We start from the raw sequence: 115343 nt of genomic DNA on the forward strand, positions 1-115343 counted from the left end.
GAGCATTTAGCTCACTCTGTTTTAGAATAATTTTGCAACTACTACATCACAACAGTGCAAGTTATTTTTTAAATTATCGTGGTAAAAATCGATAATTTTACGATGTGTTTCGATATCTTGTTTAGCATTTAAGTCTTTGCTATATGAAAGCCTGTAAATCTTAGTCTTATTTTCATAGATTAATTTTTCGAAACGAATCCACCGTTCGAATTTTGCGTAATCAAGCTCATCGCGAATCTGGATTAATTCTTCTGAACTTTCCATTTCAGCTCTCTCCTCTAGAGCTTTTTTTCGAAGCTCCAGATCCATTAGATGCATTGCTTTTTCATCTCGGCAAATCGTTCTGCAAAGATTAAATGCATAAGCCGGAACGATTTCTGCAGCATTCAAAATTTTCCCATCTTTTTCAATTTCACCGCTATAGCCGTTCACCGCAAATGAACGCGGAGATTTCGAGTTCAAAAAAGCGTATGCACCGTGAATATCGTCTTGCGCTTTTGCCCATTCATCAATTTGCTGAACCAAAAAGCTCGCTGCTCCTTGTCGCTGATATCCTTCAATGGTAAACATTGAGCCAATTTCACCCAATCTTTGACCAAAAGAATTGATTTGCGGTTGCATCATTGAAGCGGAAGCAATTACTTCGCCCGTTTCTTCGTCAAAAAGCAATGCAACACAGGATTTCTCCATAATGTCATCTGGCGACATATTCAAGACCGTATCATCTTGATAAGTTAGATTTGAAAGCCAAACCGAAATCTCACCTTGCTGATCCATCCCGAGCTCATGCAGAAAACAAAATGACCATTCGTCATTTTCGATTTTATTCATAACATTTAAGATGCCTCTATCCTTAATTTCCATTTCTTCCACCTCCAAAGCGTTTTTTCTTTCGAAAATTCGATAGATTTTATAATTATATCATAAAATCAATAAAAAGCAATAATCTAAAAAAATATTAAAATAAAAACCGCCCTTCTTTAAGAAAAGCGATTTTTTAAAATTTTTAAAATTATTTTGCGGCCAAAGCAGCTGCGATTCGTTCACGGCGTTTTGCTTCGCGGCGTTTTTCAATTTTTAGTTTTGCACGCAAAGCTCGTTTGCGGTCTGCTCCATGCCAACTTTTATGTTTAGCCATTTCTTTCCTTTCGTTAAAAAATAAAACAATTCTGAACAATTATAGCACACTTTTTTAAGAATTTCAAACTATCTGCCATAAACCAATCGTGAGACATTCTGGTAATAAACTTGCACTGCATGGTGAAAATTTTGAAGTTCTGTTCCTTTTAAATCAAAATAGTGTGGCCCAGCTTCAATTTTAATCACTTGGTCTTTTCGAAGCTCATATCTGGTTGTATTTTGGTGAACTTTTCGCTTGCCGTCAATCCATTCTTCATGATAAATCCAAGAATTGTGGTCAAGCACGAAAAATTCTCGCCGAATACCGTTCGTTGTTGGCCCAAAAATTTGTGCGCCAACTTTGCTTTCAAGATTGATTAATGCTCGCGAAATATCTTGCGGATTTTTCTTGAATTTTGCAAAAAGATATTTATAATAGAGTTGATTGCTCTCGTGTTTTTTTGAATTTTTCAAAAAAGATTTTCTAGTATATTTTAAGTGCGAAAGACGAATTTCTTCTTCGGCGATATTTCGAAATTGCAAAATTTGAGCGCTCTTCGCAAGCATTTCACCAAAAATATCAATTTGATTATTTTTCAATATTGGCTGGAATGCGGGCTTTTTAACCTGTTGAATAGGTTTTAAGGGCATTTGTTTTGGCGTGTCGTAAGCAATCTGGGTTTTTGGTTTTTTGAAATCTGGCTCTTTTTGAGCTCCTGAAAAATATGGAATTTGATATAAACTTTTGTCAGAATTGTTCATTTTTAAACCTTAAATATGATTAAATTGTATCATATTTTAATATTTTTGTCAATATTTGGTAAATTAAATTTTAAATAGTTTTTCGCAATTTTCGGTTGTGATTTTAGCAACTTCTTCGGCTGAAATTTGCCGTTTTTCTGCTAAATCTTCAATAATTAACTTTGAGAAAGCTGGTTGGTTTGGCTTTCCGCGCTTGCCTTTTGGTGCTAAAAATGGTGAATCTGTTTCGATTAATATTCTTGAAAGTGGAATACTTGCAAACACTTCAAGATCTTCGGGCTTTTTTGTAAAAGTTGAAATTCCATTTACGCCAATAAATAAATCGCGCTTTAAAGCTTTGCTTAAATTATCTTTCGAATCTGTAAAAGAATGCAAAACTCCACGAATTTTACCGAATTTTGAAATTTCATCAAAAATTGGCCAAAAATCTTCGAAAGCATTTCGAACATGAAAACTTACGGGCAGATTTAGCTTTTGAGCAAGCTTGAGCTGAGCTTTTAGAATTTGTTTCTGTGCCTCACGGTTGAAATTTTCATAAAAATAATCAAGACCAATTTCACCAATGGCCACCACTTTTGGAGCTTTCGAAAGCTGCTCAAGTTCATGAACTAACTCTTCTGGGCTATATTTTTCGGCTTCATGTGGATGAACGCCAATCGCTGCAAAAAGTTCAATTTTGCTAGAATTTTCTTCAGCAAATTTAACGCCAATTTTAGAATTTTCAAGATTTTCGCCAATACAAATTGCTTTTGAGATTTTAGAATTTTGCATATTCTCAAAAACTTCTTCTTGCGGAATTGGAAAATTTACATCGTGAATGTGGCAATGTGAATCAATAATTTTCATTTTATCCTTTCGAAAGTTGAAACCTCAGCATTAAAGCCGAGGTTCTGGTTATTTTTTAGCTTGATTATTTTGTGCGGCTGCGATTTTTGCGGCACGCGGATCTTCAGTTTTAAGATAAATTTTTGGGAAAAGTAAGCCGATTTCTTCGTCGCGAATTACGCCACTACTAAAAATCGTTTGAAGCTTTTCGGCCGTATCTGGCATAAACGGTTCAAGCATTTTGCTGATTTGTAATAAACCTGACACAGAGTGCGCAAGAACTTCTGCTAGATGATTTTCTTCATCTTTATTTTCTTTTGCTTTCTTGGCAATTTCCCAAGGTTTTACACCTTCAATATATTGATTATGGGCGCGAACCAATCCCCAAATTTCATCAATCGCTTTATTGAATTCTAGAGATTTCATATACTCGTTGTAAGTATGGCGATCGTGCTCATCGCTAGGAATTTCACCAACCACGCCAGATTGATAACGCTTAACCATATTAGCTACGCGTGAAGCCAAATTGCCGAGGTCGTTACCAAGTTCGTTGTTGTAGGCATTTTCGAACTTCTCCCAGGTAAAATCTCCATCATCTTGAGTTGCAACGTGCCGTGAGAAATAATACCTAAAAGCATCTAGTCCGTAATTATTGATAATTTCGTTCGGATCAACCACATTGCCGATCGATTTACTCATTTTCACACCGTTGCTTGAAATGTGGCCATGAACAAGCAGAGTTTTTGGTAAAGCTAAATCAAGCCCAAGTAGCATTGCTGGCCAGATTCCCGCATGAAAACGTAAAATATCTTTTCCAATAACTTGAACATTTGCTGGCCAAAATTCTTGCCAACCTGCAACATCTGGGTATCCGATCACGGTTAAATAGTTTGCAAGTGCATCAATCCAAACATACATTACTTGTTCCGGATCGCCAGGAACAGGTACACCCCAAGTTAAATTCTTTTTTGGTCGTGAAATTGAAACATCTTCAAGCCCGCCTTTCAAGAAGTTTAAAAATTCTTTCTTGCGATATTCTGGCACGATTTTCATTCGGTCAGTTTCAATGGCTTCAATGATTTTTGGTGTAAATTCTGAAATTCGCAAGTAATAATTCTCTTCTGAAAGCCTTTCGAAAGGTTTTTGATGGTTTGGGCAAACGCCATGAAATTCAGTTACTTCTTTTTCAGTGTAAAAACTCTCACAACCTGTACAATACCATCCTTCGTAAGTATTTTTATAAATATATGGCTGAAGTTTCATCCAAATATATTGTGATGCTCCGACATGGTGTAAATCTGTTGTTCGAACAAAATCGGTGTAAGTTGTTTTCATTTTGTCCATCAAATTTTTGAAATTCTGAACAGTTCCGTCAACATATTCTTGTGGAGTTAAACCATTTTCGGCGGCTTTTTCAGCAATTTTATTACCGTGCTCATCTGTTCCAACCTGAAAACGTACTTCATTTCCTTGCTGGCGCTGGTATCTCGCCCAAATATCGGCAATTAAGTAATCAAGAGCGTTTCCAATATGAGGCGCTCCATTTGCATAAGGAATTGCAGTTGTTATATAAAGTTTTTTCTTCGTCATACTGCTTATAATTATATCATAAAATTCAAATAAAAACAAAAGCCCAAGAGTTTTAGGCTTCCTGACAATAAGCTCCGCCGGATTCTAGTAAATATACAACTGCGGCCGCTCCTTTTTTTATGTTTCTCAGTACAACTGATCTATTTGATGCTAGTTCTATATTATCACACCCCATACCAACTACTACTGCAATTCTTTCGTGATCCCTAAAACTAGGACTATCTATTCTAAAGAGTGTAACATTATTGTTGACTGATGTTGTGACAATTTTAGTATTTAAACTTAAGCTCGAAGAACTATCGTTTTTATTTTTACCACTCTTAAGATCAAAACTAATATAGCTATTTAAAGGGCTATTCTCTATTGGTTCAATACTGTTATTTACTCCGTATTTTTTCTGTTCTTCATTTAGATCTGCTAGCGGTGTTAATACACTATTCCCCATACTTGCATATCCTCGCCCTTTATTATTAGCTTTCCAATTGTGCAGGGCTGTCACGACCATTGCGACATCTTGCTTTCGCTGCACGTCTCTCTGTGATCGTTGAAGTGCTGGTAAAGCCAAAAATACCATTAAAAATATTAGACCAGCTATAGCCAATACTAAAACAACTTCAATGATTGTAAATCCCTTTTTTGGTTAAGTTTTGATTTTTGTTGAGTTTGATTGCTTTCATAACTCAATTATATTACTAATATTGTAAAAAGCAGTAGCGCTTTATTTACTATAGAATATTTTTGAAATTTTAAGCCATTCTTCTATTTTAAGGTCTTGTGCTCGCAAATCTGGCGAAATCTCGCATTTTTCTAAAATTTCAGTTGTTCGCTCTTTCGAAATTGCAAGATTAGCACTCAAACTTTTGGCAATTTTTTTGCGTTTTGCGGCAAAGCCAGCTTTTACAATTCGAAAAAATTCCCTTTCAGAAATTTTACAATTATTTTTCGAATTAAAAATTTCAATCAGATTTTGTTCGCGACTTTTCAAAACTACCACTTGCGAATCCACTTTTGGCGGCGGTGTAAATAACTCTCGTGGTACAAATTGGCCAAGTTCGCAATTCGCATAGATCTGTGAGGCGATTGATAAAACACTTAAATCGCCAGATTTCGCACAAATTCTCTCAGCAACTTCTTTTTGTACCAAAAGTGCGGCAATACTTGGTTTATTATCGCTAGTAAGTAATTTTTCAACAATTTTTGAAGTAATATAATACGGTACGTTTGCGGCAACTTTATAATTTTTTGGCAATTTTGAAAGATCGAAATCCAAAAAATCCGTATTTTTTACGGTTAAATTTTTCCCTGGGAATTGCGCTGGTAGTTTTTTTGCCAAATTTTCATCAAACTCGATTGAGAGAACTTCACCATCTTTACCTGCAAATTTTAAAAGTGAAGAAGTTAAAGTTCCGAGCCCAGGGCCGATTTCAAGTACAAAATCACCATTTTTAATTTCAGCTTCTTCTGCAATCCCATCTAGAACAATCCTATCTCGCAACCAGTGCTGACCAAGTGATTTATTATTTTTTAAGTTTAAATTTTCGCTATTTTTAGCTTTTTTCGAAAACTTTTTACCAGATTTTTGATTAAATTTCAAATTTGCCACTAATACCAACCCTTTGCTTTTTTATGGGCGTAAGCATTTTGCCAGCTTCCATAGCGACCAAGCACATAAGAATTCATCCACTTAAGCTGCGTAATTGGGTTTGTTTGCCAGTCAGCTCCGGCTGAAGCCATTTTCGAACCAGGTAAAGCTTGCGGAATGCCATAAGCTCCGCTTGATCTGTTTGTTGCGTTAACTCGCCAACCAGATTCTTGACCGATAATTGCATTTGCAATTCCGTGGTCGCTTGAAGAAATTCCTGCGGCACTCAACCAATCACTGTGCGAGCCAGCTGGTAAGTTCACTTTTGTGCCGATAATCTCAACTTGTTTTTTAGCCGGTTTAATTTCTGTCTCATTAATTTTTTTGCGTGAAACTTCTTTTCCATTTTGCATTTCAATTTCATAAGTTACGCTTTTCGAGCCTTTTTCTCCAGCTTCTTTTATTTCTTTGTAGCTAGAATCTTTATTCGCATCTTTAATTATTTCGGTTGAGAAAGCAACTTCTTCTTCGGTTGTAATTGTTTGCTTACCGTTTCGCCAAATTCGAAAACTCAAACCATTCGAAATTACGGTTTTTTTATCAATTGAAATTCCGTCATCTTTTGTGAGCGATATACTCTTTTCTTTTAAGAAATCTTCTACGGTTTTGCTCTGTGTTCGAAAACTTTCGATTTTGCCAAAAAGTTCAACCGAAATCTCTTTTGCTCGTGTAATTTTTAATGAGTTTGTTGTTCCATCTTCAAGAATGCTGCTGGATTGTTCGAAGGCAACTTTATCTTCATCATGAATTTTAATTCCAGATTTTTGAACAATCTGCCGTGAGGTTTGTGCGGCGGTCATTACTTTTATTTTTGAATCACCATCTTCAATGATTACTGGTTTTGCGCGATAAATATTTACGCTATATTCCGCGCCTGTTAGTTCGCCATCAAGGCTTGGCTCAACTGTATCATCTTTCGAAAAACTAATTTTTTGCGCATTTAATGCTTCTCGAACTGTTTTCGCATTAGTTTTAAAAGAAAATTTTTGGCCATTTTCGAAAACAGTTAAAATTTTGTTTCCCTCGCCGCTGGCTTTGGCGGAATTTCGCCCAGCAACTGCAAAAATGTTTAATAAAAGTAAAAATCCAAGCGAAGCAAATCCCGCGATTAGAAGTTGTTTTTTATAAAAATAAATTGGTTGTAAAACTCGCATTATTAAATCTATTTTAGCAAATAAAATTCGAAAGGTCAAATTTTTAGAGCTTTTCAAGGCGTGCAAATTCAGCATTTAATTTGCGAATTTTGCCATTTTCGAACTGAATCTCAATTGCCATTCCATCGATTTCGAGCACTTTCCCTACACCGAAAGCTGGACTTTTTACGCGGTCGCCAATTTGTAATCCTGCTTCATCATAATAAAAATCATCAAAAGAAACTTCTTGGCTAAAATCATCTTCGTAATCATCTGAAAAATTATTCCATCCGCTAAAATCTTTTTTCGGCAATTCCAGCTCAGCATCTGTAATGAATCGGCTCGGGCTTGAATAATTCCTTTGCCCAAAAACTGCTCGCGATTCGGCGTAGCTTAAAATTAATTCTTCTCTAGCGCGTGTCATTCCCACGTAGCAAAGGCGGCGTTCCTCTTCTAGATCATCTTCGCCTGCATCAAAAACTCGGCTGTGTGGAAAGATTCCTTCTTCCATTCCAGCAAGAAATACAACTGGAAATTCCAAACCTTTTGCTGAGTGAAGTGTCATTAAGTTTACTTCGTCGCCACTTTGCGCATCGCTTGAACTCATCAGTGCTGCATCCTCCAAAAAACTTGCTAAATCTGCGTAGTTTTTTGCTTCACTCACTAATGTGGAAAGATATTCACTGCGTTCGGTTGCTTCGTTTTCGGTTAGTTTTTCGTTCTTACCATAATTTGTCCGCTCTAAAATTCGTTCGATAATTTCGCTCGGGTTTGAAGAATTTTCGCTTAAAATTTGACATTCTCTAAAAATTTCACCCAAATTTTCTAAAGATTTTCGCGCCCGCGTTGCTAAAGTTGAAAGTTCGCTTGCTTGAAGTAGGCTTGAAATCAAATCTAAACCATTCGAACTTTGCCAGTCCAAGAATTTCGAAAGGCTCACCGCGCCCAAACCGCGTGCCGGTACGTTCACAATTCGCTCAAAAGCCACACGATCGAGTGGATTATAAATCACTCGCAAATAAGCTAAAATATCTTTAATTTCCTTGCGGTCATAAAAACGTGTTCCGCCAAAAATTTTATACGGAATTTGAAAACGAATCATCGCTTTTTCGAAATTATAACTTTGTGCATTTGTGCGATAAAGAATTGCAAAATCGCTAAATTTTCGTGCGCCAACAGTTTTGAAACTAAAAATCTGGCCTGCGATTTTTGCTGCTTCCTCGCTTTCATCTCGTGCACTTTGTACTAAAACTGGCTCACCTTTGCCGAGTTCGGTAAAGAGTTTTTTATCGGTTCGGTTGTGGTTTTTTGAAATCACATTGTGTGCGGCGTTTAAGATATTTTCAGTTGAGCGATAATTTTGTTCTAATTTTATCACTTTTGCACCTTTGTAATCGCGTTCAAAATTTAAAATATTCGTAAAATCTGCCCCACGCCAAGAATAAATACTCTGCCAATCATCGCCGACCACGCAAATATTTTGATCAGTATTTACAATCATTTTAATAATTGCATATTGCGCGGCGTTAGTATCTTGATACTCGTCAATCAAAATATGCTTAAATTTATTTTGCCAAAATTCACGAACTTCTTTATTTTGTTGAAGTAGTTTTACCGTTTCGAAAAGTAAATCATCAAAATCTAAAGCGTTAGCTTTGTTTCGTTCTTCTTCATAACGCAAGAAAATTTCAGCCACTTTTTGTTCAAAACCCCAATTTGCACCATTCGAAAATTCTTCGGCCGTTAAAAGCTGGTTTTTAGCGTTCGAAATTGCGCTTGAAACACTTTGTGGCTTTAAGCTTTTTTCATCGATTTTCAGATCTTTCATTATTTTTTTAATTAAATTCCGGCGGTCGTCTTCGTCATAAATTACGAAATTATTTGCAACGCCAATCGCCTCGCCTTTGAGCCGCAAAATCTTCACACAAATTCCATGAAAAGTTCCCATCCAAGGCATAAAAAAACGGTCATTCGCATCACGTTCGAGTAATTCAGCTAGGCGCTCTCGCATTTCACGTGCGGCTTTGTTAGTAAAAGTTACCGCCAAAATTGCCTCGCTCGGTGTTCCGTGCGCAATTATATTCGCAATTCGGTGCGTTAAGGTTTTGGTTTTTCCACTTCCCGCACCTGCCAAAATTAGCATTGGCCCACTTAATGTCTCCACCGCTTCTTTTTGGTTTTTATTTAATCCTGCCGTAATTTCCATTTTTTGATTATAGCAAATTTTCTTTTAAATTTCCATTTTTTTCGAAAATATGCTAAAATATCTTTATGAAAAATCACGCTTATTCTGATAAAAATCTTGAAGAATTTTTGCAAAAACATTTTGGTGTTAATTTTGGAATTGAAGAAGTTATTTTGCGTAATCTTTCGGTTGGATATTCAGCCGAAGCTACAATTTTCAAAAGCAAAAAAGGTCGTGTTTATGCTTTTATTTCGCTTGAAGCTCGTGCAACTTTGGGCGATATTCAATATATTCTTTCAAAAATGAACTTAAAACCAGCTTTTTTCTTTCCGCCAAGCGGTTTCGAAAACTATTTTTATGACCGTGCTAAGGTGCAATTCTTAGAAGTATTTCCGGGGCGCCACGATGTAAAAGATGAAGAGCTGCGATATTACAAAAAACGCGTGCTTTATAACCCCGCCCTTGTTGAAATTTCTGAAATTCGCGATGGTGAAATTCGCTGTTTTAATGCTGATTCTATTGGTTCGTGGCGAACAGCTCAAAGGTATTCGTACAAAAAAATTTTAATGAAATAAATTAAAATTGTGGAAAACTAAAAAATCCTCAAAAAAATGCTTGCAAAATTATTATGCTTATGTTTTAATGGTTGCATACGGACAGACCGTAAATAAAAATAACAATAATAATCGTTCATTAGAAAGGTGGATTTTCAGTATGAACTCAATTAATAAAAATAATAAAAAAGGTTTCACAATCATCGAAGTTGTGCTTGTGCTTGCCATTGCCGGACTTATCTTCTTGATGGTATTCCTAGCGCTACCTGCTCTACAACGAAGCCAACGAGATACGCAACGAAAGAATGATGCTTCACGATTGCGCGCAGCAGTAACAGACTACACTTCAAACAACCGAGGAAAATTGCCTTGGGATGGAGCAGCTCCAAAGCCTGATTTTATTAGTAAATATATCACAACAAATAATACAACAACATTTAATGATCCTTCAACAAACTCTCAATATACAATTGCAACTGCTACTGGAGCTACAGATGCTCCAACTGCACTTGGACAAATGAAGGTTTCCAACAACGCTAAATGTGGTACAGACGGAGCTATCGTAGCTGGTAATGGAATCGCTGTTTCTGTAAAAACTGAAAATGGCGTTGCAAACTGCGTTGAAGGTTAGTATTTAATCTATAAAACTTAATTAAATAACTCTCTTCGGGGAGTTATTTAATTTTGCGAAAGTATTCTATTGGCTTAATAGTAAGTTTGTTTTAGCACTATTGGATGCTGAGAAGTATTTTACACCACAATAAAAAAACGGCTTCCTTAACGAAAAGCTGTTTTTTTTATTAAGATTATATCTAGTTATTTACGCAGTAGGATCCACCAGCTTCTAGAATTATTCGAAGGGCTACTTTACCATTGCTTCCTTCTTCTATTCTTACTCCATTTGGCTGTGATGGATCACATATTCCATTTGCTGACCATTCAATAGCTATAACTTCTGCATAGTCATCATATTCCATTTTTTGTGGAGTTCTGTCGAACACTGCATAGTTTCGTCCGCTTGGATCCTTCATCTCCTCGCCATCTTTGAATAAATAATTTTTTATAAATCCTGTTGCACCACTATCTTTATTTGGGAAATCTCCTAAAGTTCTTTCTCCGTGATTAGATGGTAACTTTCCTTTATTAGCGGCTCTATATTCATTTACTGCTGCTAGTATTTTACTTAGGTCATTCTTTCGTTGCGTATCTCGTTGGCTTCGTTGTAGAGCAGGTAGCGCTAGGAATACCATCAAGAAGATAAGTCCGGCAATGGCAAGCACAAGCACAACTTCGATGATTGTGAAACCTTTTTTATTATTTTTATTAATTGAGTTCATACTGAAAATCCACCTTTCTAATGAACGATTATTATTGTTATTTTTATTTACGGCCTATACGTATGCAACCATTAAAACATAAGCAAGATAAAAAATCAATATCTTTAAATATTTTATTGATTTTTAATTTCTAGAATAATTAAGTTTTCAATATGTGGCGTTCGTGGAAAGAAATTATAGCCACGGGCATAAATTATCTTATATTTTTTACTCAGAATTGCTATATCGCGTGCTTGCGTTGTTGGGTTGCAGCTCAAATAAATCACTCTTTCTGGTTCTGTCTCAAGAATCTTTTCACAAACTTCACGGTTCATTCCAGCTCGTGGTGGATCAACAATTAAATTTGCTCCTTTTTTAATGAAGTCTAAAGCTTTTTCACTTGGTGAAAAGATGGCTTTTGCAGTTTTTTCTCGCCCAAGCTTTGTGATATTTCTTTGCATTTCTTTGACTGCTGGTTCGTTAATTTCAACTAAAGTTAAATCGCCCGCACCAATTGTGAGACCAATTGAGCCTACGCCAGAGTATAAATCAACTGTTGGTTTTGAAATATCGATGAATTTCTTCATATCGCGCAAAGCCTGTTCATAAACTGGTAAGTTTATCTGGAAAAAGCTCTCAGTTGCATAATTAAAATTCACGCCAAGAACTGAATCCTGTAAATTTTCTTGGTTTTGGCTTTGAATCTTTTTAGTTATTACGCTGGCTGGCGATTTTGGGTTTGAAAAAATAATCTCAAAATTTTTAAATCCAAGGCTAGTTATTTCTTCTTTCGAAAATAGCTTAAACCTCTCATCTTTTACATAAAGTTGGGCTGAAATTTCACCTTTTTGGTTCGCGCGAATCAATAAAGTCTTCAAATCTCGACTTGCAGTTTTTCTATCTCGTAAAATTGCAAGCACTTTTTGGCCTGCTTGGTTAATTTCTGATGTAGCTAAACTTGTACCAAAAACTGGGATTTTTCCTTTTCCTCCACGCTTAAAAAATGCTAAACTTGGCTCGCCATCATTTTCATTTTCTTCAGATTTTTCCCACCAAAATGAAAACTCCACTTTATTACGATATTCAAAAATTTTACCATCAGAATAAAAATCTTCTTGGTTTTTGAGTTCAATTTTTTCTTGGTGAAAGCTTTCAAAAATTAGTTCTTGTTTGATTTTTTGTTCGAAATCGAAGTTAAAAATCTGCCATGGGCTGGTTGAAAGAAAACTCTCCTTATCTTTCGGCTCAATTCTCTCGGGCGAATTTTCGAAAATTTCAACCGCAAAACCCTCTATAAAACTCGATTTACTTTTTGTAATTTGAATTTTTGCGGTTTCATTTGGTAAGACTCCCCACGCAAAGATTTTTTTTCCATTTTTAAGCGTACCTAAGGCTTGCCCGCCAGGTGTAATTTTATCAAATTTAGCTATTTCGAACTTAATTTTCCGTGCCATAATTATTCTATTTTATCAGAATTTTGCCAAAAACGCCATATCTCTAACCACTCTTCACCCTTCAATTCGCTTGGCTTTTTAGTTTTAAATTTTGGTTGGCAATTTTTTTTATAAAATTCTGGCACGGCAAACATTTTTTCAATAAAATCATTAAAAATTGGCTGTTCTTCTTTCGAAATTAGTGGAGTTTCTCGCCGTTTCATTTCGAAAAATACGGTTTCAACGGCTGGTGGTGGTGTAAAATCAGATTTTTGAAGAGGTTTTTTAATTTTACTTTCAAAAAACGGAAATGTTTTTACACCAAGCGCAGAAGTGAAATTTTTATCGCTCACAATTAGTTTGCGGGTGAATTGTTTTTGTAAAATTAAATAAATGCTTTTTGGTGAATTTTGAGCAACTGTAAGCTTTTGGATAATCGGCGAACTTAAATGGAAAGGAATGTTTGCACAAACTTTGTAATTTTTTGGTAATTTCGAAAGATTGAAGTGCAAAAAATCTGCACATAAAACTTCAACATTCTCTAAATTTTTAGTGTTATTTTGAAGTTTTTTGAAAGTTCCGCGGTCAAATTCAATTGCTAAAACTTGTGCAGATTTTTTGCTAAGAGCATAAGTAAAAACACCACTTCCAGCACCTATGTCTAGCGTAAAATCTCGCTTTCGAATATTGCTGTGCCCAACAAGCATTAGTGCAATTCGTGGCGAACGCAAGAAATTTTGCGAAATACGGTGTTTTCGTGCCATCTATTCGTATCTCAAAGCTTCGATTGGGTCTTTTTTGCTGGCGCTTCGTGCTGGCAAAGCTCCGGCCAAAAATGCTACAACCGCAATAATCAAAGTTATAGTTATGTTATTTTTGATGGTGAACTTTGTTAAATTAAATCCTTCAAGCCCTTTCAAGAAATCTTTTGAGGCAAAACTATTTAAAGCATCTCCCGCTAAAGATGCGAGTATAATTCCTAAAATTGAACCAATTAAACCAATCAGAATTGCTTCAATACTGAAAAGTTGGAAAATCTTTCGGTTTGAAAGCCCCATTGCTTTCATTAAACCAATTTCGCGAGTCCGTTCACGCACGCTCATGTAAAGTGTATTAATGATTCCGAAGCTAGCCGCAAGAAGTGCAATAGCTCCAAAAACAATCAAAGATCCAGTAATTCCATTTACAACATTCATGATAGTTTCGACTTGATCTTTAGCTGTGTTTGCTGAATAGCCCGCTTTTTTAGCGTCTTCCTTGATTTGGTTTAGTTTATCTTCAGTTATTTTTCCTTCAATTTGAGCTAGAGCAGAAATACTTTTTTCTTTAGACTCTTTTGGCAGGCTTCTTGTTTGAAAGTCATAAATTTCATTAAAGGCTGGTTCGTTAATTGTCACCATTGCTGATTGAATTAAGCTCTTAGCTGTTACGCCTGAAATTTTTTGAGTAAAGGCTTTAGTCTCGCCAGTCAAAGAATCTGAAACTTGAAAGGTTACTTTTTCACCAATCGCAGCTTGGGCATTTTTAAAGCCTAGAGGTTCAAGATAATCCTGAGAAATTGTTACCTCGTCTTTATTTTTTGGTTTACCCCCAGCTAGGAAATCAAAGTCAAATTTTTGTCCTTCGACTTCTACTATAACAGATGTGATTGTAAGTTTCTTACTGTCTTTGTATTGAATATAATCTGGTGTTGCCATTTTATAGAAGCGGGCATTTTTAACATTTAAAATTTTGTTAATCTTTTCAAGATCTTTAGAATTCAAGGTTTGTTGTGTATACCGTGAATCGGGTTTTTTCGAATCACCTTCTTTATATTCTTGAGGTCCAAAAGCTACGCCATTATCCTGCTTCGGCTTAAAATAAATTATAGAGTCGTCACCAAAAACCGAAAGCTGTTTTTGGATATAATCATTCACGCCGATATTCACGGCAGAAGTTAATGCTATGGTAAAAGAGCCGATACAAACCGCGATAATCGTCAAGAAAGTTCGGCCTTTATTCCGCCATAAATTTGATGCTGAGGTTTTGACCATATCTAAAAATTTCATTATTTTTCTCCTTTTGAAACAATTCGTCCGTCTTGAATTCGAATCTGGTGGTCGCATTTTGCCGCCAAAGATTCATCATGCGTTACAATAATTAATGTAATTCCATTTTCCTTATTTAAACCAAAAAGTAAATCCTCAATTTTTTTGCTTGTTTTTGAGTCGAGATTTCCTGTTGGTTCATCGGCGAAAATAATTTCTGGTGAATTTGCAATTGCGCGAGCCACGCAGACACGTTGTTTTTGACCACCAGAAAGATTAGAAGCTTTATTTTTAGCTTTGTCGGTTAGCTCAACAGATTCGAGAGCTTTTAGAGCAATTTCTTTGCGCTTTCTTGAACCAACTCCGGCAATTTTAAGCGGTAGAATCACATTTTGTAAAACCGTGTCTTTTGGATTCATGAAGAATTGTTGAAAAACAAAGCCAAAAGTTTGGTTTCGAAGTTTATTCAATTCGCGTTTTTTCATTTTAGCAATATTTTGGCCATTAATTAAAATTTCACCCTCATTTGGTTTGTCGAGCGCTGCTAAAAGGTGCATAAGTGTCGATTTTCCGCTACCAGATTTACCAATAATTGCAACACTTTCACCTTTTTGGATGCTAAAAGAAACGCCATTTAGTGCTTTAAAATATGTATTGCCGTCGCGATAAACTTTGACGAGATTCTTAACTTCTATTAAATTACTTTTGTTCATTAAATTCCTTTCCTGTAACTATTTAATTCTACCAATCATAATCTTCGCTGTCAAATTCTAATGCTCAATTTTAAGATTATTCGTATTTTGAGTTTCTCGAGTTTGCGGTTTTAAATTTCGCGAACGCGGTTTGCGGCGTTTTTTTACTTGCGGAATTTCAATTCCTTTTTCAGCAAAAGCTTTCGAAAGATCCTTAAGGCCTAAACTTGGTTCTTTTTGTTCAGCAGAATTTGGACTGATCTTTCTTGGATCGATCGGTGTTTTCGAAAAATCAATTTTTTTTGCTTCAAACATTGGTTGAATTGGTGTAAAATTTTGTGGTTTTGCTGTTGGTTTTATGTTCTGGGATTTTTGGTTCGAAATTCCTTGATTTTTAACTGGCGCAAAAACATTTTCCGCGACCTTTTTCGAAAATTCTACCCCATTTCGTTCCGCCCAAGCCTTTGTCATTAGTTCTTTTGGTGGCACTAGAATATCGCGGATGCGTTGTTCGATGACGGCTCGTGGCGTACTATAATTTCGGCGCGTATTTTCAATAATCTTCGCGCTCAAATCATTAAAAGGTTTTGGCAAAGTTAGAGTTGTCGCACTAAATGGTGTTGATTTTTCGCCGTTGATAATCATCGTCATTACAAAATGGCGGTTATTTAAGCTCATTAAATCTGAAGCATCGAATTGTGGCTTAAACTGCTCGGCCAAAACTGGAGCGTCTTCAACCGAAACACGGAACGAAATGATTGATCCAACATTTCCAAAAACCGCATTTTTAACGCTGTCGGTCATTTGTGAAACATATTGATTAGCAACGGTTAAAGTTAAGCCGTATTTTCGAATTTCTGAAAGAATTACGGCAAAAGAATCGGTAGCAAAGTTTTGAAATTCATCAACATAAAGATGAAACGGTCGGCGATCTTCAAGCCGTTCAATATCTGCGCGCGATTGGGCGGCAAGCTGAATTTTTGTCACTAAGAAAGAACCAAGTACCGAGGCGTTATCTTCACCAATCAAGCCTTTCGAAAGATTTACAACCAAGATTTTGCCTTCATCCATAATCTCGCGAATATTAAAGGTCGATTTTGGCTGACCAATGATATTTCGAATAATTGGGTTTGCTGTGAAAGCCCCAACCTTATTTAAAATTGGTGCAATAGCTTCATTCACCTGTTTTTCACCCCATTGACCAAATTCCTTTTTCCAGAATTGAAGTACGGAGTCATCTTTACAATAAGTTAAAGTCTCTTTTCGAAAATCGCCATCTGTTAGCATTCTTGAAATATCAAGCATTGTAGTTTCTGGGCGATCAAGAAGTGCCAGAAGTGTAAAACGCAAGATATATTCAAGGCGAGGACCCCAAGAATCACCAAACATACGCTTCAAAACACCGATAACCTCGGAAGAAATGTTTGATTTTCGACTCGGATCAGTTACTTCGAGCGGATTGAAGCCAAGTGGAAATTCTGTGTCGGCAGGATTAAAGTAAATTACATCATTAAGACGATGCTCAGGAATGAATCGCATGTTGTTTTGCGCAAAATCGCCGTGTGGGTCGATAATTGCATATCCTTCCCCATGAAAAATATCCGAAAGTGCCAAAAGCTCAAGCGATCCAGATTTACCGGTTCCTGTTTGACCAATAATATAAAGGTGTCGCGAACGGTCGCGGCGAAGCATTCCAAATTGGTGGTTAATTCCGCGAAAGTTTGTTAAACCAAAAGCTGAAATATTTTCATCATGTGCGCGGTCGCCAGTAATTATTGGTAATTTCGAAGGCGGTTCGGCAGTTTTGCTTGAAGCCCAAACAATGTTTGGAGTTTCCACGTTTGTGTGCGGTAAATGCCAAATGCTGGCGAGCTCTTGAATATTTAAAATAAAGCCGTCATCAAAGAATATTCGCGATTGAAAATCTCGAATTTTATCTTTATCGAGTGAAGAATTCGAAGCCTTAAAACCATTTAAATTTGTACTATTAAACTGTTTGAAAGTTCCAGTTAGAGCTTGAATTTGAAGCCGTGCAGTATCTTCATCTTCCCCTAAATATGCCAAACGAATTTTAACTTGATAACCAAGTTTTGTGGCCTTTTCTTCAGCTTTCGAAATACGAGTTTTATCGCGGTCAGACGGTTCTTTTTTAGCATTTTCTGAACCCTCTGGTGGTGTCCAAAGCGCTTCTAGAATTCGCAAAATATATTTCCAATCAATTTTGAAAGCTTTTTTACCAGACTTAACTTTCTTCACCCATTCATCTGATTTTTTATGCCAATCATCTGCAACAGGTCGTGCTAAAACTTGAATCCAAAGTTGATCATTTGTTCCGTCTAATTTTGCGAGTGTTCCAGTAATTCCCGCAAGTGGATCAACTTCGAAACCGTCAAAAGTTTTAATTGGCAAGGCTTCGTTTTCAATCAAGTCGATTTCAGTTGAATAAATTACGTGTTTATTTTCGAGATTCTCTGCGTAATCTTCTTTTGCTTCATAAATTTGAACTGTTGGATATTGTGAATAAATCTGCCCTTCCACAAAACTTTGTAAAGTTCTCGGCATCCAAACATAAAACCGAATTGCGCCATTAACAGATACAATTTCAAAACTTAAATGTTCCTGAACGCCATTATTATTTTTAAGCTCGGTTGGGTCTCGCAAAATTCCGTGCAAACTGGCAAGGAGTTGCTCGGCGGCAAGCTCAGATTTATCATTAGTTTTTGGAATTTCCAACGCTAAAAGAACGCTGTCGGTATTCATTACGGTTAATTTATCGATTTTTTTATAATTTTGCCAAGTTAGAAAAGCTAAAATCGCCACGATTGTTAGCCAAACTAAAGGGTTAAATAAGATTGAAAAAAATGCCGTCATAGTGTTTAAATAATAGCATAAAACTGCAAAAAAATCAAGATAGTGGTTATGCTTTTTGGTTTTTCGAAAATAAAATCCGCCCAAATTTTTGAGCGAATTTTAGTTTTTAGGCGAGTTCAGCTAAAGTGTAAGTTGCTTTTGCTACGCGCTTGAACTCTTTTTTGCTTTGAAGGTTTAATAAAACGGTTGTCTCTTTAACTTTGCGTTTTTCAAGCACGCGTTTTACAATTTCATCTCGGTAAAGTGGTTCGCCCGCCTCCTTAAGAACCGCCGTAATTATATCGGCCACAGTTCCACGTTTGAAACCCCAAGTGTCGAGTGCATAAATTCCACGGCCAATCAAAACAAAACGTTTATCTTTAATTAGTTCGTTATGAATTGCCTGAGTTGTAACCGCTTTTCGGCTAAAGTCACTCTTTCGAATTTCTTCAGCAATTTCTGAGAAATGCATTGGCTTTTTTTGGCTTTCTAAAATCACAAAAATTTTGTCACGAATATTTTTTGGATTCACCGCTGGCCATTTTTCAAGACCCCAAAGCCCGTTTAAGGTTGCAAGTAATTTTGAAACACTGGCGATTGCGCTAATTTGGCTTGGATGTTCATAGCTTAATTGCTCGTCTAGCTGCTCTAAGGTCACTGGACTTTTATTCTTTTTGATGATATTGACAATTTCATCGATTGATTTTTTAATCTTTCGTTCATCACCATATTCTGCGTTAGCGATTGCGCTGTTGTATTTATCGTTTTCTTGGACTAAAACTAATTTTGAACTAATTTCAGCAATAAATAAAAAGTTAAAAATTTGCTGATCGCTCGACTCAGATTCAATAGTTTTTTCAACAAGGTTTTTAGTTTTCGAAATTCTCCCAACTTCAGCAAGATTTCGAATTATAGTTTTTTCGATTTCAGCAAGATGTTCGATACTTCCCTTTTCTGCAGCAATTTTTAATCTAATGAGTGCGGCTTTTTCGAGTTGACGAACTCGCTCACGAGTAATATCAAGCCTTTCGCCAATTTGTTCGAGAGTTTCTTTTTTCTCGCCGAGCCCAAAGCGGCGGTTGATAATTTCACGTTCTCGCGGTTGGTCAATAACTTGTAAAGCATTCGAAATAACCGTTTGAATCAACTGGATTTTTTCATTCTGAGTCTGAGTTTCTTGTTCCATAATTTCCTTGATTAAAATTAATACTTTATAAAAACCAAGTATTATTTTTCAATAACACTTGAGTATTGTCAATACCATTTATCTCTTCTTTATTTATATTATACCACAAAATTGTAAAAAACAACAAAAAATGACATAAAAATTTATTTTTTAAAATTTTATGTCATTATGCTTGTGTTTATAGTTGAAATATTAAATGCTATTTTTTTGATTTTGTAGTTTTTGAAACAGCTTTCTTGGTTGTTTTTGAAGCTGTTTTTTGTTTCGCTATCTTTTTGACGGTTGATTTTTTACCAGATTTTTGAGATTTTGCAACTTCAATTAATTCACTAGCTTGTTTATCGGTAATTTTCTCAATGTCTAAATCTTTTGGCAGAATTGCTTTAATTTTGTTATCGGTAATATATTTTCTTCCGAATCCACCGCGAGAAATTGTAATTCCGTTTTCGAATTTCTTTAAAATCCGCTTTTCATCAGCCTTTAGTTTTTCTTCATAAAGCATCTGTGCTTCAGTTTCGGTAATTTCGAAAGGAGACATTGGCTTAATACTCACAAAAGTATTTTCAATTTTAATATATGGGCCATATTGGCCAATATTGGCTGTAATTTCTTTACCGTTGGTAGTTTTACCAACTTTTCGTGGCAAAAGGAACATTTTTAAAGCACTTTCGAGCGAGACGGTCTCGATTTTTTCGCCAGCTGGCATTGGTGCAAATTTAACTTCTTCGCCCTCAACTTTATTGTCGCCAAGCTGAATCATCGGACCAAAACGACCAAATCGTGCAAAAACTTTTCGCCCAGTTTTTGGATCGACTCCAATTTCACGGGCGGGTGCTACAGTGTTACGATCAATTTCGCCTGAATCCATAATTAATTTATGAAATGGTTTATAGAAATCGTCAAGTACTTCAAGACGATCTTCCTCGCCTAAAGCAATTTTATCGAAGTCATTCTCGAGGTTTGCTGTCCAACCATAATCAACAACTTGATTAAAATAATCGTTTAGGAAATCACTTAAAACCTCGCCGCTAGCAGTTGGAAGCAGTTTTCCTTTGGTTGAACCGGTTTTTTCTTGAACAACTTTGCGGTTAATTTTGTTTTTCGAAAGTGAAATTTGAATCACATCGCGTGGATTTCCTTCGCCTTCACCTTTCAGAGCGTAACCACGAGCCTGAATCGTATCCAGAATCGTAGCATATGTTGATGGGCGGCCGATTCCTAAATCTTCGAGTTTTTTAACAAGAGAACCTTCACTGTAGCGTGCCGGTGGTCGTGAAAAAACTTCTTTTGCGATGATTTCATTAAAATTCAAACTATCACCACTTGTAAGCTCTGGTAAGAATTCATCTTTCTTTCCGTTTGAATAAACTTTTAAAAATCCGTCAAAAACAACCACTTCACCTTTAGCTTCAAAATAATTTTCTTGACCATAAATTTCAATTTTGATAGTGGTTTTTTCGATTTGCGCTGGTGTCATTTGGCTAGCAAGTGTTCGGTTTCGAATCAGCGTATAAATCTTTTGTAGATCTTGGCTGGTTGAAACTTTTTCATTTGCTATTACGGTTGGCCGAATTGCTTCGTGCGCTTCTTGCGCTGCGGCCGATTTCGTGGCAAAAATGCGTGCTTTGTGATATTTTTCACCGAAAGTTTTCTTAATAAATTCTTCACTAGATTTAATTGCAAATCCACTCAAATTTACACTATCGGTTCGCATGTAGGTAATTTTTCCAGATTGATAGAGCTTTTGTGCGGCAGCCATTGTACTTTTGGCTGAAAATCCAATCCGTGCGTTAGCTTCTTGCTGAAGGGTTGAAGTGGTAAAAGGCGCACTTGGGTTGCGAGTTCCGGGAGTTTTTGAAATATTTGCCACTTTAAAATTCGCATTTTTTAAGCTTTCAAGGAAATCAGTGGCAGCTTTTTCACTTTCGAATTTTTTATTAAGCTCAGCTTTTAAGATTTCACCTGAGCTCGGAACAAAAAACTCCCCAGTAATTTTGAACGAACTTTTTGCGCCAAATTTTTCAATTTCGCGCTCTCGCTCCACGAGTAATCTAACTGCTGGGCTCTGCACGCGGCCAGCACTTTTGCCGCCAGGAACTTTTCTCCACACAACAGGACTCAGATCAAAACCAACTAGCCAGTCTAAAGTTTGGCGAGTTTGTTGAGCTTCGACCATTTTCATGTCAATTTTTCGTGGATTTTTAATTGCCTCTTCAATTGCATTTTTAGTAATTTCGTGAAAAACAATTCGCTTGGTAGTTTTTGGATTTAATTTTAAAACCTCGCAAAGGTGCCACGCAATCGCTTCTCCTTCGCGGTCTTCATCGGTTGCAAGCCAAACTTCTTTAGCAGCCTTAACGGCTTTCCTGAGTTCACTGACTACTTTTTTCTTGCCTGGGTCAACTTCAAAAGTGATTTTATATTTATTATTTGTTTCGATTGGTCGCCCGCCGTCTTTATTTTTCTTGGCAATCTGGCGAATATGCCCAACGCTGGACATCACTGTGAAATCTTTGCCGAGATATTTTTCGATAGTTTTAGCCTTGGCGGGGCTCTCTACGATTACTAAATTCTTCATAAGCTTAATTTATTTTAACACTTTCAAAGTTTTTCTGCAAATTTTAAAATTAATAATTTGGCAGAATTTCAGATTTTTTATAAATTTAATTAAAAATAAAAATATAAGTTAATTGCAATACTTCCACACACCTAACTAGAAACGATTAAAAGTTGTTTTGAATTTTTAAGCATAACTAATTTGGTTTGAAATCTGCTGCGAAATCTGATATAATCAAGCTTATGAAAATTGCAATTGCATCTGATTTATTCTGGCCGATGATTAACGGAATTTCGGTCTTTTCGAAAAATTTAGCCGAACAAATGACAGCTCGTGGCCACGAAGTTGTTGTTTTTGCTCCAAGCCAGACTGGTGAATATTATATCGAAGAAATCGACGGCTACCGCGTAGTTCGTTTAAGCTCGACCAACTTCCCCTTTTACCCAAATCAAACTGAAACTCTTCCTGAGCCACGCAAAATTGCTGGTGGCCGAATTACTATTCCGCGAATTTATCTTCATAATGGTTATCGACTTTCACTTTTGCCAATCCGTGAAATCCGCAAATTTTGCAAAGAAAATAATTTTATGCCAGATGTTTCACATATTCAATTGCAACTTTTTGTGGGTCAGGCGATGATTGATTTTTCACGAAAACATAATATTCCAGTGGTAATCACTAATCATTCTAGCCCTGAGAATCTATTTGATAATTTAAAGATGCTTGCGCCGCTATCGCCGATTATCAATCGCACAGTTTTGCTTTATACCAAACGCTTTGCGCTTCAAGCAGACTATGCTACGATGCCAACTCAGCAAGCAATTGAAAGGCATTTTCGAAATCCAGAAAAAGCCAAAATGCCGATTGAAGCTGTTTCAAATGGTATTGATTTAAGCCGATTTACTCCTGAAAAACCGCCAAAAGAATTTTTTGAAAAATTTAATTTGCCACAAAACTCACCAATTGTAATGAATATTGGTCGTGTTGATGCTGAAAAGCACATTTCAACATTGATTTTAGCGTTTAATGAAGTGTTAAAAAATAACAAAAAAGCCCAGCTAATTATTGTTGGCGACGGCACTGATCGCCCGAATCTTGAGAATTTGGTTTATAAATTAGGAATTTCAGAAAATGTTCGCTTCATGGGCACGCAACTTGGTGAAGATTTAGTGAATTTTCACCGTGCAGCTAGCGTGTTTGTGTCAGCCAGCCCAACTGAAACTCAAGGAATTGTTTTTCTTGAGGCTGCGGCCTGCGGTAAACCCGTGATTGGTGTTGATGTTGGTGCGGTTAAAGAAATTTGCCAAGATGGCGTGAATGGATTTTTGTGTGAAACTGATAATGTTGAACAAATTGCTGGAAGCATTTTAAAAATTTTAAACGATAGAAAGCTTGCGGCAGATTTTTCAAAAACTGGACTTGAAATTATTAAAAAACACGATTTGAATTTTACAATTTCAAAATTTGAAGAAATTTATAATTTTGTGATCGAAAAGAAAAAACAAGAACCACGAAATTGGTTCGAAAAACTCTCGCGAAAATTAAAGAAATAATATGATTCTTAGTGTAGAAATTACTGAAAAATCTTTTGGCAACAAACAGCTTCTTCAGAACGTAAAATTTAGCATCGATGAAGGCGAAAAAGTTGGTTTAATTGGGCGAAATGGAATTGGTAAGTCAACGCTCTTCTCGGTTCTGCTTGGCCGAGACCAAGATTTTTCAGGTAAAGTGATTTTTCGAAAAGGTTCAGTCATTGCCAGTACGCAACAGGAATATTCCAGTGTTGGTGAACAGACCGTGCTAAATTTTATTTTGAATGATCTGCCGGAATATGCTCATCTTTCGAAACTTTTGCGTGAACTTCCTGAAAAAATGGGCGAAAATATGGAGCTGATCGAAAAATACACTGATGCTCTAAATCGCTTTCAAGAGAAAAATTTCCACTTTATTGAAGATAAAATTAAAGCCGAACTTCGCGATTTTGGCCTCGGTGGTTTTGAGAATCGGCAAATGAAAACACTTTCGGGCGGTCAGAAGCGCTTAGTTGATACGATTAAAATTATCCATTCGAAAACTGATTTGGCGCTTGTTGATGAGCCGACTAACTTTATGGATTCGCACGCCAAAAATCGTTTTTTAAACTGGATGAATAATTCTAACGAAGCGGTTTTAGTGATTACGCACGACCGTGATGTGCTTTCGAGAGTTGATAGAATCATCGAAATTCGTGACGGTAAAACTTATATTTTTAAAGGAAATTATGACGATTATTTGCGGGCGAATATGTTTTCGACGACTAATCAAATTCAAGATTTTGAAAGTATTCAGCGCCGAATTGCGAATTTGAAAGATAAAGTTCGTGAATATCAACGGATGAAGGAAAAGGCTCGTGATCCGAGTACAATTCAACGGTTTAAGCGGCTCGAAAATAAATCGCGCGAAGAGCTCGCGGATCTGGAGCTGATTAAAAAACCAAGTTTTTGGATTGATCAAGCAAATGTTGAAAACCTAGATTTTAAGGCGGCGAAATCTTATCAAAAATTTAAGGCCAAAAATGTTAAAATTGGTATTAAAAATGAAGAAACGCGTTCGGTGCGAAGTTTGGTGTGGGCAGAAAATCTTGCGCTCGGCTATGGTTCGCTTGAAGACGCGCTTGAAAATAAAAATGGCGCAAAAATTCTTTTTGAAAATGTAAATTTTGATTTAAAAGTTGGTGGTATTTTAGAGATTTTTGGTCGAAATGGTGTTGGAAAAACCAGCTTAATTAAAACGATTTTTGGCGCAGAAAATGAAAAAGCGGAAATCTACGATGGTAAGATTTTTCTTGATGAATCCGCGAGAGTTGGAATTTATAGCCAAGAAATTGGTTCTGAATTTTTCGAAATGAATCTAAAAGATGCAATTGAAAAAATCTACCTTGACCAAAATATTTCAATCACGGAGGAAAAAATTTACCGAATTTTGCACCAATATCTCTTTTCTACTGAAGATTTCGAAACGCCTATTCGCGAGCTTTCTGGTGGACAAAAGGCACGTTTTCAGCTGATTAAAATGCTTTCGAATGAGCCGCAAATTTTGATTTTAGATGAGCCAACTTCGCATTTGGATCTACCAAGTATTGAAGAGCTCGAACGGGCTTTGAAGAATTATTCGGGCGCGATTATTTTTGTGAGCCATGATGATTATTTTCGAAAAGTAATGAAATCTACCGAAAAGGATTTTCAGACTGTAGAAATTCGCGGAAATTAAAAGTAGAAGTAGCTATTACTTTAGTTTATGCTTTCTGAAAAATCTTCTGAATCTTTTTTACTTTATAATGATATGAGTTTTTCAGTGAATATTAAAAATAAAAAGTAGCGAAAGTTCAATCATTCGCTACAATTTTTTTCAGTTAAAATCGTTTAATATCAAGTAATTTCGAAAGCTTTGCGCGATCAAAACCGAGTACAATTTCGCCATTTATATCTGTTACTGGCACACCACGGAATTCCCCGCCCATTTTTGCAAGGAGCTCATCGCGAGCTTCAGCATCTTCTTCAATATCTTTAGCTTCAAATTTTACACCGTTGTGTTCAAGCCAGTCTTTTTCAGCTGAGCAAAATCCGCACCAGCTTGTTGAGTAAACAATAACTTTTTTATCCATAAATATAGTTTAGCATAAAAAGCTTAAAAAATCATTAAAATTTACAAAATATTAAATTTTCTTGGTTAAATACCAGCCACCATCTAAATCTTGATAAACTTTAAGTTCAAGTGAAACATCCATTGTCATCAAATAATCCGCAGCTTTTTCGGCTTCGAACTTTGAAGTATATCTCTTCTTTTTTGAGCTTGAAAGCTGCATTTCGAAACGTTCAAACTTCACTTTCTGTTTATTATTTTTGCGTGGCATTTCTAAAATCCTTTAAAATTTCACGAACTTCACTAACAGTTTTAGTTTCCATTAGTTTTGCCCGAAGTTCACTCGCGCCAGCAAATTCTCGCACATAAATTTTAAAAAATCGCTTTAAAGGCTCAAAACGGCGTTTTTCAAGCTCTCGAGAATATTTTTCGAATAAATCAAGCTGAAGTTCGAGCAGGTCTAAATAATCGCTTGAAGTTCGAGCAGTTTCTGGCGGATTTTTTTCAAAACAAAATGGATTTTCGAAAACGCCACGGCCGATCATAATTCCATCAATTTTTGGGAATTTTCGCCAAAGTTCCAATCCTTGCTCGCGAGTTTTAATGTCGCCATTAATTTGAATTAGGGTTTCTGGTGCAATTTCATCGCGTAGTGCTAATATTTCAGGAATCAATTCGAAATGTGCTGGAACTTTACTCATTTCTTTCTTCGTTCGGAGATGAATAGTTAAAACTGAAATTTCTTGTTCAAGTAAAAAATTGAGCCAACCTCTCCACTCCACCACTTTAGAAAAACCAAGTCGCGTTTTTACCGAAATTGGCAAACCGCTAGCTTTTGCGTTTTTGATGATTTTAGCGGCAAGCTCAGGGTTTCGAATCAAATCACTTCCGCCACCACTTTTAATTACGGCTTTATCTGGGCAACCCATATTGATATCAATCGCTTGATAGCCAAGCTCTGGCAGTTTTTCGCACATAAATTTAATATCGTCTGGTCGTGAGCCCCAAATTTGAGCAATAATTGGTTGCTCATCTGGTGTGAAAGTTAGTCGCCCGCGTGTACTATGGATTCCTTTTGGGCTGGCGAAACTTGAAGAATTAGTGAATTCGGTATAAAAAATATCAGGTCGTGCCGCTTTTGAAACTACATGTCGAAAAACTACATCAGTCACAGCTTCCATTGGCGCTAACGAGAAAAATGGTAGTTTTTTACCGTTTTCTTCGCCAGTTGATTCAATAATTTTATTCCAAAATTCACTTTTCATAGATAATAGTATAACACAAAAACTAACTTTCGAAAACTTAAAAAATATGATATAATTATTTTTATGAAAGTTAAAATTGAAATCGATACAAAAACACTAATTCGCTTTTGGCTGGTGATTTTTGGTTTTATTATTTTTGCAGGATTAATTTGGGTTGCAAAAGACGTTCTAATTATGATAATAATTGCGGCCTTTTTGGCCCTTGCTCTAAATGATCCAGTAGCAAGAATTACAAAAATTTTACCCGGTTCAAATAAAAACCGCGTAGCGGCGACTGCAGTTGCATATCTTACAATTGTTCTAATTTTGGGTGCGTTAATTTCACTTCTTACGCCGATTATCGCTGACCAAGTTAAACATTTTTCGAAAGATTTACCGCAAATTGTGAAAAATTATACCGGCGAGGAATCTGGAATCCGCAGATTTATTGTTGAAAACCATCTTGAAGGAATGATTTCGCAAGCAGTTGATTCAATTACGCGATCAATTAATTCTTCGGTTTCAAAGCTAGGTGACTTCTTCTTCGGAAGTATTGCATCAATTGTTGGTTGGCTTATTTCTCTGTTTATGATTCTTGCGATGGCGTTTCTAATGCTCGTTGAAGGACCAGACTTAATAGATAAAATCTTTAAAGTTTTTTATACCGATAAAACGCTCGAAAAAGATCACCGCAGAATTCTTTCACGAATGTATGGAACAGTTTCAGGCTATGTTTCGAGCATTGTTACAATTTGTTCAATTAGTGCAACTTGCGGTTCGATTGCAACGGCGATTTTAGCATTAATTTTTGGATTACCAATCGCTTTAGTTCCACCAATTGCAGTTTTACTCTTCATTTTCGGAATGATTCCTATGGTTGGCGCTACAATTGCTGGGTTACTTTCTGCCGTTATTTTAGGACTAAATGCCCCGACTGCGGGATTGTTCTTCCTAATTTACTTCTTAATTTATCAACAAGTTGAGAATAATGTAATCTCCCCAATGATTCAAGCTCGAAATAATCAGCTCTCGGCACTAATAATTTTTGTTGCACTTACAATTGGTGTTTACGCTTTTGGTCTACTTGGGGCGCTCCTTGCAATTCCTTTAGCGGCTTGTATAAAAATTCTTGTTCAAGAACAATTGAAATCTCGAAAACGCCGTACGCGTGAAGAAAACTCGGAAAAATTTGTTGAACTTCTTAAGAAAATTGGCAATTAAAAATAACTAATAAAATCAGCCTCAAATTCGAAGGCTGATTTTATTAGTTATATTCCCAAAAACTCTTTTTCGGCGTATCTCGTAAAACAATATTTTTCGAAAGCAATTCATCGCGAATTTTGTCACTTTTCACCCAATCTTTTTCAGTACGAGCGGCATTTCTTTCGATAATCTTCTGTTTAATTTCGTCTGGAATATCTGGCGTTGAACCAAGCAGATTTAGCCCCAAAAGATCGTCTATAAATTCTAAAAGTTCAATTAGATTTTGGTGATTTAGTTTTTCAGGGTTTGCTTTAATTATTTCACTAAAAACTTCATCAATTTTTGCTAAAGCTTTTGGCGTGTCGAGATTTTCATTAATTTCTTCAAGAATTGCATTTTTAGCAGCAAGGCTTGGAATTTCCCCTTCGCTTCCTTTAATTTGCCAACGCATATTTGCAATATTCTGCCAATTCTTGAGCCGATTCTTAGCTGCTTGCAGGCTTTCAAAATTAAAGTTGCTTTCGGTTTGATATTGGCTTTGTAAAACAAACATTTTAAAATCTATTGGCGAAAATCCGCGAGATTTCAGTTCTTCAAGGTTAAAGCCATTACCAAGTGATTTCGAAATTTTCTGCCCTTCACTTTTCATATGATTGCAATGCAGCCAATAATTCGAAAAAGTCTTGCCTGTGAAGGTTTCACTTTGAGCAATCTCGTCTGTGTGATGAACTGGGATATGGTCAATTCCGCCAGTGTGAATATCGATCGTTTCACCTAAAGTATTAATCGCAATAGCCGAGCATTCCAGATGCCAACCAGGGAAACCCATCCTTCCATAAAATTCCCATTCCATGTCGCGTTTTTGGTCTTCTGGCGACCATTTCCAAAGTGCAAAATCGCTTAAATTTCGCTTCTCAGGGTTGAAATTTACGCGTGCGCCAGCTTTTAAATTATCTAAATCAAGATGTGCAAAATTGGCGTAACGAGGGAATTTTGCTGTATCGAAATAAATTCCATCACTGGTCTCATAGGTAAAACCTTTTTTTGAAAGTTCTTCAATAATTTTAATTTGTTCAGGAATAAAATCGGTAGCTTTTGAAAGATTCTCGGGTTTAACTAAATGGAGTTCTCGCATTCCATTCAAAAATTCTGCCGTATAAAATTCAGCAACTTCCCAAGCTGTTTTTCCTTCTCGCCTTGCGCCTTTTTCTAGCTTGTCTTCGCCATCATCTTCATCGCTAACTAAATGTCCAACATCAGTAATATTCATCGTGCGAGTAACATTATAGCCGTTTAAACGCAAAGTTCGAACTAGAATATCCCAATAGATAAATGCTACCCAGTTGCCAATGTGTGGGCTGGCGTAAACTGTTGGCCCACAAGTGTAAATTTTAACATTTTTTGGGTTTATTGGGTGAAATTCTTCAAGTTTTCGATTTGGCGTATTGTAGAATTTTAGCATATTGAAACTATTATATCAGATTTAGCTTTCGAAATCAAAAAGAAAAACCCGCCGAACGGGCGAGCTTTTCGAAAGGCTTAAAATTAAGCAATTGGATTTTCGGTTTTAATGCTTGGACCTTGTGAGGTTGCGATTGAAACGCTTTTCACGTAAGCACCTTTGATTGAAGATGGCTTTTGTGAAGCAAGACTATCAAAGAATGCTTTTGCATTTTCTTCAAGTTTTTCTGCTCCGAATGAAACTTTACCAATTGAAAGGTGAACGATTGCTTGCTTGTCTACGCGGTATTCAACCTTACCGGCTTTAGCTTCAGAAACGGCTTTTGCCACGTCAGCGGCAACAGTTCCAGCTTTTGGATTTGGCATTAGTCCGCGTGGACCAAGAAGTCGTGCATATTTACCAAGTTTTGGCATATATGCTGGAGTTGCGATAAGAACATCGAAATTCAATTCTTCTTTGTCAAGTTGTTTTAGGAATTCTTCATCACCAACAATATTTGCGCCAGCATCTTTTGCAGTTTTGTGCTCATTTTCTGGAGCAAACACAGCAACTTTCACATCTTTACCTGTTCCGTTTGGTAGAATAACTGTTGAACGAATATTTTGGTCAGCTTGTCGTGGGTCAACACCGAGTCGAGCGTGAATTTCAACTGAAGCGTCAAATTTAGCTGGGTTAGTTTCTGTTGCAAGTTTAAGAGCTTCGTTTAGGTTGTAAACAGTATCTTTTTCAACTTTTTTAGCAGCTTCTTGGTATTTTTTACCTCGTCGTTCAATTCGTGGTCGTGTAATTGGTTTTGGACCTTTTTTAACAACTGCTTCAGAACCATCAAGTGGAGTTGTGTCACCAGCAGCTTTTCGAGCTTCTTTTGCTTCTTTTTCAGCAACTTCCTCGGCGTGTTTTTTGCTTCGTTTTCCGCTTTTTGCGAATTTTTCTTCAGCAATTTCTTCGACAACTTCTTCTAATGCTTCTATAGTTTCAACCGCTTCAACAATTTCTTCTGCGATCTCAGCAGCTTTAACACCTTTGATTGCTTCGTTAATTTGAGCGATTGTCATTTTTTCAGAAACTTCAAGCCCAAGAGCTTTAGCTTCTTCTATAAGATCGGCTTTTTTCTTTGCCATTTTCTTATCCTTTCTGTGGTAATAACGGCTTGCGCCTCCCAACATTGATTATTAACCTTTTAATTATAACAATTTTTTGAGAAAAAGTCAAAACTAAATTTTATTACTAGAAAGAGTTTTGTTTTCGTTAGAGCTCATTTTAACATAATATGCCAATAAGCTTATAATACTGAAAATTAAACCAAAAATAATTAAACTAAAGATGGAGCTTTCGAAAATTGGTTGAGACAATCCGCCTAATATTGCTTGCCTGAAAGCTGTTAGTGAATAGTAAAGTGGCATAAATGGCGCCATGTTTTGGAAAATTTGAGGTGTTGTTACAATTGGGAACATTCCTCCGCTACTTGCAAGCTGTAAAATCATGAAAACTATTGAGGCGAACTGACCAACTCTGCCGAAAGCAAACATTAATGCATGAACAATCAAAAGGAATGAAAATGCCGAAACATAAGAATTCAAAACAAAAGAATTTATATCCGCAGGCGAAATATTGAATATCCCACTAAAAATAATTGTGAGAACTAAAGTTTCAGCTCCAGCAAAGCCAGCCATAATCCCTACCCTTGAAAGCCACCATTTAAATGCTGAACGATTCTTTTTTGGCTTATTTTGGATTGGAAACGCAATATTAAACGAAATCGCCCCAACAAACAAACCTAATGCGATGAAATATGGAGCCATTGCTTTTCCGTATGTTGCATCTCCAGAATTATTTGAAATTTCACTTTTAACAGGTGTTGCGATATTTTTAGCAGACTCATCTGAGAAATTGATTTTCGAAAGTTTTTCTGCGCCGGATGAAAGTTGCGAAGTCAATAGATTTGAACCATCTTGTAGTTTTGCAGCGCCGGAATTTAGTGTGTTTATTCCTGAATTTAAAGTGTTAATTCCGCCCAAAAGTTGAGCTGTACTTTCAGTGATTTTTTGTTCATTAGTTTTGAGTTCGTTCATTTTTGTTGAGAAAGTTGCAACTCCGGTTGAAAGCTGTTTTTCGCCCGCTAGAATTAAATTATGCGAATTTTGTATTTTGCGTGAATTTTGCGCCAAGCTTTGTGCGGCTGGAACAATTTTTTGCGAAAATTGCGTTTGTAAGTTTTGCGATTTTTTAGCATTTTTTTGGACATCAGCGGTAATATTCTTTACTGAATCCGCCAGTTTATTGGCAAAATCTTTAATATTCTGATCACTAGTTTGTTCAGCTAAAATACGCATTTCTTCCACTTTTTGATTTAATTCCGATAAGTGTTCACTTTGATTTTTTGCGTCAGAATTGTCGCTTATTGCAGAGTTTAGTGTGCTTAAACCATTCGAAAATTCTTCACTTTTGGCTGAAAAATCTTGTAATCCCTTTTGTAAGTTTTCGCTATTTTGGCTTAAGAGATTGGTTTTGTTTGAAATTTCAGTTGCACTAAAAGCAAGTTTATCGCTCGCTTCGGCCATTTTCTGGTTTGCTGAATTTAATTTTTCTGCGCCATTTTTTAGTTTTATAACTCCAGAATTTGCCGAATTTAAACCATTCTCTAAACTACCAATCCCGTTTGAGATTTGTTCTGAACCGTTCGCTGCTTTCGAAAAACCATTTTGAACATTTGAAAGTTGAGAGAGTAAAATCTTACTGTAGTTTTCACTAATTTTCACTCGAACCTGTTCGCTCAGTTTTTGTGCGGCGTTGGTTGAAATCACTTCGCCAGATTTACTTTTTGAAACATTTGTCTTAAATGAAATATTCACTTTTTGTGGATTTTCTCCCAAAAAACTAACTGAATTTTTCGAAAAATCTTTTGGAATATATACAATCATGAAAGTATCGCCATCAGTCAAATCTTTCTCAGCTGTTTTTAAATCCGTAAACTGCCAGTTTAAAGTTCTTGATTGCTTAAGATTGTCACTAATTTTGTTGCCAAGTTCAATATTTTGACCATTAAAAATGACAGGTTCATCTTCGTTTACTACTGATATCTTTAGATTTTCGATTTTTGAATAAGGATCCCAGATTGATGCCAAAAAAGTTCCAGCATAAATAACAGGAATAAAACTTACTATAAATAAAGTGGCTAGAAGCACACGATTTTGCTTTATTTTTCTAAAATATTTCTTCATCTTCCTCCTAATAAAATAGTTGTATTTGTCAATGATTACTCTATTGTATAAAATATTGTTGTAAAAGTCAACAATATTTGGTATACTTATTTTATGGAAGAAAAGATTCTTGATTTATTGCAAAAAATTAATACAATTTATCGCTCGGCACAAAAATATGCAACACGCGAGCTTTCTAAAAATGATATTTCGGCTATTGAGGCTGCAATTTTAACCAAAATTTATAATTCTTCTGCTCCGCAAGATGAAATCTCTAAAGAAATTGGTGTTGATAAGGCCTATATTTCGCGAGTTTTAGTTAAAATGGAAGAGAAAAAATTAATTTTAAAGAAAAACTCACAGAAAGATAAGCGAATTCGTGAAATTGAAATTACAAAACTAGGTAAAGAAAAGCTAAACATTCGGCAGCAAATTCTAGTTAAATGGTGTGAAGAAACCTTTGGTGATATTTCTTTAAAAGAACTGAATCTATTAACCGAAGCGATTGAGATTATCTCAAATAAGGCAAATGAAAAGTGACCCTAAAATACAATAGTTTTTGTTTTGAAAACTATAATTGACTTTTTTGGTTGAATTTGGTAAAATTATAACATTGGCCTCATCGTCTAACGGTTAGGACACAAGGTTCTCATCCTTGCAATCGGGGTTCGATTCCCCGTGAGGTCACCAGAACGAGAATTAACTGCTTCATGTAAACGAAGCAGTTTTTTTTAGATCCCCGCATTCGTACAATTCTGCAAGGATATTTTTGTTGTTCCAATTGAGATGATTACTCTACGATTTAAAAAGATAGGAAGGAATAATGGATGCATATAAAGCAGAAAATGGAATTTTAAAAATAATAATATAAAGAACGATATAGATTTTATCGACGGTAAATGTTATTATAAAGGTAAAGAATTTGAGATAAAATAAGGAGTGATAATGAATTTTAATGAATACCAAAATCAAGCTGTCCAAACAGATGTTGCACATGGCGCTACTACCAAATCTGCTCGCTACAATGGCTATATGGAAAAAGCTCTCGGGTTGGCTGGCGAAACTGGTGAAGTTTTAGAAATAATTAAGAAAATAATTCGAGACAAAGGCGGAGTTTTTGAAATTGCACAGGAAGACCGTGAGAAGCTTAGAAAAGAGCTTGGCGATGTTTTATGGTATCTTTCTGCCCTAGCCTTTTATAACGATATCAGGCTTGAAGATATCGCAAAAACTAATCTTGAAAAATTAGCTAGCCGACAACGGCGAGATAAGATTCATGGTAGTGGGGACGATCGATAATAAATATGCAAACTAACTATAATATTCAAAATAACAACTTCGGGTGCTATTTTGAATAGTTAAGATTAACTAGTACTTGTAGATTTCTAGTCTATAGTCAATAAAGGCAATATAAAACACGCTATTAGATTCGGAATATACCACTATTAACCTATAACTGGTGTCATAGAATCGCAAAATATCAACATGTTTAATATCATTACTAAAATATTCATACGGTGGTTTTTTCTTGAGTTGACTTACTAATATCTGTTAAATATCAATTGTTCTACGATCGGTTGACTATAAATCGCTATATGATATAGCACTCTATCCGCCAATTCTTCCAGTTAGAGCTTTAGCCTCTTAATATTTTTTACCATCTCATCTAGTCAAAATTTTTTATGAACTTAACTGAAATAAAAAGCTTAATCAATAGATTAAAAAATTATTTATCGATAATCTTAGTTAAGCTTTATATATTTTTTAGCCCAGAATTTTCCAGCAGCAATTAATTAATTCTTGCAAAGTTTCATCATAATTCTCATAAATTCGAAAGCCTGCAGCATAAGCGTGACCGCCACCACCAAAATAGCCAGCGATATCGGCCGCAACTGGTGAATTCGTGCGAATTTTCCCTGTCAATTTACCATCTGGGTAGGTTTTTATAGCCACGCAAGCTTCTACACCTTCAACCATTCGCATTTCATCAATCACCAAAACACTTGGGTTATACTTATCAGAGTATTCTTTAATCTCGCTCCATGGAATATGTACAACTGCTAATTTTCCATCTAAAAAATATTCAATTCGCTGAATTAGTTCTCCCTTATATTTTAAAATTTCAGGTGCTTTTTTCGAAAGTTCACGGCGATCCTCTTCAAGTTTGGCTGAATTTGCGCCAAGTTTTGTTAATTCGCCCGCAACTTCAAAAGTTCTGGCTGAAGTATTGCTCGTTGAAAGCCCAAGCGTGTCGCTAAAAATTGCTCCAAGTAAATTTTGTGCAGCGTTTTCATTAATTTTCCAGTGATTTGCTTTTGCAATTTCGAAAATTAATTCACCTGCTGAGCTAGCCTCTTCTAAAATTAATTCGTGTTTAAAAAACAAATCTGGTGTTGCATCGGTATGGTGATCAATAACTAAAACTGGCGTTTTTTCAAGCAAGTTTTTATAAAGCGGGTCCTCAATTATTTTTGACAGTAGAATACTACTGGTTGTATCAACAATGATAAAAAGGTCAAATTTTTCATAAATTGAACTCTCCACTCTATCCCAGCCCTTAAAATATCGCAAATATTTAGGGATATCAACTGGACAGAAAAGTTTAACTTCTTTGCCTAACTTGCTTAAAATTTCTTCTAATCCTAAAGCTGACCCTAAACTATCGCCATCAGGGTTTTCAGCCTGAATAACGCAAATTTTTTCTGCATTTTCAACTATTTTTTTTGTATTTTCGAAATTCATTAAATTGCCTTTCGTCCTTCTAAAGCATGACTCAAAGTGATCTGGTCGGCATACTCCAAGTCAACACCTACTGGTAGACCGCGTGCAAGTCGTGAAATTATTAAGTTTTCGAAGCCTTTTTCGCGTAAATAATTCTGAATATAAAGTGCTGTGCTTTCGCCTTCAACGCTAGCGTTTGTTGCAATAATTATCTCTTGAACTTTATCTTTCAAAATTCTTTCAGCAAGCTCACGAATATGTAATTGATCGGGTGTGATTCCGTTAATTGGCGAAATAACCCCACCTAAAACATGGTAGGTTCCGTTAAAATGCTTTGTTTTTTCAAGGGCGATAATGTCTAGAGGCTCCTCAACAACCGCAATTAGTTTTTTATTGCGAGTTTCATCAGCATAAAGTGGTGAAATTTCTTCATCTTTTGAAATCAATGCAAAAGTTATAGGGCAGCTTTTAACATTTTTATGTAAATTTAAAAGACTATCGGCAATTTTTTTACTTATAGTAGCATTATTTTTTAGTAAATAGTAAGCATAGCGTTCGGCTGTTCGCGAGCCGACGCCAGGGAGCTTGCCGAGATTTTCGATAGTTTCAGTTAATGCTTGAGGTAGAATTTGTGACATTTTTCTCTTTCGAAAAGATTAAAGTCCCAAGTTTCCCAAACCGCCCATTAAAGGTTGCATTTTTTCAGCTGCAACTTTTTGAGCTTCTTCTAAGCCATCACGAATCGCAATTTGAATCCAATGTTCAAGTTCTTCAGTGTCTTCAAAATCAATCAATTCTGGGTTGAGTTTTACACTTTTCACTTTTAGCTCACCGGTAAACTGAATTACAACTGCACCCTCACCAGCTTCGACTTCAATAATCTCTTTTTTAAGTTCTTTTTGCGCTTTCTGTAGTTCGCGAACCATTTTCATTTGGTCTTTAATTCCTGCCATAATTCCTCCATTTAAAATAATTTACTCTTCTAATTTTATCAAAAAAATGTTTGAAAATCAACCTCGCCGCAAAACATAAAATCTATCAGCATTATATTTACGGTTTGAAACTAAAATTCTTTTTATGCTATAATTTACTGGAATTTTTACATTTTGGTAGGCTTCTTTCGAGAGAATTACTTCAGAATCTTCAAATTTATTTTTTACTTTTACCCTTCCTTGACGCTCAAGTGTTTTATAGAAATCTTCTTCATTTTTCGAAACCATTAAAATGCGGTTTGAATCTGTTTTCTCAAGTAAAATATCTAAATCTTGACTAAAAGCGGCGAGTGGTTGTGGCGAATACCGATAACTTAAAGCAAAAACTGAAAGATTGGTAATTAATAGATTGAAAACAAAAATTGAAATTGGAATCAACCCAAAAATTCGAGCATAAGGGTTTTTTGGAAAAAGCGCATACCAAGTATTGATTAAACCTTGGAGTCCTGTAATCGTTAAAATTAAAATTGGTGTAAAAAGAATTGTGATTGTTGTGGGGTTAATAATACAAACTAAAAGTAGAATGGTTGTCCAGATATTGATTAAATAGCTTTTTGCGGAATGTTTTGCGATAAATGTAAAATATAGCCCGATTGCGACTAAAATTGAAGTTGCTGGGTTGATTATTGGCGAAATCATTCCGTTACTGATTGGATTTGAAAAGCCAAAAAGTGCTAAAACCAAGCTTTTGATATTTTCGAAAAGTTTTAACGAGTTTGGAATTCCAAAAATTATCTTCAAGATTGAAAAATCGAAAAAGATCGAAACTAAAAGTGGTGAAGTTATTGTTAAAAATAATATTAGCGCCGCGATTTTTTGGTAATTTGGCAATTTTTTAATAATAAACCGTAAATGTGGATGTACTAAAATTGTAATTAAAAATGCTAATGTGATGTAAGAGCTGAGCGGCGTGTAAAAACTAAGCCCTAAAATTGAAATTAAAGTGAAAATTTGGTGTTTTTTTGGCTCTTTTATAAACTCCATTCCGCTCCAAATTAGCAAAATTGGGTAAAAAATATAAAGAATTTCGCTCGTTCCGTTTTGAGCAATAAAGAAAAACTGGCTCGATGTGATTGCGATAATAGAAGCTAAAATAGAGGCACGTTTCGAAAACCACATTCCTGATATTTTTGTTATGAAAAATATCGAGCATAGAGAAATAAAAACTGATGGCAATTTAATTGCAAAATTACTTAAACCAAAAATATCAATGCTAGTTTTTTGCAAAAATCTAAATGGAAAATCTAGAATGTTCTTCGAAAAAATACTTGAAAAGTTTAAGTTCATTGAACTTTTAGCGCTCTCAATTTCACCGGCGGTTAATCCATTTGGCGCAAAAAATAAAGTATAGATAATTATTGCAAGATAGCTGAGTGATAAAATCCCAACTCCAATTTGGTAACGAAATTTATAGATCCAAAAATCGCTAATTTTTAAGTTTTTCATTCTTTTTAGTATATCACATTTCTTTTTAAAAATCTACTTCAAGCTCCAAATATTTCCACCATTGTTTGAGATTAACCCTTTAATTTCGAGCATTGTTGCAGCTTGATTAAAGTTGCTCACAGAAAGCCCAGATTGCTTAATTATAGAATCGCTAGCTGTTGTGCCATTTTTTGAAAGAATTTCGAGAATTACGTTTTCGGCCGGCGTGTCACCCTGGAAGAGCTTGGTTTGTTTTTCGAAACGGTCTGGAATTAAAAAATCGAGCAGATCTTCTATTGAAATTAAAGGATTTGCACCATTTTTAATAAGCTGATTGCAGCCCGCTGAAAGTGGTGAGGTAATATTCCCGGGAACAGCAAAAACTTCTTTTCCTTGGTCAAGAGCATGATTTGCAGTCGAGAGGGTTCCGCTACGCGAGGCGGCTTCAATAATAACTACGGCATCAGCAAGACCTGAAACAATTCTGTTGCGTGCCAAAAACTGCCAAGGTTGGGCTGGTGTTCCGTTTGGATATTCACTTAAAATGACTCCATTGTTTTCAAGAATTCTTTGCCCTAAGGCTTCATGTGAACGTGGATAAATTTTATCAACACCATTTGCAAGAACTGCCAGAGTGATTCCACCACTATCAAGAGCCGCCCGATGCGCAACCGAGTCAATACCTAAAGCCAAACCGCTCACAACCACAATACCGTTTTTCGCACATTCGCTGGCAATTTTGGTTGCAACTTCTTTACCATAAGCGCTAGGCTTGCGAGTTCCTACGATTGCTACGGTTTTAATCCTTTTTGGAGGTAACTGCCCTCGCATAAAAAGCTGCTTTGGTGGGTCTGGAATATGTTGTAAATCTTTTAAATAATCTAATGATGTAGGTTTAATTTTAATAATTTCCATAAAATTCTAAAATATTGTTGACATTATTGTAAGTTTATGATAATATATAAATATTGATAAAATAATTTAAAAATTTGTCAATGAAACTTAAATCTATTGTTATAGTGTGCAATATATTCTTAATAATTCTTTGTCCCTCCTTTATATACTATAAGAATTATAAATATTGCACATGGTAACCTCTTTGACCGGCGAGCCCTTTGTTGAATTTTGGTGGGTTTTCAGCTTCGAATTTTTCGAGCCTTAGCGGGTGCGTCGAAGAGATAAAAAACCGTCTAAGCGATGCCCACCCGTGCTTAGGCGGTTTTTTATGTTATAATATTAAAATATCTATTACTTTTGTCAATGTGCTTAAGGTTAATAATTAACACACCTATTTTAACATAAGCGATTATATTTAACAAGTTTTCGAAAAAATAAATAAATTAAAAATCGTGCGACCTCGCAATAGTTTCGCACGATTTTTAACTAATATAAATCTCTCAAATTTTTTAGAATGAAGCCTCTACCGCTGCCCAAGTGGTGTCGGTGTTGTCTTCTGGGATGATGATTGTGACCTGGTCGCCAACTTGAAGGCGGAAATAAGTCACGCTTGCAAGCAGAATTTTATATTCATTTCCACCCGCTTCAACGAAGAACGAACCATCGTGATTGATGAGCGTTCCAATAATTTGTTTTCGCGGAACCGGACCAATTTGCTTATAAATAAACCCACCATCTTCATTAATTGTAAGCTTCAGAATATCGCCCTCCACAAGCTTTGATTTCGAAGCATAATTCGCTGGAACTGGGTAATTTTTACCATCTGGACCAATCATAGTTTGACCATCGAAAACACCTTCAATAACTTTGCCATGAGGGCTTTCGATGATGGAATTACTTGGAGCTGTCACGGTGTTATCTTCACCGCTAATGCTTATTAGTAATTCTTTGGCTGCAGCAAGATTAGTTTCCGCTTCTTGAATCAAGCTTTTTAGCCGTTTTACTTGTTTTTCTGGTAATTCAGACATATTCCTCGCATTTTCCTTGTCTGTTTTCTTTTGATATTATCTTTTAAATTCTATCACGAATTAACCTAAAAGTCAATATTTTTATATAATTTTAAGCTAATTTTAAGTTTTCCACAATTTTTAATCTGTTAAATGTAGGATGTTGTAATTTTTACAGAAATGCTTATGTTTATTTTTAATAACGTTTATCGATATTGCATTGACTTTTCAAGACAATAGTTATAATATGAAAATATGAATAAGCATAAACTAAATAAAGGTTTTACGATCATTGAAGTCGTTTTGGTTCTTGCGATTGTGGGATTAATTTTTCTTGCTGTTTTTTTAGCTCTTCCCGCTCTTCAACGCAATCAACGAGATACACAACGTAAAAACGATATGTCACGGTTTAAGGCCGCTTATCATCAATATCGCGCAAACAATAAAGGTTCAAAAATTGGCGGAGTATTCAACGGTGAGTCTATGAGTAAACTTCCAAATTGGGATAATTTCATTAATGAATATCTTCGAAAAGGTAATGACACTTTTCGTGATCCTCTTGGTGAAGATTATTTCGTTCAGGAGGGGTTGTGGGATTATGCTCGAGCTGGAGGGGTTGGAACAGGTGTTATTACTATTAAAGATGGCCATGTTTGCGACTATAGTTCTAATAAGCCAATCAACCAAAGAATTGTTAGTGGAAATGGTCAAACTGCAAGGATTTGGCTTGAATCTGGTGAGGTTTATTGCTTAGATTTACTTAACTAACATTTTCTTGAAGAATTAATAAAACCCTCCAATGAGGGTTTTCGATTAATAGGGTTTCCAATTATGTTTGTAGATTGTCAACGAATTGCCAATTATGTCGACCTCGTAGACTTCCCCCGCACTCTCAAAAAGAAAGTGCGTTTTATTTTTATTGGCTCCGATTCGGCAATATTCTTGGATGTAGGCACAGAGGTTTGGGGCTTCTCCTTTATCAAAGCTTCCTGAAGGGTTTTCTTTTGTTAGTTTTCTCAGCTCTTTTAAAGCTCTTCCGCTAATATTATAGCTCATTTTCTTCCTCCTCCTCTATTTTTGTAACTTCAATTGTATTTTCTTCAAGAAATTCAACGCTAAATTTTCGATTTTTCGAATACTGAAAACTATCGAAAATATCAAAACCGGTAATTTTTTTCTTACCGAAAGATTTTCGAATTTGTGATAATTCTTCAAAAACTTCTTTTCGAATTGGATTTTTTTCGTCCTCAACTAAAACCGTTCCCGTGCGATTTGACTCATTGATTGCGTTTAAGTCTTGCATAAGTTTATCGCTGTCGTCATCATAAAGAAGTTCATCGCCAGCAGAAGTACGAAAAACAAAATTATAAAAAGCCATAATTAATTCCTCTTTCTAATGTGCTACTCAAACGAGCGCTTTTAATATTATACAACTTTTTTAAAGAAAAATCAAGACTAAAAAAATCCCCGCAAAATTGCGAGGTTATGACGGCCAGAGTTTTTTGACTTCTGTGCTTTCGCCGCTGCGGCAAAAAATTTCGAAATTATAATCTTCATTCGAATCTTGTATAATTTGATAGTAATACGCCATATCGTTGATGTCTTGCATTTCGAAAGTATCGAAAATTTCTTCCATCAGCACCATTTCGTTACTAAAAATTCTACCGCCAGCCGTTATTTTAAGGGAATCTTTTCCATTAAGGAGCGTTTTGAGATTTTTCACGATTTGCTCCGCAGATTTACCCTTAATCTCAATAGATTTAGCTTTTGCGATTTCTGCCGAAAGCTGTTTTTCGCTTACGGCTTCATCGACTACTTTAATGAAAATATTCATAATGTGCCTCCATAAGCTACAAATTTCGGCGGACCGATGAGCTTATTGTTTAAATTTTATAACAAGATTTTTTAAAATGCAAGCTTGAGCTTAATAAAAAAGCCGCAAATGCGACTTTGTATGAAGGATTACGTTAGAAATGGTGGTATCTCAAGTTCTTCTTGAGAATTACGCGGTATTTTGATATTTTCTTCAATCCGATGTGGAATTTCTTCATCGTGTAATATTTTTACGACTTTGAAATTCCCATCAACCAACAAGCATATTTGAATAATCTCTTTTCTTGAGATAAATCGGTTAGGAGATTCACCTCTAAGATAAACAATTTCCGCTGATCCGTGAATTTCAACAATCTCTTTATCTAGATCGTAGACTGCTTTTGGTGAAATATAAATCGCTTTATTTCCATCAGCTTCGAGCCTCACTGGTGTTCCAGTTGTTATTGCTCGAAGTAGTTCTTCCTGTAAGAAAAATTGTTGATTCATTTTCTGAATCCTCCTCTAAATAAAAGTTCTAGGCAAAAGCTCAGACAATTAAACTATAGCAGAAAATATAAGTTTTGTCAATAAAAGGCTTTCGAAAAGCTCTTGAAAAGCATTATTTTTTTTGATATAATTGAAAAGTATTGGGATGTCGCCAAGTGGTAAGGCAGCGGGTTCTGGTCCCGCCATTCGGGGGTTCGAATCCCTCCATCCCAGCCAAAGTAAAAACATGAGTTAATGCGCTCATGTTTTTTCTTTGGTGAAAAAACATAAAAAGAGGCTCACTTCCAGCTTGGTGAGTCTCTTTTTATTGTTCCGATCGAGGCAATTTCTGTATAAATTACCTCCGAGGATTAATAAAACCGCGTAAAAAATACATACTTTAACAATCTGGCATTATTTAACAGAAGTCTTCCCTTTCGAAAGCAGGCTAATCAATAATAATTTAGAGCTTAAGCAATTATACTAGGAAACTTCAAAACATAACCTTTAGTGGGCGATTCGAGCTGGATATTGGAGATCCACCCGACCATACTTCAGTTCAAACCGCTCACTAAAAAGGAACAAATTATGCAAAATACTAACGAAACCGAGTTTGAAAAAGAGCTTGAAAAAATCAAGAACTCTAAAATTGAACTCAAACCAATAAAACAAAAACAAGGAGAAAATAAAATGAAAAATATTAAGAAATTTAACTGGAAAAAATTAATCGAAACAACTAAAACAATTGTCATTTATACAGCGGTTATTGCTGGTTTAGCCTTCTACTTCGGTATGAAACAAGGTGAAGCTAATACAAAAGTAAATAATGACAAATTAGTTGAGGCAATTCAAAATTTCAGTTCTCAGCTCCAGTGCTGTTTTCTTAACTTTTTCTGCCATATTTCCTCTTTAAATTTACTATTACAAATTTATATTACTAGTAAATAACCTAGTTAATGTAGTTGATTTTAAAAGCTAAAAGATATAAAATCTAAATATAAGAAAGGTATTTATATTATGAATTTTATAGATAAACTAAGAATTAAAAACCTAAATATGCGCCAATATGTTTTAGGTAACTACGACGGCGACTTCGAAGGAATAGAAGAAATAGTCGCTAAAGCTCGCCTTAAAATTACTTATAATGGTGGCGTAGAACTCCAATTTTCATATGGTTCAGCTTTTAAATATGAAACTGTACAGACTTTTTCTTGGGAAGAGATTAAAGGCTTCGATTATCGCCAAATTAAAGATTCTGCGGGTAAAAAGACTAAATATATTTTCGAAAACATGCTTTACACCACAAAAGGAACCCTAGTATTAAGGGGTGAATATACTAAAGGTGGTAAAATGGGTTCAAATGCTTACACTTATGATGGTTTGCTAATGGCTGCTACTAGCGCTAAGAATCGAATTAATGCTTGCTTGAAATTACATAAAAAATACGCCGACTAAACTATTTCTCAATATAAATTAAATGAAAGGATCTATATGCTAGAAAAACTCACAGGTCAAAAAACTTTTAAGGAAGCTTTTAAAAATGTCGTATGGTTCAAATTCACGGTCATTGCCTTGGTTGGAATATTTTTAATCGCTAGTGTCGTGCATGCGATCAATAATCCAGCAAAGCCAACCGCTCCAGTAAATACTAACACTCCAGCAAAACCAGATCAGCAACAAACAGCCAAAACTCCAAAACTGGTAGAAAAAGCGACCTATAACACGGCCTCTGGTATATCTTTTACGGTTAAAAAATCAACCGATTTAGCAAACCAGCCATATTATAATCTCCAAGCAAATATTTCAAAGAATGACCCAGCTTGGCGCAACAAAGCAAAAGAAGTTATTAAATTCATCAGTGAAAAAACCCAACAAAAAGACTTCTCAGTTTCTATATCAGATAAATCAACCGGAACAGACTTACTCAACTGGAATACCGGCAAGAATAAAGCAATCTTCTACACCTACCCAGTAGGATCTAACGAATCTGAAGCTTTCGATCTATAATCAAAAAACAGACCTTTGTAGGTCTGTTTTAATTTTACTCGCAAGCAATTTTTATTCCAAACTCTCTTGCATATATCTATATACTATCCTAATTACCTCTTGCACGTCATCGTTAGTGTTTTTATATTGAATATTTTCATACGCTAGCTCTCCATACTCTCTAATAGCTTCACTAATAAGAGCGTGAATAAAAGATTGAGTCGCTCCATCAACTTTATTAAAATCTAATGTGATTTTTTCACCCTTTGCTAGCATTGGTAAAATTATTTCTTCCCGTATTTTTTTAGCTAATTCTTTATTTTCGGCGAAATTACCAACTTCTTTATATAAAATAATCATAGAAATTTAGGCTCCTTGTATTTAGTCCTTTTACGATCTCGGATAGCATCATCATATACCGAACTTATAAGTTTTAATATAGCTTGAAACTCAGGCGTATTGTCAAGAGACATATCTATAGCCACTAAAGTACCTTTAAAATCTCCCTCTATGATAGTATATCTATGAGGATCGTCGAATGGATCTATTTTTAATTTAAATATATTATTTCTTTTATCTCCTTTTAAAAGAGTGTATTCTGCTTTACCAGAAAATATAGTGAAATAACTCCTTGTAATTCGTGCTATAGATTTAGTAAAAAATAGCCCAGCTCCAGCATTATCTCTTGTTCCACCTTCTTTATGAGTAGTACCTGTAATTCCTGGCATAAGACTAAGCCTAATAGCCGAAATGTCGTCTTTAGGACGCCAATATTCATTCATGCTTTTCCATATACCAATTCCCGTATCACATATACCTATGCTAATCTTATTTTTTTTAGGATAATAATTAGCCGCAACTACTGCCCCCTTATCAGATAGAGAATGTTCAAGAACATTTCTAACTAGCTCTCCTATTATATACTTGATAATTCTGCTTTCTTTCTCGGGTAGGTGTAGTAATGGCACCATTTCAGCGATAAATTTAGACTGATCATCAGCAGTTTTTACAACCTGTAAAGGTATATATCTTCCAGATGATTCTTTCTTGTTATATCTAAAAGGTGATTCCGTCTTTAGAAAATTAAAAAGACCCATAGAATCAAGATGTTTCCCGTTATCTGGCAGCGGCAGTTCAATAGAACTATTCTCCTTTCCGGTTTTTATAGCCAAGGCGGCAGTAAAAGCTAATATGGCTGGATGTACAGTTATCCATTTCTTATGAGTCTCCACCTCTAACGAATCAGGGTTAGAAAAATCAATAGATTTAATAAACCTTGAAAAATTTCTTAGGTGAGCTTGATTAGATAAAAATATTCTCATATTTAAATTATACCCGTAGGTCGTATTTTTGTCAATATACGACCTACGGGTATTTTAATATATTTTTTCACCCCTACAAATGGTCTATAAATCCTACCCAGCCACAGCTTTTGTCGCCTGCGTTGCAACATCATAAATCGACTTTTTAGCTTGATTCTGTTCTACATGCAACATAGTTGATATAGATTGTATTTAACGTATAGCAATAAATATTTTCACGAATATTACAATTAAATTATTTTAAAGATAATTTAATCGATCTAAAGCCTCTGTATTTGATAGAGTCTGAAGAAACTCTTCATTATCTAAAGCGTCTGTGATGTCATTGTAATATCGCTTCACTGAATCGGTTGATTGATTTTTTTTGCGTAATCTCTAATTGATTGAGACAATTCTTTAAACATAACTAAATTATACTATAAAATAGACTGATTGCGAAATTATTATATAAGATATTATAGTTATTTATGTTATAGATTAAACTTGCCAACTAAAAATCGAAGGAGTAATCTCTATTTTTCATTTAATTCTGACTAAAATAGAATTGCTTTTATGGAAGTAAATTTGTTATTTTTCAATTTCGAAAATCTTAAATCGCGATTTTATACCAGTCTTTAGGGAGACTCGGCTTTTTGAAACGCCGAATTCTTCTGCCAAAAGTTTAATTACTGCCAGATTTGCCTTACCTTCAATTGCTGGCTCACGAATAAAAATCTCAAAAAACTCACCGTTTTTATCTTGTGATTTTTGAATGAGATTTCCTTTTTTCGAATTTGGCTTAATTTTGCAACGAATCTTCATTTTGCTTAGTTTCGAAGTCTTTTGCTCGCTCTTCGCCATAATATTCATTTAAAAATTGGCGCTTATATTCAAAAAACGTACCATTTTCAAGGCTTTCGCGGATTTTATCAATGGTATTAATTACGAAAAATTCATTATGAATTGAAGCAAGTGTACTGGCGAGAATTTCGTCCGCACGGAAAAGATGATTAACGTAGGCTTTTGTGAAATTTTGGCAAGTGTAGCAATTGCAATTGCTATCAATCGGTGTGAAGTCTTCTTTAAACTTGGCGTTTTTAATATTAATTCGCCCAGAATAAGTAAAAATTGCGCCGTTTCGAGCTTGACGAGTTGGTGCCACACAATCGAAAGTGTCGATACCAAATTCTACACCTAAAAATAGATCGGCTGGTTGTGCGCCCATTCCTAACAGATGCCGTGGTTTTTCTTCTGGCAAGGTTGTGTTCACCCAAGTTAGAACTTCAGGGATTTCTTCTGGCTGAAAAATTCCACCAATCCCAAAGCCGTCAAAATCTCTCGAGCCCAAAAAACTTGCGCTTTCTTTTCGAAAATCTTCTTCGCGCGCACCTTGAACTACCGCGAAAAGCGCTTGTAGATTTTCGCCTTCTGCAATATGCTCGGCGTTTAACTCATTGTGGCGTTTCAAACACTTTTCAGCCCAAAAATGAGTTTTATCCAATGCGGATTTAATTTGTGCACGGCCAGCTAGCGGTGAAGTTAATTCATCAAAAGCCATGTGAATATCGGCGCCAATTTTATGCTGAAGCTCCATTGAAATTTCGGGGCTCATAAAAATCTTTTCGCCCGAAATGTGAGATTTAAACCAAACTCCGTCTTCGCCAACTTTTGCGAGCTGATTTGAATTATGGCGTGCTAAATTTGAATCACCCTTCGAAATGTGTGAAGTTGCATCAATTCCCTTTTTGTAAGCCATTCCAAGTGAAAAAACTTGAAAACCGCCTGAATCAGTAAAGGTTGGTGCACTCCAATTCATAAACTTATGGATTCCGCCAGCTTTTGCTAGAATATCTGCACCAGGCCGAAGCATTAGATGGTAGGTATTTGCTAGTACGGCCTGCGCACCAGTTGAGCGGATTTGCTCGGGCGTCATTGCCTTCACTGTTGCATTAGTTCCGCCTGCAATATAAGCTGGGGTTTTAATTTCACCGTGCGGAGTTTGAATTACACCAGTTCTTGCCAAAGTGCCATTGAGGCGAGTTTTAATTTCGAAACTTAAAGCTTTTTTCATCTGTTAAAGTATAACATATAAATGTTTTTTTTGCAATTTAAAAACCGCCCAGAAGAGCGATTTTTAAGAATATTATTCAGCAATTTCAACACCCATTGAACGAGCTGTTCCGGCGATAGTTTTCATAGCACCTTCAAGTGAAACTGCGTTCAAGTGTTCCATTTTAGCTTCAGCAATTTCTTGCAATTGAGCTTTTGTAATTTTGCCAACTTTGTCAGTTTTTGAATTTCCTGCACCTTTTTGGATTCCTGCTCGGTCTCGAATCATATCATCAACTGGTTGACCAAGTGATTTCCAAGTGAAAGTTCGGTCTTCGAAAACCTGAAGGTGAACAATTACATCTTTACCCATCATATCTTTAGTTTTTTCATTAAATGGGTTGATGAAGTCCATCATATTTAGACCCCATTGACCAAGTGTTGAACCAACTGGAGGACCTGCTGTTGCGCGGCCAGCTGGGATTCGAAGTTTCAAATTTCCAATAACTTTTTTTGCCATAATTTCCCTTTAAATAATTTTATACTTGATAATTCAAGTGCGTAACGTATTAATTTTAGCATATTTTTTTTAAAATTTCAAGCTTCAATTCATTTATTTTAGGACTATTAACTCATTGTGTAAAATTTTGTGAAGATTGTTCGACGGAAAATTACGAATATGAAAATGTGATTAGCGTGAAAAATATTGTTAAAATACATTGCTTGTAAGAAATGGCATTAGTTTAATATAAACCTCTATAGCCCTCAGCTTTGCTATGCTTTTTCTTGTCTTTAATTTTTAACTATGCTATAATTTTAAAATCACGCTTTGGAGGTTTAAAAATGGAAAATCGTGAAGTACTTGAAGTTCTAAAAGATTTTGGGCGGGTTTATATTGTGGGAAGTTTTGCAATATATAAAGCTCTCTGCATTGATTCTGCTCAAAATAACGATATTGATATTGTGGTAAAAACAAATATAGCTGTCTCACAAATTCGTAAACGGCTTGAAGATCTGGGTGGAACTTTTGTCGAAAATAATAATCACAAAGGCTTTCGAATTAACTATCGCGGACAACTTTTTGATATTTGGAGAATCAAAGATACGGATGCGATTTTTGAACAAGGCTTTGAGCGAAAGTATCATAATATTACAGATCTAATTTCGTCATTCGGTTTCAATCTTTACCAGGTTTGTATTTGTGTCGAAGATGGGATGATTCTAGCAACACCTGAATTTCACAAATATTCTCGAACACAAGAACTTGAACTTATTAATCATAATTTATCAAATCCTGAGTATATGATAGATAAAGCTCTTAGGATTAATAAAAACGTTGTTTCCAAAAAGTAATTTTTTTCTCGCTGAATTTGGCGAGATTTTTAATTTAAGCCAAATTAAAACGCTCAATTCTGAGCGTTTTTTTAGTTTTCGAAATTAAAATTAGATTTTTTCAATTTGAAGAATATCAAGCTCAACTGGAGTTTCGCGACCAAACATTGAAACCATTACTTTAATTTTACCTTTCACGGCGTCAATCTCAGAAACTGCACCTTCGAAACCTTTGAATGGTCCATCAATAATATTGATAATTTCACCTTCAGAAAAGTTAATTTCAAACATTGGTTCTTCGGCACCCATTCGGCGGCGAATATCGCGCATTTCTTTTTCGGAAACTGGTGTTGGTGAATCTGAGCCAATAAATCCAGTCACGCCTGGCGTGTTTCGAACAACAAACCAAGTCTCCTCGGTTAATTTCATTTCAACTAAAACATAACTTTGTAAAATTTTTCGTTCAACAACTTTGCGTTTTCCATTTCTAACTTCAATCTGCTTCTCTTTTGGAACAAGCGTGTCGAAGATTTTATCGGCCATATCTACGCCTTCAATTCGTTGACGAAGATTTTCCGCAACTTTGTCTTCATATCCCGCTAAAGTTGTAACCGCATACCAGTTTCGGGAATCATCATATCGTTTATTTGCCATAAATACCTTTCAAAATTACTTAATTAGTGTTTTAAAAATCCAGTTAAACAAGCCGTCTAGCAATAAAATTAATGTCGCAAACCCTATAGAAAATGCAATTACGGCACTAGTCATTTTCCAAGTTTCTTTGCGGGTTGGCCAGCGAACGAGTTTTAGTTCTTTCCAGGAAGCTACTAAATATTTACCAAGTGCAACAAATGGAATTGTAACGAATCTAAACGGTTTCGTTAAAATTCGCACAAATTTTGGTGCCGGTTTTTTGGCTTTTTTCTCTGTTTTGATGCCAGCAACTTTTGCAGCATATTTGCTTATTTTTAGCTCTTTCGAAACTTCTTTTTCAGGCTTCGATTTTGCGTTTTTTGCCTTAACGCGAGTTACTTTGGTTTCTTTCTTCGCCATCTTTCTCCTATTCCAAAATTAAAAAGCCTATTAGGCTTGATATGTCAAGTATACCATAAAATTTTTAAAAAAGCAAAAAATATGCAAAAATCTATTCTTTAATTTTTGGGAGTTCAAAAAAGAATTTCGAACCGTGGTTTAATTTGCTTTCGAGTTGAATTTTTGTACCAATTTTTGCTGCCAATTTTGAAGAAATATAGAGCCCTAAGCCTGTGCCGCCAGTTTCTCGCGTTCGCCAATCTTCACTCCTGTAAAACTTTTCGAAAATCCGTTTTTGATCGCTTGAGCTAATTCCTATCCCAGTATCTTTAATCTCAAAAATTACACCTTTTTGTGAATTTTTAAAACAAATTTCAATCGAGCCCTCGCGCGTATATTTTAAGGCATTTGTGATAAAATTTTGTAATAATTCTTCTAAATAAAGTTTGCTAGCTTTAACATGATTAAGATTATTGTCAATATTTAAATTAAGACTTAGACCTCTTTCGAAAGCTGTTTTGTGATATTTTTTGAAAAGTGTCTCGGCAAGCTCTTTTGGTTTAATTTCTTCTGCTCTTTCGCCAATTCCTCTTTCTGTTCGTGAGAGTATTGAGAGATCATTCACCATTGTTGCGAGAAAATTATTTTGGCTGTAGGCGGTTTTAGCAGATTTTTCAAGCATCTTAAAAGGTGCTTTTTTATCAATTAGCAGTTTTAAATTACTCAAAGAACCTTCTAAAATTGCTACTGGTGTGCGAAGCTCGTGGCTCACAACACTAATAAATTCATCACGCTCTTCATCGAGCGTTTTTTGCTTGGTAATATCACGTAAAATTACCACGAATTTTTTTAAATTAGACCTTGTTTTTTTCGAAAAAGATTCTTTAATTTTAATAATTTCAATTTCAATTCGTAGTGTTTCATCTTCTTTTTGAAGGATTAAATCATTGGTTGAGAAATATGGCTTTCCTGCTTTAAGAATTTCTTGAATTTCGAATTTCTGTGTGTTGATTTTTGCAAGCTTACAAATTTTCGAAAGGTTCTTATTTAAAATTTCACTATTTTCACCTAAAATTTCAAGCGCTGCGGAATTGTATAATTCAATTTTTCCGCGCGAATCAATACCTAAAACTGCATCAGTTAAGCTGTTGATAATCGTTAAGATTCTATTTCGCGAATCTTCAGCATTTTTACGGGCTTCAAACATTTTTTGGCGAGTTTGTCTTTGACGAACTCCAAAAATTATAAAAGCTAAATTTAAAGTAAAAAGTGCAAAAAATATTACTATAAAATTATTAAAAGTTGGCGGATTAGTAATAAAAATAATTGCAATTTCAGACAGAAAAATCATTGTGCCGAGCATGAATCTTATTAAGAGCTCATTTTTGCAATTATGAAATTTATCCATAACCATAATTATACGCTAAAGAAAATGAAAAATCAATTTTAAAAACCGCAAGAACAAGGAGAAAATGCGGTTTTAAAATTTATTCACCATGCTTGCGGTCGAGCGACATAAAGCGGAGGCGTTCTGGATGGAAATAGAGTTCAATTGTACCAACTGGTCCGTGGCGGTGCTTGGCAAGAATGAGATCGGTGATATTCTCTCGCTCAGTTTCAGGATTATAATAAGCTTCACGATAAAGAAACATTACGATGTCTGCATCTTGCTCAATAGAACCAGACTCACGGAGATCAGCGAGTTGCGGTATTTTGGGGTCACGGCTTTCAACGGAGCGGCTAAGCTGTGAAAGCGCAATCACGGGCACATTTAATTCGCGCGCAAGCAACTTCAAACCACGCGAAATTTCTGAAACTTCTTGAACACGGTTTGCTGAAGATTTTGCTGAGCCGCTTCCCTGCATCAGTTGTAGATAGTCAATAACAATCAAGCCAAGCTCACCATCATGTGCTGCGCGCCGTGCTTTTGTTCGCATTTCAAGAACACTTACACCCGGTGTGTCATCAATAAAAATCGGAGCTTCAGCCATTTCTCCCATAGCATCAGCTAGCTTTGCGAAGTCTTCGTCACTCAAATTTCCCGTTCGAATATTCCACGAATCAACTCCGGCGGCATCTGCAAGCATACGGTCAACAAGCTGTTCTTTACTCATCTCAAGGCTAAAGAAAAGCACTGATTTTTTCTCGATCGTAGCAATATTGTAAGCTAAATTTGTTACAAAAGTTGTTTTTCCCATCGCTGGCCGGGCAGCAAGAATAATTAGGTCTGAGCGTTGTAATCCTGCTGTTTTGTTGTCAAGATCACGATAGCCCGTTCTAATTCCACGAATTGCTCCTTTGTTCTTATAAAGCTCATCTAATCTTTCGAATGAATCATTCAGAATATCTTCCATTGAAGATAAATCTTGTTTTAAACTTGCGTCTGAAACGCTAAAAAGTTCGGCTTCACTTTGGCCTAAAAGCTGCGGAACAGTTAATTCTTCATTAAAAGCCAATTCAGTAATATCGCCGCCAGCCTTGATTAGTCGTCTTCGAACTGCTGCTTGAGCAACAATTTCAGCATAACTTGCTGCATGTGAAGCTGTTGGAACATAGTTTGTCAATTCTGCTAAATAGCTTGAGCCACCAACTGCATCAAGTTCTTCTCGTTTTTTTAGTTCGTTTGTAAGTGTTAGAAGATCGACCGGCTGGTGATGTTCATAAAGTCGAATAATCGACGCAAAGATTGCGGCGTGGCGCTTGTCATAAAAATCTGCCGCTTTCACAATCTCTAAAATATCAATTAAAACTTCCTCATCAATCAAAATAGCGCCAATCAAACTCATCTCGGCATCTAAATTCTGTGGCGGAATTTTACCGCCGCTTTTCTCGCTACTCATCAATTTTTACCATTTCTCCACCCCCCATTAAATCCTGAACGCTCGCAATCGCCGGGTCGCTTGCGGGTTTTGCCGTTCCAAAAACTTCAATCACCCAGCCATCTGCGCCAATTTTCTTTAAAGCTTTTCTCATTGAAGCTTGAGCTTTTGCTTTTTCGAGCTGTTTTTGGTTAAAAGGTCTGCCCGTATAAATTTTAATTTTACCATTTTCGAAAATATGGCCAGATTGTTTTAGAATTGTTTGAACTCCCTTATCACCCTCATCGATCGCACCCCAGAAATCCGCCCATTTAAATTCTTTCTTCTCTCCCAGATCTTGATTTTTATTTTCATTTTTTGGTTGAGCTTCATCTAAACTTTCTGAATTTTCACTTTTTAAAGATTTATTTTCTTCATTTTTTTGCGGAATTTCTGTTTTATCCTCAATATTTTCATTTTTTTGCGAATTTTCGAAAGTTTCTTTTTGCAGGTTTGGCTGATTTTCTGATTCACTTTTTGAAAATTTTGCTGTTTTTTGATTTTCAACTTTTGGCTTTAAAATTGTTTTTTGCTGAACTTGTGGCAAAATATTTTGATTTATTGAAAGCTGCGGCGTAAAACTTGGCTGAATAAAAATCGAAAGCAGCTCCATTTCAATAAAATTTGACTTTTCTGCTCGTGTTAGTGGCATCAGAAATTGCGAAAGATATGGTTTTTTGCCAATATTTTCAGTAATAAAACTTAAAAGCTGGCTAGCAAAATTTTTTAAATCTACGCCAGAATTGCGAACATCTCGCACGATTTGTAAAATTTCGTTTGAATTTTGGTTTTCGAAAGCTGAAATTAAAGCATTAATTTGCATTTTTGGCGCCAATCCAAGGGCTTCTTCAAGCAAGTTTGCTGTAATTTCTTCATTTTTTTTTGTAATGCTTGAAATTTGGTCAAGTAGTGAAATGCTATCACGAAAGCTCCCCTCACCACGTTCGGCAATAATTTCAATCGCTTCTTTCGAAATGTTAATTTTTTCATTTTTGGCGATAAATTCTAAATGAGCGCAAACATCTTCTTTTGAAATAAATCGAAAAACAAACCGCTGAGTTCGACTAATAATCGTTGCTGGTAATTTGTGAGCATCAGTTGTGGCAAGAATAAAAACGGCGTGTTCTGGTGGTTCTTCAAGAGTTTTGAGAAGCGCATTAAAAGCAGCCTTCGAAAGCATATGAACTTCATCTATAATGTAAACACGATATTTGGCGGAAAACGGCGCAACTTGCACATTGTCTCGAAGTTGGCGGATGTCGTCTACTCCGTTGTTGCTAGCGGCATCAATTTCAATAATATCTGGATGATTATCTTCTTCAGAATACGGCAGATTATTAATTTCGTGGGCTAAGATTCGCGCAATAGAAGTTTTGCCAACACCACGCGGGCCAGTAAAAAGGTAAGCATGGGCAATTTTCCCTTGTTTTAAAGCATTTTCAAGCACTGTTGTGATGTGTTTTTGACCCACAACTTCACTTAATTTCTTACTCCGATATTTGCGATATAATGCTTTACTCATTAGTTCTATTTTATCAGTTTTTTACTTAAAAATCAAATAAACTAGCCTGTCGTTCTGGCAAATTAAGTTCAATAATTTTTGGTGAAATTCGAATTTTTCGCCCCGTAAATTTTTTAAGTGGTATTGAAATAATTTCACCTTGTTGTTCAGCAAGTAAAATATAGCCAACTTGAGCTTTTAAAATACCCGAAAAAATCAAAGTTTTATCGTTTTGATTTTGAGGACAATTTTGTATTTCAAGCATTTCTCCGCTTGGAATTTTACCATTTTTTGAATAAAATTTATTCAAATCTATTGGATCTTGCTTTTCGAAAACTACTTTTTGAGCGGTTTCTATTTTTTTGCGAGCATCAAGAAGTGCTTTTTCTGCTTTCGAAAAAACAAAATCTTGTTCAAGCAATTTTAATTTTACATTTGCCTTGACATTTTCGCAAAAATCTGTCATTTTGGATATTTTCTCTTCATAATTTCGAGCAATATTTGCACTCGAAAATTCACCTAAAATCAACGCGGCTCTCGCCCCTTGTTCAAGCAATCTTGCAATTCCTCTACCTGCAAAACTAATTCCAACCTTGATAGTTTCATTTGAAAAATATGCTAAATAAACAAAATGTGGCTGCAAATTTCGCTCAATCTGTTGTTTTGAAATTTCCCCATCTTTTACATTGTAGAATGCTGGATTAAAGCCGGTTCTCTTTTGGCAATTTTGACATTGTTCATATTTTTTGTCAAGTTCATAATTTTCTGGGCAGACAAAATCTTCACCCGTTTTCAAACTATGCCAACCAATACAAAATCGTTTTGAAAGGTTAATTTCTATTGAAATCGGTTCTTCAAATTCTGGCGAGAAGCTTAAAATCTCACCAGAACCCAAATCTGCCAACCTCCAACGTGGTTTTTGGTTTTTATCGAAATCGACACGGGTTAAAAGGTAGTCTTTTTCAAAAAAATCTTTATTCATTAGTTATTCGAATCCTTAAAATCTGCGATCAAATCTGCCTCAAAGGCTCGTGTTCCTTTTATATCTTTCGAATATTTTTCTTCATCTAGTACAAAATCAAATGATTTAATTTTAGCCCAAACAGCTTGAATCAGAGTTTTTAGCCGTTCCTCTTCTTCAGGTTTAAATATGACTTCAAAATTATAAGTTTTTTCAGTGTGTTTGTCTTGCTCAATGAATTCCAAAACACCCTTTTCAACCGTGTAGCCCGAAAATTCTGGTGTATTTTCGATCAAAATTTTATAAAAATATAGCTGTTGTGTATATTCGTGAATTTTTGTTGAATTTGTATCGAATTTATTAGTTTTAGTATTAAAAGGAATTGAACCGGTCTTATAATCAACGACTGTGATTTTTTTATTTTCGCGGTCTATTCGAATTAGATCAATTTTTCCAGTTAGAACCGCATCTCCAACCGTTACACCAATACCACTAAAGTTTTTTTCAGCTATATTTCCAGGTTTAAATTCATCTAGGTTATTCTTGAAAAAGTTTTCAAAAATTTGATTAAATCTTTCTAAAATTTCTTCTTTATCTTTTTCCGAGAGTGGGTATTTCGAAAATCTTTCAATAGCATATTTTTTAATATTATCAATATTTGGTGTATTGCCAGAATTAATTTCATCTTGAATGTAGTTAAAGCCTTCATGAACGATATTTCCAAGCGTTAGAGCTGGACCATAAGTTCCGGGAAAACATAAAATTTTATTTTCAAAAAAGGTTTGAGGGCCTTTATATTGGAGGCTTGTATAGGAGTTTAGATCTGTTGGGCTTAATTTGTAGTTTTTGACTCTTGGCTTCAAAAGCTCCCGCATTTCTTCATTTTTGATGGTATAAAATTCGTGCCAGTTTGTTTCAATTTCATCAGCTTCAAGTGATTCTCTTTGGATTTTTGAAACCTCTTGCCATTTTTTAGGTAGAATCTTTGATTTTAGGACTCCGTCTTCTTCTCGCTCATCTAAAAATGATAGTGTTTTTTTGGTTTTTCCAGTTAAATCACTGTTGTAGTTTGTAAGATAAAGTTGAGTTTTTGCACGTGTCATTGCTACAAACATCAAGCGTTTGCGCGTATCTTCACCCTCATCTTCAATATTTGTAAATTTAAGGTTCGCGGGCATCGTGATATTTTCGCCACCACCGCCTTTTCTTGCAGAATTCCAGCTATCTTGATTGAGCGAAATTAGAAAGGTATATTCAAACTCCAAGCCTTTTGCTACAAAGGGTGTCATAACTTGAACTGCATTTTCACTTGTATTGTGCGGATTTGTACTTAGAATTTGAATTTCAAATTCTTCGCATAATTCAACATAATTTATTAGAATATCAAGCTTATTATTTTCTTCATTCGAAAAATCTCGCAGTTTATCTCGCAGAATAGTTAAGTTTAAGATTGTATCATAAAATTCTTCGTCAGATTTTTGCGAAATAAAATCTCGAATTGGTGATTTTAAGCCTTCGCGAATTTCTCTTGAACCCAAAATATAATCAAAAAGCTCTTCGAAAGTCTTTTCGTATGAAAATTCAGCTAGCGTAACTAAAATTTCACCCAAATTTCGAATTTGTTCAACTTCGCTTTTCAATATAGCTTCAATCCAAAAATCACGATTATCTTTGGCTGCCCAACTTATTTTCCAAACTTCAACTGGTGGAATTTGCCAAAAATCAAAACTCAAAACTTCAGGGAAAAGATTCGCCATTTTATCTTCGTCTTTATCGCGAATTGCCAAAATTAGCTTCGAAATCTTAATTAGCTGCGAAATTATTTCATTTTTTAGAATATTTTCGCGTTTCTCATAATAAATTGGTATATTTTGGTTTTTTAAATATGGCACAAAAGCTTGCAGAATTTTGTGCTTTGGCGCAATTACGGCAATTTCTTTTGGCGTAACTCCGTTTTGAATTAAATTCGAAATTTTTTCTGCAACCCAAGAAAATTCTGCAATTTGACTTTCGAAATTTGTTCGTTCAAGCTGAATTTTTCGGTCGATGAAGTTCCCTTCCGCTGAAATATCTTTCTCAATTTTAATTGGCAAGTTTTTAGTTAGTCGCCCTGAAATCGTATTTGCAACATTTTTTGAAGCAGTTAAAATATCGCCGTGCGAGCGGTAATTTTTAGTTAAGTTGATGACTTTTGTGTTTTCGCCAAAACGATTGTAAAAATCAATCATGTTCGACTTACTTGCACCTTGAAAAGCCATGATTGCTTGGTCGTCATCACCCACTGCCAAGACATTTGGCTTACCCTCCATAACAGGATTATTTGTGAGCAGTTCAATAATTTTCGCCTGCGAATCATTAGTATCTTGGTATTCGTCTAATAGTAAATATTGATATTTTTCTTGAAGCGTGAACCTAAAATCATCGTTATCTTCAAGTGTTTCGATAACTTCCAAAATCATATCATTAAAATCATAAAGCCCACGATTTTTCATTTCATTATTGAATTTTTCATAAAAATCAGCAAATTCAAGTAGTTTTTTATTTGCGTAAGTATCGCTGATTTGAAAATTATCTTCGAAATCTTTTAAATCAAGAAAAGTATTTTTCCAATCTGTTAAAGGTTTTGATTTTCCAGTTTCTTCTGCCTCAAGGTAGGCTTCATTTAATTTTTCGAAATAAAAATACAGGTTACTTTTAAACTTTGTATCGTTTAAATCTTTTGAGATTGAATTTTCTAAATTATCGCGAATTGCTGAGTAAAACGGCTGAACCTTCGCAAAAGTTCTCCCATCAACGCGTAATCCTTTAATGCTCTCGTTAAAAATTTCTTGCTCAGAAATATTTGCCTTCGCAACTTTTCGCAAATCATCTGGCGAAATATAAGCATTTTTCATTTCTTTTATCGTGGAGGCGATGTTTGAAATAGAGATTTTTTTGAGTTTTGAAGAACTTGGCAATTCGTTTGATATTTTTGTTATAATTTCTTTTGTAACTAATTCATCGGCGGCTTCGTTAAGATTTTTATCTGTAAAATATTCGCGATAGTTTTGAATAATTTCATTTGCGAAACCGTGATAAGTGAAAATTCCAACCTTAAAAGAATCCGTACCGATAAAACGTGAAAGTCGCTCGCGCATATTCGAAGCTCCAGCTTCAGTAAAGGTCATTGCAAGGATATTCTCTGGCGCTGTGTCGGTTTTTTGTAAAATATTGGCAATTCGTGTCGAGAGCAATTGAGTTTTCCCTGTCCCCGGCCCGGCAATCACCAAGACTGGTCCATCGATTGTATCGACCGCCTCTTTCTGCTCAGCGTTTAACATTTTATAATTTTTTTCGAAAATCTTTTGAAAGTCGTTCATTCTTCCATTTTATCATAAAAAGCGAACCTTGTTTAGAGTTCGCTTTGCGATTTATGTGAATATTCTCCGTTTTCGTTTGGTGAATACTTAAGATTGAGATTTTTCTCGAGTGATTCAATTCTATCTTGATAATTTTTTTCAATTTTTTGCTGTCCATCAAAATTTTTAAGATAATCACTATAAAAAATCCCAAGAATGATACTATTTACGACTAGCCCAATAAGAAGAATAATAGTTAAAATAATATGTAAAATTGATAAATCTCTTTTTTCGAAAAATTTCATAAATTCCTTTCTCGTATTTTATACTAATTAAAGCATAAGTTTAATAAAAAAACAATATTTAGAAAACGAAAAAGCCCGCGATGCGAGCTAAAAATCTATCGGTTGAAATCTGCCGTCCATAAACATATCTTTTGGCCGCGACCAGATTTCACTATTACCAATTTCGCAATAATTTACGAGTTCTTCATCCTGTTCTGTGTGGTGAGAAATACTTAAAATTTCGTATTCCCCACCTTTATAATGCTTATACCTTTCACCAATTTCAATTTTTTTAAGAGGCTTAAAAGGGTTATGGCCCAGACAATCATGAAGGATCTTTTCAATAATCTTGCGGATTTCTAATTTTGAGCATTCTGTTATTTCAAAATTATTGTCATTTATTAAAAAGCTAAAAGAAACCGATGGTCTATCGGGAGAAATCCCCATTTCAGGAATTAACAATCCCGAATAATCAAGCTCTAAATTTTTAGCCGTAAAACTATCTCGCAAATTATAAGAAAATAAACCTTCCCAATCAATTGCTCGAATTGACAAAATAATTTGCTTATGAATAAGCGTTAAGTTTTTTTTTGAATCAAGCGTTGTATCCTTTGCAGTTTCTTCTAAAGAAATCATAAAACCACCTCCAAATGTGCTAGTTATAACTATTATAAAATAAAGCATAAGTAAAAACAAGCCCTTCCGAGCCTGTTTTTATAAAATTTTTAAAACTATGAATTAAATTTTACCAATAAATCAATTGTTTTTTCGGTCAAAATCTGATTTGCTAAGTTTCTGCGAACATCATCAGATGAAAGCTGTTTTTGGACCTCTTTGCTATTTCCATATTGTTCTTTAAGTTGCGCAATTCGGTCGTCAAGCTCTTTAGTGTCTGACTTAACTTTTTCAACTTTCGAAAGCTCTGCTAAAGCCAATCCAGATTTTACGCGCATTTCAGCTACTTCTTTAACGTCTTTTTCAAGCCATTCTTCATGAGTTTTGCCCATTCGTTCAAGATAGTCTTCAAGTGAAAGCCCAGAATACATCAAATTTTGTTGCATATCCATTTCGATGCTGCGCTTTTGATCTTCGAGCAAGATCTCTGGTACGGGAACTTTCGAAACTTCTGCCAATTTTTTAACAATTTCATCTTTGAATTTTTCATCTGCTTCGGCTTGTTTTTGGGTTTTTAAATCTTCTTCAATCTGTTTTTCGAATTCTTCTTTAGTTTTGAAATCACCTAATTTCGAAAGGAATTCTTCGTTGATTTCTGGCTCAACATTTTCTCGAACTTCGTGAATTTTTACTTCAAAAACAACTTTTGCACCAGCCAAGTCTTTTGCGTGGTAGTCTTTTGGAAATTCTAGATCAAGTGAAAGTTCATCGCCAGCTTTTTTGCCAATCAAACCTTCTTCAAACCCAGGAATGAAAGATTTTGAACCAAGTTCAAGTGGAAATTTTTCAGCTTTTCCACCATCAAAAGCAACACCATCTTTTTTGCCCAAAAAGTCAATAATGACTTCATCGCCATTTTTTGCCTCACGCTCAACTTTTTTCTTTTCGGCAAAATTCTTCAAAATTCGATCGATTGTTTCTTTAACTTCTTTTTTTGAAACTTTTGCAGCCTCTTTTTTTACTCCTAATTTTTTATAGTCGCCAAGTTCAACTTTTGGCATAATTTCGGTAGTTGCGGTAAATTCTAGCTCAGTTCCAGGAATAAATTTTTTGACATCAACTTCTGGTCGATTAATTGCCTGAACTTTTTCTTTTAGAAATGCTTCAGCAACAGATTTTGAAAGCGCATTTTCAAGCGTTTCCTGATTGAGTAAAATTGGGTCAACTTGCGCAGCAACCATTTCGAGTGGTGCTTTTCCTTTTCGAAAGCCTTCAATTTTAACTTCTTTAGCGAGCTTTGTTAGTGCAACTTGCTCAGCAGCTTTTAATTCCTCAGCTCCAAGAGAAATTGTGAGCTCAACTTTTACATCTGAAATATTCTTTAACTTTGTCTTCATATCTATATAATTATAACACACCATATTTTTTTATGCAAAAAGAGTACTAATAAATGCTCAATAGTTTAGGAATATGCAGTCCTCATTTATAAAAATTAAAAAGATATAAAAACAAACTATTTTTATCTAATGAATAATTATTTTGTCAAATAATTTCGCCGCACAAATTCATACATCAAAATGCCGCTAGCCACCCCAACATTAACACTTCTTGTTGAGCCGAATTGTTCAATTGCGATCATCTCTTCGCAGGCCTTGATCATTTCTTCTGAAAGACCATCGCTCTCATTTCCGAAAACGAAAATAGAGCCTTTTGAAAGTTGTGCATTATTTAGATTTTTTGCACCTTTCTGGTTGTCAATTGCAATAAGTTTAGATTTGTTCTCTTTTGCCCAATCTATGAAATCTTGCACGGTTTTATGATGAAAAACATTCATATAAGCCTCGGTCTTCATTGCACCGCGCCGATTCCAATGTTTTTTGCCAACAATATGAATTCCTGCAGCATTAAAAGCATTGGCGTTTCGAGCGATTGTGCCAATATTAAAATCGTGCTGAAAGTTCTCAACAGCAATATGAAAATCGTGGCGTGAAGTTTCAAGATCTTTTTTAATTTCTTCAACTGATATACCCTTGTATTTATCAATCACATTTCGGGTATCGTTTTGAACGGTTAAACCTTCGCCAGTTTCGAAATTTGGTTTATTTTCCATTTCGAACCGATTTCACTAATTCTTTAGTGTTTGGGCGACCTTTTACACTAGGGTTCAAAATATGCATTGGGTCGAAAATATCTTTAATCTGTGAATATAATTCTTCAATTTCTTCACTGATATTTCTTGCAACAAAATGACCATAAATTCGCCCTTCACCCGCACCATACGCAAATTCACCATCAACTTTTGCAAGTAAAGCACCAAGGTCGGCGATGAATTTTAGTGATTTTTGACGGTCGCTAATTTTCGAAAAGTCGAATTCAGCTAGAATTTCAAAAATAGAGGTTAGCGCTGAACCTTGAATTGGTGCGGGAATACTGTGTTGTAAGGCAAGTTTTTGAAGCCCTAGATAGAAAGTTTCGAAACGCTCCATTGGCACATAAACACCTTGAATTGGGTAAATTTCTTGCTTGATTACGCCGCTCCTTGCTCGCAAAATTTCACGAACATCACGAATTGCTTCAAGTTCAGCTTTTGAACGTTCATCGTCTTCTGGAATCCAAACGGTTGCACCTTCAAATTTCTTGGCAATTTTTTCAATTTTATGTATTTTTGATGTAATTTTCTTCGCACTTTTATCTGAAATTCCAACAACTAAAACTAATTTCGTGGCTAAATTTTGTGAATTCCTGTCAAGATAAAATTGGTATTTTTTACCAGAAGCAACTGCAGCTTCAAACATCTTGCCATCAAATAATTCAACAATATCTGGTGTGAATTTAGTGATTTCATCGTTAAAATCACGCGCATCATCTCGATTTGAAAAACTTACAACCATAAAATTGGTCTCATTAATTATGTAATTTGTTTGAATTTTTGCCTCGGTGATAATTCCTAGAGTTCCGAGCGAACCAAAAAACAACGGAATCAAATTGAACGTTCCATCTTCACTTTTTACATTTACAATTCCAGAATAGCCGAAGCTAGAATCGCTATCGATTTGCTGAATTAAACTGTAATTATCTTCAATCAAAGTATCAATTTTGCGATAAATCTCTCCTTCAAAATTAGAAAGTGCGATTTTTTCGCTTAATTCCTTGCGGGAAATTTTTCCAATGTTAATAATATCGCCATTACTTAAGATAACTTCTGCTTCGCTAACGGAATTTACTAAGTCACCATAATTAAATTTTTCGCTTGGCAAATTCATTGCAATCGCCCCACCAACTGTAAGCCTTTCGCCAGCTGGACTTTGTGGAATTTCCATCGCTTGTGATGCAATTGCAAGATTCAATTTTTGAAAATTCGCCCCGGCTTGAACCTGAACGGTTTTAGCTCGTAAATCAAGCTCTTTAACTTTATTAAGATGTCGCGAAATATCTAATATAATTCCTCTTCCAATTGAAGAGCCATCGGTACTTCCGCCGTAGCCTCTCGCCGTAACACCAAAAATATGGCCCTTTTCAGCTAACTGCCAAGAAAACCGCATAATTTTTTGAATATCTTCACTAAAACGCGGGTAAACCACTAATTCTGGTTGAATTTTAAGAAAACTTCGGTCGGTTGAAAACTGCTTCAATCGAGTTTCGCGTGCCGAAACTTCGCCAATAATGTGTCCATTTAGATATTTCGCAATTTTACTCATTTGTTCCATTTTAGCACAAGCACAATTAAATTTCAACTTTTGATTTTTATTACGAAGAATGGTAAAATAGTTTATATGTATTCAAGAGCAACTCCTTTTCAAAAAGCAGACAAAATTGCTGGAACGCATCAAAAAATTGATCGTGCGGCTCGCTTAATTTTGCGAGAAATTATTTCGAAAAATCCAAAATTTTCAAAAATTCACTTCCCTAAAATTGATGAAATTTTAGTTTTTGAGGGGAATGGTGGTCCTGATGGAATCAAAACAAAATCACCAGGAAAAGATGAACCTTGGCATTTTGTTGAGCCTTATGGTGATTTAGCACCAATTAGAAGCTACGTTGAAAATCATCTTTTTAATATTTCGAAAGCCTTAAGCGAAGAAAATTTTGTACGAGCAAGTTTTGAAGCTGGCTGGATGGCGCATGCAATAACCGATGCTTTAACACCAGCTCATCAGTTCCCGATGACTGATAAAATTATTGAAATTTCTGGAAAAAAACCTGAAGAACGCGATAAATTGATTAAAAAGATGTTTCTTTCTGGAGAAAATTGGCGCGAGCGGATTTTAAAGAACTGGGAATATATTGGGCCGAAAGGCGTAATGAGTTCACATATGCTTTATGAAATGGGTGTCGCTACAATGATAACTTCAATTGCTGCAAAGAAAATCATAAAGAGCCCAACAGATGAAGAAATTTTGCGAGTTTTAAAGGGTGAATTTATGCAAATTTTTGAAGAAAAAATTAAGTGGGTCGCCGACCAAAAATATTACGAAAGATATTTAGAGAAAGGCTGGACGACTGCTTTGGCGCGAGAAACTAAACATGATCTTTTGCCTGAAATCTCAAAAATTGTGGCACTCGGATGGTTTGAAGGTATCCGTCGAGCTCTTGAAGAAGATTTCGAAAATGCAAAAAATAAATCTGAGGATAAAAAATGAACATTCGGTTGATTTCAGGGATTTTTAAAAATCATAAAATCACAGCTCCGAATTCTCGCCAAACTCATCCAATGAGCGAACGAGCAAGAAACGCAATTTTTAATACAATTCAGGCGGAAATTCCAAATGCTGAAGTTCTTGATGCTTTCGCTGGGACTGGATCTTTAGGTCTTGAAGCGATTTCTCGTGGTGCTAAAAAAGTAGTTTTCATTGAAAAAAACAGATTAGCACAAAAAATATTAGCCGAAAACTTAAAAATTATTGAGAAGAATGAAAATGCTGGCGAAGCTAAAATAATTCGAAGCAGTGTTTCGGGCTGGATTGGGTCGAGCCAATCTCAATTTGAAATTGGTGAAATTTTAGAAATTCCAACTTTTGATATAATTTTTGCCGATCCGCCATACTACGACCCTCAATTTCCATCTATCGAAAGGCTTTCGAAAAGGTTAAGATCTGATGGAATATTAGTTCTATCGCAACCCAAAGAAATTGAAAATTTTAAAGCAGAAAATTTAATTTTAATTAGTGAAAAGCTATATTCTGGCGCAAAAATCTTATTTTTTCGTGCAAAATAATAAAATAACCCTTAGGAGAAGGGTTATTTTATTGGGTTAAATTACAATCTTTCAAAAGAGTTGGCGAAATTCGCAAAATTATTATCAAGAATATCTCCGCCATTATTTGAACCCACTGCAATAAAGAATACTCGAGTTTTTCCAGATTTATCTTTTTTAGCAGGTAGGGATAATATCTTCATATATTGACTGTTGTGTGAGATGTTTCCTTCAACTGCCCGAGCTCCTTTGAAATCGATTACTTTGAAATCTTCTTCTGAAACATACTTTGAAAAATTACCGCCGACACCATTGATTGCAGAGTGGATTAATTCCTCATTGCTGAGTTTTTGAGTGTCTTCATAATTTTCATCTGTGTCTGTATAGCCAATGATGTAGGCATTTATTGTATTGTTTGTGGAGTCTGAGGATGCACAAATATAGCCAACTGAATTATCGCTATTATTTTGTTTTGTAAAATTATCGCATCCTTTTGCTTTAATTGCAAAAACGCCTTCCTCAGGTATGAACTTACCTGCATTTTTAGCTTTTCTAGTTCGCTCTTTAATCTTATCCTTATCAAACAGTTCGTTGTCTTCTGTTAAGTCTGTTGTTTTATAAGGCTTAGTCTCATTAGTTATATTTTTTACTGTATTTAATGTATTTATTGTTGCTAAACTGTAAATTATAACGGATAATACGGTAAAAATTATATACGACAACCAGCAAAAAAGATTTGCTTTTTTATTTGCGGTAGGGTCATTTTTTATAGCTGGCTTAACTATTACAAAGAATAAAATTAATCCCAGTATATTTAAACCTAGTGGCAATGCCATCGAAGCTCGTTTAACGTCACCAATTTTTAAAGTTTGTTCTTTAACTTTTTTATTGAAAAGAATAATTTCAACAATAGCCCAGACAAAAAATGCGATCTGCGCAATTCCTAAAATTATTAGGAAGACTCCCATTAGAAGCATTCCACCAATCATATTATTTACCATTTTCTAATTCCTCCTTTTCATCTTCAAAAACTGTAAATAGTGAAATTACCACTGGCAAAATAATCAAAAAGAAAATTTCAACCTGCGGCAGAAAAATCGATATCAACGCAATAACCGCAATCCATAAAACCATCATTCCTGTGCGAATTAAATGGTAATTTCTTTGGGCTTTACGATTTTCACCATGAAAGAACCCTGTATTTTCGCCTAAGGCACTTGCAGTAATCCAGCGCATGCTTAAATCTGTAAAAAGGTAAACCATTGCATAGCAGAAAGCAGGTAAAACCTCTGTTGGCGATGAAAGCACCCAACGCATAAATAGTGGAATAAGCGATAAAAAGAAAACATAAATCATATTTTTCCAGATAAAGCTATTCGTAACCTTTTCAACTCTATCTAAAATATGATGATGACGATTCCACTGAATTCCAACGATCACAAAACTCGCAAAGTAAATCAAAATTGCAAATCCAAAACTTTCCAGCTGAGCTAAATCTCTAACTGATTTTGGCAATTGAATTTCAAGTACCATAAGCGTAATAATAATCGCGGTGGCGCCATCAATTAAACCAACAAGACGATCTTTCGAAATTCTTCCTCCGTGATAAATTTTGTGTATTCGACCAAGTCGTCTGTATGCACTTCTCGTTCTATCCATTTTTCCCTTTCTATACGATTTTACCACATGTTTTCGAAAATTCCAAGCAGCTTATGTATTTTTATAGAAACAAAAATCACCCTTTTGAAAAAGAGTGATTTTATTTAGATTAGCCTCGTGCAAAGTGTGCAAAAGCTCGGTTGGCTTCTGCCATTTTATGAGTATCTTCTTTCTTTTTGAAAGCTGCACCAGTTTCATTGTAAGCATCAACAATTTCAAGTGCCAAGCGTTGACTATAAGGCATTCCGCTTCGTGCTCGTGCTGATTGAACCAACCAACTAAACGCAAAGTGGAGTTGTCGGTGTCCTTGAACTGGGAATGGAATTTGATAGTTTGCACCACCAACGCGTCGAGACTTAACTTCAAAAGCTGGTGAAATATTTTTTAGTGCTTTTTCGAAAACTTCAAGAGGGTTTTCACTATCAAGTTTTTTAGCTGCAGTTTCAAGAGCTTTGTAAACAGCTTTTTCGGCAGTAAGTTTCTTGCCGTCAAGCATAGATTTGTTAATTAAACGTTGAACCAAAATTGATTGATATTTTCGATCTGGCTTTAATTCTCGTTGTAGTTTTTTAGTAACTTTTCGTGGCATCTTTATTTCTCCTTCTTCGCACCGTATTTTGAACGGCCTTGTTTACGATCTGCAACACCTTGAAGGTCAAGCGCACCACGAACGATATGATATCGCACACCTGGAAGGTCGGGCACGCGTCCACCACGAACCAAAACTACGGCGTGTTCTTGAAGGTTGTGGCCTTCACCACCAATATAAGCCCAAACTTCGTGGCCATTTGTTAAGCGAACACGAGCAACTTTTCTAAGAGCTGAGTTAGGCTTTTTAGGTGTTTTTGTTGTAACTTTAACACAAACTCCACGTTTTAGCGGTGCATTTTGTGCATAATATTTAGTTTTTAGTGCATTATGAATTCGACCAAGTGCTGGCGATTTTGATTTTTTCGCAGCAGTTTTTCGAGGTTTTCGCACTAATTGATTGATAGTTGGCATCAATTCTCCCTTAAATTATTTTAATATTTTCACTTTTTCGAAAGTTGATAAAGTTTTCAAAAAAAGCGCCTCATATTTTTCGAAACAGCATTTTCGAAAAATGTCTTTACCTTTCTAGCTGAAATAACCAACACACAGGTTTATTCACCAGAAAGAGGAAACTCACTAGATATTTTAGCAGATTTCGAAACAAAATGCAAGCGTTTAGGACTAATAAATCGCGTTACATAATTAAAACATATTTAAGTGGAGAATGTCATCTGTGGTTATTTTAAGATTTTCTAAAATAAAAACCCGAGTAAAACTCGGGAATTACTGAAGTATGGAAAGTCTAAGGTCATGAATAAACTTCGTGAGTTTTCTGTTTGCTTCAGTAAATATGCTTTTTGATTTGAAATTATTTACCTCAAAATCATTCCGCTCGTATATCTCGCCATTTTCAATTGTTAAGATGGTATAGCGCCGGTTTTTTAAGATTTTTAACTCAATATTGTTTCGCATATAGATCGCAAGCTCATCACCTAAACATTCGATTAGAGTATAGATTTCTCGTGAAGAGTTTTTATATAGAAAAGCTTCTGTTCGAAAAGTATTTGGCTCCTCGAAAGATACAAATGTTGTACTTTTAATATCCGAAAATCCAGCCTCTAGAAGTAATTTTTCAACTACCTCCATCTTGAAACATAACTCAGCCATTTTTGAAACCTCCGTGAAAAGAACTAGATTTTAATTATATACTTAAAGAGTGAAAAAATCAAGAAAAAACCCAGCTTTTTGCTGGGTTAATAATTATTTTGCGAATCTTTATCTACGGCGCTCGAACTCATTTTCGAGTTCATCGAAAAATGAATTAGTCTTACGCTCGCACTCTCGCAGGAGGCTTGTCTGAGTTTCATTACCAAAAACTAGACCTTTCGATACTTCGCTTTTGATACATTTTGGTAGATAAACATCTTTTACAAAAAGATAGTTTACATTTTTAGGAGCCTGTGTATTAGACTGCGCTGAGAATTTTAATTCATTGCCTAGATGATGAACTGAGATTGTGAATGAATTTCCCCGTTCATCAAAAAGTTTCGCTTCTAAATCTATCGCTCCTTCTTCAGTTGGTGCTAAAACTTCAACTGATTGAAAACCTGCACCCAGAAGCGCATCCATCAAAAAATCTTCTGAGAAGTAATTCTCGTGATAAAGCTTTTGTTTTGCTTTATATATACTGAGAGCCGATTTGAACCAATTTAGAATTGACATATTTTTTTACCTCTTTGTAAAATACTTAAACTTAAACTATAAAATTTAAGTTTAGCTTGTAGTATTCTACCATAAAAATATAAAAATGTCAATGTTAAATGACGATTCCGCCACCCAAACAAACTTCACCAGAATAAAATACAACACTTTGGCCACTAGTAATTGCGCGTTGTTCATCTTGCAATTCAATTTTTGCCAAATTATCACTTTCGAAAAAGATTTTTGCATTCACGAGTGGCGCACGATGGCGGATTCGAACTTGAATTTCTGCCCCATTTTCAACTTTTTGGCTGATCCAGTGAAGTGCTGAAACTTCGATTTTATTAGACCAAAGTTCGCCGTTATTAATATCAGTCGTTACGAAAACTTCGTTAGTTTCCATATTTTTACCACAAACATAAAATGGTAGTCCGCCGCCAATATTTAAGCCGTGGCGCTGACCTAAAGTGTAAAAAATCGCACCGTCGTGCCAACCGAGAACTTCGCCTGTATTTTTGTTAATGATTTTTCCTGGTTTTTGTTCGGGGATAAATTGTTTTAGAAAATCACGAATTCCAATTTTTCCAACAAAGCAAATTCCTTGTGAATCTTTTTTTTGAGCAGTAAAAAGCCCGCGCTCTTTCGCCATCTCGCGCACTTCAGGTTTAGTAAATTTACCAAGTGGAAACAAAGTTCGTCCCAAAGCCTCACCTCGCACACGATACAAAAAATAAGTTTGGTCTTTATTTTCATCTTTTGCGCGAAGTAGCTCGCCTTTTCCACTTTTCGAAAGGTTGAAATTTTCGTCAGAATTTTCAGTAAAAGCATTTCGAACGCCAGCGTAATGGCCTGTTGCAATTAGATCGGCTCCATCTTCAAGTGCAGCCTCTAAGAAAAGCTTAAATTTTACTTCTTGATTACACATTATATCGGGGTTTGGTGTGCGGCCAATTTCGTATTCGTCAAGCATATATTGCACAACTTTTTCGCGGTAGTGTTTTTCGAAATCAAAAACTTTAAAATCAATGCCCAGCTGAACCGCAACTCTTTTTGCGTCGGCCAAATCTTCTGCCCAAGGACATTTCATTCCTGGTAAATCTTGCGTCCAGTTTTTCATATAAACGCCCACAACGTTATATCCTTGCTCTTTTAAAAGTGCCGCAGTTAAAGATGAGTCTACGCCACCACTCATTCCAACATATACTTTAATTTTTGAATTATCCATTTATTCTCCTATATAAAATCTAAAAATTCCAAAAAGCTCGCTCATCGAGAGATACCAACCGCGTGAATTTGTCCACCAAAATCCATTCCAATCTGGATCATTCAAAACTGGTGCCGAAATCACCTCTACGCCCGAACCTTCTAGAGCTTTTTCGAATTCGAGTCTTGCTCGAGTTTGATGATATTTTGAAGTGGTTAGAGTTACGCGCTTATAGCCATTTTGCTTAATTATTTTTGCAGTAAATTGTGCATTTTGGTGAGTGTTTTGAGCCTTTTCTTCGAGTAAAATTTCTTCTTCTAAAACTCCTTGTTTTCGGGCTAAATTAGCCATTTGGCGCGCATCGCTTAAAACTTTAGGATTAGAGTTTGCACCTGAAAAAATCAACTTTTTAGCTTCAACCGATTTAAAAATTTCAATTGCCTCGCGAGTTCTTAAAGCAGTATTTCCGCCAGAAATCGCTATAACTGCATCAATTTTTTGAGAACATTCGCCTTTTTTGTAGTTTGGGCAAATTTCGGCGAGCCGATTTTTATCGCTAATAATTAAAGTTGCGCTAATAATAAAAACCGCAACTAAACCCACAAAGGCTAAAATCCAGGCAATAAATTTTACCATTTATTTTTGAATCCTCTTAAATTCAGCTTGCACAGTTTTCGAAATTATTTCAGCTGCACGCTTTATGTTTTCTTCATTCGAAAGTTTTCCTAGCGAGATTCGCAAGCTTCCATCGGCCTCAGAATCGCTCAAGCCCATTGCGGTTAAAGTGTGCGAACGTGTACCTTTATTTGCTGCACAAGCTGAACCTGTTGCCACTAAAACCCCTTGCGTTTCGAGTGCAAAAACCATCCGCTCGGCGTCAATTCCGGGAAAAGATACTGAAATGTGGCTTGCAAGCTGTTTTTTTGGATTTCCAAGAAAAATTATTTCTTCATTCGAAAAGTTTTCGCTTAAAGTTTTTTTGAATAATTCCTTTAATTTTCGAAGGCGTTCATTTTCTTTTTTGCGATGCTTTTCTGCCAATTGAATAGCTTTCGCAAAACCAATTACACTTGGTACATTTTCAGTTCCGCTTCGCAGATTTCGCTCTTGTCCGCCGCCCACAATTTGTGCATTAAATTCAATTTCGCGATTAGCCCACAAAAGACCAGTTTGTTTTGGCCCATAAATCTTGCCAGCGTTTAAAGTTAGCATATCTACGCCAAGTCTTGCAACTGAAATATCCAGTTGACCAACACCTTGACTAGCATCAGAATGGAGATAAATCGGCGTTTTTTCACCATTTGAAAGCCGTCGCATTCGTTCTTCTCGTACAATTTCGGCAATTTTCGAAATTGGCTGAATTACACCCGTTTCATTATTTGCAAGCATTACTGAAACAATCTTTGTTTTTGGCGAAATTTTTGCACGTAAATCTTCAAGGTCTATTATGCTATCTTTTTTAATTCTTACAAGTTTTTGGATACCGTATTTTTTGGCTGAATTCAAAACCGCGTGATGCTCAAATTCACCAACCAAGATTTCATCGCCATTTTCTTTCGAAGCTGCTGAAAATGCTAAATTAATGCTTTCAGTTGCTCCAGCTGTAATCACAATTTCATCGCTTTTTGCGCCAATATTTTGCGCAATTTGATGTTTTGCGTCCTCATAGTCTCTTCGAACATCCAAAGCTTGAACATAAGGCGCACTTGGATTGTAGAATTTTTCACTAAAATATGGCAACATCGCAGCCAAAACTTTTTCACTCACCGGTGTTGTGGCGGCATGGTCAAGATAAATAATTTCCTCGTTCATCTTCAATAGTATAACACATTTTTAAAAACTTAACAAAAATTTATTCTCTATTTTTTGCTATTTTTTCAGAAATTTTTAATGGATTTTTTGATTTCAAAATTTCGTCAATTTCATTTTTCGAAAGGCTTTGCCATTTTTTAATTCGGTGATTAAATATTTCAATTTTAATATTTCTCTGCGGAATTTTTTGCTCTTTGCTCCAATCTAAAATTTTCGAAAGATTTTCTGGTTTAAAAATAAAACCTTCATATCCATATTTTAAACAGCTAAAGCCTAATCTATCGCCAATCTTAACTTTTCCGCCATTATCTTTTTTGCGTTCTTTTGATAATTCTGAAAAATCTGAAATCGCAAATTCTGGATATTCAAGAGCTTCACCATACAGCCGATTTTTTTCGTCTTCGTTTTCTTTCCAAGATAACTTTTGCGCTTGTTTGAATTTCTTGGCATTTTTAGGGTTTCGAAACAGAAAAATGTCAGTTCTAACTTTAGTTTTAGTTTTATTTTCTTTTAAGGTTATGATTATATTTTTCGAAAAGAACAGTTTGAAAATCGCAAGCCAAATTTTGTTGCTAATTTTTGGGTAAAAACTCAGCCATAAATGCTTTCTTCGGTTGGTTAAAAAGGCAAAAAATGAATAAAATCTAATTTTAAATTCCATAATATCTCTCCTAAGGTTTGCAGGATTCATATCTGATTTGGCGATTGCTGAATTGTTTATATCACGATTATAAATATTATCGTATATAAAAACTAAAGTCAATATATTTTTCGAAATAATAACACGCTTGACTAAAACATATAAATATAGTATAATTTTTTTGAAGCTTAAATTAGGTTGCGGAAACAACTATAAGCTTTGAAACTTTCTAAAAGGAGTGATTTCTGTGGTATTTCCTAAACCTCATGTAAATGAGAAGAAATGCGAAAACTGTAATGGAACTGGATGGTATAAACAACGAGGGTTCGTAGGTGCTACCCCTTTTCCATGTAAGGCCTGTGGCCAAACCGGAAGAGTAAAAGAATAACTTCTCTGTAATATTTTTATTAAGCCGCAACTTGCGGCTCTTTTAATTTTCGAAAAATTATGTTAAAATGGTGGAACCGCTTAAAATCTATAAACTATAAAAACGAAAGGAATTATGCTAAAATTTATTTTTAAATTTGCTAAAAAATATTGGCTAAGTTTAACTCTTATGCTTATTTTTACGGTTCTTTCGGCAAAAATTAATCTTGATTTGCCACAATATACCGCAAAAATTATTACTGAAGGTGTGGCCATGAAAAACATGGAAGCTATTTATTCGAACGGCTTTCATATGATTGGGCTTTCTCTTTTGAGTGGCGTTTTAATGCTGGCAGGAATTTTCTTCGCGAGCCGTTCAGTTGGGGCGATGGCGCGAGATATTCGCCATGCAACTTTCGAAAAAATTGAAAACTTTTCGATGAACGAGTTTGGCAAATTCTCGGTTTCGAGCCTTACAACACGAATTACGAACGACGCACGGCAATTTCAACAAACTTTCACAATGATTATGCGAATGGGAATTTATGCCCCAATTGTTGGTGTTGGTGCGATTATTAACACTTTAGCTATTTCTGGTTCGATGAGCTGGATTATGGTTGTGACGATTTTTTCTATCATTACTTTGACTACGATTATTGGTATTTTTGCTGTTCCGAAACTAAAGATTTTTCAAACAAAACTCGATAAATTAAATATGCAAACTCGCCAAACAATTACTGGTTTGCGTGTAATTAGAGCCTATAGAAAAGAAAAAGTCGAAGAAGAAAAATTTGATGAAATCAATAATGAAATGCTCAAAATGAATATCTTTTTCGAAAGGATTTTTGGCTTAATTTCGCCGTATATGACGATGGTTTCTGGACTTGGGCTTGTAGCAATTGCTTGGATTGGTTCATATTTTGTAAAATCTGGTGAAATTTCAATTGGCGATGTAACTTCCCTTACCCAATATCTTGCTCAAGTTACTTTTGCTTTCGTGATGCTTTCGATGATTTTTATATCAATTCCACGAATGAATGTTGCGATTAAACGTTTGGGTGAAATTCTTGATGAAGAAATTTCGGTGAAAGATAAAACTAAAACGCAAAAAATGCCAAAAACTTTCGATTTAACTTTCGAAAATGTTAGTTTTGTCTATCCAGATTCTGAAGAAGCCGTTCTTGAAAATATCAATTTTTCAGTAAAGCAAGGTGAAACTATTGCTGTAATTGGTGGAACTGGTTCAGGAAAATCTACTATTGCAAAATTAATTCCACGATTTTATGATGTTTCGAAAGGCGAAATTAAACTAGGCGGAGTGGATATTCGCGACTTAAAGCAAAGCGAACTTCACGATTTGATTGGCTATGTTCCACAAAAAGCAAACCTTTTTTCTGGGAATATCCGTGAAAATATTAATTATAGTTCTTCGAAAAACCTGAGTGACGAAGAAATTATTGAAGCTCTAAAAATTGCTCAAGCTTGGGATTTTGTTCAGAAATTGCCTGAAGATTTAAATGAGAAAGTTTCGCAAGGTGGCAAAAATTTCTCTGGTGGTCAAAAACAACGACTTTCAATTGCTCGGGCAATCGCCTCAAAAGCTCCAATTTTAATTTTCGATGATAGCTTTTCTGCACTTGATTATAAAACCGACGCTAAGCTTCGTGCCGAACTTGCTATAAAAACTAAATCGCAAACCAAGTTTATTGTCGCTCAACGGGTAACTTCGATTATGCAAGCCGATAAAATTATTGTTTTAGACGGTGGAAAGATTGTTGGAATTGGTATTCATGGTGAACTTCTTAAAAATAATGAAATTTACCGCGAAATTGCATCTTCGCAGCTTTCTGATGAAGAAATTGAAACGCAAATTAAGGATTTTGAAAAGCAAAAAACTATTTCGAAAACTCAAAAAAATACTAAAAAAGCAGTTTCGGTTTCGAAAAAGATAGCCAAGAAAAGCTTAAAAAAGGTAATTTCGAAAAAATCTAAGAAAGGAGAAAAATAATGGCGAAAAATCAAAAAAACAAACTTTCGCTAAAAACAATTTGGCGACTCTTGCTATATTTTACACCGTTTAAATTCCTGATTGTATTTTTTGCGATTATGGTGATTTTGAGCTCGGTTTCAGCGATTGTTGGGCCACAAATTGTGGGTGAGATGATTAATTTAATTACTAAAAATTTTGAAATTCAATCTGGCGCAGTTCGATTTAATCCTGATTTTTCGAAAATTACCGAACTTGGCTTTATTTTGATTGCTATCTATGTTGGATCAGGAGTTTTTGGTTATGCGCAAAACTGGATTATGGGTCAAATGGTTCAAGAAATTGTTTTTAAATTACGTGACGAAGCTTCAAAAAAAATCGCGCGACTACCTCTTTCATATTTTGATAAGCACAAAACTGGTGATACGGTTTCAATTATTACGAACGACATCGAGACACTCAGCAACAGTTTGAGCGAGAGCTTAAATCAGCTTTCTTATTCAATAATTACAATTGTTGGTGTGACTGTTATGATGATTTCGATTAGCTGGCAAATGAGCCTAATTGCTCTTGCAACTGGAATAATTTCGGTTGGAATTATTATGATTATTTCGAAGTTTAGCCAAGTTTATTTTATGGATTTGCAAAAATTCACATCGAGTTTAACTGCTCATACTGAGGAAATGCTTTCTTCGCACGAAGTTATTAAGGTTTATAATGGCGAAAAATCATCGGTTGAAAATTTCGAAAAAATCAATAATAAAATGTATATTTCATCTTGGAAGTCTCAGTTTTTTGGTGGACTTCTCTACCCAATTATGGGTTTCATTAATAATCTTTCAACTTTAACTGTTGTGGTTGTTGGCGGAGTTCGTGCATTAAGTGGCCAGATGACAATTGGTGAGATTACTGCTTTTATGCAATATATGAGCCGATTCACACAACCAATTTCGAATATCGCGAATTCAATGACAAGTGTTCAAACAACGGTTGCAGCCTGCGAGCGAATTTTTTGCTTTCTTGGTGCTGAAGAAGAGACTTTTATTGAGATTTCAAAAACTTTACCGAAAGAAATTAAAGGATCTGTAGAATTTTCGAAAGTTAATTTCTCATATTCAAAAAATAAGCCCATTATTACGAATTTCAGCACAAAAATTGCACCACGTTCAAATGTGGCGATTGTTGGCCCAACTGGAGCTGGAAAAACTACACTTGTGAATCTATTGATGCGATTCTATGATATTGATAGTGGAAAAATCACAATTGACGGAATTGATACTTCAAAAATGTCGCGGCATGATGTTCGCTCACTTTTTGGAATGGTTCTTCAGGATACGTGGCTTTTTAATGGCACGATTGCTGAAAACTTGGCTTATGGAAAACCTGATGCCACTCGTGAAGAAATTATCGAGGCCGCAAAAGCCGCTCATGCCGACCACTTTATTCGAACCTTACCAAAAGGTTATGATACGGTAATTTCTGAAGATATCGATAATGTCTCGGCTGGTGAAAAACAGCTTCTAACAATTGCGCGGGCTATTTTGGCAGATTCACCAATGTTGATTCTTGATGAGGCAACCAGCTCTGTTGATACACGAACGGAGGCTGCTATTCAATCAGCAATGGATAATTTAACTCACGGCCGTACAAGCTTTGTGATTGCACACCGCCTTTCAACGATTCGAAATTCCGATTTAATTCTAGTGCTGGAACACGGAAACATTGTTGAGCAAGGTTCTCACAAAGAATTACTTTCGAAAAATGGCGCTTATGCGAAACTTTACAATTCGCAATTTGCTGAATAAAATTCAAAATAGAAAAAAGCCCGATCGTTTCGGGCTTAATTTGTTGGCTTAGCAATAAGAAAATTCTGCAGCTAAAGCGCCGTAATTATATATTTGAGCGCTATCGCTGAGACTAGCATGGTCTTTAGCATAAATTGCATTTAAGAAATGAAATTTATTCGCTAGTTCTGAATGCTGAGACAAAGGCCATAGTTCTTCAATTTTTTTGAAGAACTTGCGCCCTTCTGTTATGTTAAAACGGTAAAGCTTAGCGTAAGCTAGCCAAAAGACTAACTCTTTAACATCGTTTTTATGATAAGCTTTTTCAAGCTTATCTAGAACTTTTGACGGATGTGTTTTTGGCGTCGCCTTTTTGCCTTGAATTTTAGCAAGTTTTTCTTGGTTTTGGGTTTGAACCCAATTTATGATTTCGGCCATTGTTTTGGCCTCCTTTTCTAAAAATATTCGCAAAAGCCAACTTTATAAATTACGAGCTAAAAGCTCAATTTTGAAAGTAAGCTTTTAACTTGTTATTATTGTATCATAAAAAAGCTTTTTTGTCAATACTTAGTAGAAATTTTTCAAAAACTCTTCACTTTTCGAAATTTTTATGTTAAAATAGTTTCATACGGGCATAGCTCAGTTGGTAGAGCACAGGTCTCCAAAACCTGGTGTCGGGAGTTCGAGTCTCTCTGCCCGTGCCAAAATTATTCCATTATGAATTATATACACCAAAATTGGTGTTTTTTTAGTTTGCAACATTAAAAGTAAATTTTATTTTATAGATTTTATTTTTTTTAGTTTTGCCAAATTAATTTCACTGCTGTTCTAATATTTAGAATTTTACAAAAAATAAAATTTCAAAAATTTAAGAATAATTCTCGCCAACCTTCTTAAAAAATGCTATAATATACTTATGGCTATTGTTGATAAAGAGTTTGGTGAAATTAAAATTCGAAAAAGCAAACTCACTCGCTCTGTAAAACTTTCTGTCGGTGTTGATGGAAGTTTACGCGCATCAATTCCTTATTATTCGCCAGAATTTTCTGTCCAGCGTTTAGTTAATCATAATCGCACGCAAATTCGCGAAATGCTTGCTTTACATAATACTAAAAATCTTTATAAAAATGGTGATTTAATTGGTAAAACGCACACACTTTTTTTTCGAAAATTTTTGGGTGAAGAAATTAAAATTTCAAATGAAGGAAATCAGATTTTAGTGCAAATCCCGCAAGATTTATCTTTCGAAAATCAACTTGTCCAATCAGAAATCCGCAAAACTGTATCAAAAATTCTTCGAAAGCAAGCTAAGGCGTATTTACCCCGCCGAATTGATTTTTTGGCAGAAAAATATGGTTTTAACTTTAAGAAATTGCGTTTTTCACATACTTGTACACGGTGGGGTTCATGCTCTTCTAGCGGAACAATTTCTTTAAATATTGCATTGATGAATTTGCCACACCATTTGATTGATTATGTGATTATTCATGAACTTTGCCATACTCGGCAAATGAACCATTCATCTAAATTTTGGCAAGAAGTGGAAAAATATTGCCCAGATTATAAGAAATGTGTTCAAGAAATAAAACAGTTTTCGCCAAACATTTAGTTTAAGGCGGATAATTGGTTAAACCGCTTGCGCTTTTCTCTTAAATTTGCTAAAATAGGAATGTAAATTCTAATCGTAAAGGCAAAAAATGAAAATTCTAATGCTCGGGTGGGAGCTTCCTCCTCATAACAGTGGTGGTTTGGGTGTAGCTTGTTTTTATATGGCCAAGGCACTTGTAAAAAGTGGCGCGAGTATTGAATTTGTCGTTCCGTATAAAGACAAACATACTGAAATTGATTTCATGAAAGTATTGAATGCTACGAATTTCTCTGAAATTCATAAATTTGGTGCTGGAGCTTACGATTCTCCGCATTGGATACGTTCAAGTCATAACGCTAGCAATTTTCTACCAGATATTCGTTCGATTCAGAAAGAATATCGTGAATTTATTCGTGAATATTTAAGTAATCCAAAAAATAAACCAGATGTTATTCATGCGCATGATTGGTTAACTGTGGAAGCTGGAATCCTTGCTAAAAAACTTACTGGTGCGCCGTTGATTACTCATATTCACGCTACCGAATTTGATCGTTCTGGTGGAATTTCTGGTAATCAAGAAATCCATGATATTGAATATGCTGGAATTTGCGCATCCGACAGGGTTTTTGCAGTTTCGAAAAATACTCGAAATGTAATTATCAAGAAATATAAAATTAAGCCTGAAAAGGTTGAGGTGGTTTATAATGCGATCGAAACTTCAGCTCTTGCTAATCCACAAGATTACGATAATCGAACTTACCGCTATCTTGAATATCTAAAATCACAGGGATATACTGTGATAATGACTCTAACTCGCTTTACTGTTCAGAAGGGTTTAACTTTTTTGATGCAAGCGGTTGCCGAAGCTATTTCGAAAAATTCAAAAATTGTCCTACTTCTTGTTGGGGATGGCGAACAACGCAATGAGCTTATTAAAATGGCGAGTGATTTTGGAATTTCAAACAAGATTTTCTTCACGGGATTTTTGCGGGGCGATAAATGGCGTGATGCTTACGGTGTGGCTGATGTTTTTGTGATGAGCTCAGTAAACGAACCTTTTGGCCTAACGGCTTTAGAGGCGGCTCATTTTAACAATGCATTAATAATTTCGGAGCAATCTGGCGTAGGTGAAGTTCTTCAAAATATTTTACGTTATGATTTTTGGGATACGAAAAAACTGGCAAACCAAATTTATGAGGTTTCAATTAATAAGAACCTTTTACAGAGTTTAAAAAATAGTGTTCGAGAGGAATATGATCGGATTTCTTGGAGTGATATCGCCGAGCAAATTATGGAAGAATTTATACGTTTAACAGAGGTAAATAATGACTAAGAAGTCGATTGTTCTCTACCTTCATGTTCATCAGCCCTGGCGCATTCGTGACGATCAAACGCTTTTCGATGTTGGTACAAATAAAAATTATTTTAGCGAAGAAAAAGGCCTAAAACGGCAAAGTAATGGTGAGATTTTTCGAAAAGTTGCTGAAAAATCTTACCTCCCAATGAATAATCTGCTTGAAAAACTATTAAAAACTCACCCAGAATTTAAATTTTCTTTTTCGATTACGGGAACTTTTATTGATCAAGCGCAAGAATTTGCGCCAGAAGTTCTCGAGAGCTTTAAGCGTCTTGTTCAAACTGGGCGAGCAGAGATTATTGCCGAGACATATTATCATAGCCTCGCCTTCTTTTTTGATCGTGAAGAATTTGAAGCTCAAGTTAGTGCGCATCAGGCAAAAATTCGTGAAGTTTTTAATGTCGAAACTACTGCTTTTCGAAACACTGAGCTTTCATATAATGATGAACTTGCTAAATGGGCAGACATTTTTGGCTTTAAAGCAATTTTAGCTGAGGGATGGGACCCAATTCTGCAATGGCGTACGCCAAATCATGTTTATAAGCCAAAAGGTACAAAAAATATTCACCTACTTCTTAAAAACTACAAGCTTTCTGACGATCTTGCTTTTCGTTTTTCGAATCGAAATTGGCAAGAATATCCGCTTACAACTCAAAAATATATCAGTTGGTTAGAATCCTCAAGCTATCATGGTGATGTGATAAATCTTTTTATGGATTATGAAACATTTGGCGAGCATCAGTGGGCGGAATCTGGAATATTTGATTTTTTCGAAAGCTTAGTTTCGTATTGGTTAAAGAAACCAGAGCACGGATTTAAAACTGTCACCGAGGCCGCTCAAAGTGAACCTGCTGCAGAAATTTCTATGCCGAATACAGTAACTTGGGCAGATACTGAGCGTGACTTGACCGCTTGGCTCGGTAATTCAATGCAACAAGAAGCAATGAAATACCTCTATGCTTTAAAGTCGCGGGTTTACAATTCACAAAATGGAAATTTAGTTGAAGATTGGCGGCGATTAACTACAAGTGACCACCCCTATTATATGTGCACGAAATATTTTAATGATGGCGATGTTCATGCGTATTTTTCACCATATAAATCTCCCTATGATGCTTTTTTGTACTTTATGGATACATTGCGAGATATGGATTTTCGGCTAAAAGATATTCCGCCACTTAAGCAGAAAAATATTCGAAAAACGCAAAAAATTCTTCAAAAATCACTTTTTAAAACTCCAAAAAATACAAAACGCAAGAAAATTTTTGCGCGAATGCTTCATAGAAACTTAATGTTTACAAAACGAAAGCGAGGTTAAAGTGGCAAAAACAGCAATTTTAAGCAATGGAAATTTAAATGTCGGGTTAAATGAATTTGGTCTGGTGAGCGATTTTTATTTTCCAGATAATGGTTATGAAAATCATACACTTGGCCGCGACCTTTTTCATCGCGTCGGAATTAAAATTGGCAATAATTTTTCTTGGCTTCATTCTGGTGAGTGGCGATTCTCGGTTGAATATTTTGAAAATGCTTTAATCTCAAAAACTGAAGCTATCAATCAAGAACTTCAAATCAAAATAACTTTTACTGATTTTGTAGCTAGTGATTTTGATGTTTTTGGGCGAAAGATCCAAGTTCAAAATCTTGCAAATTATCCGCGTGAAGTTCAGCTTTTTTTACATCAAAATTTTGCAATTAACAGTAGTTTCCACTTAGCCGATACCGTTCAATTTTTACCTTTAGAAAATAATGAAAAGGCAATTTTGCACTATCGCGGAAAACGTGCTTTTATTATTTCTGCTCAAAGAGTTTTTGAAAAACCTCTTCAGAATATTTTTGAAGATTTTAACCAGCATACGGTTGGCCTGTTTGGAATTGAAAATAAGCTTGGTTCTTGGGTAGATGCGGAAGATGGTATTCTTTCGGGCTCAAATGTTGAGCATGGACAGACTGATTCAGTTGTTGGGTTTGATTTTTCTCTTGGCGTTTTCGAGAATGCAGATTTTCAATACTCAATTTCTTGTGCCGATGGTCACGAGCTTGCTCGCACAAATCTTCAAAAGGTTAGAAATAATGGCTTTTCGAAAGCTTTAAATGATACTAAAAAATATTGGCAAAAATGGCTCTCGCCTGCTTTACGAGTTTCGAAAAAACTTGATTCAAAATATCAAAAAAGTTTTATTCAAAGTTTAATGCTAGTTAAATCTCATCTTGCGAAAACTGGTGCACCGATTGCTAGTAATGATAGTGAAATGTTGAATTATGCGCGAGACGATTATTCTTATTGTTGGCCTCGTGATGCCCTTTTTGCAATTTGGCCATTAATTCGTATTGGCTATCGTGATGAACCTCAAAAGTTTTTTGAATTTTGCAAAAGATCGTTAACTTCGGGAGGATTTATGATGCATAAATATTTACCGAATGGCGAACTTGGTCCAAGCTGGCACCCATATTCACAAGGTGGCGATACTCGAAATCTACCTATTCAGATTGATGAAACCGCAGGAATCCTTTTCTTGTTTGCTCAATATTATAAAAAATTTCGCGAAAACTCAATTTTGAATGAATTCTATGATGATCTAGTAAAGCCGACCGCTAATTTTTTAGTAGATTTTTGTGGCGAAAATGATTTACCGAAACCAAATTATGAGCTTTGGGAGATGGATTTTCTTTCAACAACTTATTCGACTTCGGTTGTTTTTGCAGCATTATATTCCGCTTCAAAATTAGCTCAAGCGGCAAATCGCGTGCATGATGCAAAAAAATGGCGTGATCAAGCTTTAAAAATTCGTTCTACCGCACAAAATGAGCTTTTTAATGAAGAAAGCAATTATTTCTATCGTGGAATTTGGGCTGATGGCAATAAAGATCCAAAAATTGATTCATCAAGTTTTTACGGTGCATTTATGTTTAATCTTTTTGAATTTAAAGGTGAAAAATTACAGACTGCTTTTAAAACTCTTGAAAATCGTTTTAAAGCTAATAATAATATTGGGCTTCCAAGATTCGAAAACGATATTTATTATAGATTTAGTGATGACTACGAAGCAAATATTTGGCCAATAACAACACTTTGGCGTGCAGAATTTTATATTGCTCTTGGCGAAATTTCGAAAGCGGAGGAAATTATTGAATGGGTTCTAGATCAACAAACTTCAACGGGAATTTTACCTGAACAAATTGATCCACGTGATTTAAAGCATCTTTCGGTTGCACCGCTAACTTGGTCCCAAGCAGAGTATGTTTCAGCTTTATTGGATTTGGTCGCTTTTGAAGAAGAATAAAAAAGACCCATAATGATTAGTATTAATGGCCTCAAAAAACTGGCGATAATTTATAAATGTCTAATTAGCTCTTTAAAACTACTTAATTTTGTTAAAGGTTGTTTTCTAAAATAATCTGTCTATAATAAAAATAAGATAATCTACAATAAAAAAATAAGCTCTCGGTAAAAAGCTTATTTTTTATTGTTTTTTCTAAAGTTCAGATTACCAAACTTTTAGTAATAGTTCACCGCCGAGTCGTTGTTTCTTGGCTTCAAAACCACTCATAACACCTTTTGATGTTGAAAGTAGTACCATTCCACGACCACTTTTAATGCGTGGAATTTCTTCTACGCCAACATACATTCGGCGACCTGGTTTACTCATTCGAGTAAGTTCGTTAAAGCGCGCAGCTTCACCATCTTTGGCAATTTTTACTACCAAAATATCACGTGGTTTTGCTGATTCGACTTTAACAGATTCAATATAATTAGCTTTTGCAAGCTCTTTCGCTACAACTTCTTTCAATTTGCTTGAAGGAACACGAATTTCATTCTTGCCAACCAATGCCGCATTTCGAATGCGAGTTAGAAGGTCGGCGATGGGGTCAGTTGATTGTAATGACATAGTCTCTCCTTCCTTCTACCAACTACTTTTTGTTACGCCCGGGATTTCACCCTTTGAGGCTTTAACGCGGAAAGTGATTCGGCTCATACCAAATCGTCGCATATAACCGCGTGGTCGACCATCAAAGTTGTCGCGGTTCTTAAGGCGTGTAGGACTTGAATTGCGTGGAAGCTTTTGAAGACCTTCTTGGTCGCCAGCGGCTTTCAATTCGGCGCGTTTTGCAGCATATTTTTCAATCATTTTTTTGCGTTTTAAGTCTTTTGCAATCATTGATTTCTTAGCCATTTACGCTTTTCCTTTCTTTTCAAACGGAATTCCGAATTTTTCAAGCAATGCCCGACTGTGAGCTTCGCCTTCGTTTTTAATAACGAAAGTTACCTGCAAGCCGTGAAGAATTTGAGTTTCTTCAAAAGTTAGCTCTGGGAAAACAGATTGTTCTAAAATTCCCAAATTGTAATTTCCGCCTTTATCGAAACCTTTTGCTCCAACACCATGGAAGTCACGCACGCGAGGCAAAGCTACATTTACTAGGCGATCAAGAAATTCATACATTCGATCGCCACGCAAAGTTACGCTATGACCAATCGGTGCACCCATTCCACCGCGAATTTTAAAGGTTGCAATTGATTTTTTAGGCAAACGCTCTACTGGAACTTGACCAGTGATTTTTGTAATTGTATTTTTTACAACTTCTTGAAAACGCTTGTCTTCCTTTTTCTTACCTGTTCCTACGCTAACAACGATTTTTTCAAGCTTTGGAACTTGGTGGATATTTGTTAGCTCTAGTTCGCTTTGGAGTTCTTTAGCAATTTTATCTTTGTAAAGAGTTTTCAAGCGAGGAACATAAACAGCAGTTTTAGCCATTATTTATCTCCTTTTTTGCTTGATTTAGCGCTTTTAGCTTCTACTTTTTTAACTTTATGAACTGGAGTTGGAACATGAATGTCCTTTACTCCACCGCGCGGATTGAATTGATTTGGTTTGATGTGGCGATGTTTTTTACCAACACCTTCAACCAAAACAGCATTTTTCTTTGGCAAAACTTTTACAACTTCACCAGTAACACCTTTATCTTTTCCGCTGATAATTACAACATTATCACCCTTAACGATTCCATTTAACGCCACTTATTAGAGCACCTCGGAGCCTAAGCTGATAATTTTGCTGTATCCCAAATCACGAAGTTCGCGTGGCACAGGACCAAATACACGAGTCGCTTTTGGTGTTTTGTCGTCAGCGATAATTACGGCCGCATTATCATCAGAAGCAGATAGTCGAACCATCTTTTCGACGAATTTGGTGCCAGTTCGCACGACAACAGCTTTCACAACTGATTTCTTTTTAATATTACCAGTTACGGTTTAGCATCTTTAACAGTAACAACAATGATATCACCAACTCGTGCGTATCGGCGTTTTGAACCACCTAGTACACGAATGCAAAGGATCTCTTTTGCGCCACTGTTATCTGTTACTTTAAGTCGGCTTTCTTGCTGAATCATTATGCCTCCTCTTTCAATTCTACTGAACCTCGAGCTTTTTCGACAATTTCAACTAAAGCAAAACTCTTAGTTTTCGAAAGTGGTCCGAACTTCTTTAATCGATAACTTTGTCACCTTCACCAGCTTCATTGTTTTCATCATGAGCAGTATATTTTCGAGTTACAGTATATTGCTTGCCGTAAATTAGATTGTGTTTCACGGCTATGAACTATTGCAGTGATAGTTTTGTCGGCTTTAGCGCTCGAAACAACACCTGTCAATGTAGTCGCCATTAGATTTCACCTTTCTTTACGAATTTAACTTTTACTGAAGTTTGTGGCCAGCAAGCCGCATAGCTTCATGCAACCTTCTGAAACACCGTTCATTTCGAACATAACTGTTCCAGCTTACGCTTTAGCCACAAAGAATTCTGGATTTCCCTTACCGCTACCCATTTTCACATCTTGTGGTTTCGAGTAACTGGTGTATGAGGGAATATTCGAATCAAACGACCACCACGTTTAATATAACGAGTCATCGCTGTTCGGGCTGATTCGATTTGTCGCGAGTTGATTCGCTCGTTCTCAAGGCTAGCCAATCCATAGTCACCGAAGGCAACAGTGTTTCCACGAGTTGCTCGGCCTGGGTTTTTACCTTTTCGAACTTTTCGGTGAGCGGTTTTCTTTGGTAATAAAATAGCCATTACTTGTCGTTCGCACCACCTTTATTAATCCAAACTTTTTGTCAATCATTCCAGCAGGAGTTTGTGAACGTGCTCCGTGGTAGTTGATATCTGCGAATTGTATGAAGAGGAACAGATCCTTCAGAGAATTTCTCGCGGCGGCTCATTTCAGCTCCACCCAATCGTCCAGCAACCTCGATACGAACACCTTTCGCACCGGCTTGCATTGTATTTTGCAATGCCATTTTACTGGCTCGGCGGAAGTTAATTCGTCGCTCAATTGTCTAGCAATATTTTCAGCAACCAATTTAGCCGAAAGCTCCGGTCGACGAGCTTCTTCAATATTGATTCGAACTGGTAAACTCACCATTTTTTCAAGTTGAGTCTTAAGTTCTTGAACACCAGCACCACCACGACCAATTACAACGCCAGCTTTTGCTGTATGAATTGAAACAGTGATAAGGTTTCCTGTTCGTTCAATTTCGATTCGGTCAATTGTTGGTCACCGAATCTCGATAGTTTTCGAATTTTTGTCGTCTTCAATTAAGAATTTCGCAAAATCTTTTTTCTGGGCAAAACCATCGTGAATCCCAGTTTTTATGAGCTTGCAAACGGAAGCTAATCGGATTAACTTTTTGACCCATTATTTGCTCTGCTTTCTCTGCTTTCGCGATAGTTTTCTTAACCTCAGCTTTTTTAGCTGGAGCTTTCTTCTCTTTAACAACGCCAGAAACTTCGACCAAAATGTTTGAAGTTTTTTCTGGAAAGGAAGTGCCATTCCTCGCATATGAGGTTTAAATCGCTTCAATCGTGATCAGCAGTAACCGACAAAGTTGTGATTACAAGAGTTTTTGGATCGGCGTTATCGTTATTTTTAGCATTAGCTGCAGCTGATTGGATAGCTTTTTTAACAGCTAAACACTTCGACGTGGAGTGTGATCAAGAATTACTAATGCATCAGCAGCAGTTCGACCACGAACAAGACTTGCCGGTGAGAAACTTTTTCGTGGAGTCTGACCAATACCTTTAATGTAGGCACGAGTTGTTACATTAGCCATTATTTCTTATCCTTTCCGCCGTGTTTTCGATTTATACGTGTTGGCGCAAATTCATAAGTTTGTGTCCAACCATATTCTCTGAAATATATACGGAATATGTAAACGTCGTTGTGAACAGCGATAGTTCGACCAACCATTTCTGGTGTAATTGTACTTGAGCGAGCCCAGGTTTTAATCACTGTTCGGTCATCTGCTCCAAGAGCCGCTACCTTTTTAGCAAGCTTGAAGTCGATAAACGGACCTTTTTTCAATGAACGACTCATTTATTTTCTCTCTTGGCTTCATTGACGACTCTTCACGATAAATTTATTAGTACTCTTGCGTCGGCGAGTTTGTAGCCGAGAGTTGGTTGACCCCAAGGTGTGCGTGGAGTTGAGCGACCAATTCCGTGTCGTCCACCGTCACCACCGTGTGGGTGATCTACAGCATTCATAACAACACCACGAACTGTTGGGCGAATACCTCTACGGCGATTTCGGCTGGCAGGAACCAATTTTTACGTTCTGATGTTGAATATTTCCAACCGTTCAAGCGTAGCTTCAGCTTCTAAGCGGAATTTTCGAACTTCACCTGAAGGTAATTTTACCTGAGCATAGTCACTTTCTTTCGCCATTAACTGAGCTTTAGCACCAGCTGAACGAACCATTTGCGCACCTTTTCCTGGTGTGATTCGATTGCGTAAATCAATGAACCAACAGGAATTTCTGAAAGTGGCATTCGGTTTGAAGCTTCAATTTCAATATCTTTTTTACCAGTTTCGGAAAACTTTACCTTGGAACATTGAAGTGTCCAGCCAAAACTGTAGTAAAATTTACCATTTTGATCTTGAACTCGAAACTTGATTCGTGCACTTCGGTTTGGATCATATTCGATTTCTCGAACTGTTAAAGTCATTTACTGTTGGCAATTTGTGATTAAAAGATTCGGTAATGTCGCTTAACACCACCACCTCGGTGTCGAACTGTAATTCGACCAGAGTTGTTGCGTCCAGCATTTTGCTTTTTCGCTTTAAGAAGACTTTTTAGCGGTTTTCGAGTTGTGATTTCGCTATAGTCTTCAGTCGTCATACCGCGTCGAGCAGGAGTCGTAGGGTTATATTTTTTAATAGCCATTACTTCTTCTCCTCAGCAGTTTCAGCTTCAGCACCTTCGAAGATTGCAATCTTATCGCCTTCTTTTACGGTTACATAAGCTTTCTTAATATCTTTTTGAGTTGTTGAACCTGCAACATATCGTTTTGGATTTCGAGATTTGTTGATTCGTTTAGTTTTACCAGCCTGAACAACAGTTCGAACGCCAGTTACAGTTACTTCAAACTCTTTTTCAATCGCTTCTTTGATTTGGTTCTTATTCAAAGTTAGCGGTACATTAAATACGTAAACATTTTTTGCTGTAGAAAGAGCATAAGCTTTCTCAGTTGCACGTGGAGTAATAGGTTTAATTGCCATTATTTTTCTCCTCCTAGCCAGCTTTCAATTGCTTCAATTGCTTTTGGCGCAATAACAATGTGATCAGCGTTCAAAATGTCGAACACATTTAGATACATTGGCGAAACAAGTAGAGCTTCACTGATATTATTGGTTGCACGGATAAGTTCATCTGTTTTTTCAGCAACAATAAGAACTCGTCGATTCAATTTATTCTCTTTCAAGAATTTTGCAACTTCAGCAGTTTTACCAGTTGTTTTGATTTCTGCAACAAGAACTTTATCAGCTTGAACTGTCAAAGCTTGTCGAAGAGCAACTCGTTTTGAAGTTTTCGAAATCTTTTTAGTGTAGTTTTCGTTACCGCGTGGTCCAAAAACAATACCACCACCTCGCCAGATTGGGTTTCGAATTGATCCAAATCGTGCGCGACCAGTTCCTTTTTGTCGCCATGGCTTTTTACCACCACCACGAACTTCACCGCGTTGTTTTGTTGTAGCACTTGCCAAGCGGTTGTTAGCAAGATAAGCGTCATAGGCAAGCTTTAATAGTTCATGATTTCGAACTTCAACTGCAAAAACGCTTTTTGGAAGAGTTGTTTTTTCAGCCATTATGCTTTACCTCCAATGCTGATAAGACCCTTCTTTGGTCCTGGTACAGCACCTTTTAGCCCAATTAAGTTATTTTCTGCATCGATGTAAGCAACTGTTAGATTTTTAACAGTAACTTTGTCGTGACCCATTCGTCCAGGCATTCTTTTACCTTTGAAGACTTTTTGTGGATACATTGAGCCGATTGACCCAACACGACGCACGTTTCCGTTTCCACCGTGCGAACTCTTGCTTGTGTTAAAGTTATGTCGCTTAACTGTTCCAGCAAAACCTTTACCTTTGCTTGTTCCAGTTACATCAACAATGTCGCCAAGCTCGAAAGCTTCGACATTAATTTTAGCGCCAACTTTTATATCCGCAGGAATTTCGTCAACGCGGAACTCACGAAGATGCTTCGGAGTTACCTCTGCTGGTTTTACATGTCCAGCCACGGCCTTGCTCAGGTTCTTACCCTCACCAAATGCCACTTGAACTGCGTTGTAGCCGTCTGTTTCAACGGTTTTAACCTGAGTCACAGTTACAGGGCCGGCTTGAACGAGCGTGATTGGTGTAACAACGCCGTCTTCACCGATGATTTGGGTCATACCAATTTTGGTACCGAGAAGTGTTTTCATTTCACTTATGCTCCCAATTAATTTAATATTAGTTAAACTTTCCACGATTAAAGCTTGGCATTCGCGTGGTTTCGAAAGCGGGTTTTCCCTGTTACGACCCTCGCATGGCCAAGTTTTATATTTACGTAAATAAAGTTCACCAATTATTCTAGCACAAATATCTTTAAAAATCAAGAGTTTTAATCAAAAAACTATCTTGAAAATCGCATTAAAACCGAAAATGTAGTTTTGAATTTTTTAGTTTTCGGAATTCTCTCATTTTTGGCTAAAATTACACTGTGCGTTTCTTCCGCCAGCTTTTTTGCAATTGCAAGCCCTAAACCATAGCCTTCCGTGTGATTATTACAACTTCTAACTTTATCACATCTATAAAATCGATCAAAAAACTTATTTAATTCATCTTGCGGAATTTCATTCGAAAAATTTGAGACAGATAAAACAGCTTGTCGATTTTGCCTAAAAATCTTCACTTCAATCGGCTCTTTCGAAACATTATATTTCAGCGCATTATCAATCAGAATCATAGCAATTTCATCAATTGCCGTTTCGTTATTTTGAACAATAAATTCCTTGCCATCTTCGAACTTAATTTTCTTTTCCGCATCTGGAAATTTTGAAATTCTAGCCTTAATAGTTTCGTTCAAATTCACAGCTGAAAGTGGAATTTCTTCATTAATTTTCGAAAGACTGAGCAGCATTTTCACCATCGCAGTTAAGCTTTTTGCTTCTTCTAAATTGCTCTCCAGAACTTCACGAAGTTCATCTTTTGAAGCTGTTTTATCTTTTAGAATTATTTCAGTTTCAAGCTGGATTGCTGCAAGTGGCGTTCGAATTTCGTGGCTCGCATTTGAAACAAATTCAGACTGTAATTTGTGAGCTTTTTCAAGAGGTTCTAAAGCACGGCGCGCCAGCCAAAAACTACCAATACCGCCAGCCAATAAAATTAAAAAATCTAAGATTAGAATTGATTCAGTAATCTGTTCGCTAGCTCGTTTGTTCCTTGCTGTAATGATTTTTTCACGAAGCTCATCTGTTCCATAGCTATTTTTGTCTTTCGAAAAACTTGTTTCAATGAGTGGTGTGGAAATTTCCATAGTATTTGTATTGATCGAATAAAAAATTACAATATTAAAAATTCCAACAATCGTTAGCAAAATCAAAAAATATAGCATCGAAAGGCTAAAATGAGTACTTTTAAAAATATCGCCACCGAATTTAAATAATCTCCGTTCTTTATTACTCATCAATTTTATACCCTATTCCTCGAACGGTTTTAATTAGTTTTTTCTCAAAAGGCTTATCAACTTTTTCGCGCAAATAACTGATATAAACTTCAATATTATTCGGCAAAATATCTGCATCATAATCCCAAACATGCGCAATAATTTGCTCTTTCGAAACTGGCCGGCCAGTATTTCGTACTAAATATTCAAGAAGTGAAAATTCTTTATTGGTAAGTTCGATTTTTTGATTATTTCGAAGAACTTCGTGCGCGTTCAAATCTAATGATAGATCTGCGATTTTTAGAATAGTTTCAGCTTGGGTTTGCGGCCTTCGAAGCAACGCTCGAACACGCGCTAAAAGCTCATCTAGAGAGAAAGGTTTCGTTAAATAATCATCTGCACCACTATCTAAACCCTCGGTTTTATCTTTAATTTCACCCAATGCTGTTAAAAGTAAAATTGGTACTCTTTTACCTTCTTCGCGGAGCTTTTTAGTTAAGCTCAAACCATCATAATCTCCCGGAATCATTCGATCAAGAATAAGTAAATCATAATCAATCATTTCCGCCATCGCGTAAGCATCAGTTCCATCGTGCGAAATATCCACGGCGTATTTTTCGTTTTTCAAAGCTCGCCCAAGCGCTCGAGCAATTTTTCGTTCATCTTCAACAATCAAAATTCTCATATTTTTATTTTATCACGCTTTACTTAAAAAATCCTGAAAATTTATTTTTTTCAAAAAAAGAAAAGCCTCAAAATGAGGCTTAAAGCAAGAAATTGTTTTAACGAGAAATAAACTTACGGTGAGCTTTTCTCTTATTGTACTCTATTAATTTTTTGATCTTATCCTCAAAAAGTCTAACATCATAAATAAGATCATCAAATACATTTTCTGAAAAGACATCATCCTCACTCATATAAATGACTCCAATTATTTTAGGATATTCATTGAGGGATATGTAACCTTCTAAAAAATTATATTCCATAGAATATCTGTGACCAATAAAAAATATCGAAGAGTTTTCATCATAAGCACGTTGAACCTTATCTTTGAAAATTTCTTCAAATATATTTATCAAAACATCCTCGCTGAATCTCATAATGTTCCACCTCCAGAAAAATTGACTTTGAAAGTCTTTTAAATTATACAACTTTTTATAATAAAAGTCAAGAGCCGTCCTTTTCGAACAGCTCTTGTTAGTTTTTTTAAGCTAATTTAAGCAATTTTCTTTTTTGAAAAAATACTTTTAAGATTTACTTTTGAACCATAAGAGATTGTTCCAAAGCGGAAAATTCGCACAGCAAGCCACACGGCAAAAATCGCAAAAATGACAAGAAGCGAAATTCCAATAAGGGCTTCTGCTAAGCTCAAAGTTCCCAGCATATTTCGAAGAAGCAAAGAAATTGGTGAAGTCAGCGGGAAATAGCTTAAGAAGACAGTTAAAGCGCTTGGCTCACTCGAAAGGAATGAAGGAAGCACGAAAAGGGGCATCATTAGTGGCATAATAATTGCTGCAAAATAATTTGAAGCCTCTTGTGCAGTTGGCATCGCCGAACCAAGCGCAACAATAAACCCTGTTGTCATCATAAATCCAGCAATTAAAATTACAGCAGAAATTGCAATTGTACCAAAATCCCATTTAATAGCCGAGATAATTGGCATAAAATCTGGTAAATTTAAATCTTTTGCAAGCGTTCCAATACTTGAAATTATTATAAGCCCAATGACAATTGGTAGAATTATTGTTAAAATTTGAACGAGTCCTAAAACCATAATTGAAATAATTTTTCCCAAAATTAAAGTTTTAGCTGAAATGCTGGTTAAAATCATCTCTGTAACGCGGTTTTCTTTTTCTTCAGTTGTGCTCGTAAGCATTCGGTTTGAAAGAAAAACAGTAATAAAATAGAATATTGCTAAGAAAATTCCCGGTACAATCATTTCTGGGAATTGGTTATACTTTTCACCATTTTTGAAAAATGTTTGCTCAGTTTTATAAGTTTCATTAATCAACGCTAACTGATTTTTATTCGTAGCTTGGACGCCAGAATTCTTCAAAATAGTTTTTAAAACCGCTGAATATTTGCCGTTTTCATTGATATTAGTATTTTTTCCATAAATTTCAACCTTTTCACTGGTTAAATCTTTTGGTATAAAATAAAATGCACTAATTTTTCCATTTTTTACGGCTTCGATCGCTTTTTGCTTATCATTCGAAAAACTGCCTTTTAATTGTAAAACAAGCTCTTTAGAAATTAAGCCACTTTCATCTTGAACCTGGAAAGAAAAACTCTCTTTTGCTAATTTTTCTTGATTCTCCTTTGCTTGTGAGCCTGAAATTGCGCCAAACATAAACATTACACCATAAATTACAGGAATTGCAAAAATTGCAATCCAAAAAGTTGGCTTTTTCAGTGCACGGAAGATTTCGAACCTTAAAACTGTTCCTAGATTATACATTTTTTACCTCATTTTCCACTTCGTTTTCTTCGCCATAAATATTCAAAAAAATCTCATTTAAAGTTGATTTTTGAACCTTAAAGTTTATAATTTGCAGATTTTTCGAAACCAATTCTTTCAGAATTTCTTGTGAATCGGCTTTTAATGAGAGTTCGGCATAGTTTGCTTCTTTTTTTATAATCTCAAATTTATCGCTCTTTGGCAACTCTCCCACAAATTCAAGAATAATTCGTTGTTCGCCAAATTTATTTCGAATTTCATCAACCGTTCCATAAGCTTCCATTTTACCATTTTTTAAAAGTAATGCACGGTTACAAATTTTCTCAACTTCTTCCATTTGGTGAGTTACCATCATAATTGTGGCGCCACGAGCATTTTCTTCCTCGATAATATCCATAAGAAGTTGGCGATTAACAGGATCGAAACCTTTTGTTGGCTCGTCCAAAATAAGTATTTCGGGTTTACCCATAATGGTAATTCCTAACTGGATTTTTTGCTGCTGGCCACCTGAAAGCTTATCGATATTTAAGTTCGCCTTATCTTCCAAGCCAACACGCTTCAAATATTTTTTTGAGAACTCTTGAGCTTCTTTTTTTGAAAGACCTTTAAGTCGCCCAAAATATTGCATCACATCAATAACTTTTTCTTTTTTATAAAGACCGCGCTCCTCTGGTAAATATCCAATTGCGCCAACTCTTTCGGGAGAAAATTCTTCACCATTAATTAAAAGTTCGCCCGAATCTGCCTGATAAATTCCTAGCAAAGCTCGAATTGTTGTTGTTTTTCCGCTTCCGTTTGATCCTAAAAAACCAAAAATTTCGCCCTTTTTAACATTAAAACTTAGTCCGCGAATAATTTCTTTATTACCAAACGACAGCTTAAAGTTCTTTATTGAAATTATATCTTTATCTGTCATATATATAGTTTAGCACAAAAATCAAAAAAAACCAGTTTTAAATATTTTTATCTAAAACTAAAACAGCTCGTTTTGAGCTGTTTTAAATACTTCCAGAAGAATTATTTTTCTTCTTTTGCAGATTTCTTCAAAGGTGTTGCAACTTTTTCGAATTTTCCGCCAGCCTTTTCGATAGCTTCAATGGCAGATTTCGAAGCAGCTTGAACTTTTAAAGTAACTTTTTCGTTCAATTCACCTCGTGAGATAACCTTAACTTTATGGAAAGGTGTTGAAATGTAACCTTCTTCAAAAAGTCGGAAGTTATCAACTTCACCAGCCAAATCGTTCAAGTGGTCAAGATACACAACTTGAGCTGGTTTTCGCAAAGATTTGAATCCTCGAGCTTTTGGAGTCGCTTGAACAAGTGGATTTTGACCACCTTGGAAAGTTGCACGAAGTTTCTTTCCTGTTCGAGCTCCTTGACCTTTAGTACCACGACCAGCAGTTTTACCACGACCGGCTGAGATACCGCGACCAACACGAATTTTATCTTTATTTGCAGAAACTTGGAGTTCATTGTATTTCATTACTTAGTCTCCTTTTTAGCTTTTGGTGCATTTAACCACTGTTCTTTAGGAACAAGGCTCTTCAAAGCATCTATAGTTGCGTAAGCAATATTAACTTTATTTGTTGAGCCAAGTGATTTCGAAAGCATGTTTCGGATTCCTGTTACACCAATAATTTGTCGAACAACACCACCAGCGATAATACCAGTACCAGGAGCTGCAGGTTTCAAAAGAACGTGAGCACCAGTTACTTTTTTCTCAGCTTCGTGTGGAATTGTATCGCCTTCAAGCGCGATTTCAATCATATTTTTCTTTGCAACATTTGTTGCTTTAGCGATAGCTGCAGTAACATCTTGACCTTTAGCTACACCAACGCCAACTTTGTTTTTGCGGTCACCTACAACAACAAGGGCTTTAAAGCGGAAGCGTCGTCCACCTTTAACGACACGAGAAACGCGGTCAATGTTAATTACTAATTCTTCGAATTGTTTTTCTTCGCGTTCTTGGCGTCGATTAGTATTTCGGCGGTCATTTTTTCGACCATTTCGACCGTTGTTTCGGTCGTTATTTCGGCGTGGAGCCTGAGTTTTTTGAGCTTCAGCCATATTTAGAACTCCAATCCTTCCTTACGAGCAGCATCTGCCAATGCGTGCAAACGACCCGCATATTGACGACCATTTCGGTCAAATACTACTGTATTAATTTTAGCTTTTTTAGCTTTTTTGGCAATTTCTGCACCAATTTTAGCAGCAAGTTCAGTTTTTGTTCCTTTAGCTTTTGAACCAACAGTTGTTGCTGAAACAAGAGTTTTTTGCGCAACATCGTCAATAATTTGAGCTGAAACATGCAAATTACTAATAGTTACAGTTAATCGTGGGCGTTCAGCAGTTCCTGAAATTTTTGCTCGAACGCGACCTTTTCGCAAAGCTAAGTTTTGCTTCTTAAGTGCTAATGCTTTAGACATTATTTACCTGCCTTTCCCGCTTTTCGCAAGATAACTTCATCAACATATTTGATACCTTTACCTTTATACGGTTCAGGTTTTTTCAATGCGCGGATTTCTGCCGCAGCTTGACCAACAGCTTGTTTGTCGATTCCTGCAACTGTAATAACCATTTTATCGTTAGAAAGAGTGATTCCTTCTTTTGCTTTATAAATTACAGGGTGTGAGAAACCGAGTTGCATTTCAAGCTCTTGTGGATTGTTAGTTTGAACACGGAAACCAACTCCGTTAACTTCTAATTTCTTTTCGAAGCCTTTTGTTACGCCAACTACAGCGTTATTCAAAAGAGCTCGTTGCAAGCCGTGTTGTGCTCGCGCTACTCGTTCGTCATTTTTTCGAACAACCTTCAAAGTTGTGCCGTCAAGTTCGACAGTTACATCTGACAAATGAGGCACAGTTAGTTCGCCTTTAGCGCCTTTAACTGAAATCTCGTTCTCGTCAATCGTGATTGTCACACCAGCCGGAACCTCAATAGGTAGTTTTCCGATTCGACTCATTGAACTTTTCCTTTCATTTAAAGAGTGTTTGTTTGCTTCGTGCTGGTCATCTCTTTCGAAATGAGGCGCAAAATCTCCCAAATTTCACTCGCATTTAATATTAACCTTGTAATTTTATCATAATTATTATTATTTTTCAAGCTTTTTCAGCCTTTTTGTTTAAAATATATTTCAAAATAAGTTTTTCATAAAATTTATATTGGCTTAAATAATAAAATAATAGTTACATTTTAAGCTTTAAAATTCGTATAAAAGTTTTAAAAATTGATTCTTTCGAACGGTCTTCTTTCTCAATTTCGTTAATCATTTCAAGCTCATCAGAAATTATTCCATCGATTGGCTCCTGTAGATATTTTGAAATTTCACTTCTAGTATTTAATGTCCAAACAAAAATTTTTCGGTGTTTTTTATGAGCTTTTAAAGCCAAATACCGCCGATAGGAGAAATCTTCAATTACATAAAAATCAATTTTAGAATCATCAAAATCCCCAAATTGCAAAGGAATCACAAAACCAGTTTCAATTTCTGGTGCGATTTTTTCAATTTTTCGCATTAAATTCAAATCAAGCGACATTGTTTTAAATTTTCGCTCCACGCCAAGTTTTCGAAATTTATTCACGAACATTTCAGCAAAATTTTCTGGTTCATCACCACTAGGTTTTAATTCAACCAAAAGCTTAATTTTTAATTTTTCTGCTTGTTTTACATATTCCTCAAAAGTTGGAATTCTACTTTCGAAACCATTTTCAGAAATAGTTAATTTTCTAATTTCATTCAAATTCAAATCTCGAACGCGTGCGTCTCGACCTGTTAATCGACGCAAATTATAGTCATGAACAACCACAAAATGATCATCTCGCGTTAACTGAATGTCCATTTCCACATAATCTGCACCTTTTTTCTTGGCCGATTCAAGCGCCTCAAGCGAATTTTCAACCCCGCCATGAACATCACCACGATGCGCAATTTTAAGAATTTTCGTATCAATTTTACTATAATAAATCTGAATTCCATTAATTGCTGTTGAACCAACCAAAAATAAAATCATCAAAAGCATAAGAATACTTGATCGTTTTCTTTTTTCTTTTTTGCTTTCAATAGTTTTCGATTTTTGAGGTTCAATATTATCTAGCAAAATAATTACAATTGAAATTTTCGTAAAAACCGAAAAAGCAAAAAATACCACATCAAACATTGTTTGAAGAATTGTCTTCGAAAGTAAAAATCCCATAAAAGGTTTAAAAATTCCCAAAATCCCAGCAACAATAAGCATAAGCAGCAATCCTGCAAACATAAAGATAATTTCGAAAATGCCAATTGGAATTAAAATTTGTGGCATCTTCTTTTTAGTGGCCTTCCAGCTTTCTTTAATACTTTTCGAAAGCGGCTCATCTTTCAAAATTGTACGTGGTAAAGTAAAAATTAAGCGATAATTTATATAAAAAATTGTGAAAATTAAAACAAAATATAGCAAAGTTCCTGTTAGTGTTTTAGAAATTTCACCCGTAATAAATGCAGGAATTCGAAGTCGTTCAGTGATTGTACTCGAAAGCCCAAGATTTTCAAGAGGCACCATCGAAATAAAATAAATTATAAAAAAGAAGACTTGAAAACCTATTAAACCTTTTAATTTCATGAAAGATTTTGCTAAAGTGGTTTTTATCGAAAAAGCTGAGCCTTCTCTTCTGGAATTGATAAAATTGATTAAAATAAAAAACTCCGCAAAGGTTAAAAATGCAACTAACAAAATATAAATTACACATAAAAACAAGCTCAACGGATTTGAAAAAATCAAATAAAAGTTGTCTTTGGTTATATTTTCTTGGTTCGAAAACAATAAAATTAGTTTAAAAACCCAAAAAAGTAAATTCACCCCAATCACCGACATCGCAAAATGCAAAACTGAAGCGCCAATCAAAAGACCATATTTATTTTTATAGAAAAAATCCCAAGATTGTTTGAAGTTTTTTAGTAGTCTCATAATATTTATTTTCAAATTTTACCATATTTTATGATAAAAATAAAGCTTATTCTTGTCTCTAGCTTCTAAAAATGTTACAATATTATTATATTTAGTCCATATCGGAGGTACATTTTTTTATGCTTAAATTATTTAAGACTAATAATATCGAAGTTCTATATGATTCTAAGAGCGACGAGCTCAAAAAGAAAATCGTAGAACAAATCATGAATTTGCAAATTCTCACACGTGGGTCATATTCGCAAGAAGAATTTGATAGTAAGAAAGAGTGGTTTTTTATTCGAAAGAACAACGAAGTGACCACAGCGGTTGGGTTTAAATTTCTTAAAGAAATTCAAGCTGATAAAAAATCTATAAATGTTTACGCATTATCTGATTTCGTGAATGCTGCCACTACTGCACCTAAAGCTAACAGCAATGAATTAACCGAGTTATTTTCAGAAGTTGTTAAATACGCTAAAAATAATTCGAAAATTGATTATTTAGTTTGTGCAATTCCACAAAAAATAAATGCTAGACCACTTGCAAGGGCTGGATTTAATGCTAAACTTTTTAAAAATAGTCATTTTTATTCTTCGGGCCTTATAAATGAATTGTCAAACCATATCATTCTCAATTCAGAAGAAAAACTTTCTAAAAGCGAAATCCTTACCAAGATCCGCTCAGAAGAGCAATCTCGCAGGATGCTCTTCAAGAAAACGCCAAAATCTTTAGCTAGAGAACTTCGAATCATTCATGAAAATAGGAAATTTATTGAAAAACATAAAGACCTGCATGCATACTATGGCTTAATCGCCGGTCTTAATGTTAAAAAATAATTTTCATACCCCTCATTTTGAGGGTTTTTTCTTGTTTAAAAAACTGATATAATATAAACTATGAAACACATTCAAACAATCATTTTTCGAAACTTTATTTCCCCAATTTCAATTGCAATTTTTATTCTTGCGGGCGGGCTTTTGCTTGTTGGCGAGGTTCGTGATGCATGGTTTATTTCTTTTGTAATTTTAGTAAATTCCTTTATTGGCACAATTCAGGAGGTTCGTGCATATTTAACCCTTCGAAAAATTGAATTAATGAGTGCACCCAGAGCAATGGTTTTTCGTGATGGAAAGCTTGAAGAAATTTTATTCACCGAACTTCAAGATGGCGACAAGATTTTTCTAAAAACTGGCGACGAAATTCCAGCAGATGCAAAAATCACAAAGTCGAACTCTTTTGAAGTTAACGAATCAATTCTGACAGGAGAAAGCGATGCGATTTCGAAAAATGTTGGCGATAAAATTCTTTCGAGTTCAATCGTAGTTTCGGGTGAAGCTGAAGCTGAGGTTTTAGCTGTTGGTGAAAATACCGAAGCCGGTCAAATGGCGGCAAAACTCAAAAACTACAAACCAAAACTCACACCAATTCAACAAAAAATTTCGAAATTAATTTCAAGATTAAGCTGGTTTGCGCTCGCTCTAGCTATAGTGATTTGCGTGGTTTATTTCTTTATTTTTAAAGAAGATCCAACTACGATTTTAAAAACTATAACTTCCGCTGCGGTTGTTGTTGTTCCTGAAGGTCTGTTGCTTGCGAGCTCGCTATTCTTCGCTTACGGTTCATTAAAATTACTCCAAGCTAAAGTTCTGCCACAAAAAATTTCTGCAATCGAAGATATGGCTCTATTGGAGGTTCTTGCAACAGATAAAACCGGAACATTAACCTCCCCTGAAATTGAGTTTAATTCTTGCGAAGTTATCAATAAAAACTTTTCGAAAGAAGAAATTGCTCAAATTCTAAATACTTTAAACTCGGAATCTGCTGAGAAAAATGCCACAGCTCAAGCTATTTTAAATGAATTTAAAGATAGTAAAAATCTTAAAATTATAGACTATATGGCTTTTTCGAGTTCGCGAAAACTATCTGGAATGACTTTTCTTAACAATAGCAAAGAAGAATCTATCGTTTTCGGTGCTCCTGAATTTATTCTAAAAAACCTTTCAAAAGATAGTAAATCTGAAAGTATTTCGAAAAAAATCGACAATTTAGCGTCTCAGGGCTTGCGAGTTTTACTTCTAGCAAAATTTCAAAAATCTGGCAAAATTTCAAAACTTCTCGAAAGCGAAAAACTTGAGCCAATTGCAATAATTACACTTAAAAATACCCTGAGACCAAATGTTCAAGAAACCGTTAGTTTTTTGCAAAATCGTGGCGTTTCAATTCGTGTAATTTCCGGAGATAATCCACGAACTGTGAGTTTTATTGCTCTTGAGGCCGGAATTAAAAATGCTGAAAAATACATAACTGGCGCAGAACTTGCTAATCTTTCGAAAAAAGACTTCGAAAAGTCTGTTCTTGAAAATACAATTTTTGCACGAGTCTTGCCTGAACAAAAAGAGAAAATTATTGGTGTTTTTCAGAAAAACAAACTATATACAGGAATGATTGGCGATGGTGTAAATGACGCTCTTGCGATTAAAAAATCAGATTTGGGAATTTCTATGTTTGATGGCGCTCCTGCAACTCGCCGTGTGGCAGATTTAGTTTTAATGGATAATTCTTTCACTTCTCTACCAAGTGGCGTGAAGGTTGGGAATAGAATTATGCTTTCGATTGAGATGATTGCGATTTTGTTCTTCCATAAAATTATTCTTGGTGTAACAATTCTTTTTGCAACAATGCTTGCCGGCGTCAATTACCCATTCCTACCACGTCATATTACTTATATGAACTTTATTTTAGTGACAATGCCAACAGTTTTGACCACACTTTTTCCACCAATACCTAAAGCTAAAATTAACCCTAAGAACTTCTGGCGGGACACACTTTATTCAATTGCACCAGTAGCAATTTTAAGTGGTTTAGCAATTTCATTTATTTATATTAGTTTATATTTTAAAGTTGATGGCAGTCTCGCAAGTAAGCACATAATGCATGGAATTTTAGCAACCGTTGTAATTGTAACCGCTTGGTTCGGTGTTTTTGCAACAATCTTGAGCGAAATATTCCTTGGCTCAAAGCCCTCAAAAAATAACAAAATTCGTAGAACAATATATATTATTGGAACTTTAATTTTCACTGGTGTAATTTTTAGCGCTCCGATCTTACGTGAATTTTTCGAATTTAACTTGCCAAACATTAGTCAATTCTGGTTTATTTGCTCAGTGATTATTCTTGTTTCAGTTATCCAGTTATTTATTGCTTCAAGCAGATCTAAAAATAAATAGTCTCTCGGGAGGCTATTTTTATTATTTCGAAAAGCCAGCTATCACTAGTTCTTAGATTTTAAACAACTCTCTTTAGGAAGTAAAAATAAAATCAGGTCATTAAGCCTGATTTTACATTGCAATTTTTTTGGTTGAAATTGATTCATTAGAGATTCGGTTTTGTTTTATAACCCTTCTGTTATCTTTTAACAACTCCAATCTATCTTTAATTTCTTTTGCTTTTTCTATATTTTCAACTTTAAGATAGAGCGCACCGAGAGTTCGTAAAGTTTGAGGTCTTTCGTCAAGTTCTATAGCCTTTTCTAGTGCTGAAATCGCCAATTTATCTTTTCCCATTTTTTCAAGAGCTCGGGCGTAAGCAATATATCGAGTCGGCACAGAATCTTCAATTTCTATAGCTTGTTCAAATGCTAGGGCAGCTTTTTGATAATTCTCGGTTTCAAGATAGATTAAGCCAACGTTATGAAGACTCGATGCGCTACTTTCTAAGCTTTGAGCAATTTCGAAACATTCAATAGCATCGTCAAACTTCTTTTGGCCCGCATATATTATCCCTAAACGGTTATATGCCGTAGCATTTCTTTCATCAAATCGCAAAATTGTTAATAAAACTTTCTCTGCTCGCAAATATTTTTTATCAATAATTGCCTCTTGCGCTACACGCCACAGCTTATCAATTTTATTCGCAAAATTATCTGGTAGGGCATTTTTTGTTAATTTTTCAGGATTTTTTAGAAAAACATAAGCACTAAGAACAATAATTAAAATCAAAACTAACATACCAATATATTATAGCATAGAAATCAGCATTTTAGCAAATTTTAGCCAATAATTAAATCAAGCAGAACCAACTTGATATTTCCATTTTTAGAGATCCTATCATAAGCTCTAAGAATTTTCTTTGCCGTTGTTGCTCCTTTTTTTGGATTTTGAGCAAAAGTTTGGTCAACCATTTTAAGCAAAATTTCTAAAAACTTTAGAATATCATTTCTTTCCAGTTTTAAATCTTTTACAATTAATATTTTTTCAAATTTCGAACCCAAAAACCACCTTTTTGCAAATTCAGCAATCTCCATCTGTTCATTAAAATATTTTTTACTGTTCAAAAGTTTATCAATTTCACCAGGTAAACCATTCGCCATAAATAGAATTTTTTTCTTATCATCTTCACTCAATTTTGATTTTTGCAGCATCTTAATCGAATCAATTTCCGATATTGGCGGAATTCGTAAAATCTGCGCTCGTGAAAGTATAGTCTTTTCGAAGGCATTCTTATTTTCAGTCAAAAGCACAAAAGATGTATTAGCATTTGGTTCTTCAAAAAGCTTCAAGAATTTATTTTGCGCAGATTCATTCATTTTTTCAGCATTCATCAATACGAAACAACGTTTTTTTACACTTTTTACATTTGCTTTTTGCTGTAAAAATTCAATATCTTCAACATTGATAATTTCAGTTTTTTGCGCACCGTGAATAGTTGGCCTGAATTCAATTATTTGAATATCTTTCAAAAATTTTAACTTTTTTAGAGCAAATTCAAAACCGAACCCACGAGGGATTTCCACAATCGTTGCATGCGAATTTAAAATTATATTTTCAAAGAAATCTTTCATTTTTATAACTCAAAATTTTCAGGAGTTTCTGCTTCGAAAATCATTCTTTGCGATTCTTTTTCACCCTTTTTTGGTGGAATTGTAATCTCTAAACTTTGCGCATGCAAAAACATCCTATCTTCACTTTCAGATTTCGAAATATTTTTATCATAAACTCTATCGCCTAAAATTGGATGGTTTAGATAGCTTAAATGAACACGCAATTGATGTGTTCGACCAGTTTTTGGCATAAGTTTTACTAACGAAAAATTTTCATTTTCCTTAAGAATTTCATATTTAGTTTGGGCTGGCTTTCCTTTTGCATGAATCATGAAAGTGCTCGGAGCTGAGCCGTTTCTCGCAATAGGTAGATCAATTAAGGCTTTTTTTGGATTCAAAACACCTTTAACGATTGCCACATAGGTTTTTTTCGCAGTCCGTTCTGAAAATTGCTTTTGCAGCTTTTTAGCAGCTTCATCATTTTTTGCGCCAATTATTACACCGGAAGTCTCACGGTCAAGCCTATGAATAATCCCAACACGATTTGTCCCTTTACCAAATTTTGCGCCACGACTTTCAAAAAAATCCGCAACAGTAAATTCATCATTCAAAGCACCTTTGCTATGCGTTAGAATTCCACGAGGCTTATTTATTACAATAACATTTTCATCTTCAAAAAGTATTGGAAAGTTGATTTTTTCAGCAGTTTTTTCTGGAATTTCGAGCTTAATCTTATCACCTTTTTCAATTGCATCTTTTGGTTTTTTCGCGATTCTTCCATTTACTTTTACAAAGCCATTTTTAATATATTTTTGAATTGTTGCTCGCGAAAATTCTGGGTAATTTTCAGTCAAATAAATATCGAGTCTTGTTTTTGAAGCAATATTTCGAAAGAGATAGATATCTTTACCTTCAAACGGTAAAGCAAAGCTCATCATTGAATCAAGTGGATTCTTAATTAATTCACCTTCAATATCACCAAAATGCTTTCGAAGAAGATCTTGAATATAGAATTCATCATCTTCAGCCATTCCATCAACCACGATAAAAAACTTATGTTTGTTAAATTTAAAAGTGAAAATTTCTGAAAATTCATCGGCGGTAATCTTTTTTAGCTCTTCAACATCTCGCGGAACATTTTCTTCACCTGCAACTTGAAACTTTCGCAAAATTTTTAAAATATCACCAGAATTAAACTTTGCCATTTTTATCTCCAAAATAATCAATCTTCATTGCTTGTTTAACTTCTTTAAGGGTTTGCGCTGCGATTTTTTCAGCCTTTAAGCTTCCTTTTCTAAGAATTTCATAAATTATTTCAGGATTTTTTTCTAGCTCAGCTCGTTTTTCACGAATAGGCTTCAAAACTTTATCCATCTCTTCGATCAAGTATTTTTTAACCGCAACATCACCCAAGCCACCTTTTTGGTAGTGAGCTTTCATTTCAGCAACTTTCTCTTTATCTTCAGCAAAAATATCAAGATACGCAAAAACTACGTTTCCTTCAATCTTTCCAGGATCTTCAACCCGAATATGCTCAGGGTCGGTATACATTTTCATCACCTTCGCACGCATTTCTTCAAAAGAATCTGCCAGATAAATACCGTTGTTTAAGCTTTTGCTCATTTTAGCTTCCATTCCATTAATTCCCGGCAAGCGTCGTTCAATACCTTCTTTAGAAAGAATAACCTCCGGCTCAACAAGCGTATCTGTTTCATATGTTTGATTGAATGATCGAGAAATTTCGCGAGTCAGTTCAATCATTGGCATCTGGTCTTCACCAACTGGTACATGAGTTGCTTTAAAAGCCGTAATATCCGCCGCCTGCGAAATTGGGTAAAATACAAAACCGCTCGGTACGCCTTCACCGAAGTTTTTTTGCTTGATTTCAGTTTTAACGGTCGGGTTCCGCTCAAGGCGAGAAATCGAAACTAGGTTCGCATAATACATCGCAAGTTCTGGTAGTTGTGAGATTTGACTTTGCACAAAAATTGTAGTTTTCGAAGGGTCGATTCCTGCTGCTAAATAATCTAAAGCAACCTGCAAAACATTATTTCGAACTTTTTCAGGATTTTTTGCATTATCAGTTAAAGCTTGCGTGTCGGCAATCATAATAAAAGTTTCATATTCGCCCGAATTCTGCAATTCCACGCGCTTTTTTAGTGAGCCAACATAATGACCAATATGCAATTTCCCAGTTGGTCGGTCGCCCGTTAAAATAACTTTTTTATTCATATTTCTCCTTTAAAATCTTATCAATACCTTTCGAAACCTGCTCAATCATTGACCTCGTCGGGTCGTGAGCACTCAAAACTCTTGAAGTTGTGATATTTTTATTGATCCTACCAAGTTTTCGAATATTTCGCCCAATCACAACAGGGTCAAAAACTCCATAAATAATTTTAGTTGGCGTTTTAGTTTTTGAAAGTACCGCGAAAGTATCTTGTTCAATTATTGCTTCTTTTAAAGATCTTCGAATCGGCCTAAATTGTTCTTGAGATTCAAATTTATCAACATCAACCGCACCAGTATCAATAACTGCATTCACGAATTTAATTGATTTTTCGGGCTTCTTAACGATTTTTTCATAACCTTTTTTTAAAATAGATTCCTGGATTGTGCCGCGCGCTTCTTCTGGTGAATAAATTGGCGGTGAAAGTAGAAAAATTCCATCTACTACATTCGAATACTTTTTCGAAAATTCTGCCGCTACCAAAGATCCCATTGAATGCCCAACTAGGAAGAGCGGTTTTTTATATTTTTTCATTAGAAAAGTCATCCTTCGAATAGCTCTTGCTTGGACTCCAAGCTGTTGGGCGCCTGGCCATTTTGGTTTAGGAGATTCTCCGTGCCCAATTAGGTCAACCGCATAAATATCAAGTTCGCCCTCAATTTCACTTTCGGCTTTTTGCCACATTCCAGCATCACTCGCAATTCCATGAATAAAAATCACCACAGCTTTTGGGTTTTGAGACTTTCGCATTTTTGTAATATTTAATCTATATGGAATGCGTAAAGTTTTATGCAAAAATGAATCTAACATTAAAAATAGTATACCATAAAATACACAAAAAATAAAGCTAAGCTATTTTTATAATAAATGCTAATTTAGTCCTACATATATAAATATTAAATAATTTAAAAGCCCCTCTAATGAGGGGGCTTATTTTAGTTGATAGACTGAGTTATTTTAAGACTTTTTTCGAAGCACAAACCACGCCAGAGTAGCTGTTAGCAACCCTAGCAAGGTTATGCCAGCTGAATCTTTTTCACCAGTTTCTGGCAATTGAGGTTTATCAGGTTTAGCTGGATCTTTTTGATCTTTAGTTGGATCTGGCGTTGGCGCTGGATTTGGATCTGGCGTTGGCGCTGGAGTTGGATCTGGCGTTGGCGCTGGAGTTTCTTTCTTCTTGTATTTTAGGTACATCTCAACGTACCCGTCTGATGCACCATAGAAATACGTGTTAGCTATCTCATGCGTCATGAGATAGCCCGGCATCCAATCAGGATGGGTGACTATTTCATATCCATCAATATCTTTATAAATATTGATGCTTTCACCAGGGTTTATAACCCCAGTTTTAGGCGGTGCAATTTCTTGCCCCCCTCCAATATGATACCTAATACGGTATTTCAATGGCTGTAGTGTTCCCATCTCTTCTGCTTTTACAATAGTAGCACCAAAAATAGGTGTATCAGTTAAAGCTGGAACAGTAACACCGAGAATAGCGACAGAGAGTAACGAAATACCAAGTTTGGTCCATTTATTAGTTTTCTTCATATTTTTTTCCTCCTTAGGAATTTTTATTTTTGCCTTTTAGACATTATGCAACAAAAAGGCTTCCATCAAGACCACAAAAAGGAAAAATATGAGTAACCAAAACTCATTCTTCAACTTTTAATGTTCTTGATAGAAGCCTTACTATTTAGTTTTAAGCTATCTATCAACTGAGTAGTAGTTTATCATATTTTTATATATTTGTCAATAGTTTTTAGTAATTTTATAAAAATCACAATCTATCTCTTTTATTGAAAGCTATTTCGAAAAGTGATAAAATATAAAAATGGAACTAAAAGATTACACTTATAAATTACCTGAAAATAAAATCGCAGCACATCCGCCAAAAGTTCGTGGCAGTTCGAGATTACTAGCTTTAGATCGAAAAAGTGGTAAAATTACTGATAGCTTTTATAAAAATATTGTGGATTTCTTTGAGAGTGGCGATTTGCTCATCTTGAATGATACGAAAGTTATTAAAGCACGGCTTTTCGCCACAAAAGAGAGTGGAGCTGAGCGCGAATTAGTTGTTTTAGAGCGACACAGTTTTGATAGCGATTGGCACAAACATAAAGTTATGTATCGTGGAAAAATCAAATCTGGTGACAAGCTTTTTGTAAAAGATTCTTCATTAAAAGATCTCGCCAAAAATAATTTCGAAAAAGCAGAAATTAAAGTTGAAGAAATTCTTGGCGACGGACTCGCGATTGTGAGCTCAAAAATTGATCTTCGTGATCTTTGCGAAAACTTTGGTACAGTTCCTCTTCCGCCATATATGAGAAGAAACGCTACACCACTTGATATCGAGCGCTATCAAACTGTTTTTGCGGAAGAAAAAGGATCGGTTGCAGCACCAACCGCCAGCCTAAATATGACTGATGAAATTTTGAACTCATTAAGAGAAAAAGGCGTAGAAATTGCATACTTAACACTTCATGTTGGGCTTGGAACTTTTATGCCAATTCGGGTTGAAAAAATTGAAGAACACCGAATGCATCAGGAATACTTTGAAATTCCAGTAAAAACTGTTGCAAAAATTCAAAAAACCGCACAAAATGGCGGTAGAGTATTCGCACTCGGCACAACAGTCGCTAGAACACTCGAATATGCCCATAATGCAATTTTCGAAAAAAACCTAAACGGAAATTCTGGTAATCGTGAAGATTTAAGCAAGATTTCGAAATCTCAAAATGGTGATTTATCCGGTGAAGCAGATATTTTTATTTTTCCAGGATATGAGTTTAAAACAATTCAAGGTTTAATCACGAATTTCCACGCGCCAAAATCAACAGTTTTAATGCTTGCAAGTGCTTTTGCCAGCTGGGAAAATCTTAAAAATGCCTACAATCACGCAATTCAAAATGGTGAATATAAATTTCTATCATATGGCGATTCAATGATCATCTACCAAAATAAATAGAGCGACTTAACGCTCTATTTTACTTTCTCGAAAGTTATTCACCAAGCGAATATTCATTCAGAATATTAAGATTCTCATCAAACTCAAAAACGAGTGGCGGAAAGTTTGGAATTTCGACTCCCATGATTTCATCATCGCTCAAGCCTTTGATGTGTTTTACAAGCGCGCGAATTGAGTTTCCATGAGCACCAACGAATACATTCTTTCCACTTTTTAGAGCTGGCGCAATTTGATCTTCCCAAAAAGGTAAAGCACGTTCTAGAGTAACTTTTAAGTTTTCAGCATCTGGAACAACTGAATCATCAAGCAAAGCATAACGGCGATCATTATGTGCAGAATATTCATCATCTCGTGGCATTTCTAGTGGAAGCGTATCATAAGAACGACGCCAAATATGAACTTGCTCTTCGCCAAATTTTTCAGCCGCCTCGGCTTTATTCTTACCAGTTAAACCACCATAATGCCGCTCGTTCAAACGCCAGGATTTTTGAACTGGAACCCAAAGTTGGTCAGAAAATTCCAAAGCCAAATTCGTTGTCTTAATCGCACGCTTTAGAACTGATGTAAAAGCCACATCAAACTCAATTCCCGCTTTTTTAATTAATTTTCCAGCATCAATTGCTTGCTGAACACCTTTTTCACTCAAATCAACATCAGCCCAACCAGTAAAAAGATTCGCTTTATTCCATTCACTTTCACCATGTCTTGCAAAAACTAATTTAGCCATTTTTCTCCTTTCAAAAATTCATTTTATCTATTTTAATTTTAACACTTTCAAACCATTCCTTCAAGCTTTAGCTTACAGCTTTTTCTTGGCTTAAGTATCAAAATATCGCAGAATTTACCACAATCGAATAATAGCTCTTTCAAAAAGTTAGGTGAACTATTTTTGGGTTATTTTTTGAAATTTCTTATTAAAGGAGGCTCCTAAATGGCTAAAAAGAGTGAAATTCAAGATAAACTGGAAAAATTAAAGTCTATTTTAGAATTTAATGCAAAAATTAGCAAAACTCACAAGAGGCCAAAATCAGAACTTAAAAAATCTCAAACACAAAAAATCTTTTGAATAGTTTTTGTGGAAAAACAGAATTTTTTACCAAAACCAATAAAACCTCAAAGACTAGAGATACTTTAAAATTAGTAATTAAAGGTAAAAAATTTGATTATATAGTTCTGTATTTAGATGGAATAAGCCACACAATAACAGATGGGATAAATAAATGTCAAGAACCTAAAATTATTCTTGTTCAAAAAGGGCTGAAAATCATATTTTGATTAAAAGCCAAATTCTTGAAAGATGCTGTAAATATCAACTCACATCAACCTAACTTTTAGTTCAAGTCCTCAAAATTGAGGATTTTTATTTTAAAAAACGCCAGCTTTCGCTGACGCTAAAATAAAATACTTACTTTTACATTGTCGAGCCGTTCATATGTTTCACGCGAGCGGCAATTTCTTTATGTCTCCCTTTAACCATTGGACGGGCCTGCGGGTTGCCTAAGTAGCCACAAGTTCTTTTTACGACATCACAAGTTCTTGGGTCATTATTACCACAATTTGGACATTTGAATCCTCTTTCAGTTGGTTCAAAATCCCCTTCAAAGTTGCACTTGTAACAGCGATCAATCGGAGTATTGGTCCCTAGATAACCGACACGGTCATAGGCATAGTCCCAAACAGCTTCCAAGGCTTTAGGATTTTGTTGAAGAACTGGATACTCACAATAGTGGATAAAGCCACCTGATGCACCTGCTTCTGGATAAACTTTTTCAAAATCCAGCTTTTCAAACGGTGTCGGATTTTTTCGAACGTCATAATGGAAAGAGTTCGTGTAATAACCCTTATCCGTAATATCAGGAATAGAACCGAATTTCTCTGTATCTAAACGGCAAAAGCGGTCAGTTAAGCTTTCGCTCGGTGTGGAATAAACACTAAAATGATAGCCAAATTCATTAGACCAGTCTTCACAGAGTTCTTTCATTTTTCGAACGATAGAAATTGTAAATTCTTTAGCCTTAGGATTAGTTTCCCACGAACCGCCATAAAAAACTGTACCGACTTCGTAAAGACCAATATAACCAAACGAAACAGTTGCACGACGATTTTTAAAAACCTCATCAACCGAATCTTCAGGACTCAGCCTTTTGCCAAAAGCACCATATTGATACAAAATTGGCGCATTCGCTGGTGTTGCTTCCTTAGTCCGCTCAACACGATAAACTAGTGCGTCTTTTACAATTTGAGCACGTTCATCAAAAATCCGCCAGAATTTTTCGAAATTGCCGTCAGATTCAATCGCAATTCGCGGCAAGTTTAGAGTAACTACGCCCAAATTCATTCGGCCAGAATTTACTTCTTCACCATTCTCATCTTTCCAACCTTGAAGGAAAGAACGACAACCCATTGGGACTTTAAATGAACCCGTAAGTTCCACAATCTTATCATAAGATAAAATATCTGGATACATTCGCTTAGTCGCACACTGCAAAGCTAATTGCTTAATGTCATAATTCGGATCTTCACGATAAAGATTTACGCCACGTTTAAGTGTAAATACCAGCTTTGGAAAAATCGCAGTGCGCTGCGACGCACCCAAACCTTTAATACGAATGGTTAAGATGGCTTTTTGAATTTCACGTTCGAGCTCAGTTTGACCGAGCCCAAAACCGAAAGTCACAAACGGCGTTTGACCGTTTGAAGTAAAAAGCGTGTTGACTTCATACTCAAGAGATTGTATAGCATCGTAGATATCTTTACGTGTTCTTTTCCAAGCATACTCTTCCCATTTGTTACTGTCTTCAATCCACTCTTCAGCATCTCTAAGATGTTTTTCGAAATTCTTTTTCGCATAAGGCGCGAGAAGCTCGTCAATACGGTCAGCCGAACAGCCGCCATATTGGTTTGATGCAACATTTGCGATTATTTGAGCAATTTGAGCGGCCGCTGTCTGAATTGATTTCGGACTCTCAATATCAGCGTTTCCCATTCGAAAGCCATTCTTAAGCATTCCTTTAAAATCAATCAAACAACAGTTAGTCATTGGTTCGTAAGGGTTATAGTCAAGATCATGATAGTGGATCTCACCCTTTTGATGAGCGTTCGAAACGTGCAATGGAAGCATTTGTAAACCGATAGCTTTACCTGTAACACCAGCTGTCAAATCACGTCTCGTTGCAAAAACATCGCTATTTTTGTTTGCATTTTCATTCACCGTTGAAGGCTCTTTCGAGATCAACCGGCTAATCGTCTCATCAATTGATTGAGCACCTTCGCGTTCACGTGCTCGTTCTTCTCGATAATTGTGAAAATTATGATAAGTTGCAATGTCATTATCATAAAGCTTTCGCTCAACCAAATCTTGAATCTCTTCCACGGTAAAAACTTTTTTACCGTTCTTCACACTTTCTTTTAACTCATCAAGTACGAAATTGCCAATTTTCAGCGATTCCATAATTGGATTAGCTGGGTCTTCACCTTCAGAGAATGTTGATTGAAAAGCTTTTTCGATCGCGTTAAAAATTCTCTCAACATCAAGTAAAACCTTACGGCCATCTCGCTTTATCACTTTAATGCCTCTAAAAGAAATCTTTATTCCTCCTAACTCTAAAGATTTTAGTTCCTGGCCACTAAATAGTTCAAGTTGTTCTTTCATTTTTATTCACCCCGTTTTTCTATAAAATTGAATTGTAAGTATTTTTTTAAAGTTCTTCTGCTCGACTATTTAATTATAGTGCTTTTGTTTATAAAAATCAATAAAAAAACGCTATATTTAGCGTGTAATATTTACAACAAAATAAAACCACCTCTTTCGAGATGGCTATTCAGTGTTTTATTTTTTTGGACTTTGAAAACAAGACACTGTTAAGATTAGAAGATACAAAATATTAAAAATTATTTCGACAAAAAATGGTGTAGATATTTTTTGCGAAATATTTGGAAAATCTGTGAAAATTATTTGCGAAGAAATAATAGCAACACAGAAAATAGATAAATCTTGTCTAAATTTTGCCTCGCCCGAAATTTTATTCAGCAAAATCACTGAAATAATTATTTCAAAAATCAGTTTCGAAAGCGACAAGATAATCTTCATCTCCGTAAATTCGCCACCAATAATCTCTAAAAAAGAAAAAAATATAACTTCTTGGTTTGCAAGCTGTTTGATTATTAATAAAATCGAGCTTAAAACCATGACCGAAGAAAGAAAAATCATCATTTTTCTATTGATTTTTTCTTTTCCAACACTTCTCGCCAAAATAATTATCGTACAAATTAGAATTACAATAATTTTTTGTATCAATGTACTCACCTCCTAAAAGCGATAATTGCATTATATCACTTTATTTTAAAAAAGTCAAATCAAAAAACCAATTGGTAAAAAGAAACTTATAATCCCACAAATAAGAGAAATTGCATAAAATACTCGCCGATTTTCTTGCCGATTTTCAAAAAAATAAATTAGCAAAAAAGAACTAAAAACTCCAATCGGAATACTTATATTTGTTTTAGTTTTTAGCCAGATTAAAGCAAATAAAGCACACAAAATAAGTTTCACCAAAAAAACCGAATCGCTTTCGGGATTTTTTTCGAAACCACGACGGCTTAATTTTGTGCGATTTCGTGCATAAGTTCTTTGTTTGTTATTTTTGCTCATATTGCTTATGATTATATCATATTTTTTACCAAAAATAAAACCGCCCGAAGGCGATTTTGAAAATTACATTTTGATTTCTGCATCAACCCCAGCTGGAAGGCTAAGATTTTGCAAAGAATCAATTGTTTTTGGTGTAGCGTTACTAATATCAATGAGGCGCTTATGAACACGCATTTCGTAAGCTTCACCACCCATTTTGTAAACATGTGGGCTTTTTACTACTGTAAAAGTGCTTCGTCGTGTTGGTAGAGGCACTGGTCCTGCAACTGTTGCACCAGTTCGAATTGCTGTATCAACAATTTGTTTTGCACTTTGGTCGATAACTTTGTGGTCGTATGCCTTTAGGCGAATACGAATTGTTAGGCCTTGTTCTGCCATTTTTTCTCCTTATTTTGCGTTTGTAACTTCTTTCGAAATTTTAAGATAACTTCGAATGAATTCTCAAACAATTTATATCACCTTAATATTTTAACATAAATCCGCCTAAAATACAATAGAAAAATTCTCGCTTAGACGAGAGCTTTAATTAAAGGGGGCTTTTTAAGAATTACCTACATTTTTGTATAGCAAAAATATAAATGATAGGTTCATTACTAACTACATTCATTAAAATAAAAAGCACCAAACGGTGCAATTTATTAACCTTTTCGTGGTTTAACTTCATTTCGACCAAGAGACTTCTTAGTTTCTGTGAAGATTTCATGTTTTCGTGTCTTTGGATTATATTTTCGCAAAGAAAGTTTTTCAGGTGTATTCTGAGTATTTTTGCGAGTGTAGTAAATTCGGTCGCCAGTAATTTCACTTACAAGACCAATAATCTTTCGTTTAGTATTCTTTTTAGCCATAATCTCTCTTAAATTTATTATTTACGTTCTGTTCTATTCTATCATAAGATTTCGCAAAAAGCAAGACTTTTAATCTCTTATTGACTTATTTTATTTTTTATGGTATAATTTTGATTATGAACAATTTTTTAAAATTTATACAAAAAACTTTAAACAATTCAAATGAACGCATTGTGCTACAAAGATTTTATTTATTTATAGCATTATTCGGATTCATTATCGCAAGTTTTTTAAATATTTTCGAAAATTCAATTAGTAAAATTATCTTAATGATGGTTATTGCTGCAATTTCCATATTTTTTGTAAATGCAATAATATGGGTTATCGGTGAAGCTTTAAAGAGTAACTTTCTAAAAAATAATAAGAAATAGCTATATTAAACTTTTATTATGCAACTAAAATAGAACCGTTTCTTTAATCCAAAGTTGTTCGTAATCTTCATTTTCTAAACTGAGCTGGTTCGAAATTCTAATCATTTCATCAAGACGCTCAACTTCATCTTCAATATCGAACTTATCTAAAACTTTAAAGAAATATTTATCTCCAATTCTATACTTCATTATCGTTACTGTTTTCATAGCCCTCCATAAGAATTATTTTTAGATAAAATATACCTAATTATTATATATTAAAAACCTTAATTTGTCAACAGAAGCCTCGATTTGATACCTAAATATTCATATTGACATTGATATAATTTATATGATATAATTCATTTATTCGCCGCGATAGCTCAGTTGGTAGAGCGCATCCATGGTAAGGATGAGGTCTCGGGTTCAAGCCCCGATCGTGGCTCCAAGAGATTCTTTATTTCTTGGCAGTCTACGAAAATCAAATACCGCACTCTGTTAATACATAAAGATGCGGCTTTTTATTTTTCCGATCAAGGAAATTTATAGATGAGTATAAATTACCTCTGGATTAATAAAATCGCGTAAAAAAATTATATGCCTTACCAGTCCCTTTACTAATCATCCAGTCAAAAGCACTTCCGACGGTTTGAGCGGTCTTTTCACTACCACCGTTGATAATATTTCCGGCAATATTTCGAATATGTGTAGTTGGTGCGGTCAAAAGTCCAGCTTTCCAAAGAGTTGTGAATTTATCCCATTTTGAGCTTGGAATTTGATCCCTTACTTCCCGAATAGCTTCACCAATCGCAATTCTTCGCGCTCGAATCTCTTTCAAATCACCTTCCGGCATCGCATAAGCTTCCCGTAGTTTTCCCAAGAATTCTGCTCGTTGCTCTGGTGTGATGTTAATTTGCTTGTTTGGCTTGTCCTTCATCTTGTCGTTGTAACTTTCAACTTCACGCATTGTACTCATCAACACACCTTCAGGGGTTGTTCTTCGCATTAAGTTCAAAGCTTGCACGGTTCGCCCAGCTTCTGTTGCTTTTTTCGCAAGTTCAACATAGAGTTCACTTGCTTTTAGATCATCACCCATTGCTTGGTAGTGTTTGGCTAGAGCAATTCCTTTAGCCATAGTTTCATCATTTGCTACACGGGTATTTTCTAGTTCATTAAACACTCTTTCTGGGCTTTCTTGTACAGATTTAGCTGCCTTGTTCCATAGTTCACTGTTCTTTTTTGGTGTATATTTCAAAGATTCATCACCAGCATGCATTAATTTCACAAAGTCTTTTGGTGGCGTGTCTGTATCTAATACAGTTTCAGCGAATTTGCGGGTTTTTTGGTCTGTTTCAGCTAAATCACCTTTCGAATCTTGAGCAATCTTATAAACTGGATTTTCGTTATATACTGGTGCATTCTGCTTGTAGTTTTGGGCAAATTTACCAGTTTCAGCTTGTGCATAGAATTGTTTTAAAGTGTCTTGCTGTAATCCCAAAATACCCTTGATTGCTTCCACGATTCTGTCGTAGACTGCAAGCACTCTTGGTGGAATTCCTAATTTTGCACCAAGTCGTTGACTATCTTCACCAGCTAAAATACCGTTATAGTAATCACTAAAGCCATCTGCTAGATACTCTTCCGCAAAAAGGTTTGCACGCTCTTCGGGGTTCATATTAGCGACCTGTTGTGCGTAATTTTCACCATATTTTGCGTTTAGAGCTTCATCACCAACAGTATTTCAAATATCTGCAAGTAGTTCTGCTCGGTTATCGGCACGTGTTAACAATTTGTGTCCAAGCTCATGGTTGAGTGTGTTTAAATCGCCATCGTTAATGGTAATTTTACCAGTTTTCTCATCAAAGAAACCTTGTGCACGGCGTTCCAATTCGTTCGCCCATTCATTGAAAGCAATGCTTTGATCTCCGGTAAGTTCTTGGTGACGAGCTTGAAGGTTCTCTTTGGCTACTCTTACCAAATTCTCCGCTTCAGCCTTTTGTTTAAAGCGTATAATTCCAGCAGCATCATCAACGCCCTTAAAGTATACAACTTCACCACTCTCGCCAAACTTATCGCCTGTTTCTACAAAAGGTTTTTTA

The 115343-nt window shown here is 35.4% G+C and carries 118 protein-coding genes, 4 tRNA genes and 5 pseudogenes (1 of these 127 running past the window's edge); 28 read left to right on the top strand and 99 right to left on the bottom strand.

Features of this window, described 5'->3' with window-relative positions; genetic code table 11:
* Positions 1–21: 21 nt before the first annotated feature.
* The 8 genes from HXL38_001205 to HXL38_001240 all read right to left on the bottom strand — a co-directional run bounded on the left by HXL38_001205 (position 22) and on the right by HXL38_001240 (position 9271).
* On the bottom strand, positions 22–831 hold the full coding sequence (locus tag HXL38_001205; protein QWB91176.2) for a GNAT family N-acetyltransferase: 810 nt from the start codon (positions 829–831) through the stop codon (positions 22–24).
* A gap of 375 nt (positions 832–1206) precedes the next feature.
* A complete protein-coding gene (locus HXL38_001210) occupies positions 1207–1881 on the bottom strand; it encodes a hypothetical protein (GenBank protein QWB91177.1) in 675 nt (224 codons plus the stop codon).
* Between the two features lie 63 nt (positions 1882–1944).
* Positions 1945–2727: a TatD family hydrolase gene (locus HXL38_001215; GenBank protein QWB91178.1), complete on the bottom strand. Its 783-nt coding sequence runs from the start codon at positions 2725–2727 to the stop codon at positions 1945–1947.
* Between the two features lie 48 nt (positions 2728–2775).
* A complete protein-coding gene (gene metG, locus HXL38_001220; GenBank protein QWB91179.2) occupies positions 2776–4296 on the bottom strand; it encodes a methionine--tRNA ligase in 1521 nt (506 codons plus the stop codon).
* A 52-nt stretch (positions 4297–4348) separates the two neighbouring features.
* Complete coding sequence (locus HXL38_001225) at positions 4349–4918, bottom strand: type II secretion system GspH family protein (protein ID QWB91273.1); 570 nt, start codon at positions 4916–4918, stop codon at positions 4349–4351.
* 96 nt (positions 4919–5014) lie between these two features.
* On the bottom strand, positions 5015–5890 hold the full coding sequence (rsmA, locus tag HXL38_001230) for a 16S rRNA (adenine(1518)-N(6)/adenine(1519)-N(6))-dimethyltransferase RsmA (GenBank protein ID QWB91274.1): 876 nt from the start codon (positions 5888–5890) through the stop codon (positions 5015–5017).
* 8 nt (positions 5891–5898) lie between these two features.
* Positions 5899–7092, bottom strand: a complete 1194-nt coding sequence (locus tag HXL38_001235; protein QWB91180.1) for a DUF348 domain-containing protein — start codon at positions 7090–7092, stop codon at positions 5899–5901.
* Positions 7093–7135: 43 nt separating this feature from the next.
* Entirely contained in the window at positions 7136–9271 is a 2136-nt protein-coding gene (locus HXL38_001240; GenBank protein ID QWB91275.2) for a UvrD-helicase domain-containing protein, read from the bottom strand.
* Positions 9272–9342: 71 nt separating this feature from the next.
* Between HXL38_001240 and HXL38_001245 the strand changes: the two genes are divergently transcribed.
* Together HXL38_001245 and HXL38_001250 are read left to right on the top strand one after the other, a co-directional pair.
* Positions 9343–9831 (top strand): hypothetical protein, encoded by a 489-nt coding sequence (locus HXL38_001245; GenBank protein QWB91181.1) that lies wholly within the window; start codon positions 9343–9345, stop codon positions 9829–9831.
* Between the two features lie 139 nt (positions 9832–9970).
* Positions 9971–10441, top strand: coding sequence for a type II secretion system GspH family protein (locus HXL38_001250; GenBank protein QWB91182.1), 471 nt, complete (start codon positions 9971–9973; stop codon positions 10439–10441).
* Between the two features lie 181 nt (positions 10442–10622).
* On the opposite strand, the gene HXL38_001255 is transcribed toward HXL38_001250, so the two are convergent.
* The 8 genes from HXL38_001255 to topA form a co-directional block, all read right to left on the bottom strand.
* Positions 10623–11147 (bottom strand): type II secretion system GspH family protein, encoded by a 525-nt coding sequence (locus HXL38_001255; protein QWB91183.1) that lies wholly within the window; start codon positions 11145–11147, stop codon positions 10623–10625.
* A gap of 113 nt (positions 11148–11260) precedes the next feature.
* Positions 11261–12580, bottom strand: a complete 1320-nt coding sequence (locus HXL38_001260) for a hypothetical protein (protein ID QWB91184.1) — start codon at positions 12578–12580, stop codon at positions 11261–11263.
* Between the two features lie 2 nt (positions 12581–12582).
* Positions 12583–13323: a methyltransferase domain-containing protein gene (locus HXL38_001265; protein ID QWB91185.1), complete on the bottom strand. Its 741-nt coding sequence runs from the start codon at positions 13321–13323 to the stop codon at positions 12583–12585.
* A complete protein-coding gene (locus HXL38_001270) occupies positions 13324–14607 on the bottom strand; it encodes an ABC transporter permease (GenBank protein ID QWB91186.1) in 1284 nt (427 codons plus the stop codon). It abuts the gene before it with no gap.
* Positions 14607–15299, bottom strand: coding sequence for an ABC transporter ATP-binding protein (locus HXL38_001275; protein QWB91187.1), 693 nt, complete (start codon positions 15297–15299; stop codon positions 14607–14609). The genes HXL38_001270 and HXL38_001275 overlap by 1 nt, the downstream gene beginning before the upstream one ends.
* 57 nt (positions 15300–15356) lie before the next feature.
* Positions 15357–18149, bottom strand: a complete 2793-nt coding sequence (locus tag HXL38_001280; protein ID QWB91188.2) for a type IV secretion system DNA-binding domain-containing protein — start codon at positions 18147–18149, stop codon at positions 15357–15359.
* Positions 18150–18255: 106 nt separating this feature from the next.
* On the bottom strand, positions 18256–19314 hold the full coding sequence (locus HXL38_001285) for a hypothetical protein (protein QWB91189.1): 1059 nt from the start codon (positions 19312–19314) through the stop codon (positions 18256–18258).
* A gap of 199 nt (positions 19315–19513) precedes the next feature.
* Positions 19514–21892, bottom strand: a complete 2379-nt coding sequence (gene topA, locus HXL38_001290) for a type I DNA topoisomerase (protein ID QWB91190.2) — start codon at positions 21890–21892, stop codon at positions 19514–19516.
* Positions 21893–22113: 221 nt separating this feature from the next.
* Between topA and HXL38_001295 the strand changes: the two genes are divergently transcribed.
* Together HXL38_001295 and HXL38_001300 are read left to right on the top strand one after the other, a co-directional pair.
* Positions 22114–23424, top strand: a complete 1311-nt coding sequence (locus tag HXL38_001295; protein QWB91191.1) for a glycosyltransferase — start codon at positions 22114–22116, stop codon at positions 23422–23424.
* 1 nt (position 23425) lies between these two features.
* Entirely contained in the window at positions 23426–25120 is a 1695-nt protein-coding gene (locus tag HXL38_001300) for an ATP-binding cassette domain-containing protein (GenBank protein QWB91192.1), read from the top strand.
* 142 nt (positions 25121–25262) lie between these two features.
* Here the strand turns inward: HXL38_001300 and HXL38_001305 are convergent, their stop codons facing one another.
* Genes HXL38_001305 through HXL38_001315 form a run of 3 tightly spaced genes read right to left on the bottom strand, consistent with a single transcriptional unit; the run spans position 25263 to position 26757 of the window.
* The gene (locus tag HXL38_001305) at positions 25263–25514 is read right to left on the bottom strand and encodes an NrdH-redoxin (GenBank protein ID QWB91193.1); all 252 of its coding nucleotides are present in this window, start codon (positions 25512–25514) and stop codon (positions 25263–25265) included.
* A gap of 51 nt (positions 25515–25565) precedes the next feature.
* Positions 25566–25763 carry a hypothetical protein gene (locus HXL38_001310; protein QWB91194.1) on the bottom strand — a complete coding sequence of 66 codons (198 nt, stop codon included), beginning with the start codon at positions 25761–25763 and terminating at the stop codon, positions 25566–25568.
* Positions 25747–26757, bottom strand: coding sequence for a tRNA-dihydrouridine synthase family protein (locus tag HXL38_001315; GenBank protein ID QWB91195.1), 1011 nt, complete (start codon positions 26755–26757; stop codon positions 25747–25749). Before HXL38_001315 ends, HXL38_001310 begins: the two co-directional genes overlap by 17 nt.
* Positions 26758–26820: 63 nt before the next feature.
* On the opposite strand from HXL38_001315, the gene HXL38_001320 reads away from it, so the two are divergent.
* Positions 26821–27957: an AI-2E family transporter gene (locus HXL38_001320; protein ID QWB91196.1), complete on the top strand. Its 1137-nt coding sequence runs from the start codon at positions 26821–26823 to the stop codon at positions 27955–27957.
* Positions 27958–28000: 43 nt separating this feature from the next.
* On the opposite strand, the gene cysS is transcribed toward HXL38_001320, so the two are convergent.
* From cysS to HXL38_001335, 3 genes are all read right to left on the bottom strand, one after another.
* The gene (gene cysS, locus HXL38_001325; GenBank protein ID QWB91197.1) at positions 28001–29401 is read right to left on the bottom strand and encodes a cysteine--tRNA ligase; all 1401 of its coding nucleotides are present in this window, start codon (positions 29399–29401) and stop codon (positions 28001–28003) included.
* Between the two features lie 83 nt (positions 29402–29484).
* On the bottom strand, positions 29485–30174 hold the full coding sequence (gene rplA / locus HXL38_001330) for a 50S ribosomal protein L1 (GenBank protein ID QWB91276.1): 690 nt from the start codon (positions 30172–30174) through the stop codon (positions 29485–29487).
* Between the two features lie 441 nt (positions 30175–30615).
* A complete protein-coding gene (locus HXL38_001335; protein QWB91198.2) occupies positions 30616–32622 on the bottom strand; it encodes a YhgE/Pip domain-containing protein in 2007 nt (668 codons plus the stop codon).
* 93 nt (positions 32623–32715) lie between these two features.
* Between HXL38_001335 and HXL38_001340 the strand changes: the two genes are divergently transcribed.
* The 3 genes from HXL38_001340 to HXL38_001350 all read left to right on the top strand — a co-directional run bounded on the left by HXL38_001340 (position 32716) and on the right by HXL38_001350 (position 33900).
* The gene (locus HXL38_001340) at positions 32716–33141 is read left to right on the top strand and encodes a MarR family transcriptional regulator (protein QWB91199.2); all 426 of its coding nucleotides are present in this window, start codon (positions 32716–32718) and stop codon (positions 33139–33141) included.
* A 75-nt stretch (positions 33142–33216) separates the two neighbouring features.
* Positions 33217–33291: transfer RNA gene (locus HXL38_001345), tRNA-Glu, on the top strand.
* Between the two features lie 255 nt (positions 33292–33546).
* Complete coding sequence (locus HXL38_001350; protein ID QWB91200.1) at positions 33547–33900, top strand: nucleoside triphosphate pyrophosphohydrolase family protein; 354 nt, start codon at positions 33547–33549, stop codon at positions 33898–33900.
* 465 nt (positions 33901–34365) lie between these two features.
* Here HXL38_001350 and HXL38_001355 read toward each other — a convergent pair whose 3' ends face one another.
* The 6 genes from HXL38_001355 to HXL38_001380 all read right to left on the bottom strand — a co-directional run bounded on the left by HXL38_001355 (position 34366) and on the right by HXL38_001380 (position 39664).
* A complete protein-coding gene (locus tag HXL38_001355; GenBank protein QWB91201.1) occupies positions 34366–35343 on the bottom strand; it encodes a DHH family phosphoesterase in 978 nt (325 codons plus the stop codon).
* A complete protein-coding gene (gene recR, locus HXL38_001360; protein ID QWB91202.1) occupies positions 35343–35960 on the bottom strand; it encodes a recombination mediator RecR in 618 nt (205 codons plus the stop codon). Before recR ends, HXL38_001355 begins: the two co-directional genes overlap by 1 nt.
* A gap of 18 nt (positions 35961–35978) precedes the next feature.
* Positions 35979–36275 (bottom strand): YbaB/EbfC family nucleoid-associated protein, encoded by a 297-nt coding sequence (locus tag HXL38_001365; GenBank protein ID QWB91203.1) that lies wholly within the window; start codon positions 36273–36275, stop codon positions 35979–35981.
* 57 nt (positions 36276–36332) lie between these two features.
* Positions 36333–37760, bottom strand: coding sequence for a glycosyltransferase family 39 protein (locus HXL38_001370; GenBank protein ID QWB91204.2), 1428 nt, complete (start codon positions 37758–37760; stop codon positions 36333–36335).
* Positions 37761–37793: 33 nt separating this feature from the next.
* On the bottom strand, positions 37794–38654 hold the full coding sequence (dprA, locus tag HXL38_001375; protein ID QWB91205.1) for a DNA-processing protein DprA: 861 nt from the start codon (positions 38652–38654) through the stop codon (positions 37794–37796).
* Positions 38655–39145: 491 nt separating this feature from the next.
* Positions 39146–39664, bottom strand: a complete 519-nt coding sequence (locus HXL38_001380) for a hypothetical protein (protein ID QWB91206.1) — start codon at positions 39662–39664, stop codon at positions 39146–39148.
* Between the two features lie 234 nt (positions 39665–39898).
* On the opposite strand from HXL38_001380, the gene HXL38_001385 reads away from it, so the two are divergent.
* Positions 39899–40411 (top strand): type II secretion system GspH family protein, encoded by a 513-nt coding sequence (locus tag HXL38_001385; protein QWB91207.1) that lies wholly within the window; start codon positions 39899–39901, stop codon positions 40409–40411.
* A gap of 45 nt (positions 40412–40456) precedes the next feature.
* Here the strand turns inward: HXL38_001385 and HXL38_001390 are convergent, their stop codons facing one another.
* From HXL38_001390 to HXL38_001405, 4 genes are all read right to left on the bottom strand, one after another.
* Positions 40457–40699, bottom strand: coding sequence for a hypothetical protein (locus HXL38_001390; GenBank protein QWB91208.1), 243 nt, complete (start codon positions 40697–40699; stop codon positions 40457–40459).
* On the bottom strand, positions 40689–41021 hold the full coding sequence (locus HXL38_001395; GenBank protein ID QWB91209.1) for a hypothetical protein: 333 nt from the start codon (positions 41019–41021) through the stop codon (positions 40689–40691). Before HXL38_001395 ends, HXL38_001390 begins: the two co-directional genes overlap by 11 nt.
* A 105-nt stretch (positions 41022–41126) precedes the next feature.
* Positions 41127–41477 (bottom strand): hypothetical protein, encoded by a 351-nt coding sequence (locus HXL38_001400; GenBank protein ID QWB91210.1) that lies wholly within the window; start codon positions 41475–41477, stop codon positions 41127–41129.
* A gap of 128 nt (positions 41478–41605) precedes the next feature.
* Positions 41606–41962 carry a hypothetical protein gene (locus tag HXL38_001405; GenBank protein QWB91211.1) on the bottom strand — a complete coding sequence of 119 codons (357 nt, stop codon included), beginning with the start codon at positions 41960–41962 and terminating at the stop codon, positions 41606–41608.
* Positions 41963–42103: 141 nt separating this feature from the next.
* Here HXL38_001405 and HXL38_001410 point away from each other — a divergent pair.
* The 4 genes from HXL38_001410 to HXL38_001425 all read left to right on the top strand — a co-directional run bounded on the left by HXL38_001410 (position 42104) and on the right by HXL38_001425 (position 43948).
* Positions 42104–42178: transfer RNA gene (locus tag HXL38_001410), tRNA-Gln, on the top strand.
* Positions 42179–42529: 351 nt separating this feature from the next.
* A complete protein-coding gene (locus tag HXL38_001415; GenBank protein ID QWB91212.1) occupies positions 42530–42889 on the top strand; it encodes a hypothetical protein in 360 nt (119 codons plus the stop codon).
* A 69-nt stretch (positions 42890–42958) separates the two neighbouring features.
* Positions 42959–43396, top strand: coding sequence for a hypothetical protein (locus HXL38_001420; GenBank protein QWB91213.1), 438 nt, complete (start codon positions 42959–42961; stop codon positions 43394–43396).
* A 36-nt stretch (positions 43397–43432) separates the two neighbouring features.
* Entirely contained in the window at positions 43433–43948 is a 516-nt protein-coding gene (locus tag HXL38_001425) for a hypothetical protein (protein QWB91214.1), read from the top strand.
* Between the two features lie 51 nt (positions 43949–43999).
* Here HXL38_001425 and HXL38_001430 read toward each other — a convergent pair whose 3' ends face one another.
* From HXL38_001430 to rplK, 5 genes are all read right to left on the bottom strand, one after another.
* Entirely contained in the window at positions 44000–44287 is a 288-nt protein-coding gene (locus HXL38_001430) for an STAS-like domain-containing protein (protein ID QWB91215.1), read from the bottom strand.
* The gene (locus tag HXL38_001435) at positions 44284–45249 is read right to left on the bottom strand and encodes an ATP-binding protein (protein QWB91216.1); all 966 of its coding nucleotides are present in this window, start codon (positions 45247–45249) and stop codon (positions 44284–44286) included. Before HXL38_001435 ends, HXL38_001430 begins: the two co-directional genes overlap by 4 nt.
* Positions 45250–45816: 567 nt before the next feature.
* Positions 45817–46050 (bottom strand): DUF167 domain-containing protein, encoded by a 234-nt coding sequence (locus tag HXL38_001440; protein QWB91217.1) that lies wholly within the window; start codon positions 46048–46050, stop codon positions 45817–45819.
* Positions 46028–47299, bottom strand: coding sequence for a tRNA guanosine(34) transglycosylase Tgt (gene tgt, locus HXL38_001445; protein ID QWB91218.1), 1272 nt, complete (start codon positions 47297–47299; stop codon positions 46028–46030). Before tgt ends, HXL38_001440 begins: the two co-directional genes overlap by 23 nt.
* 72 nt (positions 47300–47371) lie before the next feature.
* Positions 47372–47797 carry a 50S ribosomal protein L11 gene (gene rplK, locus HXL38_001450; GenBank protein ID QWB91219.2) on the bottom strand — a complete coding sequence of 142 codons (426 nt, stop codon included), beginning with the start codon at positions 47795–47797 and terminating at the stop codon, positions 47372–47374.
* Between the two features lie 323 nt (positions 47798–48120).
* On the opposite strand from rplK, the gene HXL38_001455 reads away from it, so the two are divergent.
* Positions 48121–48630 (top strand): hypothetical protein, encoded by a 510-nt coding sequence (locus tag HXL38_001455; protein ID QWB91220.1) that lies wholly within the window; start codon positions 48121–48123, stop codon positions 48628–48630.
* 90 nt (positions 48631–48720) lie between these two features.
* Here the strand turns inward: HXL38_001455 and nusG are convergent, their stop codons facing one another.
* The 12 genes from nusG to HXL38_001515 form a co-directional block, all read right to left on the bottom strand.
* Positions 48721–49263, bottom strand: a complete 543-nt coding sequence (gene nusG / locus HXL38_001460) for a transcription termination/antitermination protein NusG (protein QWB91221.1) — start codon at positions 49261–49263, stop codon at positions 48721–48723.
* Between the two features lie 15 nt (positions 49264–49278).
* Positions 49279–49662: a preprotein translocase subunit SecE gene (gene secE, locus HXL38_001465; protein ID QWB91222.1), complete on the bottom strand. Its 384-nt coding sequence runs from the start codon at positions 49660–49662 to the stop codon at positions 49279–49281.
* 91 nt (positions 49663–49753) lie between these two features.
* Positions 49754–51049 (bottom strand): PAS domain-containing protein, encoded by a 1296-nt coding sequence (locus HXL38_001470; GenBank protein QWB91223.2) that lies wholly within the window; start codon positions 51047–51049, stop codon positions 49754–49756.
* Between the two features lie 79 nt (positions 51050–51128).
* Positions 51129–52481 (bottom strand): replicative DNA helicase, encoded by a 1353-nt coding sequence (dnaB, locus tag HXL38_001475; GenBank protein ID QWB91224.1) that lies wholly within the window; start codon positions 52479–52481, stop codon positions 51129–51131.
* Positions 52474–54021: a DNA polymerase III subunit gamma/tau gene (dnaX, locus tag HXL38_001480; protein QWB91225.1), complete on the bottom strand. Its 1548-nt coding sequence runs from the start codon at positions 54019–54021 to the stop codon at positions 52474–52476. The genes dnaB and dnaX overlap by 8 nt, the downstream gene beginning before the upstream one ends.
* Positions 54022–54046: 25 nt before the next feature.
* Complete coding sequence (locus HXL38_001485; protein QWB91226.1) at positions 54047–54982, bottom strand: DUF2797 domain-containing protein; 936 nt, start codon at positions 54980–54982, stop codon at positions 54047–54049.
* Positions 54982–58320, bottom strand: a complete 3339-nt coding sequence (locus HXL38_001490) for an ATP-dependent helicase (GenBank protein ID QWB91227.1) — start codon at positions 58318–58320, stop codon at positions 54982–54984. Before HXL38_001490 ends, HXL38_001485 begins: the two co-directional genes overlap by 1 nt.
* A gap of 32 nt (positions 58321–58352) precedes the next feature.
* On the bottom strand, positions 58353–58604 hold the full coding sequence (locus tag HXL38_001495; protein ID QWB91228.1) for a hypothetical protein: 252 nt from the start codon (positions 58602–58604) through the stop codon (positions 58353–58355).
* A gap of 87 nt (positions 58605–58691) precedes the next feature.
* Positions 58692–58871, bottom strand: coding sequence for a DUF1653 domain-containing protein (locus HXL38_001500; protein QWB91277.1), 180 nt, complete (start codon positions 58869–58871; stop codon positions 58692–58694).
* 443 nt (positions 58872–59314) lie between these two features.
* Complete coding sequence (tig, locus tag HXL38_001505; protein ID QWB91229.1) at positions 59315–60595, bottom strand: trigger factor; 1281 nt, start codon at positions 60593–60595, stop codon at positions 59315–59317.
* 137 nt (positions 60596–60732) lie between these two features.
* Positions 60733–61308, bottom strand: a complete 576-nt coding sequence (locus HXL38_001510; GenBank protein ID QWB91230.1) for an rRNA methyltransferase — start codon at positions 61306–61308, stop codon at positions 60733–60735.
* Positions 61298–62896, bottom strand: a complete 1599-nt coding sequence (locus HXL38_001515) for an FAD-binding oxidoreductase (GenBank protein ID QWB91231.2) — start codon at positions 62894–62896, stop codon at positions 61298–61300. The genes HXL38_001510 and HXL38_001515 overlap by 11 nt, the downstream gene beginning before the upstream one ends.
* A gap of 75 nt (positions 62897–62971) precedes the next feature.
* On the opposite strand from HXL38_001515, the gene HXL38_001520 reads away from it, so the two are divergent.
* Positions 62972–63838 carry a hypothetical protein gene (locus tag HXL38_001520; protein QWB91232.1) on the top strand — a complete coding sequence of 289 codons (867 nt, stop codon included), beginning with the start codon at positions 62972–62974 and terminating at the stop codon, positions 63836–63838.
* A complete protein-coding gene (gene rsmD, locus HXL38_001525; protein ID QWB91233.2) occupies positions 63835–64413 on the top strand; it encodes a 16S rRNA (guanine(966)-N(2))-methyltransferase RsmD in 579 nt (192 codons plus the stop codon). Before HXL38_001520 ends, rsmD begins: the two co-directional genes overlap by 4 nt.
* Before the next feature lie 41 nt (positions 64414–64454).
* Here the strand turns inward: rsmD and HXL38_001530 are convergent, their stop codons facing one another.
* From HXL38_001530 to HXL38_001575, 10 genes are all read right to left on the bottom strand, one after another.
* Positions 64455–65393, bottom strand: a complete 939-nt coding sequence (locus HXL38_001530) for a hypothetical protein (GenBank protein ID QWB91234.1) — start codon at positions 65391–65393, stop codon at positions 64455–64457.
* On the bottom strand, positions 65383–66051 hold the full coding sequence (locus tag HXL38_001535) for a DUF1211 domain-containing protein (GenBank protein QWB91235.1): 669 nt from the start codon (positions 66049–66051) through the stop codon (positions 65383–65385). The genes HXL38_001530 and HXL38_001535 overlap by 11 nt, the downstream gene beginning before the upstream one ends.
* 109 nt (positions 66052–66160) lie before the next feature.
* Positions 66161–66640: a 30S ribosomal protein S7 gene (rpsG, locus tag HXL38_001540; GenBank protein ID QWB91236.1), complete on the bottom strand. Its 480-nt coding sequence runs from the start codon at positions 66638–66640 to the stop codon at positions 66161–66163.
* A 2-nt stretch (positions 66641–66642) separates the two neighbouring features.
* Positions 66643–67053, bottom strand: a complete 411-nt coding sequence (gene rpsL, locus HXL38_001545) for a 30S ribosomal protein S12 (GenBank protein ID QWB91237.2) — start codon at positions 67051–67053, stop codon at positions 66643–66645.
* A gap of 312 nt (positions 67054–67365) precedes the next feature.
* Complete coding sequence (locus HXL38_001550) at positions 67366–67749, bottom strand: hypothetical protein (GenBank protein ID QWB91238.1); 384 nt, start codon at positions 67747–67749, stop codon at positions 67366–67368.
* 108 nt (positions 67750–67857) lie between these two features.
* On the bottom strand, positions 67858–68304 hold the full coding sequence (locus HXL38_001555) for a hypothetical protein (GenBank protein ID QWB91239.1): 447 nt from the start codon (positions 68302–68304) through the stop codon (positions 67858–67860).
* 94 nt (positions 68305–68398) lie between these two features.
* Positions 68399–69508: a tRNA 2-thiouridine(34) synthase MnmA gene (mnmA, locus tag HXL38_001560; protein ID QWB91240.1), complete on the bottom strand. Its 1110-nt coding sequence runs from the start codon at positions 69506–69508 to the stop codon at positions 68399–68401.
* A complete protein-coding gene (locus HXL38_001565; GenBank protein ID QWB91241.1) occupies positions 69509–70123 on the bottom strand; it encodes a YdcF family protein in 615 nt (204 codons plus the stop codon).
* On the bottom strand, positions 70124–71299 hold the full coding sequence (locus HXL38_001570) for a cysteine desulfurase (protein QWB91242.1): 1176 nt from the start codon (positions 71297–71299) through the stop codon (positions 70124–70126). It lies immediately after the preceding gene.
* 40 nt (positions 71300–71339) lie between these two features.
* Positions 71340–71960, bottom strand: a complete 621-nt coding sequence (locus tag HXL38_001575) for a hypothetical protein (GenBank protein QWB91243.1) — start codon at positions 71958–71960, stop codon at positions 71340–71342.
* A gap of 481 nt (positions 71961–72441) precedes the next feature.
* Between HXL38_001575 and HXL38_001580 the strand changes: the two genes are divergently transcribed.
* Positions 72442–74313 carry an ABC transporter ATP-binding protein/permease gene (locus HXL38_001580; GenBank protein ID QWB91244.2) on the top strand — a complete coding sequence of 624 codons (1872 nt, stop codon included), beginning with the start codon at positions 72442–72444 and terminating at the stop codon, positions 74311–74313.
* Positions 74313–76097 (top strand): ABC transporter ATP-binding protein/permease, encoded by a 1785-nt coding sequence (locus HXL38_001585; protein ID QWB91245.1) that lies wholly within the window; start codon positions 74313–74315, stop codon positions 76095–76097. The genes HXL38_001580 and HXL38_001585 overlap by 1 nt, the downstream gene beginning before the upstream one ends.
* 48 nt (positions 76098–76145) lie before the next feature.
* Here HXL38_001585 and HXL38_001590 read toward each other — a convergent pair whose 3' ends face one another.
* On the bottom strand, positions 76146–76514 hold the full coding sequence (locus HXL38_001590; protein QWB91246.1) for a hypothetical protein: 369 nt from the start codon (positions 76512–76514) through the stop codon (positions 76146–76148).
* 190 nt (positions 76515–76704) lie between these two features.
* Here HXL38_001590 and HXL38_001595 point away from each other — a divergent pair.
* From HXL38_001595 to HXL38_001615, 5 genes are all read left to right on the top strand, one after another.
* A tRNA-Trp gene (locus tag HXL38_001595) sits at positions 76705–76780 on the top strand.
* Positions 76781–76992: 212 nt separating this feature from the next.
* On the top strand, positions 76993–77685 hold the full coding sequence (locus HXL38_001600; protein ID QWB91247.1) for a M48 family metallopeptidase: 693 nt from the start codon (positions 76993–76995) through the stop codon (positions 77683–77685).
* An 88-nt stretch (positions 77686–77773) separates the two neighbouring features.
* Positions 77774–78997 carry a glycosyltransferase family 4 protein gene (locus tag HXL38_001605; protein ID QWB91248.2) on the top strand — a complete coding sequence of 408 codons (1224 nt, stop codon included), beginning with the start codon at positions 77774–77776 and terminating at the stop codon, positions 78995–78997.
* Positions 78990–80339 (top strand): glycoside hydrolase family 57 protein, encoded by a 1350-nt coding sequence (locus HXL38_001610; GenBank protein ID QWB91249.1) that lies wholly within the window; start codon positions 78990–78992, stop codon positions 80337–80339. Before HXL38_001605 ends, HXL38_001610 begins: the two co-directional genes overlap by 8 nt.
* A 1-nt stretch (position 80340) precedes the next feature.
* Entirely contained in the window at positions 80341–82305 is a 1965-nt protein-coding gene (locus HXL38_001615) for a hypothetical protein (protein QWB91250.1), read from the top strand.
* A gap of 204 nt (positions 82306–82509) precedes the next feature.
* Here the strand turns inward: HXL38_001615 and rpsH are convergent, their stop codons facing one another.
* The 24 genes and pseudogenes from rpsH to HXL38_001735 all read right to left on the bottom strand — a co-directional run bounded on the left by rpsH (position 82510) and on the right by HXL38_001735 (position 97402).
* The gene (rpsH, locus tag HXL38_001620) at positions 82510–82911 is read right to left on the bottom strand and encodes a 30S ribosomal protein S8 (protein QWB91251.2); all 402 of its coding nucleotides are present in this window, start codon (positions 82909–82911) and stop codon (positions 82510–82512) included.
* A 15-nt stretch (positions 82912–82926) separates the two neighbouring features.
* The gene (gene rpsN, locus HXL38_001625) at positions 82927–83196 is read right to left on the bottom strand and encodes a 30S ribosomal protein S14 (GenBank protein QWB91252.1); all 270 of its coding nucleotides are present in this window, start codon (positions 83194–83196) and stop codon (positions 82927–82929) included.
* On the bottom strand, positions 83197–83775 hold the full coding sequence (rplE, locus tag HXL38_001630) for a 50S ribosomal protein L5 (protein QWB91253.1): 579 nt from the start codon (positions 83773–83775) through the stop codon (positions 83197–83199).
* On the bottom strand, positions 83775–84038 hold the full coding sequence (gene rplX / locus HXL38_001635) for a 50S ribosomal protein L24 (protein ID QWB91254.1): 264 nt from the start codon (positions 84036–84038) through the stop codon (positions 83775–83777). The genes rplE and rplX overlap by 1 nt, the downstream gene beginning before the upstream one ends.
* 3 nt (positions 84039–84041) lie before the next feature.
* Positions 84042–84412 (bottom strand): annotated as a pseudogene (gene rplN / locus HXL38_001640) (50S ribosomal protein L14).
* Positions 84412–84684, bottom strand: a pseudogene (gene rpsQ / locus HXL38_001645) (30S ribosomal protein S17). The pseudogenes rplN and rpsQ overlap by 1 nt, the downstream one beginning before the upstream one ends.
* Before the next feature lie 31 nt (positions 84685–84715).
* Positions 84716–85088: pseudogene (gene rplP, locus HXL38_001650) on the bottom strand (50S ribosomal protein L16).
* Positions 85089–85135: 47 nt separating this feature from the next.
* Positions 85136–85717: pseudogene (gene rpsC / locus HXL38_001655) on the bottom strand (30S ribosomal protein S3).
* A 270-nt stretch (positions 85718–85987) separates the two neighbouring features.
* The gene (locus HXL38_03250; protein QXT26510.1) at positions 85988–86131 is read right to left on the bottom strand and encodes an uL22 family ribosomal protein; all 144 of its coding nucleotides are present in this window, start codon (positions 86129–86131) and stop codon (positions 85988–85990) included.
* Positions 86131–86394, bottom strand: a complete 264-nt coding sequence (locus tag HXL38_001665; GenBank protein ID QWB91259.2) for a ribosomal protein S19 family protein — start codon at positions 86392–86394, stop codon at positions 86131–86133. Before HXL38_001665 ends, HXL38_03250 begins: the two co-directional genes overlap by 1 nt.
* A gap of 32 nt (positions 86395–86426) precedes the next feature.
* Positions 86427–87243: pseudogene (gene rplB / locus HXL38_001670) on the bottom strand (50S ribosomal protein L2).
* Complete coding sequence (gene rplW, locus HXL38_001675; GenBank protein QWB90689.1) at positions 87243–87578, bottom strand: 50S ribosomal protein L23; 336 nt, start codon at positions 87576–87578, stop codon at positions 87243–87245. Before rplW ends, rplB begins: the two are co-directional and overlap by 1 nt.
* The gene (rplD, locus tag HXL38_001680) at positions 87578–88165 is read right to left on the bottom strand and encodes a 50S ribosomal protein L4 (GenBank protein QWB90690.2); all 588 of its coding nucleotides are present in this window, start codon (positions 88163–88165) and stop codon (positions 87578–87580) included. The genes rplW and rplD overlap by 1 nt, the downstream gene beginning before the upstream one ends.
* A complete protein-coding gene (rplC, locus tag HXL38_001685) occupies positions 88165–88779 on the bottom strand; it encodes a 50S ribosomal protein L3 (protein ID QWB91279.2) in 615 nt (204 codons plus the stop codon). Before rplC ends, rplD begins: the two co-directional genes overlap by 1 nt.
* 191 nt (positions 88780–88970) lie before the next feature.
* Complete coding sequence (locus HXL38_001690) at positions 88971–90023, bottom strand: HAMP domain-containing histidine kinase (protein QWB90691.1); 1053 nt, start codon at positions 90021–90023, stop codon at positions 88971–88973.
* Entirely contained in the window at positions 90016–90687 is a 672-nt protein-coding gene (locus HXL38_001695) for a response regulator transcription factor (protein ID QWB90692.1), read from the bottom strand. The genes HXL38_001690 and HXL38_001695 overlap by 8 nt, the downstream gene beginning before the upstream one ends.
* Positions 90688–90784: 97 nt before the next feature.
* Positions 90785–91102, bottom strand: coding sequence for a hypothetical protein (locus HXL38_001700; protein ID QWB90693.1), 318 nt, complete (start codon positions 91100–91102; stop codon positions 90785–90787).
* A gap of 116 nt (positions 91103–91218) precedes the next feature.
* Positions 91219–92460: an ABC transporter permease gene (locus HXL38_001705; protein ID QWB90694.1), complete on the bottom strand. Its 1242-nt coding sequence runs from the start codon at positions 92458–92460 to the stop codon at positions 91219–91221.
* Positions 92453–93376, bottom strand: coding sequence for an ATP-binding cassette domain-containing protein (locus tag HXL38_001710; GenBank protein ID QWB90695.1), 924 nt, complete (start codon positions 93374–93376; stop codon positions 92453–92455). The genes HXL38_001705 and HXL38_001710 overlap by 8 nt, the downstream gene beginning before the upstream one ends.
* Before the next feature lie 101 nt (positions 93377–93477).
* Positions 93478–93942: a 50S ribosomal protein L15 gene (gene rplO / locus HXL38_001715; GenBank protein ID QWB90696.1), complete on the bottom strand. Its 465-nt coding sequence runs from the start codon at positions 93940–93942 to the stop codon at positions 93478–93480.
* Positions 93942–94526 (bottom strand): 30S ribosomal protein S5, encoded by a 585-nt coding sequence (rpsE, locus tag HXL38_001720; GenBank protein ID QWB90697.2) that lies wholly within the window; start codon positions 94524–94526, stop codon positions 93942–93944. Before rpsE ends, rplO begins: the two co-directional genes overlap by 1 nt.
* Before the next feature lie 2 nt (positions 94527–94528).
* A complete protein-coding gene (gene rplR / locus HXL38_001725; protein QWB90698.1) occupies positions 94529–94885 on the bottom strand; it encodes a 50S ribosomal protein L18 in 357 nt (118 codons plus the stop codon).
* Positions 94885–95421 (bottom strand): 50S ribosomal protein L6, encoded by a 537-nt coding sequence (rplF, locus tag HXL38_001730; protein QWB91280.1) that lies wholly within the window; start codon positions 95419–95421, stop codon positions 94885–94887. Before rplF ends, rplR begins: the two co-directional genes overlap by 1 nt.
* 223 nt (positions 95422–95644) lie before the next feature.
* A complete protein-coding gene (locus tag HXL38_001735; GenBank protein QWB90699.1) occupies positions 95645–97402 on the bottom strand; it encodes a glycerophosphodiester phosphodiesterase in 1758 nt (585 codons plus the stop codon).
* 119 nt (positions 97403–97521) lie between these two features.
* Between HXL38_001735 and HXL38_001740 the strand changes: the two genes are divergently transcribed.
* Positions 97522–98220 carry a hypothetical protein gene (locus HXL38_001740; protein ID QWB90700.1) on the top strand — a complete coding sequence of 233 codons (699 nt, stop codon included), beginning with the start codon at positions 97522–97524 and terminating at the stop codon, positions 98218–98220.
* 60 nt (positions 98221–98280) lie between these two features.
* The gene (locus HXL38_001745; protein ID QWB90701.1) at positions 98281–100611 is read left to right on the top strand and encodes an HAD-IC family P-type ATPase; all 2331 of its coding nucleotides are present in this window, start codon (positions 98281–98283) and stop codon (positions 100609–100611) included.
* Positions 100612–100722: 111 nt separating this feature from the next.
* On the opposite strand, the gene HXL38_001750 is transcribed toward HXL38_001745, so the two are convergent.
* From HXL38_001750 to HXL38_001775, 6 genes are all read right to left on the bottom strand, one after another.
* Positions 100723–101391: a tetratricopeptide repeat protein gene (locus HXL38_001750; GenBank protein QWB90702.1), complete on the bottom strand. Its 669-nt coding sequence runs from the start codon at positions 101389–101391 to the stop codon at positions 100723–100725.
* Between the two features lie 41 nt (positions 101392–101432).
* Entirely contained in the window at positions 101433–102224 is a 792-nt protein-coding gene (locus HXL38_001755) for a hypothetical protein (GenBank protein QWB90703.1), read from the bottom strand.
* 2 nt (positions 102225–102226) lie between these two features.
* On the bottom strand, positions 102227–103408 hold the full coding sequence (locus HXL38_001760; GenBank protein ID QWB90704.1) for an RluA family pseudouridine synthase: 1182 nt from the start codon (positions 103406–103408) through the stop codon (positions 102227–102229).
* Entirely contained in the window at positions 103395–104435 is a 1041-nt protein-coding gene (gene trpS / locus HXL38_001765; GenBank protein ID QWB90705.1) for a tryptophan--tRNA ligase, read from the bottom strand. The genes HXL38_001760 and trpS overlap by 14 nt, the downstream gene beginning before the upstream one ends.
* Positions 104428–105243: an alpha/beta hydrolase gene (locus HXL38_001770; GenBank protein ID QWB90706.1), complete on the bottom strand. Its 816-nt coding sequence runs from the start codon at positions 105241–105243 to the stop codon at positions 104428–104430. Before HXL38_001770 ends, trpS begins: the two co-directional genes overlap by 8 nt.
* Positions 105244–105390: 147 nt before the next feature.
* The gene (locus HXL38_001775) at positions 105391–105981 is read right to left on the bottom strand and encodes an LPXTG cell wall anchor domain-containing protein (protein QWB90707.1); all 591 of its coding nucleotides are present in this window, start codon (positions 105979–105981) and stop codon (positions 105391–105393) included.
* A gap of 283 nt (positions 105982–106264) precedes the next feature.
* On the opposite strand from HXL38_001775, the gene queA reads away from it, so the two are divergent.
* Entirely contained in the window at positions 106265–107398 is a 1134-nt protein-coding gene (gene queA / locus HXL38_001780) for a tRNA preQ1(34) S-adenosylmethionine ribosyltransferase-isomerase QueA (GenBank protein QWB90708.1), read from the top strand.
* 34 nt (positions 107399–107432) lie between these two features.
* Here the strand turns inward: queA and HXL38_001785 are convergent, their stop codons facing one another.
* From HXL38_001785 to rpmG, 6 genes are all read right to left on the bottom strand, one after another.
* A complete protein-coding gene (locus HXL38_001785; protein ID QWB90709.2) occupies positions 107433–108125 on the bottom strand; it encodes a phosphoglycerate mutase in 693 nt (230 codons plus the stop codon).
* Positions 108126–108809: 684 nt separating this feature from the next.
* On the bottom strand, positions 108810–111050 hold the full coding sequence (gene nrdD / locus HXL38_001790) for an anaerobic ribonucleoside-triphosphate reductase (protein QWB90710.2): 2241 nt from the start codon (positions 111048–111050) through the stop codon (positions 108810–108812).
* Between the two features lie 177 nt (positions 111051–111227).
* Positions 111228–111695, bottom strand: a complete 468-nt coding sequence (locus tag HXL38_001795; GenBank protein ID QWB90711.1) for a hypothetical protein — start codon at positions 111693–111695, stop codon at positions 111228–111230.
* A 54-nt stretch (positions 111696–111749) separates the two neighbouring features.
* Positions 111750–112049, bottom strand: coding sequence for a hypothetical protein (locus HXL38_001800; GenBank protein QWB90712.1), 300 nt, complete (start codon positions 112047–112049; stop codon positions 111750–111752).
* Positions 112050–112112: 63 nt separating this feature from the next.
* Complete coding sequence (rpsJ, locus tag HXL38_001805) at positions 112113–112427, bottom strand: 30S ribosomal protein S10 (GenBank protein ID QWB90713.1); 315 nt, start codon at positions 112425–112427, stop codon at positions 112113–112115.
* A gap of 260 nt (positions 112428–112687) precedes the next feature.
* Positions 112688–112894: a 50S ribosomal protein L33 gene (gene rpmG / locus HXL38_001810; protein QWB90714.1), complete on the bottom strand. Its 207-nt coding sequence runs from the start codon at positions 112892–112894 to the stop codon at positions 112688–112690.
* Between the two features lie 116 nt (positions 112895–113010).
* On the opposite strand from rpmG, the gene HXL38_001815 reads away from it, so the two are divergent.
* Positions 113011–113265 (top strand): hypothetical protein, encoded by a 255-nt coding sequence (locus tag HXL38_001815; protein ID QWB90715.1) that lies wholly within the window; start codon positions 113011–113013, stop codon positions 113263–113265.
* Between the two features lie 24 nt (positions 113266–113289).
* Here HXL38_001815 and HXL38_001820 read toward each other — a convergent pair whose 3' ends face one another.
* Complete coding sequence (locus HXL38_001820; protein ID QWB90716.1) at positions 113290–113454, bottom strand: hypothetical protein; 165 nt, start codon at positions 113452–113454, stop codon at positions 113290–113292.
* A gap of 162 nt (positions 113455–113616) precedes the next feature.
* Between HXL38_001820 and HXL38_001825 the strand changes: the two genes are divergently transcribed.
* Positions 113617–113692: transfer RNA gene (locus HXL38_001825), tRNA-Thr, on the top strand.
* Positions 113693–113815: 123 nt separating this feature from the next.
* On the opposite strand, the gene HXL38_001830 is transcribed toward HXL38_001825, so the two are convergent.
* Both HXL38_001830 and HXL38_001835 read right to left on the bottom strand, forming a co-directional pair.
* Entirely contained in the window at positions 113816–114919 is a 1104-nt protein-coding gene (locus tag HXL38_001830) for a hypothetical protein (GenBank protein ID QWB90717.1), read from the bottom strand.
* A gap of 66 nt (positions 114920–114985) precedes the next feature.
* A protein-coding gene (locus tag HXL38_001835) for a hypothetical protein (protein ID QWB90718.2) crosses the window boundary here: on the bottom strand, positions 114986–115343 show its final stretch. 2471 nt of this gene lie beyond the right edge of the window; the window shows 358 of its 2829 coding nt (coding positions 2472–2829); the start codon falls outside the window, past its right edge — the gene reads right to left on this strand; the stop codon is at positions 114986–114988.

It is taken from the genome of Candidatus Saccharimonas sp., assembly GCA_015256915.3.
Lineage (GTDB): Bacteria > Patescibacteriota > Saccharimonadia > Saccharimonadales > Saccharimonadaceae > Nanogingivalis.

Excerpts from the sequence above, each read along its gene's own strand:
- rplO (QWB90696.1), bottom strand. The coding sequence starts at position 93,942 with ATGAAATACAATGAACTCCAAGTTTCTGCAAATAAAGATAAAATTCGT.
- HXL38_001610 (QWB91249.1), top strand. The coding sequence starts at position 78,990 with ATGACTAAGAAGTCGATTGTTCTCTACCTTCATGTTCATCAGCCCTGG.
- HXL38_001205 (QWB91176.2), bottom strand. The coding sequence starts at position 831 with ATGAATAAAATCGAAAATGACGAATGGTCATTTTGTTTTCTGCATGAG.
- HXL38_001490 (QWB91227.1), bottom strand. The coding sequence starts at position 58,320 with ATGAACGACTTTCAAAAGATTTTCGAAAAAAATTATAAAATGTTAAAC.
- HXL38_001735 (QWB90699.1), bottom strand. The coding sequence starts at position 97,402 with ATGAGACTACTAAAAAACTTCAAACAATCTTGGGATTTTTTCTATAAA.
- mnmA (QWB91240.1), bottom strand. The coding sequence starts at position 69,508 with ATGGATAATTCAAAAATTAAAGTATATGTTGGAATGAGTGGTGGCGTA.
- HXL38_001370 (QWB91204.2), bottom strand. The coding sequence starts at position 37,760 with ATGAAAAACTTAAAAATTAGCGATTTTTGGATCTATAAATTTCGTTAC.
- dnaX (QWB91225.1), bottom strand. The coding sequence starts at position 54,021 with ATGAGTAAAGCATTATATCGCAAATATCGGAGTAAGAAATTAAGTGAA.
- nusG (QWB91221.1), bottom strand. The coding sequence starts at position 49,263 with ATGGCAAATAAACGATATGATGATTCCCGAAACTGGTATGCGGTTACA.
- HXL38_001695 (QWB90692.1), bottom strand. The coding sequence starts at position 90,687 with ATGAGAATTTTGATTGTTGAAGATGAACGAAAAATTGCTCGAGCGCTT.
- rplF (QWB91280.1), bottom strand. The coding sequence starts at position 95,421 with ATGAGTCGAATCGGAAAACTACCTATTGAGGTTCCGGCTGGTGTGACA.
- rpsN (QWB91252.1), bottom strand. The coding sequence starts at position 83,196 with ATGGCTAAGAAATCAATGATTGCAAAAGACTTAAAACGCAAAAAAATG.
- HXL38_001605 (QWB91248.2), top strand. The coding sequence starts at position 77,774 with ATGAAAATTCTAATGCTCGGGTGGGAGCTTCCTCCTCATAACAGTGGT.
- dprA (QWB91205.1), bottom strand. The coding sequence starts at position 38,654 with ATGGAAATTATTAAAATTAAACCTACATCATTAGATTATTTAAAAGAT.
- rplC (QWB91279.2), bottom strand. The coding sequence starts at position 88,779 with ATGAAAACACTTCTCGGTACCAAAATTGGTATGACCCAAATCATCGGT.
- trpS (QWB90705.1), bottom strand. The coding sequence starts at position 104,435 with ATGAATAAAAAAGTTATTTTAACGGGCGACCGACCAACTGGGAAATTG.
- HXL38_001335 (QWB91198.2), bottom strand. The coding sequence starts at position 32,622 with ATGAAGAAATATTTTAGAAAAATAAAGCAAAATCGTGTGCTTCTAGCC.
- HXL38_001210 (QWB91177.1), bottom strand. The coding sequence starts at position 1,881 with ATGAACAATTCTGACAAAAGTTTATATCAAATTCCATATTTTTCAGGA.
- rplW (QWB90689.1), bottom strand. The coding sequence starts at position 87,578 with ATGGCAATTAAACCTATTACTCCACGTGCAACTGAGAAAGCTTATGCT.
- HXL38_001740 (QWB90700.1), top strand. The coding sequence starts at position 97,522 with ATGCTTAAATTATTTAAGACTAATAATATCGAAGTTCTATATGATTCT.
- HXL38_001355 (QWB91201.1), bottom strand. The coding sequence starts at position 35,343 with ATGAATTTCGAAAATACAAAAAAAATAGTTGAAAATGCAGAAAAAATT.
- HXL38_001245 (QWB91181.1), top strand. The coding sequence starts at position 9,343 with ATGAAAAATCACGCTTATTCTGATAAAAATCTTGAAGAATTTTTGCAA.
- tgt (QWB91218.1), bottom strand. The coding sequence starts at position 47,299 with ATGAAAAAAGCTTTAAGTTTCGAAATTAAAACTCGCCTCAATGGCACT.
- HXL38_001775 (QWB90707.1), bottom strand. The coding sequence starts at position 105,981 with ATGAAGAAAACTAATAAATGGACCAAACTTGGTATTTCGTTACTCTCT.
- HXL38_03250 (QXT26510.1), bottom strand. The coding sequence starts at position 86,131 with ATGGCTAATGTAACAACTCGTGCCTACATTAAAGGTATTGGTCAGACT.
- HXL38_001310 (QWB91194.1), bottom strand. The coding sequence starts at position 25,763 with ATGCCACGCAAAAATAATAAACAGAAAGTGAAGTTTGAACGTTTCGAA.
- HXL38_001405 (QWB91211.1), bottom strand. The coding sequence starts at position 41,962 with ATGAATCAACAATTTTTCTTACAGGAAGAACTACTTCGAGCAATAACA.
- HXL38_001530 (QWB91234.1), bottom strand. The coding sequence starts at position 65,393 with ATGGTAAATAATATGATTGGTGGAATGCTTCTAATGGGAGTCTTCCTA.
- HXL38_001755 (QWB90703.1), bottom strand. The coding sequence starts at position 102,224 with ATGAAAGATTTCTTTGAAAATATAATTTTAAATTCGCATGCAACGATT.
- HXL38_001285 (QWB91189.1), bottom strand. The coding sequence starts at position 19,314 with ATGGAACAAGAAACTCAGACTCAGAATGAAAAAATCCAGTTGATTCAA.
- HXL38_001690 (QWB90691.1), bottom strand. The coding sequence starts at position 90,023 with ATGAGTAATAAAGAACGGAGATTATTTAAATTCGGTGGCGATATTTTT.
- rplR (QWB90698.1), bottom strand. The coding sequence starts at position 94,885 with ATGTCTAAAGCATTAGCACTTAAGAAGCAAAACTTAGCTTTGCGAAAA.
- HXL38_001395 (QWB91209.1), bottom strand. The coding sequence starts at position 41,021 with ATGGCTTTTTATAATTTTGTTTTTCGTACTTCTGCTGGCGATGAACTT.
- HXL38_001415 (QWB91212.1), top strand. The coding sequence starts at position 42,530 with ATGCAAAATACTAACGAAACCGAGTTTGAAAAAGAGCTTGAAAAAATC.
- HXL38_001570 (QWB91242.1), bottom strand. The coding sequence starts at position 71,299 with ATGAACGAGGAAATTATTTATCTTGACCATGCCGCCACAACACCGGTG.
- HXL38_001770 (QWB90706.1), bottom strand. The coding sequence starts at position 105,243 with ATGTTAGATTCATTTTTGCATAAAACTTTACGCATTCCATATAGATTA.
- HXL38_001600 (QWB91247.1), top strand. The coding sequence starts at position 76,993 with ATGGCTATTGTTGATAAAGAGTTTGGTGAAATTAAAATTCGAAAAAGC.
- HXL38_001495 (QWB91228.1), bottom strand. The coding sequence starts at position 58,604 with ATGAAATTTTTCGAAAAAAGAGATTTATCAATTTTACATATTATTTTA.
- HXL38_001830 (QWB90717.1), bottom strand. The coding sequence starts at position 114,919 with ATGAACCCCGAAGAGCGTGCAAACCTTTTTGCGGAAGAGTATCTAGCA.
- HXL38_001270 (QWB91186.1), bottom strand. The coding sequence starts at position 14,607 with ATGAAATTTTTAGATATGGTCAAAACCTCAGCATCAAATTTATGGCGG.
- HXL38_001800 (QWB90712.1), bottom strand. The coding sequence starts at position 112,049 with ATGAGCAAAAATAACAAACAAAGAACTTATGCACGAAATCGCACAAAA.
- HXL38_001815 (QWB90715.1), top strand. The coding sequence starts at position 113,011 with ATGAACAATTTTTTAAAATTTATACAAAAAACTTTAAACAATTCAAAT.
- topA (QWB91190.2), bottom strand. The coding sequence starts at position 21,892 with ATGAAGAATTTAGTAATCGTAGAGAGCCCCGCCAAGGCTAAAACTATC.
- nrdD (QWB90710.2), bottom strand. The coding sequence starts at position 111,050 with ATGAAAGAACAACTTGAACTATTTAGTGGCCAGGAACTAAAATCTTTA.
- HXL38_001280 (QWB91188.2), bottom strand. The coding sequence starts at position 18,149 with ATGACGGCATTTTTTTCAATCTTATTTAACCCTTTAGTTTGGCTAACA.
- HXL38_001320 (QWB91196.1), top strand. The coding sequence starts at position 26,821 with ATGAAAGTTAAAATTGAAATCGATACAAAAACACTAATTCGCTTTTGG.
- HXL38_001555 (QWB91239.1), bottom strand. The coding sequence starts at position 68,304 with ATGTCAATTCTAAATTGGTTCAAATCGGCTCTCAGTATATATAAAGCA.
- rpsL (QWB91237.2), bottom strand. The coding sequence starts at position 67,053 with ATGCCAACTATCAATCAATTAGTGCGAAAACCTCGAAAAACTGCTGCG.
- HXL38_001665 (QWB91259.2), bottom strand. The coding sequence starts at position 86,394 with ATGAGTCGTTCATTGAAAAAAGGTCCGTTTATCGACTTCAAGCTTGCT.
- HXL38_001485 (QWB91226.1), bottom strand. The coding sequence starts at position 54,982 with ATGAATAAAGATTTTTTTGAAAAAGACTACCTTTTAACCCGTGTCGAT.
- dnaB (QWB91224.1), bottom strand. The coding sequence starts at position 52,481 with ATGAGTAGCGAGAAAAGCGGCGGTAAAATTCCGCCACAGAATTTAGAT.
- HXL38_001820 (QWB90716.1), bottom strand. The coding sequence starts at position 113,454 with ATGAAGTATAGAATTGGAGATAAATATTTCTTTAAAGTTTTAGATAAG.
- HXL38_001710 (QWB90695.1), bottom strand. The coding sequence starts at position 93,376 with ATGACAGATAAAGATATAATTTCAATAAAGAACTTTAAGCTGTCGTTT.
- tig (QWB91229.1), bottom strand. The coding sequence starts at position 60,595 with ATGAAGACAAAGTTAAAGAATATTTCAGATGTAAAAGTTGAGCTCACA.
- rsmD (QWB91233.2), top strand. The coding sequence starts at position 63,835 with ATGAACATTCGGTTGATTTCAGGGATTTTTAAAAATCATAAAATCACA.
- HXL38_001255 (QWB91183.1), bottom strand. The coding sequence starts at position 11,147 with ATGAACTCAATTAATAAAAATAATAAAAAAGGTTTCACAATCATCGAA.
- HXL38_001515 (QWB91231.2), bottom strand. The coding sequence starts at position 62,896 with ATGAGTAAAATTGCGAAATATCTAAATGGACACATTATTGGCGAAGTT.
- HXL38_001535 (QWB91235.1), bottom strand. The coding sequence starts at position 66,051 with ATGGATAGAACGAGAAGTGCATACAGACGACTTGGTCGAATACACAAA.
- cysS (QWB91197.1), bottom strand. The coding sequence starts at position 29,401 with ATGCTAAAATTCTACAATACGCCAAATCGAAAACTTGAAGAATTTCAC.
- rpsJ (QWB90713.1), bottom strand. The coding sequence starts at position 112,427 with ATGGCAGAACAAGGCCTAACAATTCGTATTCGCCTAAAGGCATACGAC.
- HXL38_001350 (QWB91200.1), top strand. The coding sequence starts at position 33,547 with ATGAATTTTAATGAATACCAAAATCAAGCTGTCCAAACAGATGTTGCA.
- HXL38_001760 (QWB90704.1), bottom strand. The coding sequence starts at position 103,408 with ATGGCAAAGTTTAATTCTGGTGATATTTTAAAAATTTTGCGAAAGTTT.
- HXL38_001585 (QWB91245.1), top strand. The coding sequence starts at position 74,313 with ATGGCGAAAAATCAAAAAAACAAACTTTCGCTAAAAACAATTTGGCGA.
- HXL38_001250 (QWB91182.1), top strand. The coding sequence starts at position 9,971 with ATGAACTCAATTAATAAAAATAATAAAAAAGGTTTCACAATCATCGAA.
- HXL38_001430 (QWB91215.1), bottom strand. The coding sequence starts at position 44,287 with ATGATTATTTTATATAAAGAAGTTGGTAATTTCGCCGAAAATAAAGAA.
- HXL38_001215 (QWB91178.1), bottom strand. The coding sequence starts at position 2,727 with ATGAAAATTATTGATTCACATTGCCACATTCACGATGTAAATTTTCCA.
- HXL38_001520 (QWB91232.1), top strand. The coding sequence starts at position 62,972 with ATGTATTCAAGAGCAACTCCTTTTCAAAAAGCAGACAAAATTGCTGGA.
- HXL38_001425 (QWB91214.1), top strand. The coding sequence starts at position 43,433 with ATGCTAGAAAAACTCACAGGTCAAAAAACTTTTAAGGAAGCTTTTAAA.
- HXL38_001550 (QWB91238.1), bottom strand. The coding sequence starts at position 67,749 with ATGGCTGAGTTATGTTTCAAGATGGAGGTAGTTGAAAAATTACTTCTA.
- HXL38_001315 (QWB91195.1), bottom strand. The coding sequence starts at position 26,757 with ATGAAAAGTGAATTTTGGAATAAAATTATTGAATCAACTGGCGAAGAA.
- HXL38_001455 (QWB91220.1), top strand. The coding sequence starts at position 48,121 with ATGGAAAATCGTGAAGTACTTGAAGTTCTAAAAGATTTTGGGCGGGTT.
- HXL38_001580 (QWB91244.2), top strand. The coding sequence starts at position 72,442 with ATGCTAAAATTTATTTTTAAATTTGCTAAAAAATATTGGCTAAGTTTA.
- HXL38_001390 (QWB91208.1), bottom strand. The coding sequence starts at position 40,699 with ATGAGCTATAATATTAGCGGAAGAGCTTTAAAAGAGCTGAGAAAACTA.
- HXL38_001275 (QWB91187.1), bottom strand. The coding sequence starts at position 15,299 with ATGAACAAAAGTAATTTAATAGAAGTTAAGAATCTCGTCAAAGTTTAT.
- HXL38_001340 (QWB91199.2), top strand. The coding sequence starts at position 32,716 with ATGGAAGAAAAGATTCTTGATTTATTGCAAAAAATTAATACAATTTAT.
- HXL38_001750 (QWB90702.1), bottom strand. The coding sequence starts at position 101,391 with ATGTTAGTTTTGATTTTAATTATTGTTCTTAGTGCTTATGTTTTTCTA.
- HXL38_001420 (QWB91213.1), top strand. The coding sequence starts at position 42,959 with ATGAATTTTATAGATAAACTAAGAATTAAAAACCTAAATATGCGCCAA.
- HXL38_001380 (QWB91206.1), bottom strand. The coding sequence starts at position 39,664 with ATGTCTGAATTACCAGAAAAACAAGTAAAACGGCTAAAAAGCTTGATT.
- rpsG (QWB91236.1), bottom strand. The coding sequence starts at position 66,640 with ATGCCACGAAAAGTTACTAAAAAACTACAACGAGAATTAAAGCCAGAT.
- HXL38_001470 (QWB91223.2), bottom strand. The coding sequence starts at position 51,049 with ATGGATAAATTTCATAATTGCAAAAATGAGCTCTTAATAAGATTCATG.
- rplD (QWB90690.2), bottom strand. The coding sequence starts at position 88,165 with ATGGCTGAAAAAACAACTCTTCCAAAAAGCGTTTTTGCAGTTGAAGTT.
- HXL38_001235 (QWB91180.1), bottom strand. The coding sequence starts at position 7,092 with ATGCGAGTTTTACAACCAATTTATTTTTATAAAAAACAACTTCTAATC.
- HXL38_001510 (QWB91230.1), bottom strand. The coding sequence starts at position 61,308 with ATGGAAAATAAACCAAATTTCGAAACTGGCGAAGGTTTAACCGTTCAA.
- rplK (QWB91219.2), bottom strand. The coding sequence starts at position 47,797 with ATGGCAAAAAAAGTTATTGGAAATTTGAAACTTCGAATCCCAGCTGGC.
- HXL38_001575 (QWB91243.1), bottom strand. The coding sequence starts at position 71,960 with ATGGAATTTAAAATTAGATTTTATTCATTTTTTGCCTTTTTAACCAAC.
- HXL38_001590 (QWB91246.1), bottom strand. The coding sequence starts at position 76,514 with ATGGCCGAAATCATAAATTGGGTTCAAACCCAAAACCAAGAAAAACTT.
- secE (QWB91222.1), bottom strand. The coding sequence starts at position 49,662 with ATGGCGAAGAAAGAAACCAAAGTAACTCGCGTTAAGGCAAAAAACGCA.
- HXL38_001440 (QWB91217.1), bottom strand. The coding sequence starts at position 46,050 with ATGAAGATTCGTTGCAAAATTAAGCCAAATTCGAAAAAAGGAAATCTC.
- recR (QWB91202.1), bottom strand. The coding sequence starts at position 35,960 with ATGTCACAAATTCTACCTCAAGCATTAACTGAAACTATCGAAAATCTC.
- HXL38_001565 (QWB91241.1), bottom strand. The coding sequence starts at position 70,123 with ATGGTAAAATTTATTGCCTGGATTTTAGCCTTTGTGGGTTTAGTTGCG.
- HXL38_001700 (QWB90693.1), bottom strand. The coding sequence starts at position 91,102 with ATGAGATTCAGCGAGGATGTTTTGATAAATATATTTGAAGAAATTTTC.
- HXL38_001265 (QWB91185.1), bottom strand. The coding sequence starts at position 13,323 with ATGGCACGAAAACACCGTATTTCGCAAAATTTCTTGCGTTCGCCACGA.
- HXL38_001400 (QWB91210.1), bottom strand. The coding sequence starts at position 41,477 with ATGAATATTTTCATTAAAGTAGTCGATGAAGCCGTAAGCGAAAAACAG.
- rpsE (QWB90697.2), bottom strand. The coding sequence starts at position 94,526 with ATGGCTGAAGCTCAAAAAACTCAGGCTCCACGCCGAAATAACGACCGA.
- rplE (QWB91253.1), bottom strand. The coding sequence starts at position 83,775 with ATGGCTAAAACTGCTGTTTATGTTCCTCGCTTGAAAACTCTTTACAAA.
- HXL38_001745 (QWB90701.1), top strand. The coding sequence starts at position 98,281 with ATGAAACACATTCAAACAATCATTTTTCGAAACTTTATTTCCCCAATT.
- HXL38_001295 (QWB91191.1), top strand. The coding sequence starts at position 22,114 with ATGAAAATTGCAATTGCATCTGATTTATTCTGGCCGATGATTAACGGA.
- HXL38_001260 (QWB91184.1), bottom strand. The coding sequence starts at position 12,580 with ATGGCACGGAAAATTAAGTTCGAAATAGCTAAATTTGATAAAATTACA.
- queA (QWB90708.1), top strand. The coding sequence starts at position 106,265 with ATGGAACTAAAAGATTACACTTATAAATTACCTGAAAATAAAATCGCA.
- metG (QWB91179.2), bottom strand. The coding sequence starts at position 4,296 with ATGACGAAGAAAAAACTTTATATAACAACTGCAATTCCTTATGCAAAT.
- rpsH (QWB91251.2), bottom strand. The coding sequence starts at position 82,911 with ATGTCATTACAATCAACTGACCCCATCGCCGACCTTCTAACTCGCATT.
- HXL38_001385 (QWB91207.1), top strand. The coding sequence starts at position 39,899 with ATGAATAAGCATAAACTAAATAAAGGTTTTACGATCATTGAAGTCGTT.
- HXL38_001300 (QWB91192.1), top strand. The coding sequence starts at position 23,426 with ATGATTCTTAGTGTAGAAATTACTGAAAAATCTTTTGGCAACAAACAG.
- HXL38_001365 (QWB91203.1), bottom strand. The coding sequence starts at position 36,275 with ATGGCAGGAATTAAAGACCAAATGAAAATGGTTCGCGAACTACAGAAA.
- HXL38_001305 (QWB91193.1), bottom strand. The coding sequence starts at position 25,514 with ATGGATAAAAAAGTTATTGTTTACTCAACAAGCTGGTGCGGATTTTGC.
- HXL38_001705 (QWB90694.1), bottom strand. The coding sequence starts at position 92,460 with ATGTATAATCTAGGAACAGTTTTAAGGTTCGAAATCTTCCGTGCACTG.
- HXL38_001785 (QWB90709.2), bottom strand. The coding sequence starts at position 108,125 with ATGGCTAAATTAGTTTTTGCAAGACATGGTGAAAGTGAATGGAATAAA.
- rpmG (QWB90714.1), bottom strand. The coding sequence starts at position 112,894 with ATGGCTAAAAAGAATACTAAACGAAAGATTATTGGTCTTGTAAGTGAA.
- HXL38_001435 (QWB91216.1), bottom strand. The coding sequence starts at position 45,249 with ATGAGAATATTTTTATCTAATCAAGCTCACCTAAGAAATTTTTCAAGG.